Annotated in this window: 103 protein-coding genes and 3 pseudogenes (2 of these 106 running past the window's edge); 67 read left to right on the forward strand and 39 right to left on the reverse strand. The window is 61.4% G+C overall.

All coding sequences use genetic code 11. The features are described from left to right. Together ycaC and AYR47_RS19295 are read left to right on the forward strand one after the other, a co-directional pair. On the forward strand, window positions 1-336 hold the 3' portion of the coding sequence (gene ycaC, locus AYR47_RS19290; RefSeq protein ID WP_016980087.1) for an isochorismate family cysteine hydrolase YcaC. Its footprint begins 279 nt before the window's first position; the window shows 336 of its 615 coding nt (coding positions 280-615); the start codon falls outside the window, past its left edge; the stop codon is at window positions 334-336. A gap of 181 nt (window positions 337-517) precedes the next feature. Next, window positions 518-1,399: a LysR family transcriptional regulator gene (locus AYR47_RS19295; protein ID WP_033897153.1), complete on the forward strand. Its 882-nt coding sequence runs from the start codon at window positions 518-520 to the stop codon at window positions 1,397-1,399. Here the strand turns inward: AYR47_RS19295 and AYR47_RS19300 are convergent. Together AYR47_RS19300 and AYR47_RS19305 are read right to left on the reverse strand one after the other, a co-directional pair. Then, window positions 1,386-2,423 carry an AraC family transcriptional regulator gene (locus tag AYR47_RS19300; protein ID WP_061436357.1) on the reverse strand — a complete coding sequence of 346 codons (1,038 nt, stop codon included), beginning with the start codon at window positions 2,421-2,423 and terminating at the stop codon, window positions 1,386-1,388. The two genes, AYR47_RS19295 and AYR47_RS19300, sit on opposite strands and share 14 nt — an antisense overlap. Window position 2,424: 1 nt before the next feature. Then, on the reverse strand, window positions 2,425-3,339 hold the full coding sequence (locus AYR47_RS19305; RefSeq protein WP_061436359.1) for a GGDEF domain-containing protein: 915 nt from the start codon (window positions 3,337-3,339) through the stop codon (window positions 2,425-2,427). 388 nt (window positions 3,340-3,727) lie between these two features. Between AYR47_RS19305 and AYR47_RS19310 the strand changes: the two genes are divergently transcribed. Genes AYR47_RS19310 through AYR47_RS19330 form a run of 5 tightly spaced genes read left to right on the forward strand, consistent with a single transcriptional unit; the run spans window position 3,728 to window position 10,096 of the window. Further along, on the forward strand, window positions 3,728-6,241 hold the full coding sequence (locus tag AYR47_RS19310) for a TonB-dependent receptor (protein WP_061436361.1): 2,514 nt from the start codon (window positions 3,728-3,730) through the stop codon (window positions 6,239-6,241). 24 nt (window positions 6,242-6,265) lie between these two features. After that, on the forward strand, window positions 6,266-8,131 hold the full coding sequence (locus AYR47_RS19315) for a phytase (RefSeq protein WP_061436362.1): 1,866 nt from the start codon (window positions 6,266-6,268) through the stop codon (window positions 8,129-8,131). A gap of 46 nt (window positions 8,132-8,177) precedes the next feature. After that, window positions 8,178-8,870 (forward strand): protein TolQ, encoded by a 693-nt coding sequence (gene tolQ / locus AYR47_RS19320; protein WP_061436364.1) that lies wholly within the window; start codon window positions 8,178-8,180, stop codon window positions 8,868-8,870. 15 nt (window positions 8,871-8,885) lie between these two features. Then, a complete protein-coding gene (gene tolR / locus AYR47_RS19325; protein WP_033897159.1) occupies window positions 8,886-9,332 on the forward strand; it encodes a protein TolR in 447 nt (148 codons plus the stop codon). Beyond that, window positions 9,329-10,096, forward strand: a complete 768-nt coding sequence (locus AYR47_RS19330) for an energy transducer TonB (protein WP_061436365.1) — start codon at window positions 9,329-9,331, stop codon at window positions 10,094-10,096. Before tolR ends, AYR47_RS19330 begins: the two co-directional genes overlap by 4 nt. A gap of 7 nt (window positions 10,097-10,103) precedes the next feature. Here the strand turns inward: AYR47_RS19330 and AYR47_RS19335 are convergent, their stop codons facing one another. From AYR47_RS19335 to AYR47_RS19385, 11 genes are all read right to left on the reverse strand, one after another. Then, on the reverse strand, window positions 10,104-11,045 hold the full coding sequence (locus AYR47_RS19335) for a D-isomer specific 2-hydroxyacid dehydrogenase family protein (protein WP_061436367.1): 942 nt from the start codon (window positions 11,043-11,045) through the stop codon (window positions 10,104-10,106). Next, window positions 11,042-12,220 carry an acyl-CoA dehydrogenase family protein gene (locus tag AYR47_RS19340; protein ID WP_061436369.1) on the reverse strand — a complete coding sequence of 393 codons (1,179 nt, stop codon included), beginning with the start codon at window positions 12,218-12,220 and terminating at the stop codon, window positions 11,042-11,044. The genes AYR47_RS19335 and AYR47_RS19340 overlap by 4 nt, the downstream gene beginning before the upstream one ends. 10 nt (window positions 12,221-12,230) lie before the next feature. Next, on the reverse strand, window positions 12,231-12,914 hold the full coding sequence (locus AYR47_RS19345) for a peroxiredoxin-like family protein (RefSeq protein WP_033897163.1): 684 nt from the start codon (window positions 12,912-12,914) through the stop codon (window positions 12,231-12,233). Continuing rightward, window positions 12,911-14,260, reverse strand: a complete 1,350-nt coding sequence (locus AYR47_RS19350; protein ID WP_061436371.1) for an LLM class flavin-dependent oxidoreductase — start codon at window positions 14,258-14,260, stop codon at window positions 12,911-12,913. The genes AYR47_RS19345 and AYR47_RS19350 overlap by 4 nt, the downstream gene beginning before the upstream one ends. A gap of 13 nt (window positions 14,261-14,273) precedes the next feature. Then, the gene (locus tag AYR47_RS19355) at window positions 14,274-15,248 is read right to left on the reverse strand and encodes an ABC transporter substrate-binding protein (RefSeq protein ID WP_061436372.1); all 975 of its coding nucleotides are present in this window, start codon (window positions 15,246-15,248) and stop codon (window positions 14,274-14,276) included. A 156-nt stretch (window positions 15,249-15,404) separates the two neighbouring features. Beyond that, on the reverse strand, window positions 15,405-15,770 hold the full coding sequence (locus AYR47_RS19360; protein WP_061436374.1) for a 4Fe-4S dicluster domain-containing protein: 366 nt from the start codon (window positions 15,768-15,770) through the stop codon (window positions 15,405-15,407). Continuing rightward, a complete protein-coding gene (locus tag AYR47_RS19365; protein ID WP_061436376.1) occupies window positions 15,767-17,293 on the reverse strand; it encodes an FAD-dependent oxidoreductase in 1,527 nt (508 codons plus the stop codon). Before AYR47_RS19365 ends, AYR47_RS19360 begins: the two co-directional genes overlap by 4 nt. Window positions 17,294-17,303: 10 nt before the next feature. Further along, window positions 17,304-19,757, reverse strand: a complete 2,454-nt coding sequence (locus tag AYR47_RS19370) for a TonB-dependent receptor plug domain-containing protein (protein ID WP_061436378.1) — start codon at window positions 19,755-19,757, stop codon at window positions 17,304-17,306. Between the two features lie 96 nt (window positions 19,758-19,853). After that, entirely contained in the window at window positions 19,854-20,684 is an 831-nt protein-coding gene (locus AYR47_RS19375) for a TauD/TfdA dioxygenase family protein (RefSeq protein WP_033897169.1), read from the reverse strand. A 94-nt stretch (window positions 20,685-20,778) separates the two neighbouring features. Beyond that, entirely contained in the window at window positions 20,779-22,362 is a 1,584-nt protein-coding gene (locus tag AYR47_RS19380; RefSeq protein ID WP_033897170.1) for a rhodanese-related sulfurtransferase, read from the reverse strand. Next, entirely contained in the window at window positions 22,359-22,970 is a 612-nt protein-coding gene (locus AYR47_RS19385) for a cysteine dioxygenase (protein WP_033897171.1), read from the reverse strand. Before AYR47_RS19385 ends, AYR47_RS19380 begins: the two co-directional genes overlap by 4 nt. Before the next feature lie 212 nt (window positions 22,971-23,182). On the opposite strand from AYR47_RS19385, the gene AYR47_RS19390 reads away from it, so the two are divergent. Together AYR47_RS19390 and AYR47_RS19395 are read left to right on the forward strand one after the other, a co-directional pair. After that, window positions 23,183-24,088 (forward strand): LysR family transcriptional regulator, encoded by a 906-nt coding sequence (locus tag AYR47_RS19390; protein ID WP_016980074.1) that lies wholly within the window; start codon window positions 23,183-23,185, stop codon window positions 24,086-24,088. A 107-nt stretch (window positions 24,089-24,195) separates the two neighbouring features. Beyond that, window positions 24,196-24,990, forward strand: a complete 795-nt coding sequence (locus tag AYR47_RS19395) for a class II aldolase/adducin family protein (RefSeq protein ID WP_061436380.1) — start codon at window positions 24,196-24,198, stop codon at window positions 24,988-24,990. 40 nt (window positions 24,991-25,030) lie between these two features. Here AYR47_RS19395 and AYR47_RS19400 read toward each other — a convergent pair whose 3' ends face one another. Beyond that, entirely contained in the window at window positions 25,031-26,113 is a 1,083-nt protein-coding gene (locus AYR47_RS19400; RefSeq protein WP_061436381.1) for an LLM class flavin-dependent oxidoreductase, read from the reverse strand. A 274-nt stretch (window positions 26,114-26,387) separates the two neighbouring features. Here AYR47_RS19400 and AYR47_RS19405 point away from each other — a divergent pair, with 274 nt between their 5' ends. The 3 genes from AYR47_RS19405 (at window position 26,388) to AYR47_RS19415 (ending at window position 28,666) form a co-directional block, all read left to right on the forward strand. Next, window positions 26,388-27,209: an ABC transporter permease gene (locus AYR47_RS19405; protein ID WP_033897174.1), complete on the forward strand. Its 822-nt coding sequence runs from the start codon at window positions 26,388-26,390 to the stop codon at window positions 27,207-27,209. 1 nt (window position 27,210) lies between these two features. Continuing rightward, entirely contained in the window at window positions 27,211-27,969 is a 759-nt protein-coding gene (locus AYR47_RS19410; RefSeq protein WP_033897175.1) for an ABC transporter ATP-binding protein, read from the forward strand. A gap of 76 nt (window positions 27,970-28,045) precedes the next feature. Continuing rightward, on the forward strand, window positions 28,046-28,666 hold the full coding sequence (locus AYR47_RS19415) for a hypothetical protein (RefSeq protein ID WP_033897176.1): 621 nt from the start codon (window positions 28,046-28,048) through the stop codon (window positions 28,664-28,666). Here AYR47_RS19415 and AYR47_RS19420 read toward each other — a convergent pair. Both AYR47_RS19420 and AYR47_RS19425 read right to left on the reverse strand, forming a co-directional pair. Then, entirely contained in the window at window positions 28,618-28,950 is a 333-nt protein-coding gene (locus AYR47_RS19420; RefSeq protein ID WP_061436383.1) for a hypothetical protein, read from the reverse strand. The genes AYR47_RS19415 and AYR47_RS19420 overlap by 49 nt on opposite strands. Next, window positions 28,947-29,255 carry a phosphomannomutase gene (locus tag AYR47_RS19425; RefSeq protein WP_237142484.1) on the reverse strand — a complete coding sequence of 103 codons (309 nt, stop codon included), beginning with the start codon at window positions 29,253-29,255 and terminating at the stop codon, window positions 28,947-28,949. Before AYR47_RS19425 ends, AYR47_RS19420 begins: the two co-directional genes overlap by 4 nt. A gap of 219 nt (window positions 29,256-29,474) precedes the next feature. Between AYR47_RS19425 and AYR47_RS19430 the strand changes: the two genes are divergently transcribed. The 20 genes from AYR47_RS19430 to AYR47_RS19525 all read left to right on the forward strand — a co-directional run bounded on the left by AYR47_RS19430 (window position 29,475) and on the right by AYR47_RS19525 (window position 51,154). Next, window positions 29,475-29,915, forward strand: a complete 441-nt coding sequence (locus AYR47_RS19430; RefSeq protein WP_061436386.1) for a low molecular weight protein-tyrosine-phosphatase — start codon at window positions 29,475-29,477, stop codon at window positions 29,913-29,915. Between the two features lie 122 nt (window positions 29,916-30,037). Continuing rightward, on the forward strand, window positions 30,038-32,260 hold the full coding sequence (locus AYR47_RS19435; RefSeq protein WP_061436388.1) for a polysaccharide biosynthesis tyrosine autokinase: 2,223 nt from the start codon (window positions 30,038-30,040) through the stop codon (window positions 32,258-32,260). A 73-nt stretch (window positions 32,261-32,333) separates the two neighbouring features. Beyond that, a complete protein-coding gene (locus tag AYR47_RS19440) occupies window positions 32,334-33,668 on the forward strand; it encodes a UDP-glucose dehydrogenase family protein (RefSeq protein ID WP_061436390.1) in 1,335 nt (444 codons plus the stop codon). Then, on the forward strand, window positions 33,665-34,966 hold the full coding sequence (locus AYR47_RS19445; RefSeq protein WP_061436392.1) for a lipopolysaccharide biosynthesis protein: 1,302 nt from the start codon (window positions 33,665-33,667) through the stop codon (window positions 34,964-34,966). The genes AYR47_RS19440 and AYR47_RS19445 overlap by 4 nt, the downstream gene beginning before the upstream one ends. Then, complete coding sequence (locus tag AYR47_RS33185; protein ID WP_269465578.1) at window positions 34,956-35,549, forward strand: acyltransferase; 594 nt, start codon at window positions 34,956-34,958, stop codon at window positions 35,547-35,549. Before AYR47_RS19445 ends, AYR47_RS33185 begins: the two co-directional genes overlap by 11 nt. A 1-nt stretch (window position 35,550) precedes the next feature. After that, entirely contained in the window at window positions 35,551-36,783 is a 1,233-nt protein-coding gene (locus AYR47_RS19455; protein WP_061436394.1) for a glycosyltransferase family 4 protein, read from the forward strand. Continuing rightward, on the forward strand, window positions 36,761-38,083 hold the full coding sequence (locus tag AYR47_RS19460; RefSeq protein ID WP_033897184.1) for an O-antigen ligase family protein: 1,323 nt from the start codon (window positions 36,761-36,763) through the stop codon (window positions 38,081-38,083). Before AYR47_RS19455 ends, AYR47_RS19460 begins: the two co-directional genes overlap by 23 nt. A gap of 31 nt (window positions 38,084-38,114) precedes the next feature. Next, complete coding sequence (locus AYR47_RS19465) at window positions 38,115-39,260, forward strand: glycosyltransferase (RefSeq protein ID WP_061436396.1); 1,146 nt, start codon at window positions 38,115-38,117, stop codon at window positions 39,258-39,260. Then, window positions 39,257-39,826: an acetyltransferase gene (locus tag AYR47_RS19470; RefSeq protein WP_061449449.1), complete on the forward strand. Its 570-nt coding sequence runs from the start codon at window positions 39,257-39,259 to the stop codon at window positions 39,824-39,826. The genes AYR47_RS19465 and AYR47_RS19470 overlap by 4 nt, the downstream gene beginning before the upstream one ends. Beyond that, the gene (locus AYR47_RS19475; RefSeq protein ID WP_033897186.1) at window positions 39,823-40,758 is read left to right on the forward strand and encodes a glycosyltransferase family 2 protein; all 936 of its coding nucleotides are present in this window, start codon (window positions 39,823-39,825) and stop codon (window positions 40,756-40,758) included. The genes AYR47_RS19470 and AYR47_RS19475 overlap by 4 nt, the downstream gene beginning before the upstream one ends. A gap of 69 nt (window positions 40,759-40,827) precedes the next feature. Next, a complete protein-coding gene (gene gmd / locus AYR47_RS19480; protein ID WP_033897187.1) occupies window positions 40,828-41,949 on the forward strand; it encodes a GDP-mannose 4,6-dehydratase in 1,122 nt (373 codons plus the stop codon). 2 nt (window positions 41,950-41,951) lie between these two features. After that, complete coding sequence (gene fcl, locus AYR47_RS19485) at window positions 41,952-42,929, forward strand: GDP-L-fucose synthase (RefSeq protein ID WP_061436398.1); 978 nt, start codon at window positions 41,952-41,954, stop codon at window positions 42,927-42,929. Beyond that, window positions 42,929-44,137 carry a glycosyltransferase WbuB gene (locus AYR47_RS19490; RefSeq protein WP_033897189.1) on the forward strand — a complete coding sequence of 403 codons (1,209 nt, stop codon included), beginning with the start codon at window positions 42,929-42,931 and terminating at the stop codon, window positions 44,135-44,137. The genes fcl and AYR47_RS19490 overlap by 1 nt, the downstream gene beginning before the upstream one ends. A gap of 90 nt (window positions 44,138-44,227) precedes the next feature. Next, a complete protein-coding gene (locus AYR47_RS19495; protein ID WP_442960290.1) occupies window positions 44,228-44,629 on the forward strand; it encodes an NUDIX domain-containing protein in 402 nt (133 codons plus the stop codon). After that, a complete protein-coding gene (locus AYR47_RS19500) occupies window positions 44,623-46,032 on the forward strand; it encodes a mannose-1-phosphate guanylyltransferase/mannose-6-phosphate isomerase (RefSeq protein ID WP_033897190.1) in 1,410 nt (469 codons plus the stop codon). The genes AYR47_RS19495 and AYR47_RS19500 overlap by 7 nt, the downstream gene beginning before the upstream one ends. A gap of 180 nt (window positions 46,033-46,212) precedes the next feature. After that, complete coding sequence (locus tag AYR47_RS19505; protein ID WP_033897191.1) at window positions 46,213-46,452, forward strand: hypothetical protein; 240 nt, start codon at window positions 46,213-46,215, stop codon at window positions 46,450-46,452. Window positions 46,453-46,539: 87 nt separating this feature from the next. After that, window positions 46,540-47,652 carry a polysaccharide biosynthesis/export family protein gene (locus AYR47_RS19510; RefSeq protein ID WP_033897192.1) on the forward strand — a complete coding sequence of 371 codons (1,113 nt, stop codon included), beginning with the start codon at window positions 46,540-46,542 and terminating at the stop codon, window positions 47,650-47,652. Window positions 47,653-47,664: 12 nt separating this feature from the next. Then, a complete protein-coding gene (locus tag AYR47_RS19515) occupies window positions 47,665-48,318 on the forward strand; it encodes a YjbF family lipoprotein (RefSeq protein ID WP_270049165.1) in 654 nt (217 codons plus the stop codon). After that, window positions 48,315-49,082, forward strand: a complete 768-nt coding sequence (locus AYR47_RS19520) for a capsule biosynthesis GfcC family protein (protein WP_061436399.1) — start codon at window positions 48,315-48,317, stop codon at window positions 49,080-49,082. Before AYR47_RS19515 ends, AYR47_RS19520 begins: the two co-directional genes overlap by 4 nt. After that, on the forward strand, window positions 49,079-51,154 hold the full coding sequence (locus tag AYR47_RS19525) for a YjbH domain-containing protein (protein ID WP_061436401.1): 2,076 nt from the start codon (window positions 49,079-49,081) through the stop codon (window positions 51,152-51,154). The genes AYR47_RS19520 and AYR47_RS19525 overlap by 4 nt, the downstream gene beginning before the upstream one ends. 35 nt (window positions 51,155-51,189) lie before the next feature. Here the strand turns inward: AYR47_RS19525 and AYR47_RS19530 are convergent, their stop codons facing one another. The 5 genes from AYR47_RS19530 to AYR47_RS19550 all read right to left on the reverse strand — a co-directional run bounded on the left by AYR47_RS19530 (window position 51,190) and on the right by AYR47_RS19550 (window position 55,676). Then, window positions 51,190-52,581: an undecaprenyl-phosphate glucose phosphotransferase gene (locus AYR47_RS19530; RefSeq protein WP_033897195.1), complete on the reverse strand. Its 1,392-nt coding sequence runs from the start codon at window positions 52,579-52,581 to the stop codon at window positions 51,190-51,192. A gap of 240 nt (window positions 52,582-52,821) precedes the next feature. Then, window positions 52,822-53,481 (reverse strand): winged helix-turn-helix domain-containing protein, encoded by a 660-nt coding sequence (locus AYR47_RS19535; RefSeq protein WP_033897196.1) that lies wholly within the window; start codon window positions 53,479-53,481, stop codon window positions 52,822-52,824. Window positions 53,482-53,512: 31 nt separating this feature from the next. After that, window positions 53,513-54,208 carry a hypothetical protein gene (locus AYR47_RS19540; protein ID WP_061436403.1) on the reverse strand — a complete coding sequence of 232 codons (696 nt, stop codon included), beginning with the start codon at window positions 54,206-54,208 and terminating at the stop codon, window positions 53,513-53,515. Beyond that, complete coding sequence (locus AYR47_RS19545) at window positions 54,201-54,929, reverse strand: winged helix-turn-helix domain-containing protein (protein ID WP_033897198.1); 729 nt, start codon at window positions 54,927-54,929, stop codon at window positions 54,201-54,203. The genes AYR47_RS19540 and AYR47_RS19545 overlap by 8 nt, the downstream gene beginning before the upstream one ends. 312 nt (window positions 54,930-55,241) lie before the next feature. Next, window positions 55,242-55,676 (reverse strand): GFA family protein, encoded by a 435-nt coding sequence (locus AYR47_RS19550; RefSeq protein WP_061436405.1) that lies wholly within the window; start codon window positions 55,674-55,676, stop codon window positions 55,242-55,244. Window positions 55,677-55,796: 120 nt separating this feature from the next. On the opposite strand from AYR47_RS19550, the gene AYR47_RS19555 reads away from it, so the two are divergent. Then, window positions 55,797-56,708, forward strand: a complete 912-nt coding sequence (locus AYR47_RS19555) for a LysR family transcriptional regulator (protein ID WP_061436407.1) — start codon at window positions 55,797-55,799, stop codon at window positions 56,706-56,708. A 1-nt stretch (window position 56,709) separates the two neighbouring features. On the opposite strand, the gene AYR47_RS19560 is transcribed toward AYR47_RS19555, so the two are convergent. After that, entirely contained in the window at window positions 56,710-57,573 is an 864-nt protein-coding gene (locus AYR47_RS19560) for a LysR family transcriptional regulator (RefSeq protein WP_061436408.1), read from the reverse strand. Window positions 57,574-57,674: 101 nt separating this feature from the next. On the opposite strand from AYR47_RS19560, the gene AYR47_RS19565 reads away from it, so the two are divergent. Next, entirely contained in the window at window positions 57,675-58,679 is a 1,005-nt protein-coding gene (locus AYR47_RS19565) for a quinone oxidoreductase family protein (RefSeq protein ID WP_033898172.1), read from the forward strand. A 61-nt stretch (window positions 58,680-58,740) separates the two neighbouring features. On the opposite strand, the gene AYR47_RS19570 is transcribed toward AYR47_RS19565, so the two are convergent. Together AYR47_RS19570 and AYR47_RS19575 are read right to left on the reverse strand one after the other, a co-directional pair. Next, window positions 58,741-59,127 (reverse strand): hypothetical protein, encoded by a 387-nt coding sequence (locus AYR47_RS19570; protein WP_061436410.1) that lies wholly within the window; start codon window positions 59,125-59,127, stop codon window positions 58,741-58,743. Window positions 59,128-59,272: 145 nt separating this feature from the next. Next, entirely contained in the window at window positions 59,273-59,995 is a 723-nt protein-coding gene (locus tag AYR47_RS19575) for a pirin family protein (protein WP_061436412.1), read from the reverse strand. A 180-nt stretch (window positions 59,996-60,175) separates the two neighbouring features. On the opposite strand from AYR47_RS19575, the gene AYR47_RS19580 reads away from it, so the two are divergent. Beyond that, the gene (locus AYR47_RS19580) at window positions 60,176-61,126 is read left to right on the forward strand and encodes a GlxA family transcriptional regulator (RefSeq protein WP_061436414.1); all 951 of its coding nucleotides are present in this window, start codon (window positions 60,176-60,178) and stop codon (window positions 61,124-61,126) included. A gap of 148 nt (window positions 61,127-61,274) precedes the next feature. Further along, complete coding sequence (locus AYR47_RS19585; RefSeq protein ID WP_061449451.1) at window positions 61,275-62,744, forward strand: winged helix-turn-helix domain-containing protein; 1,470 nt, start codon at window positions 61,275-61,277, stop codon at window positions 62,742-62,744. Here AYR47_RS19585 and AYR47_RS19590 read toward each other — a convergent pair. Further along, window positions 62,691-65,453: an ATP-binding protein gene (locus tag AYR47_RS19590; protein WP_061436416.1), complete on the reverse strand. Its 2,763-nt coding sequence runs from the start codon at window positions 65,451-65,453 to the stop codon at window positions 62,691-62,693. The two genes, AYR47_RS19585 and AYR47_RS19590, sit on opposite strands and share 54 nt — an antisense overlap. Before the next feature lie 58 nt (window positions 65,454-65,511). Further along, window positions 65,512-65,910: a helix-turn-helix domain-containing protein gene (locus tag AYR47_RS19595; protein ID WP_033898180.1), complete on the reverse strand. Its 399-nt coding sequence runs from the start codon at window positions 65,908-65,910 to the stop codon at window positions 65,512-65,514. 204 nt (window positions 65,911-66,114) lie between these two features. Here AYR47_RS19595 and AYR47_RS19600 point away from each other — a divergent pair, with 204 nt between their 5' ends. Beyond that, entirely contained in the window at window positions 66,115-67,026 is a 912-nt protein-coding gene (locus AYR47_RS19600; protein ID WP_033898183.1) for a LysR family transcriptional regulator, read from the forward strand. Between the two features lie 121 nt (window positions 67,027-67,147). On the opposite strand, the gene AYR47_RS19605 is transcribed toward AYR47_RS19600, so the two are convergent. Both AYR47_RS19605 and AYR47_RS19610 read right to left on the reverse strand, forming a co-directional pair. Beyond that, entirely contained in the window at window positions 67,148-68,005 is an 858-nt protein-coding gene (locus tag AYR47_RS19605; protein WP_033901970.1) for an IS3 family transposase, read from the reverse strand. Then, window positions 68,002-68,295, reverse strand: a complete 294-nt coding sequence (locus AYR47_RS19610) for a transposase (protein ID WP_033901971.1) — start codon at window positions 68,293-68,295, stop codon at window positions 68,002-68,004. The genes AYR47_RS19605 and AYR47_RS19610 overlap by 4 nt, the downstream gene beginning before the upstream one ends. Window positions 68,296-69,182: 887 nt before the next feature. On the opposite strand from AYR47_RS19610, the gene AYR47_RS19615 reads away from it, so the two are divergent. Beyond that, on the forward strand, window positions 69,183-69,620 hold the full coding sequence (locus tag AYR47_RS19615) for a carboxymuconolactone decarboxylase family protein (protein WP_033898184.1): 438 nt from the start codon (window positions 69,183-69,185) through the stop codon (window positions 69,618-69,620). Window positions 69,621-69,623: 3 nt separating this feature from the next. Here the strand turns inward: AYR47_RS19615 and AYR47_RS19620 are convergent, their stop codons facing one another. Beyond that, complete coding sequence (locus AYR47_RS19620; RefSeq protein WP_061436417.1) at window positions 69,624-71,774, reverse strand: TonB-dependent siderophore receptor; 2,151 nt, start codon at window positions 71,772-71,774, stop codon at window positions 69,624-69,626. 88 nt (window positions 71,775-71,862) lie between these two features. Then, a complete protein-coding gene (locus AYR47_RS19625) occupies window positions 71,863-72,759 on the reverse strand; it encodes a helix-turn-helix domain-containing protein (protein WP_061436419.1) in 897 nt (298 codons plus the stop codon). Window positions 72,760-72,898: 139 nt separating this feature from the next. Here AYR47_RS19625 and AYR47_RS19630 point away from each other — a divergent pair, with 139 nt between their 5' ends. Genes AYR47_RS19630 through AYR47_RS19640 form a run of 3 tightly spaced genes read left to right on the forward strand, consistent with a single transcriptional unit; the run spans window position 72,899 to window position 76,662 of the window. Next, window positions 72,899-74,257, forward strand: a complete 1,359-nt coding sequence (locus AYR47_RS19630) for a glutamine synthetase family protein (RefSeq protein ID WP_033898188.1) — start codon at window positions 72,899-72,901, stop codon at window positions 74,255-74,257. Window positions 74,258-74,281: 24 nt separating this feature from the next. Beyond that, entirely contained in the window at window positions 74,282-75,370 is a 1,089-nt protein-coding gene (locus AYR47_RS19635; protein ID WP_033898190.1) for a polyamine ABC transporter substrate-binding protein, read from the forward strand. Then, window positions 75,367-76,662 carry an NAD(P)/FAD-dependent oxidoreductase gene (locus AYR47_RS19640; protein WP_033898191.1) on the forward strand — a complete coding sequence of 432 codons (1,296 nt, stop codon included), beginning with the start codon at window positions 75,367-75,369 and terminating at the stop codon, window positions 76,660-76,662. The genes AYR47_RS19635 and AYR47_RS19640 overlap by 4 nt, the downstream gene beginning before the upstream one ends. Here the strand turns inward: AYR47_RS19640 and AYR47_RS19645 are convergent, their stop codons facing one another. Next, entirely contained in the window at window positions 76,663-77,556 is an 894-nt protein-coding gene (locus tag AYR47_RS19645) for a LysR substrate-binding domain-containing protein (RefSeq protein ID WP_061436420.1), read from the reverse strand. A gap of 113 nt (window positions 77,557-77,669) precedes the next feature. On the opposite strand from AYR47_RS19645, the gene AYR47_RS19650 reads away from it, so the two are divergent. From AYR47_RS19650 to AYR47_RS19660, 3 genes are read left to right on the forward strand one after another with little or no spacing between them, the layout of a single operon-like run. Further along, window positions 77,670-78,674: an aldo/keto reductase gene (locus tag AYR47_RS19650; RefSeq protein ID WP_033898194.1), complete on the forward strand. Its 1,005-nt coding sequence runs from the start codon at window positions 77,670-77,672 to the stop codon at window positions 78,672-78,674. Between the two features lie 17 nt (window positions 78,675-78,691). Next, complete coding sequence (locus tag AYR47_RS19655; RefSeq protein WP_033898195.1) at window positions 78,692-79,489, forward strand: SDR family NAD(P)-dependent oxidoreductase; 798 nt, start codon at window positions 78,692-78,694, stop codon at window positions 79,487-79,489. 29 nt (window positions 79,490-79,518) lie between these two features. Beyond that, on the forward strand, window positions 79,519-79,935 hold the full coding sequence (locus tag AYR47_RS19660) for an SRPBCC family protein (protein ID WP_033898196.1): 417 nt from the start codon (window positions 79,519-79,521) through the stop codon (window positions 79,933-79,935). Window positions 79,936-79,993: 58 nt separating this feature from the next. Here the strand turns inward: AYR47_RS19660 and AYR47_RS19665 are convergent, their stop codons facing one another. Further along, window positions 79,994-81,385 (reverse strand): sensor histidine kinase, encoded by a 1,392-nt coding sequence (locus tag AYR47_RS19665; RefSeq protein ID WP_033898199.1) that lies wholly within the window; start codon window positions 81,383-81,385, stop codon window positions 79,994-79,996. Further along, window positions 81,363-82,047: pseudogene (locus AYR47_RS19670) on the reverse strand (response regulator transcription factor). The gene AYR47_RS19665 and the pseudogene AYR47_RS19670 overlap by 23 nt, the downstream one beginning before the upstream one ends. 290 nt (window positions 82,048-82,337) lie before the next feature. Between AYR47_RS19670 and AYR47_RS19675 the strand changes: the two are divergent. The 5 genes from AYR47_RS19675 (at window position 82,338) to AYR47_RS19695 (ending at window position 89,464) form a co-directional block, all read left to right on the forward strand. Beyond that, a complete protein-coding gene (locus tag AYR47_RS19675) occupies window positions 82,338-83,243 on the forward strand; it encodes a hypothetical protein (protein WP_038848479.1) in 906 nt (301 codons plus the stop codon). 230 nt (window positions 83,244-83,473) lie between these two features. Continuing rightward, window positions 83,474-83,812 carry a hypothetical protein gene (locus AYR47_RS19680; protein WP_061436424.1) on the forward strand — a complete coding sequence of 113 codons (339 nt, stop codon included), beginning with the start codon at window positions 83,474-83,476 and terminating at the stop codon, window positions 83,810-83,812. 96 nt (window positions 83,813-83,908) lie between these two features. Next, window positions 83,909-85,138, forward strand: a complete 1,230-nt coding sequence (locus AYR47_RS19685) for a TolC family protein (RefSeq protein WP_038848472.1) — start codon at window positions 83,909-83,911, stop codon at window positions 85,136-85,138. Then, window positions 85,131-86,309 carry an efflux RND transporter periplasmic adaptor subunit gene (locus AYR47_RS19690; RefSeq protein ID WP_033898206.1) on the forward strand — a complete coding sequence of 393 codons (1,179 nt, stop codon included), beginning with the start codon at window positions 85,131-85,133 and terminating at the stop codon, window positions 86,307-86,309. Before AYR47_RS19685 ends, AYR47_RS19690 begins: the two co-directional genes overlap by 8 nt. Then, window positions 86,306-89,464 (forward strand): efflux RND transporter permease subunit, encoded by a 3,159-nt coding sequence (locus AYR47_RS19695; protein WP_061436425.1) that lies wholly within the window; start codon window positions 86,306-86,308, stop codon window positions 89,462-89,464. Before AYR47_RS19690 ends, AYR47_RS19695 begins: the two co-directional genes overlap by 4 nt. Here AYR47_RS19695 and AYR47_RS19700 read toward each other — a convergent pair. Then, the gene (locus AYR47_RS19700) at window positions 89,394-90,302 is read right to left on the reverse strand and encodes a MurR/RpiR family transcriptional regulator (protein WP_010211026.1); all 909 of its coding nucleotides are present in this window, start codon (window positions 90,300-90,302) and stop codon (window positions 89,394-89,396) included. The genes AYR47_RS19695 and AYR47_RS19700 overlap by 71 nt on opposite strands. Window positions 90,303-90,586: 284 nt before the next feature. Between AYR47_RS19700 and AYR47_RS19705 the strand changes: the two genes are divergently transcribed. The 14 genes from AYR47_RS19705 (at window position 90,587) to AYR47_RS19765 (ending at window position 105,951) form a co-directional block, all read left to right on the forward strand. Next, window positions 90,587-92,524 carry a bifunctional 5-dehydro-2-deoxygluconokinase/5-dehydro-2-deoxyphosphogluconate aldolase gene (locus tag AYR47_RS19705; protein ID WP_061436426.1) on the forward strand — a complete coding sequence of 646 codons (1,938 nt, stop codon included), beginning with the start codon at window positions 90,587-90,589 and terminating at the stop codon, window positions 92,522-92,524. 42 nt (window positions 92,525-92,566) lie between these two features. Then, a complete protein-coding gene (iolE, locus tag AYR47_RS19710) occupies window positions 92,567-93,454 on the forward strand; it encodes a myo-inosose-2 dehydratase (RefSeq protein WP_033898211.1) in 888 nt (295 codons plus the stop codon). A gap of 3 nt (window positions 93,455-93,457) precedes the next feature. Next, entirely contained in the window at window positions 93,458-94,246 is a 789-nt protein-coding gene (gene iolB, locus AYR47_RS19715) for a 5-deoxy-glucuronate isomerase (RefSeq protein ID WP_033898212.1), read from the forward strand. 29 nt (window positions 94,247-94,275) lie between these two features. Then, window positions 94,276-95,091, forward strand: coding sequence for a TIM barrel protein (locus tag AYR47_RS19720; RefSeq protein WP_061436428.1), 816 nt, complete (start codon window positions 94,276-94,278; stop codon window positions 95,089-95,091). Between the two features lie 10 nt (window positions 95,092-95,101). Then, a complete protein-coding gene (gene iolD, locus AYR47_RS19725; RefSeq protein ID WP_061436429.1) occupies window positions 95,102-97,033 on the forward strand; it encodes a 3D-(3,5/4)-trihydroxycyclohexane-1,2-dione acylhydrolase (decyclizing) in 1,932 nt (643 codons plus the stop codon). 19 nt (window positions 97,034-97,052) lie between these two features. Next, on the forward strand, window positions 97,053-98,063 hold the full coding sequence (locus AYR47_RS19730; RefSeq protein ID WP_061436431.1) for a Gfo/Idh/MocA family protein: 1,011 nt from the start codon (window positions 97,053-97,055) through the stop codon (window positions 98,061-98,063). A gap of 68 nt (window positions 98,064-98,131) precedes the next feature. Then, window positions 98,132-99,160, forward strand: a complete 1,029-nt coding sequence (locus AYR47_RS19735) for a Gfo/Idh/MocA family protein (RefSeq protein WP_033898220.1) — start codon at window positions 98,132-98,134, stop codon at window positions 99,158-99,160. A gap of 127 nt (window positions 99,161-99,287) precedes the next feature. Further along, window positions 99,288-99,464, forward strand: coding sequence for a hypothetical protein (locus AYR47_RS32700; protein WP_167351258.1), 177 nt, complete (start codon window positions 99,288-99,290; stop codon window positions 99,462-99,464). Window positions 99,465-99,512: 48 nt separating this feature from the next. Further along, the gene (locus tag AYR47_RS19740; protein WP_033898221.1) at window positions 99,513-100,442 is read left to right on the forward strand and encodes a sugar ABC transporter substrate-binding protein; all 930 of its coding nucleotides are present in this window, start codon (window positions 99,513-99,515) and stop codon (window positions 100,440-100,442) included. A 65-nt stretch (window positions 100,443-100,507) separates the two neighbouring features. Further along, the gene (locus tag AYR47_RS19745; RefSeq protein WP_033898222.1) at window positions 100,508-102,061 is read left to right on the forward strand and encodes a sugar ABC transporter ATP-binding protein; all 1,554 of its coding nucleotides are present in this window, start codon (window positions 100,508-100,510) and stop codon (window positions 102,059-102,061) included. A 26-nt stretch (window positions 102,062-102,087) separates the two neighbouring features. Next, window positions 102,088-103,110 (forward strand): ABC transporter permease, encoded by a 1,023-nt coding sequence (locus AYR47_RS19750; protein WP_016975559.1) that lies wholly within the window; start codon window positions 102,088-102,090, stop codon window positions 103,108-103,110. 339 nt (window positions 103,111-103,449) lie between these two features. Next, window positions 103,450-103,854, forward strand: a complete 405-nt coding sequence (locus AYR47_RS19755; RefSeq protein ID WP_010564800.1) for a TraR/DksA family transcriptional regulator — start codon at window positions 103,450-103,452, stop codon at window positions 103,852-103,854. 545 nt (window positions 103,855-104,399) lie between these two features. Further along, window positions 104,400-105,632 carry a methyl-accepting chemotaxis protein gene (locus AYR47_RS19760; RefSeq protein ID WP_371317991.1) on the forward strand — a complete coding sequence of 411 codons (1,233 nt, stop codon included), beginning with the start codon at window positions 104,400-104,402 and terminating at the stop codon, window positions 105,630-105,632. 115 nt (window positions 105,633-105,747) lie between these two features. Then, entirely contained in the window at window positions 105,748-105,951 is a 204-nt protein-coding gene (locus AYR47_RS19765; RefSeq protein ID WP_061436433.1) for a hypothetical protein, read from the forward strand. Between the two features lie 7 nt (window positions 105,952-105,958). Here AYR47_RS19765 and AYR47_RS19770 read toward each other — a convergent pair whose 3' ends face one another. From AYR47_RS19770 to AYR47_RS32225, 3 genes are all read right to left on the reverse strand, one after another. Further along, entirely contained in the window at window positions 105,959-106,195 is a 237-nt protein-coding gene (locus AYR47_RS19770) for a DUF2789 domain-containing protein (protein ID WP_033898226.1), read from the reverse strand. A 68-nt stretch (window positions 106,196-106,263) separates the two neighbouring features. Beyond that, complete coding sequence (locus AYR47_RS19775) at window positions 106,264-106,494, reverse strand: hypothetical protein (protein WP_033898227.1); 231 nt, start codon at window positions 106,492-106,494, stop codon at window positions 106,264-106,266. A 110-nt stretch (window positions 106,495-106,604) separates the two neighbouring features. After that, window positions 106,605-106,880, reverse strand: a complete 276-nt coding sequence (locus AYR47_RS32225) for a hypothetical protein (protein ID WP_082461522.1) — start codon at window positions 106,878-106,880, stop codon at window positions 106,605-106,607. A 417-nt stretch (window positions 106,881-107,297) separates the two neighbouring features. Here AYR47_RS32225 and AYR47_RS19785 point away from each other — a divergent pair, with 417 nt between their 5' ends. Both AYR47_RS19785 and AYR47_RS19790 read left to right on the forward strand, forming a co-directional pair. Beyond that, on the forward strand, window positions 107,298-107,747 hold the full coding sequence (locus tag AYR47_RS19785) for a hypothetical protein (protein WP_050554011.1): 450 nt from the start codon (window positions 107,298-107,300) through the stop codon (window positions 107,745-107,747). 133 nt (window positions 107,748-107,880) lie between these two features. After that, window positions 107,881-108,897, forward strand: coding sequence for an ABC transporter substrate-binding protein (locus AYR47_RS19790; protein WP_033898229.1), 1,017 nt, complete (start codon window positions 107,881-107,883; stop codon window positions 108,895-108,897). A gap of 52 nt (window positions 108,898-108,949) precedes the next feature. Here AYR47_RS19790 and AYR47_RS19795 read toward each other — a convergent pair. Both AYR47_RS19795 and AYR47_RS19800 read right to left on the reverse strand, forming a co-directional pair. Continuing rightward, window positions 108,950-111,077 (reverse strand): annotated as a pseudogene (locus AYR47_RS19795) (TonB-dependent receptor). A 95-nt stretch (window positions 111,078-111,172) separates the two neighbouring features. Continuing rightward, window positions 111,173-111,562, reverse strand: a complete 390-nt coding sequence (locus AYR47_RS19800) for a DUF2946 domain-containing protein (RefSeq protein ID WP_016975551.1) — start codon at window positions 111,560-111,562, stop codon at window positions 111,173-111,175. A 93-nt stretch (window positions 111,563-111,655) separates the two neighbouring features. Between AYR47_RS19800 and AYR47_RS19805 the strand changes: the two genes are divergently transcribed. Next, entirely contained in the window at window positions 111,656-112,093 is a 438-nt protein-coding gene (locus AYR47_RS19805) for a DUF3995 domain-containing protein (RefSeq protein WP_061436435.1), read from the forward strand. Between the two features lie 173 nt (window positions 112,094-112,266). After that, window positions 112,267-113,902, forward strand: a pseudogene (locus AYR47_RS19810) (TonB-dependent siderophore receptor) (it continues 867 nt past the right edge of the window).

A 113,902-nucleotide genomic window follows, 5' to 3' on the forward strand; every position in this document is an offset into this window, starting at 1 on the left:
TTCGTCAAGGCCGTCAAGGCCACCGGCCGCAAGCAGATCATCATCGCCGGTGTGGTGACGGACGTGTGCGTCGCGTTCCCGACCTTGTGCGCCCTGGAGGAAGGCTTTGAAGTGTTCGTGGTCACCGATGCGTCGGGCACCTTCAACGAAACCGTGCAACAGGCGGCCTGGGCACGCATGACCGCCGCTGGGGCACAACTGGTGAACTGGTTCGCGGTTGCCTGCGAATTGCAGCGCGACTGGCGCAACGACATGGAAGGCCTGGCCAACCTGCTGTCGCCGCGCATTCCCAACTACCGCAACCTGATGAACAGCTACTCGGCGTTTACCAAGTAACCCACCCGAAAAACACCGCAAAACCCTGTGGGAGCCGGGCTTGCCCGCGATGGCGGTGTGTCAGTCGACAGAAATGTTGGCTGGTACACCGCTATCGCAGGCAAGCCAGCTCCCACATTTTGCTTTGTGGTGTTGCGACTAACCGGTTATAAAACAGCCCATCGTCCACCGAGAAGCGACAATGAACCCCTTCGAAGACATGCGCCTGTTCTGCCAGGTCATGGAGTCCGGCAGTTTCACCGCTGCCGCCGAGCAACTGGGCCTGTCCAAGCAGTTCGTCAGCCGCCGCCTGATCCAGCTGGAAGACCGCCTCGGCGTGCGTCTGCTCAACCGCTCCACACGCCGCCTGGATGTCACCCCACTCGGCCAGAGTTACTACGAGTCCGCCTTGCGCCTGCTCGGTGAAGTCGAGCAAGTGGAGCAGGGCATCGCCGGGCAGAACAGCGAGCCCCGTGGCACCCTCCGCCTCAGCGCGCCGTTGTCGTTTGCCATGGCCCACCTGGGCTGCCTGTTGCCGCTGTTTCTGCAGCGCCATCCCCAGGTGTCGGTGGAGGTCGACTTGAGCGACCGCCCCGTGGACCTGATCGGCGAAGGCTACGACCTGGTGCTGCGCATCGGCACCCTGGAAGATTCCACCTTGATTGCCCGGCGTATCGCCAGCATCCCACGGGTGTACTGTGCCAGCCCCGACTACCTGGCCCTGCGCGGTACGCCGCAAAAACCGGAAGACCTTGCCGACCACGACTGCCTGCCCTACGGCCATGGCCGCCAGGTGCAATGGCGTTTCAAGGGTAAGGTGCAGGCGCTGAATGTGAGCGGGCGTATGCGCGTGAACAACGGCGACTTGCTGCGCGACACCGCCATCGCTGGCTTGGGTGTGACCTACCTGCCGACCTTTATCGTCGGCGATGCCTTGAAGGATGGCCGCCTGGTCACCGTCCTCGACGAGTTCGCCCCCGAAGCACTGACCTTGTCGGCGGTGTACCCGCAACACCGGCAAAGCTCGCGGCCGGTGCAGGCGCTGGTGGAGTTCCTGCGTGAACGCCTGGCTAGCGGCTGTTGAACAGCTGGCGGATCAGGTTGGGCGTGCTGCCGGTCCAGCGCTTGAATGAGCGGCGAAAGTTCGCCGCGTCGTTGAAGTTAAGGTACGCCGCCACTTCGTCATTGCTGTAGCCCTTGACCTGATACAGGTGCAGCGCCACTTGTTTGCGCACACGGTCGACCTGCTGCTGAAAACCGGTGTCGTGCTTGTGCAGCTTGCGCTTGAGGGTCGCCGGGCTCATGGCGAAAGCGTGCGCGGCGTGTTCCAGGCTCGGCGGCTGGCGCACCTGCTCTCGCAGGTAGTCGTAGAGACAATCCAGAAAACTGCCGGTGAAACCCAGCTGTTCGATCTGCTCGCGCGCTTGTTGGCGCGCCACCTGGCCGGCGGTGGCCGAGGCGCCCGGCCAGGCGCGGGTGAGGTATTGGCGGGGGATGCTCAGCATGTCCAGTGGTCGCTCGAAACGCGTGTCTTCCCCCAAGTTCACCCAGTATTGCTCGACATAGCGCGGCTCAGCATGGCTGAAGCTGGCCGTCCATGGCAGGCGCTCGCCACTGAGCCATTGGCTCATGGCAACCAGTGAGGTCATGCTGGCTTCCAGCAAGAAGCGCCAGTGTTCACCGGCACCGCAACTGTCCAGCCAGTACAGGTAGGCGTGGTGCTCATCCAGTTCCAGTTGCAGCGTCACCAACGGGCTGAGCAGCACCTGTTGCTGGATCAGGATGTCGAGTGCCTGGTGCAGGTTCTGTGCATGGCCCAACGCGTGACTGGCGGCGCCGTAATAGCCGGGCAACAGGCGTTGGCCAAACAGGAAGCTGCTGTCGTCGGCGTCGAGCAGTTTGCGGCTGTTGCCGATCAAACTGAGGAACTGCTGCGGACTCAGCCGCGCCGTGCCGGCCAGGATGTCTTCGTGGAACAAGCCGGTGCCGCGCAGCAGGCGGTGGCTGTCGATGTCCCGGGACAGGGCCAGGTCGATCAGCGTGGCGGGTTGGTAGTGCCCGGGGATGAAGCGACTGTCCGCTTCATACCAACTGGTCTTGACGGCCATCTCAGGCACTTTTCGCCAGGGGTTGCTTGGCCCTGGCCAGGGCCAGGTTGAGGCGCTTGAGCAAGTCGTGGGGCGGCTCGTCCAGCGCCATGACCACGGCGGTGGTCGCCGCCAGTTGCAGGCGCTCACCGTGCAGCCGGGTCTTGTGGGCCAGGCCGCGCACGGCCTGCTGCAACTCCAGCGCCAGCTCCTTGGCCTGGCGCTCGCCGGTGTTGGGCAACAGCACCACAAACCGGTCACCGGCCAGGCGGCACAGCAGGTCCTGGCGGCGCAGGTTGAGCAGCAGCAAATGGCTGAGCGCCTGCAACACCGCATCGCCTTCGGCATGCCCGTAGGCCTGGTTGATGGCGGCGAAGTTGTCCAGGTCCAGGGCCAGCAACGACAGCGGCTGTTGCTGCGCGTGGCTGTCGTGCAGGCTGTCGGCCAACTGGCGCTTGAGGTAGTCGGCGCCGGCCAGCGGCGTGAGTTTGTCGAACAGCCGATGTTCGCGGAACCACCGCTCGCGTTTTTCCATCTGCGCGCTGATCGCCAGTTGTTCGCGGTGCCAGTGGTAGATGCCGATGGTCAGCAGGATCATGCCCACCGGCATCGGCCCGGACTCCAGCCAGTGATCCCAGGTGATGCTGTCGGGCAGGCGGATGAACTCATCGAGGCTGTCGATCCACCAGGAGAAAAATATGCACGACAGGCCCAGCGCCAGGTAGTTGGTGACGCGCCCGGCGGGGCGGCTTTTCAGCACCAGGCCTAGCCACACCAACGCCAACAGCGCAGAGCCGCCTTCGCCGAAGATATCCAGCCACACCCATTCGCTGAAGCTCTTAAGCTCGCCACAGGCCAAGTGCAGGATCAGCCCGAGGTTGGCGGCGACCAGCAGCAGAGAGAGTTTCCAGCGGTGGAGTTTGAGCACGGAAAACATGGCCGCGAGTCCTTGGGCAAAAAAGCGATGGGCGCCAGCACAGCAGATGGATGTGACGGTTGCGTGACGGTGGGGAGGGGTCGAATCAGCTCATGGCATACACACAATCTCCTGCCAAACACAAAACAAATGTGGGAGCGGGCTTGCTCGCGAATACGGTGGATCAGCCACACATGTGCTAGCTGCAATATCGCATTCGCGAGCAAGCCCGCTCCCACATTTTGATCGAGGTCAATTCAGCTCATTTGTTCGCTTAAAACCGCTCAAAACCCCCGTTTACGGGGTTTACAGGCCCCCCTGTCACAGAACCGTCATCCCCCACCCCTAGCGTGCCCTCCCAGTTGCCGGGCCTCTTGCCTGGCGCCAATGGATTCTTGGGGAGGATTGCATGTACAAGCGCACCGGGCTCGTCGGCTTCACGCTTACTGCCTTGGCCCTGGCGATGGCCAGCGAGCGGCTTTCGGCGGCCGAAGTGGCTAACACCGAGCACGTCGAAGTGGTCGGCCAGGCGGCAGCCATTGATCAGGCGCTCAAGGAGCAACGCAGCGCCGACAGCATCAAGAGCGTGGTGCATGCCGACGGCGTGGCCCAGTTGCCGGATGAGAACGTCGCGGAAGCAGCGCAGCGCCTGCCGGGTATCAGCGTGGAGCGCGACCAGGGCGAAGGGCGCTTTGTCAGCGTGCGCGGCCTCGGCCCGGACCTCAACAGCGTGACCATCAACGGCACCCTGGTGCCCGCCCCGGAAAGCGCACGCCGCGCGGTGGCCCTCGATGTGCTGCCCTCGGAGTTGGTGCAGTCGCTGTCGGTGATCAAGACCCTTACCCCGGACATGGACGCCAACTCCCTGGGCGGCACCGTTGATGTGCAAAGCCTGTCGGCCTTCGACCACAAGGGCCTGTTCTACACCGGCAGCACCGAGGCCAGCTACGACAAGAACACAAGCCAGACCAGCCCCAAGTTTTCCGGCGCCGCCAGTAACCGTTTCAGCCTCGGCGACGGCATCGACAACTTCGGCGTGGCCGCCGCGTTGAGTTGGCAGAAGCGTGACTTTGGCTCGGACAACGTCGAAACCGGCGGCGCCTGGGATTTCACCAATGGTGCCAAGCTCAATGAATTCGAGCAGCGCGACTACGACATCAGCCGCGAACGTGCCGGTGGCGGCCTGAACTTCGACTACAAGCCCGATGACCTCAGCAGCTACTACCTGCGCACCCTCTACAGCCGCTACAAAGACACCGAGACCCGCAACGCCACCAGCCTCGAATTTGCCGACCCCCAATCGCCCGGCGAGCTGGGTGATGCCGAGGCCAAGCGCAAGCTGAAGAACCGCGAAGAAACCCAGGAGATCCAGTCCTACGTATTCGGCGGCGAGCGCATGCTCGGCCTGTGGACCCTGAGCGGCCAGGCCGGCTACAGCCAGTCCAGCGAAGACAGCCCGGCGCACATCGCCGGTGCCACCTTCGACGGCGGCGACTTTGCCAATAGCGGCTTCTACGACAAGGACAAGCCACGCCCGATCATCGGCAGCGGTTTCTACGACGCGCGCAACTTCACCCTCGACAAGGTCGACTGGGAAAAACAGAACACTAAAGACACCGAGAAAAACCTGCGCCTGGACCTGGCCCGCGACTACGACCTGAGCGGCTATGCCTCCCAGGTGAAGTTCGGCGGCAAGGTCAGTCGTCGCAACAAGGACAACGACCTGGAAGCCTGGGTCTACAAAGATTTCGACACGCTCGGTTTTACCGCCGACCAGCTCAACCTCAGCCAATTCCAGAAGGGCAACGTCGACTACCGCCTGGGCAACTACGGGCCGGGCATCAGCCCCAGCAGCATCAAGCAGCTGATCGGCAGCCTCAACGCTGCGGACTTCTATGACGAGACCGAGTCCCGGGTCAACGACTTCACCATCCGTGAAGACATCAACGCCGGCTACCTGATGAACACCGTTGATATCGACGACTGGCGTTTCATCGCCGGCCTGCGTTACGAGGGCACCGAGTTCGAAGCCAAGGGGACTGGCGCTACCGATGGTGTGTTCACACCTACCGAGACCAAGCGCCGCTATCACCACTGGCTGCCGGGCCTGCATGCGCGCTACCAGATCGACAAGAACACCCAGGTGCGTGCGGCCTGGACCAAATCGGTGGTGCGCCCGACCTTCGGCCAGTTGGCGCCGGGGTTCGTGATCGACGATGACGAAGCCACTTTTGGCAACCCGGACCTCAAGCCCCTGGAATCGAGCAACCTGGACCTGGGCATCGAACATTTCATGGGCCGCGCCGGCACCGTATCGGCATTCGTGTTCTACAAGGACATCAAGAACTTCGTCTACAACACCGACCTGGCCGGCACCGGGGCCTGGACCAACTTTTCCGAGGCGCATACCTACGCTAACGGCGACAGCGCCAAGCTCTACGGCCTGGAACTGGCCTACTCACAGAAATTCGATTGGCTGCCGGCACCGTGGAACGGCCTGCTGGTCGGTGCCAACACCACGTTCAGCCGCTCCAGTGCTGACATCGAAGGCTTCGACAGCGCCAGCGGCACGAATCGCAAGCGCAATATCAGCCTGCCCAACCAATCGGACACCGTCGGTAACCTGATGCTGGGTTGGGAAAACGACAAGCTCAGCCTGCGTCTCTCGGCCAACTACAAATCGGCCTACCTCTTTGAGCTGGCCTCGATCAACGACAAGGCCCACGACCTGCATGTCGACGCCCAGACCTTCGTCGATTTCAGCGCGCGCTATTCGCTGACCAAGAACCTGCAAGTCAGCTTCGAGGCCCAGAACCTTACCGATGAGTCCTACTTCGTCTACACCGGCCACCGCAGCTACAACGGCCAGTACGAAGAGTATGGCCCGACCTACAAGCTGGGCCTGACCTTCACCCATTTCTGATTGACCCAAGGATTTTGATTGTTCATGAGAATTTCCAAGCTGTACCTGCTGATCGCGTTGGCCGCTTGCTCGCCGGTCATGGCCGCTGACCTGGCGCTGACTCCTTGGGCGCCGAGCCTGAATGCGCAGGCGGTGGCTTTTCTGCCGGGTCGCACTGAACGCGTGGCCACCAGCACCCGCGACGGCCTGCAACTGCTCGACCATCAAGGTGCTGAACTGGCCCGCTTCAAAGGCAATTTCAGCAGCCTCGACACCCGCGGCGCCGGTGCCCAGGTGCTGGTGGCCAGCCTCGACAACGACCGCCAGCAGGCGCTGTTGGTGAGCCTTGATGCCGCGAGCAAGACCTTTGGCAAACCGCTGTACCTGCCCACCCGCGACTACCCGGTCAATGGCCTGTGCCTGTTCCGCGACGCAGCCGCCAACCTGTTTGTATTCCTGGTGGGGGAAGAGGGCAAGGGCGAGCAATGGCTGGTAGGCAACGGTTCGACGTTGTTAGGCGAGCCTCAGCGCGTGCGCGGTTTGCCATTGCCGCCGTCGGCACAGTTCTGCCAGGTGGATGATGCGACCCAGCAGTTGCTGGTCAATGAAGAAAACGTCGGCTGGTGGGCCTACCCGGCGCACCCGGAGGCGGAGGTGAAACGCACGCCGGTGGCACTGTTCGACAACCCCAAACGCGAGGCCGGCGCCATGGCGCTGGTGCCGGGCGGGGTGGTGACGCTGGATCCTAAGACGGCCCAACTGCATCTGTTCCAGCAAACCGGCGAGCGCTGGGTCGAACAGGGCAGCCTGACGCTGCCAGGCTTGAAAGAGCCGGAGCAACTGAGCGTCAACGGCCAGCACGTGCTGGTGCGGGATGACGACACCGGCAGGCTCTACCAGGGCAAACTCGACTGGAAGGCAACGCCTGTGGCCGCCGAGCCGGTAATGCCGGAAGTCGCTGCCCTGCGCCAGACCGACCCGGTCGGTCGCCAGGGGGATGCGGCGGATGACCCGGCGATCTGGATTCACCCCGAACAACCGGCCAAAAGCCGCGTGCTCGGCACCAACAAAAAGCAGGGCCTGCTGGCCTATGACCTCGACGGCAAGCTGCTGCAGGAACTGGCGGTCGGCCGCCTGAATAACGTCGATGTGCGCCCCAATTTCAAGCTCGGCGCGCAAACAGTTGACCTGGCCGTGGCGAGCAATCGCGATCATAACAGCCTGAGCCTGTTCAGCATCGACCGCCAGAGCGGCGAACTGCGCGAAGCCGGTGAAGTGCCGACGCCGCTCAAGGAAATCTACGGCATCTGCCTGTTCCAGCCTGCCAGCGGTGAGATCTACGCGATCGCCAATGGCAAGGACGGCACCTTTCTGCAATACCGCCTGAGTGCGCCGGACGGCCGAGTGCAGGGCGAGCTGGTGCGCCAGTTCAAAGTCGACAGCCAACCCGAGGGCTGTGTGGCCGATGACCAGCGCCAGCGCCTGTTCATTGGTGAAGAAGACGTCGGCGTCTGGGCGGTGGATGCCCGTGCTGACCAACCGGCCACGCTCACCAGCGTGATCAAGGTCGGCCCGCAGTTGCATGCGGATGTCGAGGGCCTGGCGCTCTACCAGAGCCATGAACGCGACTACCTGGTGATCTCCAGCCAAGGCAATGACAGCTACCTGGTGTTGGATGCCGAGCCACCGTTCGCCACCCACGGCGCCTTCCGTGTCGGCCTGAATGCGGCAGCGGGGATTGATGGTGCTTCGGAAACCGATGGTCTGGAAGTCACCGCCATCAACCTCGGCGGACCCTGGAGCAAGGGCCTGCTGGTGGTGCAGGACGGCCGCAAACGCATGCCCGAGCAGACCCAGAACTTCAAGTTCGTGCCTTGGGCTGAGGTGACCCGCGCACTTAAATTGCCGTAGGCGTCATCACCCGGTCATCACTTTTTAATCGAATAGGAGCTTAACCATGCACGCGACGATGGAACATATGACGATCTGGGGTTTGATCAGTGAAGCCAGCCTGTTGGTCAAGGCGGTGATGGTGACGTTGCTGCTGGCCTCCTTGCTCAGCTGGTACCTGATCATCCAGCGCGCCAGTGTGTTGCGCCGCCTGGAGCGCCAGTTGAAGGGTTTTGTACTGCGCTTTCGTAGCGCCGCGGACTTGCAGCCGCTGTACCGCGAAACCGTGCAGGCGGGCGAGGGCGGCATTGCGCCGATCTTTATCGCGGGGGTGCAGGAGTACCAGCACCTGCACGGCCACGATCCGGCCGTGCTGGAAGGGGTCGAGCGCGCGTTGCAGGTGGCGATCACCGAGCAGGAAATCGAGCTGGAAAAGGGCCTGCAATTTCTGGCGACCGTGGGTTCAGTCAGCCCCTACATCGGCCTGTTCGGCACCGTGTGGGGCATCATGAATTCCTTTATCGGCTTGTCCCAAGTGCAGCAGGCCACGCTGTCCACCGTGGCGCCGGGCATCGCTGAAGCACTGATCGCCACCGCCATTGGCTTGTTTGCGGCCATCCCGGCGGTGATTGCCTACAACCGTTTCGCCGCACGTGGCCAGACTCTGCTGACCCGCTACTACGCCTTCGGCAACGAGCTGCAAGTGCGCCTGCACCGCACCTTGCGCGGTACGCCGATCAACCTGGCCGTGGCCGCCTGAGCAAGGAGCAAACCGATGTTGACCAGGCCGCAACGCAAGCACGGGCCCAAGGCTGAGATGAACGTGGTGCCTTACATCGACGTGATGCTGGTGCTGCTGGTGATCTTCATGGTCACCGCGCCGATGCTGACCCAAGGCGTAAAAATCGAGCTGCCCAAGGTCGCCGCCGAGGCCCTGGCCACCGACACCCGCCAACAGATCCTCACGCTGTCGGTAAAGGCCGACGGCGGCTACTACTGGAACCTGGGCGGCGAACTCGACACCACCCACCAGACCGACAGCGCCGTGACCCTCGACGAAATGGGCGCCAAGGTCATGCAGGTGGTGGCGGCGCGCAGCGACACCCAGGTGTATATCCGCGCCGACGACAACGCGGGCTACGGCCGGGTCGTGGCGGCCATGGCGGTGTTGCAGAAGGGCGGTGTCAGCCATCTGGGGTTGGTGACCGAGGCCCCGCAATGACGGCGATGATCATGCACAGTCCGATGCTGGCGGTAGCACCTGGGGAGCCTTCCGGGTTCTGGAGAAACAGCGTGGCGGCCAGCCTCGCGGTGGCGCTGCATGTGGGCGTCCTGGCGGCGCTGATGCTGGGCGGGTCGACAGATAGACCGCCGATGGAAACGCCGAGGGTGATGCATACCCAGTTGGTGATGATGCCGCCAGCGCCGACGCCAGCTCCCGTGCCTGAGCCTGTGGCCGTCGCAGCGCCTGCGCCGGAGCCTGTGGTCGTTCCCGTGCCGGCGAAACCGGTGATCGATCCACAGATCCAGGCACAAAAGCTGGAAAAAGCCGCGTTGGCGCGCAAGCGGGTCGAGGAAAAGAAGCTGGAACAGCAACAGGAGCGCCTGGCCACTGAACAGCGCAATCGCGAGCTGGAACAGCAGCGCCTGGCCCAGGAGCGCCTCGCTGCGGAACACGTGCGCCCCGCAGCACCGGCCGCCGCGCCGGCCTTCGACAGCCGCCAGTACCAACCCTTGAGCAAAGAGGCGCCGGACTATCCGGAGCGTGCCCTGGACAAAAACATCGAAGGCGATTGTTCGGTGGAGTACACCGTCAACACCCAAGGGCGTGTCGAAAACCCCAAGGTGCTGGACGGCTGCCATCCGCTGTTCATGCGGCCCTCACTGGCGGCGGCGAATACCTTTCGCTACCAGCCGAGGATCGTCGATGGAAAGCCCGTGCCGGTGCCGGCAGTGCGCAATACCTTCCACTACCGCATCAAGTAGAAGGCGATCAATTGGCGCGGTTGTAGAGCTCAACATTGGCCACATACCGCTCCAGATTCGCCAAGAACGTCTCGGCAATCTCCTCTTTGCTGTTGGTCGAAATGGCCGAGGTATGCGGTGACAACCGCACACGCGGGTGGCTGTACAACCGATGCCCATCCGGCAGCGGCTCCGGCTCGGTCACATCCAGCGATGCCAGCCCGATCTGCCCATTGTCCAGTGCTTCCAGCAGGGCCTCCTGATCCAGCAACCCACCGCGTGCGATATTGATCAGGTGCAACCCCGGCTTGGCGCTGCCCAACACGTCACGGTTGATGAGCTGCCGCGTGGACTCGGTCAGCGGTGCCGCCACCACCAGGTGATCGGCGCGGGCGAATAGGTCGTGGATGTCGTTGGCAGCTTCTACGCCCGCGCTGAACGGCGCCAGGCTTTGGCGCAGCGCTACGACCTTGATCCCCAGGGCCAGGGCTTTTTGCGCGAGGCGTTCGCCTATCGCACCAAACCCCAGGATGCCCAGGGTGGTGCCCTTCAGTGGACGCAACGCGGTGAAATTCCACTGCGAATCCTTTACCCAGATGTCCGGCAAATGCTTGGAGGCGGCAAAGATCGCGGCCAAGGCAAACTCGGCCAGGTTGTCAGCGGCACTGCCACGGGAGGTGGTCACCGGCGGGCCGTTGAACAGCCATTGCGGGTAGAAATCGATGCCCGACGACACCAGGTGCACCCATTGCGCGCCGTACGGCCAACCCGGTGGCGGGGTGTCCGGCGCGGTGTAGCCGCGCACATTTATCGGGCGCAGCAGCAGGATATTCGCCTGGGGCGGCAGGTCGCTCGGTACGCCAACGGGCACGCCGATCACCTGGGCCTCGGGATGGATCTTTGCCAGGCGGTCGCGAATCACTTCATTGAAATCTTCATCCAGTTGGCTGGCAATAATCACCTGACTCATGTGCGTTCCTTCTGGCGTTGGGCGAAGACGGCCTTGCCGACGCCTTGCAATACGGCGTCGTTCTGCGGGGTATGTACGCGGCTGCACAGCACGTCGCGGTAATGCCGTTGCAACGGGCTATGGCGCGACAGGCCAGGGTTGCCCGAGGCTTCGATGGCCAGCTCCACGGCGCGGATCGCATTGTTGGTCACCAGGTACTTCAACTGCGCCGCATGGGCGGCGGGGGTGTGGCCTTCGGCGGCTGCGTCGAGCAGGCTGCGGTTGGCGAACAGCAGGGTGTCGATATGGCCGACGGTTTCCTGGAAGCGCGGTAAGGTCGACAGGGCAGCACCGAGGTTGGACGGCGCGCGTTCTTCCAGCCAGTTCACCAGCCAGTCCCGCGCAGCCTGGGCTACGGCGTCGTATACCGAGGACAACAACACCGACATCCACAGGAAACCTTCGCCATCCAGCTCCGGCGACGGCGCGCTCCAGGGGCTGACGCTGACGGCGTGGTCCAGCGGCACCAGCACGTTGTCGAGCACCACTTCATGGCTACAGGTGGCGCGCATGCCCAGGTGGTCCCAGGTGTCGATGATGGTCACGCCGGGACTGTTTTTGGGCACCAGCCAGGCGCCTACCAGTGGGTCGGCATCGTCACTGCGGCCCCACACGCTGAACCAGCTCAGGCCATGGCTGCCGGTGGAGTAGATCTTGCGGCCGCTGATGCGCCAACCCTCGGCGGTGCGCACCGCAGTGGTCGCCGGCAGGCCGCCACGGGCCGGGGTGCCAAGGTCGGGTTCGACGCGCAGGGCGTTGATCAGTGCGCCGTTGCGCACGGCGTCTTCGGCCACTTGGGTGCGCAGGTGGGCGGGCCAGGTCTTGCTGTCTTGCAGGCGTGTGTGTTGCAGGTACTGCATCACCAGGATCAGCGCGGTGGACGGTTCGCCCTTGGCAATCGCACTGATGGCCTTGCGCGCCTGGGGCAGGCTGGCACCGCCGCCGCCCAGGGCCTTGGGCACGGTGAGGGCGACCAGGCCATGCTGGTGCAGCAATTGGAAGTTGGCATGGGGGAAGGCGCCGCTTTCGTCAAAGACGTGCGCGGTGCTGGCCAGCTCGGTGGTGAGGTGTTCGAGCAGGGCGTCGAAGTGGGCGACTTCCACGGAGCGTAAGGAAGGTTGCGAGGATTGGCTCATGGGGGTGTCCTTAAATCGCGAGTTGCACAGGCTGTTGGGCAAGTAGCTGTTCAACGGCTTGCAACACCGGCTCAGCTTCCGTGCGCACCAACCAATCCGGGCTCACTTCCACAAACGCCACGCTGCCATCCCTGGCAATCACCACCACCGTTGGTTGCGGCAATTCCCAGGTGCCGGTACCCGTGGTTTCTCCGATGGGGTTGCCCTTGGCCAATGCGGCGTTGCGCGACGCCTCATCAAAACTGTAGAGAATGCCAAGGCGTCGGCCGAGGTTGTTATCGGGGTCACTGGCCACCAGCAACTGCAGGTTATGACGGGTCTTGATCTCCACCAGGCGCTCCGGCACCTGCGGGCTCACCGCTACCAGCGGCACACCGAGTTCGCGCAAGCGTGGGTAGAGTTGGCGCTCGTAATAGGGCAGGGCGATGTTGCAGGCCGGGCAGCCGGCAAAGCGGAAGAACACCAGCACTGCCGGGCCGTCGGCCAGCAGCAGCTCACGGTTCAACTCGCCGCCTTCTACAGTGAGCAGGGTGAACGGGTCCAGTTCGTCGCCCACCTGTACGTAGTCGTCGGGTCGCGCTTCATCCACCAGGCGCTGGCGCTGGTCGATATTGATCTTCAGCGACTCCGGCGCCCAGGTCGCGACACGCTCGGCGTGCAGGTCGGCCAACTGACGGTTGAGGGATTCACTCATGCCAGCGCCTCCTGCTGCTCTTCAACCTCGGCGGCGACGCTGTAGCGGTTGACCGGCATCGCCAGGCCCAGGTTGTCACGCAGGGTCTGGCCGCTGTAGTCGGTGCGGAACAGGCCGCGTTGCTGCAACACCGGCACCACCAGCTCGGTGAAGTACTGCAAGCCATCCGGCAGGACCGAATTGATGATGAAACCATCGCTGGCGCCGGTTTCGAACCAGGTCTGGATCGCATCGGCGACTTGCTCCGGGGTGCCGACAAAATCGCGCTTGGGTCGCGAGAAACGCAGGGCCACTTCACGCAGGGTCAGGCCTTCGTCCTTGGCCAGTTGCTTGATGCGGTCGGAACCGCCTTTCTGGCTGTTGGAACCGAGGTCACCGAGTTCCGGGAACGGCGCGTCCAATGGGTACTTGCTGAAGTCGTGGTCGTTGAATGGGCGGCCGAGGGCGACGATCGCATCCTCTACGGTGACCAGGTCCACGGCCTGCTGGTAGCGGCTTTCCACTTCGGCCTCGTCGCGGCCGACAATCGGGCGGATACCCGGCAGGATCGACAGGCTGTTGGCGTCGCGCCCAAAGCCTTTGGCACGGCGCTTCAGGTCTTGGGCATAGGCCAGGCCTTCCTCGATGCTGTCCACATGCACAAAGATCGCGTCGGAGTTTTCTGCGGCGAAGTTGCGGCCATCTTCGGAGGTGCCGGCCTGAAAAATCACCGGCTGGCCCTGACGTGAACGCGCGATATTCAGCGGGCCTTTTACCGAGAAGAACTCGCCCTTGTGGTTCAGCGCATGCAGCTTGCTTGGAGTGAAGAATTCGCCGGATTGCTTGTTGTAGGCAAAGGCGTCGTCTTCCCAGGAATCCCACAGGCCCTTGACCGCGTTCACGTGTTCCTTGGCGATGCGGTAGCGCACGGCATGGGGTGGGTGCTCGGCCTTGCCGAAGTTGTCGGCGGTGCCGCTCAGCCACGAGGTGACCACGTTCCAGCCAGCGCGGCCGCCGCTGATATGGTCCAGGGACGAGAACTGGCGCGCCACCTGGTAGGGCTCGGTGTAGCTGACGGTCACGGTCGCCACCAGGCCGATGTGGGTGGTGATCGCTGCGAGCGCCGACAGGATGGTCAGCGGCTCGAAACGGTTGAGGTAATGCGGGCTGGATTTGGCGTGGATATGCAGGCTATCGGCGATGAACACGAAGTCGAACTTGGCAGCTTCGGCCAGTTCAGTCTGCTGTTTGTAGAAACCAAAGCTAGTGCTGGCGTTGGGTTGGGCGTTCGGGTGGCGCCATTCGCCCCAGCCGTGACCGACACCGTGGACCATTGCACCCAATTTTAAATGGCGTGGCTTGCTCATGTTCTGCTCCTGATTAGCGCGAGGCTTGGGAAAGGGGGACACGCTTGGCGTTGAAGCTCTTGTCGAAGCCCTGTGACACGTCGATATGCTTGAGCAACAGGCCTTCTTTTTGGTAGGTGTCGGCGGTCGCTTGCAGGCCGCTGATGACCGCGTCGTCGATGGCGACTGGGGTCAGGTGGGTGTCCTTGGCGACTTCCACATGCACGGCCAGCGGCAGGCCGGTGATCTTGGCCTGGGCGGCCGCGTATTCATTGGGGTGCACGTTGGCCCAGGCATAGGCGCGATCAAGACGGGCGACAAAGTCATCCAGTTGCGCGCGCTTGTCGGCGATAGCCTGGCTGGTAGCCGCGAGGTACAGGTGATTGCTCAACAGCTTGTTGCCGCTGATCAGCACGCGGGCCTGGCTTTGCGAGGTGACCACGGTGGTGTACGGGTCCCAGGTGGCCCAGGCGTCGGCGGTGCCGTTATCCAGCACCAGGCGCGACTCGCTCGGCAGCAGGAAAATGAATTGCACATCCTGGGTGGTCAGCCCGGCCGTGGCCAGGGCCTTGATCGCCAGGTAATGGCCGATGGAACCGCGCCCGGTGACGATTTTCTTGCCCTTGAGATCGGCGACAGTTTTGATCGGCGAGTCCTTGGGCACCAGTACGGCCGTGGTGTTGCGGCCTTCGGCGTGAATGATGCTGACCACCTTGAGCGACGCACCGGCCCCCAGGGCGAACACGTAGGGCGCGTCACCGAGGGCGCCGATGTCCACGGCGCCAGCGTTCAGTGCTTCGCCCAGCGGCGAGGCAGAAGGGAACTCCGACCATTGAATCTGGTAAGGCACATTTTTGGCTTCGCCGGAGACTTCCAGCAGCGCCTTGATCGTGGATTTCTGATTGGCCACGCGCAGCGGTTGCAGGTCGGCGGCATGGCTGCTGCCGATCAGGCCGAAGGCGAGGGCGGCGCCCAGGAGCAGGCGCTTGAAGGGGGTGGTAAAGACCATGGGATACAGGCTCCAGGCAGATCAAGAAGGGGTTCGTTTACCTCCGCCTGGAGAAGGGGTCGGTGAGTGAGTTAACGTTATTCCCATAAAAACCCGCTGTGAAGTTCTTTTTGGTTATATGTTAATTATCAAAATAATTCATTATGAGTAGATTGATTATTCACTAATTGCATTTGTTGATGGGGTGCGGGCGAGCGCGAAGATGCCATCCATGCGCCAGTGCTCGTTGCGATGGGCAGGATCATCGGCCCATTCGTCCCACCCGGAGTCGCGGCGGTATTGGCCGAGCAAGCCGGCTTCACGCACTGCCACGGGGTCAGGATGACGCAGGTGTTCGACGTCCGGGTCGACGTACAGCGCGTCGCTGCTGCAATACAACTCGCACATGAAGCAGGTCTGGCAGGCGTGTTGCTCAGCAATCAGCGGTTTGCCGGCTGTGTCGGCGGCAAGCACATTGGTGGGGCACACCGCGACGCATTGGCCGCAGCCGTTGCACAGGTCGGAGTAGATCAGTTCGATCATTGGGGTTGGCCTAGATGGATTGAGTCAAAGCGCGCCTGTATCTGGTCCACGCCCGACAGCCGCAGATGCGCGTCGTACTGCGAGCGCTGTCCAGGCGTATCGCTGCGCTGGTGCATGCCACGACTCTCCTTGCGCAGCGCGGCGGCGGTGTAGCACCAGCGCGCAGTGGCAGCCATGGCGGCGGTTTCGCGGGCGCGCAGGGGGTTGCCGGTGAGGGGCGTGGATTGCAACTGGTCCCAGACGTTGTCGAGTTCACGCAACGAACGCTCCAGTTGATGGCCGCTGCGAAACAGGTTCTTGTCCAATGGATGCACTTCGGCCTGGATACGTTGGACCAGCTCTGCGCTGCCCCCCGAGGCACCCTCGAACCCGCGTAGCGCGCCGTGATACGCGGCCTTCTGCCGTGCCAGTCGCGCCGCTCCACGGCCCGCCCATTGCCCGGTCGACAGGGCCCACGCCGAGTTCTGCGCACCACCGCCGGAGGTGGCGCCGGCAATCGGTTCACGGCTGGCGGCATCACCGGCGGCGAAAACCCCGGGCACGCTGGTCTGGCAATCATCATCCATCAGCCTGAGCCCGCCGACGCCACGGATGGTGCCCTCAGGGTGGAGGGTCACGGCAAATCGCTCGCGGTAAGGATCAACCCCGCGTCGGTCAAACGGCAGCATCAGGTTCGGCTGGATACTCGGCAGTTGCGCGCGGATGTCCGCAGGGACCCGATTCAAGCGGCAATACACCGGGCCATTGAGCAGTGCCTTGGCCAGGTCCTCGGTAAAGCTCGGGCCGCCATTGATGCTTAACGGACGATCCGCCGCATCGAAGTACTCACCAAAGCTGTACACCATCGAACGGGTCATGCTGCTGCCGGCCGCCGCGATGCAGTAGTAGTTGGAGAACTCCATGCCCGACAGTTCGGCGCCGGCTTCGGCCGCCATCAGGTAACCGTCGCCGGTGTTGGTGTGGCTGCCCAGCAAGCGGGAGAGAAACGCACACCCTCCGGTGGCGAGTACCACGGCGCCGGCGCGGATCAACCAGTCGCCGCCGGCCTGGCGCCGCCAGCCACGGGCGCCGACGACGCTGCCGTGGTCGTCGCGCAGCAGTTCCAGGGCGGGGTGGTGATCGAGAATCTTCACGCCGCTGTCCAGCACCCGACGGCGTAGGCCGCGCAGGTATTCCGGTCCGCGCAGGCCACGGTATTGGGTCTGGCCCTGTTCGTTTTGCGGGAAGGCGTAGTAGTCGCTCAAGCCTGGCAGGCTGGTCCAGGTGGTCTCGATGGCGCGGGCCATCCAGCGTGCATCCGCCAGGCCGTAGGCGGTGCCCAGGCGTTTGTCGATGGCGGCTTCGCGGGCGCCGGGTGGCACCCACCAATGGCCAGGCCCGGCGGTGGCGGTGACGCCGCTGGTGCCGCAGTAGCCCTTGTCTACCAGGATCACGCTCACGCCTTCGCGTGCAGCGGCGATGGCGGCCCAGGTGCCGGCCAATCCACCGCCGACAATCAATACGTCACAGCTCAATTCAGTCATCGCCCAGGCCTCAGAAGTTGTACGCCAGGCGCGTGTAGTAATACGCGCCGCCAAAGCCGAAGGGCGAGAACTGCCCGTATTCGTAACCACCAGCCCAGTCCTTGATGCCTTTTTTGTCGGGGTAGACGTTGAACAGGTTGTTGGCGCCCAGGGCGATGGTGAAGTGCTGGTTGATGTCGTAGGCGGCGTCGATATCGCTGATCCACTTGGCGCTGAATTTGCGGTCGTTGATCGGGTTATTGTCGCCTTCGGTGTAGCTGCCGAAGCGGGTCAGGGCCAGGTTGAGGGTGTAGGCGGTGACTTTCCAGTTGGCCGCCAGGATCAATTTGGATTGCGGTGTGGCGACGGTCAGGTCCTTTTGCAGGCGGCGGTCGAAAATCTGGTAGTTGGCGCCCAGCCCGGCCAGCGCGGGCGGGGTGTCCTGGAGTTTTTCGATCTTGGTCTGGTTCCAGTTGTAGGCCAGGCTCCAGCGCACTTGGCCGTACTGGTCCAGTTGCTGGCGGTATTCGTTGATGATGTCGACGCCACGGGTGCGGGTGTCCACCGCGTTGGTGTAGTACTGCGCGTACAACCCGGGCGACAGGCCGTTGGCAACCAGCACCTGGGACACCGCCGGCCCGCCCAGCAGGCTGGTGGACACGATGCGGTCGCGGATGCCGATCTGGTACAGGTCGGTGGTCAACCGGTAGTTCTGCGTGGGTTCGTAGGTGAAGCCGAAGCTGTAGTTCAGCGATTTCTCCGGCTTGAGTTTCTCGGCGCCCAACGCCTGGGCTTCAGGCGTGTCCACCGGCAACACCTTGACCGGCACCGAGACCTGCTGGCCGTTGACCACGCCGCCGGAAGTAAAGGTGGATGACGCGTAAATCGTCTGCGCCAGCGAGGGCGCACGGAAGCCGTTGTTGATCGTGCCGCGCAGGGCAAACTCAGGCGTGAGCTTGAAGCGTGTCGACAACTTGCCGCTCCAGGTGCTGCCGATGTCCTGGGTGTAGCGCTCGTAACGCGCAGCGGCGCCGACGTACCAGCGGTCGGTCACGTCCAGGCCCAGGTCGACATAGCTGGCGACGTTGCTGCGGCTGATCTCCCCGGCATCCGCTGTGCTGGTGCCGTTGTACGAGGCCAGCCCCGGCAGCGGCGTCTGCCCGGCGAACGGCCCGCTCGGCAGCACGTAGTTGCCGGGCGTATAGGACGCATAGTCACCGGCTTCGATCTGGTACTTCTCCCAGCGATACTCAAAGCCGAACGCGGTTTGCAGCGGGTGGGCAAGGCCGATATCAAAGCGGCGGCTGAGGTCCAGGTTGTTGGTCCACTGGTCAAAGATCTGCGAGGCCAGGTTGAACGAGGTCGGGCTGGTGGGACCCCAGGACGGGTTCAGCGTGTTGTTGGCATTGAGCGTGGAGTCGTCTTCGCCCCAGGTCGAGCTGATGTCGTAATCCCAACCGCCGACCAAGCCTTTGAAGCCACCGGCCACCTGGAAGTCCTTGGTGCGGTTGCGCCGTTGCGCGTGGATGCCGTCGGGGTAGGGTGTGTTCGGGTCGCCGGCCAGGGCGGTGATTTCGTTGGGGCGGTAGTTGCCGGTGACCTTGGTGGTTTCCAGGTAGCTGGCGGTGGAGAACGAGTAGAACTTGAGGTCGTCCTGCAGCGGCAGTTCCAGGTTATAGCTGGCGTTGGTGACCTTCTCGCGGCCCAGGCCATAGCTGGGGTTCCAGCCGTGGCGGTTGACGGTCTGGTCGCGGCTGTCGGGTGCGGCGGCGGTGCCGTACAGACGCCCGGTGGCGCTGCCGGTACGGTCGAAGGGTTCCTGTTCCTTGACGTCCAGCGCCAGGTTGGCGAAGCCGTCGTTGGGCAGCGCCAGGCCGTAGTTGACAGTCTGGTGCACGGTGTCGCCGTCGCCCGCACCGTAGCGGCCGAACGAGGTTTCGGCGCTGCCACCGCTGTCGTTTTCCTTGAGGATGATATTGATCACCCCGGCGATTGCATCCGAGCCGTACTGGGCGGACGCACCGTCGCGCAGTACTTCGATATGGTCGATGGCCGACACCGGGATCAGGTCCAGGTTGACCGGCACCGCCGCCGTACCGATGCGCGCGAGGTTGTTGATCAGCGCGGTGTTGTGGCGGCGCTTGCCGTTGACCAGCACCAATACCTGGTCACCGGAAAGCCCGCGCATGGTCACGCCGCGGACCGACCATGAGGTGCCACCGCCGTTGATCGCCGGCAGGTTGAACGACGGCAGCAGACGCGCCAGCAGTTCCTTGAGGCCGACCTTGCCGCTGGCTTGCAGCTGCTCGGCGCTGATCACGTCGATGGGCGACGGGCTGTCGGCGAGGGTGCGGGCCTGGTTGCCTCGGTTGCCGGTGACGACGACGGTGCCGAGGGTTTTGTCGGGGGCTTCGGCTTGGGCTGGGAAGTTGATGGCGAGCAGGCTCAGCGCTGCTGCGCAATAGTGAAAGCGCGATGGAGGCATGGGACTATTTCCGAAGGACGAGAGAGCGCCGCCGACCCTTTGTGGGAGCGGGCAAGCCCACTCCCACAGGGGATCTTTGTTGTGGTTGAAAGGGCGTCAGGCCGCGTTGGCCGCTCTTACCCGATGCGGAATATCGTCATAGGCAATCAGCACCCGCTCCATGCGACGTGGGTAGTCGCCATAGTTGTAGACCGGATAATGCAGGGTGGAGCGGTTGTCCCAGAACGCCACCGAACCGGGGCGCCATTTGAAACGCACCTGGTGTTCCGGCTTGTTGAATTCCAGCAGCAGACGGTCGATCAGTTGCTTGCTCTGTTGCGGCGTCCAGCCGATCACCGAAGGGTTCTGCGAGAAGTTGATGAACAGGCCGTCTTCGCCGGTTTCCGGGTGGGTGCGTACCAGCGGGTGGGCGAGGATCGGGTAATCGTAGCCGACCTTGTCCAGGGACTTCTTGAAGTCGTGCACCACGTGCAGGTCGTCGATTTCGGCGCGCAGTTCATCCGGTAAGGCACGGTACACCGCACCGGCATCAGCCCACAGGGTGTCGCCGCCGACTTCTGGCAAATCCACCGCACGCAAGACCGCGCCAAGGGTGGGTTGCAGCAACCAGCTGGTGTCGGTGTGCCAACGGCCACTGATGCGCGGGCCGTAGAGCTTGCGTTCGTCCTGGGCTTCGATCAGGTGCGCGTGCGGCAGCGTCGGGTCGTTCTGCTGGGTGGTGGGATGTACGTACAGTTCGCCGAATTCCTTGGCGAAGGCGATCTGCTGCTCGGTGTTGATCGCCTGATCGCGGAAGAACAGCACCTTGTGCTTGAGCAGCAGTTCGCGCAGCTCGTCACGCAGGGCGGTGGTCAGCGGCTGGCGCAGGTCGATGCCGGCGATTTCGGCGCCGATCGTGGGTTCCAGGCGGGTGATGTGCAGGGTCATGCGGGTGTCCTCTCGTATGTGGGTTCAGCCTCCGCCTGGAGAGGGGTCGGATGTCGGGCCTGCACCCGGTGTGGGGGCAGGCAGGTTGGGTGAGTCAGATCACGTAGAAACCATGGGTGCCGTCGCGGGCCAGTTGGTCGACCAGGCCGAATTCCCAATCCAGATAGGCCTGCATGGCTTCCTTGGGGTTGTCGGTGCCTTCGTACGGGCGGCGGTAGCGGTCGATGCGCGGTGAGGCCAACTGAGTTTCACCTTCTTCCAGCGGCAGTTGCGCGTTGATCCAGCCAGCGGTGCCGTCCTGTAGCAGGAACACTTGCTTGCCGGTGAGGGCTTCGACTTCGGCCACCGCCAGGCGCGCCAACTGGCTGCTGCCGCAGGTCAGCACGTAGCGTTGGGCGGCGGGCACCTTGCCCAGGGCCTGGGGCAGTTGTGCGCGCAGGGCCCACCAGGCACCGGGGATGTGGCGCTTGACGTAGTTGGCGCTTGCGGTGAAGTCCAGCACCACGGTGTCGCCATGGCCGAGCCAGTCGCTGAGGGTTTGCGGGCTGATCAGTTCGGCTTGGGCGGGCGCCGGAACCGGCGCGACCCAGGCGCCTTTCTCGCTGAAGTGCGCCGGTTGCAGGTTATCCAGCACATGCACTTCCCAGCCCAGTTGCGCCAGCCAGGAGGCGGACATGTTGGCGCGCACACCGTCGTCATCCGCGAGTACCAGGCGTGCGCCACGCACACTGGCGACGTGGTCGGTTTCCTGCACCAACTGGCCGCCGGGTGTGGAGCGTGCGCCGGGCAGATGGCCGGCTTCAAATTCTTCCGGCGTGCGTACGTCGAACAGGTAAGTAGTACGCGTCGCTTCCTGCTGCCAGGTGTGCAGATCGGCCAGGGTCGCACGACCCACGCGGGCTTTGTCGGCAACGCGGCGCGCATCGGCGGCGGCGACCTGGCGATGTTCTTCCGAGGTCGGCGCAAAGCGGCGTGACTGGCCATGGGCGAGTTTCTGCCCGGCCAGGGTCCAGCCGATGGTGCCGTTGCGCAGCGCTGACACCGGGTTGGCCACGCCGGCATTGATCAGCGACTGGGTGCCGATAATGCTGCGGGTGCGTCCGGCGCAGTTGACGATGATGCGCGTGGCCGGGTCCGGCGCCAGCTCGCGGGCGCGCAACACCAGCTCGGCACCGGGCACGCTGATGCCGGTGGGGATGCTCATGGTCTGGTATTCGTCGAAACGCCGCGCATCGAGCACCACCACATCGGCCTGGCTGTCGAGCAGGGCCTGTACTTCCTCGGCGGCCAGCGACGGTGTGTGCCGCTCGCTCTCTACCAGTTCGCCAAACGCCTTGCTCGGCACGTTCACGTCGATGAACAGCTCGCCACCGGCCTTGCGCCAACCGTCCAATCCGCCTTCAAGCAGGCTGACCTGGGTGTAGCCCAAGGCGACCAGGCGCTCGGCAGCACGGGCCGCGAGGCCTTCGCCGTTGTCGTAGACGGTGACCTGGGTATCGCGCCGTGGAATGCGCGAATACACCTCCAGCTCCAGTTTGGACAGCGGTATGTTCGCGGCGAACAGCGGGTGGGATTCGGCAAACGGCGCCTCTTCGCGCACGTCGATCAGGGCCACTTCTTGATGGTCCAACAGGGCCTGGCGAAGCTGGGCAAAGCTGCGGGTGGATACAGTCGTCATAGGGCAGGGCTCTTTTCTTTGGACAAATCCCAGATATTCGGGAGGAAGGCGTTGGAATAACCGGAGATAAACAGTTTCTCGCTGCCGTCGGGCTGGTACACCGCCCGGCGCACCGCACCGATATTGGCGCCGTACACATGGATACTGATGGACACCTGGTCGCTGTGGGCATTGCTCACCTGGTGGATGTCGCCGACCTTGGGCGACACGGCTTCAACCTGGCCCGGCACCAACTGGATCGGTTTGCCTTCAGCCACCAGGCGGCCATCCGGCGCGCGCTCGAAGCCTTGGGAAAATTCCGCACCGCGCAGCATGCCGATCAGGCCCCACACCCGGTGGTCATGGATCGGTGTGCTTTGCCCCGGCCCCCACACAAAACTGACGATGCTGAAGCGCTGGCGCGAGTCGGCATGCAGCAGAAATTGCTGATAGCGCTCGGGATCGGGCTGGGCGAACGCATCGGGCAGCCAGTCGTCATGGCTGACCAGTTGCGCCAGTAGCTTGCCGCCACGGTGCAACAGGTCGCCTTCGCGTGGATTGCCGTCGATCAATTCCGCCAGGGCGCCGATGAAGGCTCTGAGTCTTTCGGGGTGCTTGGCCTGGGTCATGACAATTCCATGGTCGGTGGTGATGGGATTATCTAAGCATAATGTTTATAGTTAATATGCTATTTTTTAATGATTAGCTTATAGCTGAAGGTAATTTAGAACCGGTCTGAATAGCGTTAGACGTTATCGAGCACAGCGCGGGCTATCCAGACAGCGTTCCTGCAACTATGCTTCGCACACATCTTAATGACTGTTCTCTATGTGCGGCCCAAATGAAAATTGACGATATCGATGCCTTTGTCGAAGTGATTCGTTGCCAGTCCATCAGCCATGCCGCCGAGTCGTTGCAACTGACCCAGCCGGCCATCACCCGCCGCGTGCAGAACTTCGAGCAGGCGCTGGGCGTGGAGCTGTTCGACCGCAACACCAAACCCCTCAAGCCTACGCTGATCGGCACCCGCGTCTACGAGCAGTGCCGGCTGATTCTGCGCGAGATGGATGCGCTGCGTGAACTGGTGGCCACCGACGCTCCGCCCACCGGCGTGCTGCGCCTGGGTGTGCCGCAGACCATCGGTGATGTGGTGCTGCTCGATGCGCTCAAGCACCTGCGTACTGAATACCCGGACCTGCGTGCCCAGGTCGCCACGGGCTGGGGCAGCCAATTGGTCGGCAAGATCGAGCGCGGCGAGCTGGATGCGGCGGCGGCGTTGTTCCCGGCGGGCAAGATCTTCCCGGACAACATCATCGGCGAGTCCATCGGCAAGATGGAACTGGTGGTGGTCTGCGCCAAGGCCCAACTGCCCAAGAAGCCTTGCAAGCTGGCGGATGTGTACCAGAATGGCTGGATCCTCAACCCGGACGGCTGCGGTTTCCGCGCGGGGTTGCAGCGGACCCTGTCCGATCAGGGCCTGGCATTGCGGGTGAACCTGGAGACGTTCGGTACTGAGCTGCAATTGGGCCTGGTGGCGGACGGCCTCGGCCTTGGCCTGGTGCCACGTCCGTTGCTGGAACGCAGCGCACACCGCGAGCAACTGGCGGTGATGCCGCTCAAGGACTTCAAGCCGGTGATGGACCTGTGGCTGATCTATCCGCACTTCCTCGGTAACCTGCAGGGGCCGGTGGATGCGTTTGGCAAGTGGGTCGCGGCCTCGTTGCACAAGATCAAGGATGCAGCCTGATATGAAAAAAAATAATAATTAGCTTAGATTAAAATGTGCTTTTTATTATTTTTTTGCATCCCCTAGGCTTGCCTGGAAGTCCTTAAGGCCATCCAGGAAGTTTTGCCATGAGCAGCGTCACCTCGATTTCCAGCGTTTCCACCAATGTCCGCCAGCGCGTCACTCCGGAAGAATGGGAAGTGCGCGTCAAACTGGCCGCCGCCTATCGCCTGGCGGCCTTGTACAAGTGGACTGACCATATCTACACCCACTTCTCCGCCCGCGTACCGGGCCCGGACGAGCATTTCCTGATCAACGCCTTTGGCTTGTTGTTCGATGAAATCAGCGCGTCCAACCTGGTCAAGGTCGACCTTGACGGCACCATCGTCGACGACCCTACCGGCCTGGGCATCAACTATGCCGGCTATGTGATCCACAGCGCCATTCACGGTGCACGCCACGACCTGCAAGCGGTGCTGCACACCCACACCCGCGACGGTATTGCGGTGTCGGCGCAAAAAGACGGCCTGCTGCCGATCTCCCAGCATTCCATCGGTTTCTCCGGGCGCGTGGCGTACCACGGGTATGAAGGCGTTGCCCTCGACCTTGACGAGCGTGAGCGGCTGGTCGCGGATTTGGGTGATAAGAGTGTGATGATCCTGCGTAACCATGGGTTGTTGACGGCGGGCGTCAGTGTTGAACATGCGTTCCAGCAGCTGCAGCAGTTGGAGCGTGCGTGCAATATCCAGGTCGCAGCGCAGGCGGCGGGGAATGCGGAGTTGATTTTCCCGCCGAGGGAGGTGGTGGAGAAGGTTGAGCAGCAGGCCAAGGTGTTTGCCAGTGGCGAAGGACCGGGTGTGGCGCGGCATTGGAATGCGTTGATCCGGCAGTTGGAGCGCAGTGATACCGACTACAAGGACTGAATCTTCAGTGGGGGAGTTGGCTCACCAACTCCCCTGGGGATCAAGCCACTTGCTGGGCCTGCTCGCGTTCAGCGATCAACTGGCGGGTGAGAGGAATCAGGCGCTTGCCATAGTCAATGGCATCATTCAATGGATCAAACCCACGGATCAGGAACGTGGTGATCCCCAGATCGTAGTAATCCACCAACGCCTCCGCGACTTGCTCAGCGGTGCCTACCAGCGAAGTGGAGTTACCCTGTGCACCGAGCAACCCCGCAATCCCCGTCCACAAACGCTTATCCAGCCGCGATCCCTGCGCGGCCGCCGCGAGCAACCGGCGTGAGCCTTCATTCGGCGGTTCACGCCGCACAAAGCCATTTTTTTCGGCCAACTCGGTGGCCTGCTGCAAGATGCGCTCAGCCCGTGCCCACGCCAGTTCTTCGGTCTCGGCAAGGATCGGCCGCAACGACAAACTAAAACGAATCGTACGCCCATGCTTGGCCGCTTCGGCGCGCACCTGGGTCACGATCTCACGCACTTGTTCGTAAGTTTCGCCCCACAACGCGTACACATCGGCGTGCTTGCCCGCCACTTCGATCGCGGCTTTGGACGAACCACCAAAATACAGCGGGATATGCGGTTGTTGCGGCGACTTCACCGTGGAATGCGCGCCTTCGACCTGATAGTAGGTGCCCGAAAAATCGAAGGGCTGTTCGCGGGTCCATTCCTGGCGCACCACGCTCAGGTATTCGTCGGTACGGGCGTAGCGTTCGTCTTTACCGATGTGGCTGCCGTCGGCGCGCAATTCGCGATCATCGCCGCCGGTGATGATGTGCACCGCCGTGCGTCCACCGTTGAACACGTCCAGGGTGGCGAACTGGCGTGCCGCCAACGTGGGCTGGGCGAAACCTGGGCGGTGCGCAATGAGGAATTGAAGTTTTTGGGTCACGCTGGCGGCGTGGGACGCGATCAGCGTGCTGTCCGGGCTGTTGGAGTGGAAGGCCACCAGCGCGCGGTCGAAACCAGCCTCTTCGTGGGCGCGGGCCACGGTCTCCACATAGTCGGGTTGCAGGGTAGGGCCGCTGCGCGGGTGGATCTCGGAAGCGTGATGGCCGCCGATATAGCCGATGAATTCGATGCTCATGGTCTGTCCTTGTCTTGGGTGTGATTGGCACCTCCACCGGGCAGGGGGTCGGTTATTCGCGTCCAAAGTAGGGGCAGGGGGCAGGGCTGTAAAATGCCGATTGGTTCTAACCTAATTATTAAAATGTAGAATCATGATTTAGCTTTTTTATCAGTAATTTGCATTTTGTGCGCATTAGGTTATTCCTACAAAGACTTTCACGTCGGTTTTTTATGCGATTAGCATGACCCTGCAACGGCGTGCCTGGCCGTGACTTTTAGGGAATGAAAGCCTGATGAGCGAGACGATCACCGTCAACAAACGCGAGAGCGCAGCGAAAGTGGTGCGCACCTGGCGCCCTCCCGATGCCCTGCTACGGCTGATCAGTCCTATTGTGTTGTTGCTGCTGTGGGAGCTGGCGTCGCAAGTGGGCTGGATTCCTGCACGAGTCATCGCGGCGCCCTCGCAGATTGGCGGGACGTTATGGGCGATGATCGCCTCCGGCGAGCTGGGCAAGCACCTGCTGGTGTCGTTGCAGCGAGCGTTGTTTGGTTTGAGTATCGGCGTAAGCATAGGTGTGGTCGCGGCGCTGATTTGCGGCCTGTCCAAGCGCGGCGAGGTGGTCCTCGATTCGCCAATGCAGATGCTGCGCACCATCCCGTCCCTGGCCCTGGTGCCGCTGTTTATCCTGTGGTTCGGCATCGGCGAGTTCACCAAGATCGCGCTGATCGTAACGGGCACGACCTTCCCGGTTTATCTCAACCTGTTCGCCGGTATCCGCAATATCGATCCCAAATTGATCGAGGCGGCCAACACGCTGGGCCTCAACCGGCGTGAGCTGATCTGGCATGTGATTCTGCCGGGTTCGCTGCCGTCGTTCTTCGTCGGCCTGCGCTACGCCCTGGGCATTTCCTGGCTGGCCCTGGTGTTTGTCGAACAGATCAACACCACTGCCGGTATCGGCTTCCTCGCCAGTGACGCGCGCGACTTCATGCGCACCGACGTCATCGTCATTTGCCTGTTGATCTACAGCGTGCTCGGCCTGTTGATCGACGGCCTGATCCGCACCCTCGAACGCTTCGCCCTGGCCTGGCGGCCATCCTTTGTGAGGAACTGACATGTCGACGCTAGAAGCTCCCGTACAACTGCGCAACGTGGTTCGCCAGTTCGGCCAGCAGCGGGTCATCGATGGCCTGGACCTGGACATCGCCCCCGGCGAATTCGTGGCCTTGCTCGGCGCCAGCGGTTCCGGCAAGACCACGTTGCTGCGCAGCCTGGCCGGCCTCGACAGTATCGACAGCGGCCAACTGCGTGTGCCCAAGGCGCGAGCGGCGGTGTTCCAGGAGCCGCGCCTGATGCCGTGGAAGCGCGCCTGGAAAAACGTGGTGCTCGGCTTGCGCATTCCCGACGCCAAGGCCCGTGCCGTGCAAGCCTTGACCGAAGTCGGCCTGGCCCATCGCCTGGAGGCCTACCCGGCCACCCTGTCCGGCGGCGAAGCCCAGCGCGTGGCCCTGGCCCGTGGCTTGGTGCGCGAGCCCAAGTTGTTGCTGTTGGATGAACCGTTCGCCGCCCTCGACGCTCTGACCCGCATCAAAATGCACCGCCTGATCATCGAGCTATGGCGCAAGCACACCCCGGCGGTGTTGTTGGTGACCCATGATGTGGACGAGGCGATCCTGTTGGCCGACCGGGTGATCGTGCTGGCGGATGGCAAGGTGGCCGAGCAACTGACGATTGATCTTCCCCGCGCACGGGACACCGGCCAGGACGGCTTCCAGGCCATCCGCGCGCGCCTGCTGCACCTGCTCGGCGTGGAAGTGGGCATACCGGCGGCTCGGCCGACAGCAGTCAGCCTGCGACGGGTGGCCCAAGGCTGACCCTCGATAACGTTGTATTTCCCTCGACACTGAGGTCTGATGGGCGCCGAAAACGGCCACGTCAGATTGGGGATATATGCGGGCAGAACTTGCGCAATATGGCGGTATCACCGTCATGATTCCGGCCGCCATCATCATTGCCGTGTGGCTCAGGTATTCCAACCCTTGGGCGCTTCGAGCCTGGGTCATTACCGTCGGTGTCACGTATTCGATCGTCGCGTTCAGCAAGTTGCTGTTCAAGGGCTGGGGCTTGTCCTTCCAGCACCTGGACATTGCCGTGCTCAGTGGTCATGCCATGAATACGAGCTTGATGGTCACCGTGGCACTCAGCCTGGTGGCGCGCCAGTTCAACCCGGCGCTGCGCTGGCCGGCGGCGGGCGTGGGAGTGTTCGCCAGTCTCTGGTTCAGTGCCTATTGCGTCGCACCCTATATCCATCCACTCAACGAGGCCGTGGCCGGCGGCCTGTTGGGCGCCAGCGCGGCTATTGCGTTTCTGTGGCGTATTGAAGCCACCCCGATCAAGGTGTCACCCTCTTTTATCAGCGGTGGCCTGGTGGTCTTGCTGGTGTGCGCCCTGATGCCCAAATACAACGCCGAGTTGTTGCTCAACCGGGTGGCAATCGCCTTGTCAGGCGCCGATCAAGCCCATCAAGCGCCTTCGTGGCGGTTGGACTCGGCGCACAGAGACGCCGAGTAATTCACCAGGTCCAATGCCCGGTTGCTGTCCACCAACAGTTCCAGCAGCACCGTTTGTGCGTTGAAGCGCCGCACATCGCCTCGACGCCGCGCTTCCTTCATCTGCTTGAACAGCGTGTGGGTGATTTGCTGCGGGGAACTGCCCTGCAGTTGATTGAGCCAACGGCCGATGGCCTGGGTGTTACGCCGGTACTGCGCGCCCACTGCCGGCTCGGCGAAGGCTTCGAACATCCCCGTGAGTTTCCTCAGCGCATAGCTGCGTATCACCTCATCCAGCAGGCTCATGGCCGTTCCTCGGTGCCGGAGATGTTCGCCAGCAACTCGGCCGTCTTGACCTGCATGAGCTGGCTATCACCCCGACTTTCCACGCACAGGCATACCGACAACGGGTCACTCACCTGCAACTTGAAACGCCAATCGGCAAACACCATGGACAGCCCGGAACAGGACTCGTCGCTGGCCAGCGAGTTGTCGCTGTACAACACCTGCATGCGCTGGACGACGCACGTCGAGTTATTCACTTCGATATGAATATTCCCCGAAGAGGGGAACAGGCCAATACGTTCTACCAATAACTTTGAAGTGTTCATGGCCGACCCTTGTTGTTACGGATGGGCGGCACTTTATTATGCAAAGGACTAAAAGTACTGGAATGTTATTTTTCGTCGGTGAATACGATTTTGTTATTTTTAGTCTGTTTCGATGAGTGGTCGAAGTTCCTGGCTTGTGAGCATAATCGTCTCGCTGCTTGAAGTAAGGTCATCCCTTTTACTACCGGGTTAATACTGTACGGCGCGTGGGAGGTTGCCTTGTTCAATAGGATTTTGATTGTGTGCGTCGGCAATATCTGTCGAAGCCCCACGGCAGAACAATTACTGCGCAATGCACTTGCGTCCTCCGCCATTGAAGTCAGTTCGGCGGGGCTCGCGGCATTGCGTGACAGCCCGTTGGAGCCCACGGCTTCACGCGTGCTTGAAGAGCATGGTCATGCGCCAGGCTCACACAAGGCGCGGCAGCTGACCAGCGACGCGGTCAGTGATGCAGACCTCGTCCTGGTGATGGAGCGGCGGCACATCGAAGGGGTGCTCAGTCTCGCTCCGCAGGCGCGGGGCAAAGTGTTTCTGTTGGGTAAATGGCAGTCCGATCGGGAAATCATGGACCCTTATCGTCAGGGCAAGTCGGCCTTTGTTCATGCTTATACGCTGATAGAACAAGCGACACAGGCGTGGGCGCGAAGATTGATCAGTTGAGTATTTATGCACGTTAATTGAGCGTGTATGTAGTGAGTGAACCCGTTAAATGTGCATGGAGCCGGGCGACTTATCATCCTGTGCCATTGCTTGACTATCTGTTAGAAAAAAAGAACTGACTTATGCAATCAGCACCTGCAATAACGTCGCACAACGGCGAAGAAACAGACCTGGATTTCATGATGTTGCTGGGCACTTTGCTGGACCATAAGTGGCTTATCGGTGGGATCAGTCTTGTCTTTATGGCGCTGGGTGTGACCTATGCCGTGTTGACACCTCCCGTCTATCAGGCGACTGCGCTGGTCCAGGTCGAGCCGAAGAAAAGCGACATGCTGGGCTTTTCGGATGTCGGCAGCCTGCTCGGCAAAGAGTCGCCCACCGTCACCGAAATCGAGCTGATCCGCTCGCGAATCACCATTGGTACCGCCGTCGACAACCTCAACCTAGACCTTGAGGTGAAGCCCAAGCGTTTTCCGTTGATCGGTGATTTCATGGCGCGCCGTTTCAAACCTGCACAGGCTGACGCTGTGGCGAGCCCATGGCTGGGTCTGGACAGCTACGGTTGGGGTGGCGAGGACCTGAAGTTCTCGCAGTTTCGGCTTCCAGCAGACCTGTTGGGCCAGGAACTGACCTTGACCGCCGACAGTGGCAACCGTTTTACCCTGACAGATCAAGACGACAGGGTTTTGCTGACGGGGCAGGTGGGGCGCTTCTACGAAAGCAATGGCATCCAGCTGCGGGTCGAGACGCTGCAAGCCAACCCTGGCATGCAATTCAGCGTGGTCCGTTCGCCACGCCTGACCAGTATTCTGCGCTATCAGAAGTTGCTTGATGTCGCGGAGCGCGGCAAGGAATCGGGCATCATCGGCCTGGCGTTGGAAAGCACACGACCGGCCGCGGCCATTCAAGTGCTCAACGAAGTGGCACGCATCTATGTGCGCCAGAATATCGAGCGCACGTCCGCTGAGGCGGCCCAGAGCCTGGCCTTCCTCAAGGATCAACTGCCCCAGGTGCGCAAGGATGTCGAACAGGCCGAGACAGCGCTGAATAAGTTTCAGATCCGCAACAAGACCATCGACATCAGCCTTGAGGCCAAGGCGATTCTTGATCAGATCGTCGCACTGGACGCCAGCATCTCGGAACTCAAGATGCAGCAGGCCGAGATCGAACGTAAGTTCACGCCCCAGCACCCGGTGTATCGGGCACTGCTGACGCAATTGGCAGAACTCACTGCACGTCAGAATGAGCTGGCCAAGAAGGTCGAGAGCCTGCCCACCACTCAGCAAGAGCTGCTGAGCCTGACCCGAGACCTCAAAGTCAGCACCGAGATCTACACGCAACTGCTGAACAAATATCAGGAACTGGACGTAATGCGTGCCGGCACAGTCGGCAACGTGCGCTTGATCGACACTGCCGATGTCGACCTGCGCAACCCGATCAGGCCGCAAAAAGCCCTGATTGTGGTGATCGCCACCCTGCTCGGTGCCTTTGTCGCGATTGCCCTGGTGTTGTTTCGCAAGGCGCTCAATCGCGGCGTTGCCAACCCCAGTGAACTGGAAAAGCTCGGCTTGCCGGTCTATGCGGCGATCCCGTTCAGCGCCATTCAGAAGGACATGGACCAGAAGCTTTCGCGTGGCGGCAAGGCTGACTCAACGCAACTGCTCGCCCTCAGTCATCCAACCGACCTGGCCATTGAAGGGCTGCGCAGCCTGCGCACCAGCCTGCATTTCGCGATGCTGGAAGCCAGCAACAACCGCCTGATGATTTCCGGGCCCAGCCCACAAGTCGGCAAGACATTCGTCTCGGCGAACCTGGCGGCGGTGGTTGCCCACTCGGGCCAGCGGGTGTTGTTGGTGGACGTGGACATGCGCAAGGGCTACTTGCACAAAGTCTTTGGTGTGCCGGCTGACAACGGTCTGTCCGATCTGCTGGCCAAGCGTTGCGAGCTCAGTTCGGTCATCCACCCCACGGCGGTGGAAAACCTGCACGTCCTGGCCCGTGGGCGCATTCCGCCGAACCCTTCGGAGCTGTTGATGCACGCCAATTTCAGCGCGTTCCTCGAACAGGTCAGTGGGCTCTACGACCTGGTGATCCTGGATACGCCGCCGTTCCTGGCCGTCACCGACGCAACCATCGTTGGACGCCAGTCCGGCACCAACCTGATCGTGGCCCGATTCGAACTGAACTCGGCGCGCGAAGTGGAGCTGACGATGCGCCGCTACCAGCAGAACGGCATCGAACTCAAAGGCGCGATCTTCAACGGCATCGAGAAGCGATCATCCGCCAAGTACGGGTATGGCGCCTACAGCTATTACCACTACGAGTACAAGTCAGACAGCGTTTGATCCCTGATGGCAGGCAATTGAAATCCAACGCGCAGCACGTCTACCACTGGCCGCAGGTTCAAAGAGAAGCGTTATGAAAGTCACTGTTTTTGGGATTGGTTATGTGGGGTTGGTCCAGGGCGCAGTGCTCGCCGAAGTTGGCCACGATGTGCTGTGCGTCGACATCGACGCCCAGCGGGTCGAGCGCCTGAAACAGGGACACATCCCGATTTACGAACCCGGCCTGGAGACTCTCGTCAGGGAAAATCATGCGGCCGGCCGCTTGAATTTCACCACCGACGCCGTGGCCGCGGTCCAGCATGGTGAGGTGCAGTTTATCGCCGTGGGCACGCCGCCGGATGAAGACGGTTCGGCCGACTTGAAGTATGTGCTGGCGGTGGCCGAGACCATTGGGCAGCACATGCAGGCGCCGCTGACGGTCATCGACAAATCCACCGTTCCGGTGGGCACGGCTGACAAGGTCAGCGCGCGCGTTGCCGCCATGCTCGCGCTGCGTGCGCGTACCGACTTGGCCTTCGACGTGGTGTCCAACCCGGAGTTTCTCAAGGAAGGCTGCGCGGTGACGGACTGCATTCGGCCGGACCGCATCGTCATCGGCACCGCCAGTGGGCATGCGGAAGCGGTGATGCGCGAGCTTTACGCACCGTTTAATCGCAACCGCGAAAAGATCATCGTGATGGACGTGCGCAGCGCGGAGTTGACCAAGTACGCCGCCAATTGCCTGCTCGCCACCAAGATCAGCTTCATGAACGAGATGGCCAACCTGGCCGAGCGCCTTGGTGCGGATATCGAGATGGTGCGCCAGGGTATCGGTTCCGATCCGCGCATCGGCTATCAGTTCCTGTATGCGGGCGTGGGGTACGGAGGCTCGTGTTTTCCAAAGGACGTGCAGGCCTTGATCCAGACCGCCGAGACCCTCGACTTTGACGCCACGTTGCTCAAGGCGGTGGAACGGCGCAACGCTGACCAGAAGAACAGCCTGTTCAACAAGATCTCCACTCATTTCAAGGGTGAGTTGGCAGGCAAGACCTTCGCGCTCTGGGGGCTTAGTTTCAAGCCCAATACCGATGACATGCGCGAGGCGCCAAGCCGTGTGTTGATGGAGGCCCTCTGGCGTGCGGGGGCAAAGGTGCAAGCCTTTGACCCGGAAGCCATGGAAGAAACCCAGCGCCTGTATGGCGACCGCGATGACCTGCGCCTTTGCGGCACCAAGGAGGCCTGCCTCAAAGGTGCCGACGCCTTGCTGATCGTCACCGAGTGGCAGGTGTTCAAGGCGCCGGACTTCAGGGTGATCCAGCAGCAACTCCAGCAACCGCTGATTTTCGACGGGCGCAACCTGTTCGACCCGGTCAGCATGAACAAGAAGGGCATTCACTACGTCTCCATTGGGCGACCCGTGAACCCATGAGCGTGCTCAAAAGAATCGTCAGCGGCATTGGCGCCAATTCGTTCGGTCAGGTAGTGAACCTGCTGATTCAACTGGTGAGTGTCCCGGTGCTGATCGCCAGTTGGGGGTTTGGCGCCTACAGCGAGTGGGTGGTGCTGTCGGCAATTCCGACCTACCTGGCGCTGTCCGACCTGGGCGTGACCACGGCGGCTTCGAGCAAAGTGGTGATCTGGCATGAACGCGGGCGGTTGAGGGTCGCGCGGGCGGTCTACAGCACCAGCTTTGCGTTCCTGCTGCTGGCCGGATTCAGCGTGTTGTTGCTGGCCGTGGGATCGCTGGCGTTTTTCGACCTGTTCAGCCTGCTCAATCTCAAGTCGATCAGGAGCGGCGACGGGGTGTTGATCCTGTCGGCGCTGACGGGCTATTCGTTGCTGTGCCTGTTGACCAACATGATCTCGATCCGCTATCGGGCCTTCAAGGTGTTGCCATTGTCCTCGTTCATCATGAACGTCATTCGCATGCTGGAATGGTCGGCCGCCTTGTTGTGCGCTTATCTCACCCAGAGCTTGGTCGCCACCAGCCTGATGCTGTTGGCTGTACGCCTGGTTGGCCTGGTGAGCAAGAACCTGATCGCCAACCGATTGGGCATCACCTTGCGATTCAACCCCTCGATGATCGGCAAACGCGCGTTCGTCACCTTGATCAAACCGTCGATTGCCTCGCTGGCTTTCCCGATTGGCCTGGCGCTGAACGTGCAGGGGTTGATCATTTTGTTGTCGGTGCTGCTGTCTCCGGCCCATGCGGCGATATTCGGGCTTTACCGCACCATTTCTCGGGTGCTGGTGCAGTTTTCGACCGTGGTGAACCAGTCGCTGTGGCCGGAAATTTCCTATGCGTTCTCCATCGGCGATAACCAGCTGGTCAGGAAAATGATCCGTTACGCGTTGAAATTCTCCTTGCCCATCGCCTGTGTGATGGGGGCGCTGGTGGTGGTGTACGGCGGGACGATTTTTGATGTGTGGTCGGGACGCAAGGATGATTACTCATCGAGCATCATGCTGGTGCTGATCATCGGCGCGCTGACCCACGTGGCCTGGCAAGTCTATTGGGTCGCGCTGATGGCGACGGCGTCTTATGCATCCTTTGCCGTGGTGTTCATGCTGGTGTCGATCGCCAGCAGCCTGGCGGTGTTTTGCCTGGCGCAGGACTACGGTCTGCTGGGCGTCTGCTATGTGCTGGTGGCCACCGAAGTGGTGCTGTTCGGCTTCGCCAAGCGCGGGTTCCATCGCCTTGAAGTGAGGATGGCCCGTGCTGATTGATCACCTGGTCCGCCATCGACTCAAAGTCAGCCTGCTGACGCCACAAGGGCTCAAGTACCTGGCCAAACGCGTGCTGTTGCTGGGCCGGCTGCTAACGGCCAGTCGCCGGCAGCGCGCCTTGCGCCGACAGGGGGCCATGCTGGGTGAGTTGGTCATGATCAACGCCGTGGAGTTCGAAGGCACCCTGCGTTGTTTCAGCCTCGGCACCGGCAGTTTTATCGGCAAGCGCAGCTTTATCCAATTGCATGCCCCCGTTCGCGTGGGCGCCCATGTGGCGATCAATGAGGGGGTGCGCATTCTGACCGGCACCCATGGCCTGGATGATCCTGCATGGCGGTTGAAGGTGGCGCCGGTGGTGATCGGCGATTACGCGTGGATTGCCACCGACGCGATCATCTTGCCGGGGGTGACGATTGGCGAAGGTGCCGTGGTTGGCGCGGGCAGCGTGGTCGGTCGCGATGTGCAGCCCTACACCGTCGTGGCGGGTAATCCGGCGCGGTTCATTCGCGCGCGCGCTGCGCAGACCTTCACCTACAGCCCGGTACGCTCCAGTGCCGTGGTCGAAGCCTGGATGGGGAAATAAGATGATCCTGGTCGCCCATCCGGTTGGTAATCAGAATGTCCGCGCATTGCTGCGCGCGTTGAATCAGCGGCAGTTGCTGCACTCGTTTCATACCTCGCTGGCCTTGCACAAGGGTTCATTCCTCTGTCGCCTCCCCGTGATCGGCAAGGAGTGCCTGCGGCGCACCTTTGATCAAGTGGACGGCGCCTTGCTGCACAGCTACCCACGGGTTGATGTGCCGCGTGTGCTGTGTGACAAGCTGAAGTGGTATCGCTTCACGCAGCGCAACGTTGGAATGTTCTGTCCGGAAAATGTGTACCAGCACATTGACCAGGCCAGTGCCCACTTCCTGTACCGGACCCCGCGCAAACCCAGCCAGGTGTATGGCTATGACGGCAAGTGCCTGGGCTTGTTCAAAGCGGCCCGGCACATCGGCGGTATTGCCCTCAACTATGAGGCGGCCTTCGGCTCTATCGCCTACGCGTGCAACGTGCTGGAGCATGAGCGCGAGGCCAATCCGGCCTGGCGGGCGAGCATCCCGAATATCAGTGACGACACCCAGCGCAAGCAGACCGAGGAGTTGGCGCTGGCGGACCGGATCATCGTGGCGAGTACGTTTGCCAAGCGCACACTGGGTGACCATGGCATCGCTGCAGACAACATCTCGATCACCCCTTACGGTGCCCCCGCGCCGATGCTGTGCCATAAGGTCAATGCGCGGCGGGGCGGGCGCTTGAAGGTGATGTATATCGGCGCGCTGACCCAGCAAAAAGGCATCTCGTATTTCTTCGATGCGCTGAACCTTGCCGCGAGCAGCGTGGCTCTTGACGTCACGGTGATCGGCGGCGACTACGCCAATGGCCGCAACCCGGCACTCAACGCCGAGCTGAAGAAGTACCAGTGGTTCAGTTCAGCCTCCCACGATGAGGTGATCCAGCACTTGCTGGAGGCCGATGTATTGGTCCTGCCTTCACTCGCCGAGGCGTTTGGCCTGGTGGTGGGGGAGGCTCTATCGACGGGGACGGCGGTGATCGTGTCGCACAACTGCGGCGCGGCGGACCTGATCGTTGAGGGGGTCAATGGTTATGTGGTGCCGATCCGTTGCGCCGAGGCCATCGCCCGTCATCTGGTGGACCTGGCCGAGGACACACAAAAACTCAATGAGTTGAAGCACAACGCCGTCTTGTCCGCCGGTGGCACAACCTGGGAGAGCTACGCCAAGGGGGTGATGGATGCCATCCTTTGCCAGTCCTGAGCCGGTCAGCCTGCGTGAGCGCTACCGGTTGCGCGTGGTCAGTGCGTTCGTGCTCATCTACCTGTTCATCCTGTTCGAAGGGGTCTTGCGCAAGTGGGTGGTGCCGGGGCTCAGCTCAGTCATCTACTTCATCAAGGACCCGATCGTCCTTTACATTTATGGGTGCGCCTACCGGTTCGGGTTTTTCTCGAAGAACCTGGTATCGGCCTACTTTGTCGTGCTGGTGCTGGTGTTTTTCGTGCTGGTGTCGGCGTTTTTGTTGAGCAGCCCCGAAGGCGTTGTCATCTACGGCTATGGCGTGCGCAACTACTTGCTGTATTTCCCGTTGATCTTTGTTGCCGGCAAGACGCTCAGGCTGACGGATGTCTACCGGTTCGCGCGTATCACGCTGTTTGCGGCGATCCCGATCAGTGTCCTGGTGGTGCTGCAGTATTCGTCCGGGCCGCAGGCGTACGTGAACAAAGGCATTGGCGATGATGACTTCATCTTCATGATTGCCGACGGCGTGGTGCGGCCGTACGGGACCTTTACCTTCACGGCCGGGCACGTGGTGTATGTGTCTGCCTGCTTTGCGTTCCTGGTCGCGGCGGTTTTCGACAAGGCCTTGTTCCGTGCGGTGTTTGCGCGGCGTTATGGGCTTTTTGCGCTGTCGGCGGCGTCCGTGGCGGTGATGTGCTTCCTCACGGGCTCCAGGGCCATTTATGCGTATGCCGCGATCGTGCTGCTGGCCGCGCTGATGGTCGCCTTGATCAAGAAATCCCAGCGCAACCTGCTGTCGCTGTTTTTCTTGGCGGCCGCGTTGTTTGTCAGCCTGCTGATTTTCATGTCCACCGACAGCTACCAGGTGCTGGTGGAGCGCAACCGCAGTGCGGTGGCCAGTGAAGGGTCGCCGGTCACTCGTGCGTTCTCCAGCCTGTATGCCTTCACGCGTGTAGTCGACGACGCGCCGCTGTGGGGCCATGGCATCGGTTCAGGTACCAACGCCGCCTCGACAATCCTGCGCGCCGGGCGGGAACAGGGCGCGGGCTTTCTGCTGGCGGAGGATGAATGGTCACGCATCGTGCTGGAGATGGGCCTTCCCGCCGGATTGATGTTCATCCTGTTCAGGATCTTCGTCCTGCTCTGGTTGTTGCTCAAGTCCTACACGGCGCTGGTCAGGCAGGGCACCGGCGTGCCGTTGCTGCTGTGCGGGTTCCTGGCACCGATCCTGTTCAACGGCGTGATGACCATGCAGGGCACGTTCCTGGCGTTTGGCGTGTTCTACGCCTGCCTGATCCTCGCGGCTTGCAAGAAAACCTGAACTCACTCAACGCATCAGCGGACGACAGCACTTGAAGTTACTCAGAATCATCTCTTCGGTCAGACCGGAAAAAGGTGGGCCGATCAACGCGGCTCGGGAGATCGACACGCTGCTCATTCGGGACGGGCATCGTGTGGATGTGCTGACGCTGGATGGCGCGTTCGCGGTCGACTATCCCGGCACCGTGCATTTCATGGGCCCCAGCCGGTTTGGCTACGGGTTGAACGGCAACCTGCGCCCTTGGTTGGAGCAGCATGCCCGCGACTATGATTTTTTTATCATCAACGGCTTGTGGCAGTACCACGGGTTTGTCGCCCGCCAGGTACTGAACAAGCTCGGCCGGCCGTACATCGTGTATACCCACGGCATGCTTGATCCCTGGTTCAAGCACGAATACCCGCTCAAGCATTTAAAGAAATGGCTGTACTGGCCCTGGGGTGAATACCGCGTGCTGAGGGATGCGCGGCGCGTGGTGTTTACCAGTGAGGAAGAACAGCTTCGCGCGCGTGAATCGTTCTGGCTCTATCGCGCCAATGAAACGATTACGGCCTATGGCACGTCCAGCCCGCCGGCTGACGAGGCACGCCTGGCACACGACTTCGTCGCGGCGCACCCGCAGCTCAAAGGCAAGCGGGTGGTGCTGTACCTCAGCCGTATCCACCCGAAAAAGGGCTGTGACCACCTGTTGCAGGCGTTCGCCCAGGTAGCCGGGCAAGACGAGCGCCTACACCTGGTGATGGCGGGTCCGGATCAGGGCGGTTGGGTGCAGGCGCTGCGCAACCAGGCCGAGCAGTTGGGCATCGCCGACCGTATCACCTGGCCCGGCATGCTGCAGGGCGAGGCCAAGTGGGGCGCGTTTTATGCCGCCGAGGTGTTCTGCCTGCCGTCGCACCAAGAGAATTTCGGCGTGGTGGTGGCGGAGGCGTTGGCCTGCGGCAAGCCCGTGCTGATCAGTGACAAGGTGAACATCTGGCGCGAAATCGAGAAGGACGCTGTGGGGTTTGTCAGCCCAGACACGGCGGCCGGTGCCGTGCAGAACCTGCAGCGCTGGTTGCAACTGGATGCGACTGCTTATGCGCAGATGTCCGAACGGGCCAAAGTGTGTTTTGCCGAGCGCTTTCATATCCGCCGGGGGGCGCAGCGCCTGCTGGAAATTGTGCGGGAGTGCTTGCCGTGATTCTCCAAGGCAATGACCCGCATCGCTCGCCGTCTTTCTCACTGGGCCATCGTTTGCGTCGCCTGCTCTGGAACCTGGTGTACGTGGTGCTGTTTCGCACCAGCCCACGCCCGTTTCATGCCTGGAGGGCGTTCCTGCTCAGGTTGTTCGGTGCGCGGCTGGGCAAGGGCGTGCATGTGTATCCACGGGCCAAGGTCTGGGCCCCCTGGAACCTGGAACTGGGTGATCATGTCGGGATCGCCGACGGCACCACGCTGTACAACATGGCGTTGATCCGCATCGGGCGCTACAGCGTGGTGTCCCAGGGGGCACACCTGTGCGGCGGCTCCCACGACTACAACAGCAAGAACTTCCAGCTGTATGCCAAGCCCATCGTACTGGGGGAACACGTGTGGGTGTGTGCCGAAGCCTTTGTCACCCTGGGTGTCAGCGTGGCCGACGGGGTGGTGGTGGGGGCCCGCTCCCTGGTGATCAAGAGCATCGCGCAGCCGTGGAGCGTGCACGCCGGGCATCCATCACGGCAGATTGGCCTGCGTACCCCGCACGACCAGGCGGTGGAACCATGAAGCGCGAAACCGTCAGCGTGATCATCCTCACCTACAACGAAAGCCTGCACATCGCGCGGGCCATCGACTCGGTGCGCGCCTTCAGTGACGAAGTGCTGGTGGTGGACTCGTTTTCCACCGACAACACCTGCGACATCGCCCGCCGCCATGGGGCAATGGTGGTGCAGCACGCCTTCGTCAACCAGGCCAAGCAGTTCCAATGGGCGCTGGACAATTTGCCGATCACCGGCAATTGGACCCTGCGCCTGGACGCCGACGAAATCATCGAGGCCGACCTTGCCGCGCAGATCAATACGCGGCTGCCAGGCCTGGCCCGCGATATCACCGGCATCAACTTCAAGCGCAAGCATATTTTCATGGGCCGCTGGGTGCGCCATGGCGGCCGCTACCCGTTGAAAATGCTGCGGCTGTGGCGCACGGGCCTGGGGCGCATGGAAGACCGCTGGATGGACGAGCACATCTCGGTTGCCGAGGGTCGCACCATCACCCTGGAAGGTGGGTTTGCCGACCATAACCTGCATGATTTGACGTTCTTTACCCACAAGCACAACGGCTACGCCACTCGCGAGGCCATCGAAATACTCAATGCGCGGCTCGGGCTGTTTGCCATCCGCGATGAAGTGCACAGCGGCAAGAGTTCGTTCCAGGCCAAGGCCAAACGCCTGGTCAAGAACCGCGTGTACAACCGCGTGCCGTTCACCCTGAGTTCCACGGCGTATTTCTTGTGGCGCTACATCATTCAGCTGGGGTTTCTCGATGGCCGCAGCGGCCTGGTCTATCACCTGCTGCAAGGCTATTGGTACCGCTTCCTGGTGGGCGCGAAGGTGCTCGAACTGGAAACCGCAATTGCTCATTTAAACGATAAGGACGCCATTGTCCGCGAACTTTCAAAGTTGACCGGACATAACTTGAACCTGCCCACACAGCAGTAACTGACCGTTTTTAACAAACACCCAAGTTTGGGTGAAGGCCTTCGCTCGCCTATCAATCGGGAGACAGACATGAACAAAGTCGCGCTTATCACCGGGATTACCGGTCAGGATGGCTCGTACCTGGCGGAACTGCTGCTGGAAAAAGGCTATACCGTGCATGGTCTCAAGCGGCGCTCATCGTCGTTCAATACCCAGCGCATCGATCACATTTACCAGGACCCGCAAGCCCTGCATAAAAACCTGATCCTGCACTATGGCGACTTGGCCGATTCGTCGAACCTGACGCGCATCATCCAGCAGATCCAGCCCGACGAGATCTACAACCTCGGCGCCCAATCCCACGTGGCAGTGAGCTTCGACTCACCGGAGTACACCGCCGATGTGGACGCCCTGGGCACCTTGCGCATCCTTGAAGCGATCCGTCTGCTGGGCCTGGAAAAGAAGACCCGTTTCTATCAGGCCTCCACCTCTGAGTTGTATGGGTTGGTGCAGGAAACCCCGCAGAAGGAAACCACGCCGTTCTACCCGCGTTCGCCCTATGCAGTGGCCAAGCTCTACGCCTACTGGATCACCGTGAACTTTCGCGAAGCCTATGGCTTGTATGCCTGCAACGGCATCCTGTTCAACCATGAGTCGCCGCGTCGGGGTGAAACCTTCGTGACGCGCAAGATCACCCGCGCGCTGGCCAACATCGCCTTGGGTCTGGAGCCGTGCCTGTACATGGGCAACATGGACGCCCTGCGCGATTGGGGGCACGCCAAAGACTACGTGCGTATGCAGTGGATGATGCTGCAGCAGGACACACCCGAGGACTTCGTGATCGCCACCGGGCTGCAGTATTCGGTGCGCGACTTTATCCGCTGGTCGGCGGCGGAGCTGGGCCTGGGCTTGCGCTTTGTGGGGGAGGGCGTGGATGAGGTGGCGGTGGTCGAACACATCGACGGCGACCTGGCGCCCGGCATCCTCGTGGGCGATGTGATTGTGCGGGTGGACCCGCGTTACTTCCGTCCCGCAGAGGTGGAGACGTTGCTCGGTGATCCGTCCAAAGCCAAGCGTTCTCTCGGTTGGGTGCCTGAGATCACGGCGCAGGCAATGTGTGCCGAGATGGTCCGCGAAGACCTGAAAATCGCCCAGCGCCACGCCCTGTTGCGCCTGCATGGGCACGACGCACCGATTGCGGTGGAGAACTGAGCATGGCACGTGATCTTGATGCACGCATCTTCGTCGCCGGCCATCGCGGCATGGTGGGTTCGGCTATTGTGCGCAGGCTATGGGCCCTGGGGTATACGCAGATCCTTACCGCCGCCCGCGATGAACTGGACCTGCTCGACCCGGCGGCCGTGCAGGCGTACTTCGCCCGCCAGCGTGTGGACCAGGTGTACCTGGCGGCCGCCAAGGTCGGCGGGATTCACGCCAATGCGACGTACCCGGCCGACTTCATCTACCAGAACCTGATGATCCAGGCCAACGTGATCCACGCTGCCCACAGCCACGGCGTGCAGCAGCTGTTGTTCCTCGGTTCGTCGTGCATCTACCCGGTGCATGCGCCGCAGCCGATGATCGAAGCGGTACTGCTCGATGGCGCGCTGGAACCGACCAACGAGCCCTATGCCGTGGCCAAAATCGCCGGGATCAAGCTGTGCGAGAGCTACAACCGTCAGCACGGCCGGGATTATCGCAGCGTGATGCCGACCAACCTGTACGGGCCAGGCGATAACTATCACCCGGAAAACAGCCATGTGATCGCGGCCCTCTTGCGACGCTTCCATGAAGCGACCCTGCGCGGTGATGACGAAGTGGTGATCTGGGGCAGCGGACGGCCACGACGGGAGTTTTTGCATGTGGATGACATGGCGGCAGCCAGCGTGCATGTGATGGAACTCGACGCCGTGCGCTACCGCGAACAGACCCTGCCGATGCGCTCGCACCTGAATGTCGGCACCGGGGTGGACTGCACGATTGCGCAAGTGGCTGAGGCGCTGGCGCGGGTCACCGGCTTTCGGGGGCGCTTGCGTTTCGACACCAGCAAGCCAGACGGCGCACCGCGCAAGCTGCTGGAGGTGAGCCGTATCAACGCCCTCGGTTGGGAAGCCTACGTGCCGCTGGAGGAAGGCTTGCGTGATGCCTACAACGCTTATCTCGCAGCGCTTGAGCAGCCTCGGGGCCAGTGATGAAGATCCTTCTGTATGGCATCAATTACAGCCCGGAACTAACCGGCATCGGCAAATACAGCGGTGAGCAGGCGCGCTGGCTGGCCGCCCAGGGGCACGAGGTGCGGGTGGTGACGGCGCCGCCGTATTACCCGCAGTGGCAGGTGGGCGAGGGCTATTCGTCGTGGCGTTTTTGTACCGAGCAGGATGCCGGCGTGACGGTGGTTCGCTGCCCGCTGTACGTGCCGCGCCAGCCCACGGCGGTGACGCGCCTGCTGCACCTGGCGAGCTTTTCCGCCAGCTCGTTGTTGGCGGTGCTCGGGCAACTGCGCTGGAAACCGGACCTGGTGATGTTGGTGGTGCCCACGCTGTTCTGTGCGCCCCAGGCGCTGTTGCTGGCCAAGCTCAGTGGTGCGCGGTCGGTGTTACATATCCAGGACTATGAAGTGGACGCCATGTTTGGCCTGGGCATCGGTGGCAGTTCTGTGTTGCGGCGCTTGGCGCTGGGCGTCGAGCGTTGGCTGTTGCGGCGCTTTGACCGGGTGTCGACGATTTCCAGCGGCATGCTCGACAAGGCGCGCGGCAAGGGCGTGCACGGCCGGCGCCTGGTGTTCTTCCCCAATTGGTCGGAAACCGCACGTTTCCGTCAGGTAACGCGCAACCAGGTTTTGCTTGAACGCCTCGGCGTGCCGCCAGGCGCGAGGGTGGTGTTGTACTCCGGCAACATTGGTGAAAAACAGGGGCTGGAGTTGATCCTCGACGCAGCCCAGGCCCACGCCCATCACCCGGAGCGGGTGTTTTTGATCGTCGGCCAGGGCACCGGCAAGGCGCGCCTGCTTGAGCGGGCGCAGCGCGACGGCCTGCGCAATGTGCTGTTTGCGCCGTTGCAGCCCTACGAGGATCTACCGGCGCTGTTGGCCTCGGCCGACGCGCACTTGGTGATCCAGAAGCGCGGTGCGGCGGATTCGGTGCTGCCCTCCAAGCTCACCAACATCCTGGCCGTGGGGGGCAACGCCATCATCACCGCCGACCCCGACACCACCCTCGGACGCCTGTGCGAAGAGCATCCAGGCATTGCGGTGTTGGTTGAACCGGAGTCCGTCGCGGCATTGAACGCGGGGATCGAGCGGGTGTTGGCATTGCCGTCGCGCAATGAAGTGGCGTTGAACTACGCCAAGGAGTTCCTCGATAAGGAACGCATTCTGCAACGTTTTCTGGCACAGGTCTGATGGGTATGTGGCTTGATTTACCGACCTTCCAAACGGTCGTGGCGTCGACGCCCCTGGTGGCGATTGATCTGGTGGTCAGAAACGGCCGTGGTGAGGTTTTTCTCGGCCTGCGCGTCAATCGACCGGGCCTATGGCTTCTGGTTCGTGCCCGGTGGGCGCATCCGGAAAAACGAGAGCCTGGACAGCGCATTCCGGCGCATCACCCAGGATGAGCTGGGGCGTCCATTCGAGCGCGCCACGGCACGGCTGCTGGGGGTGTACGAGCACTTTTACGAGGACAGTGTTTTCGCCAATGCCGGGTTCGGGCCGGACACCCACTATGTGGTGCTCAGCTATTGCCTGGAGCTGGACGACTCAACCCTGCAGCCGCCCGCCGAGCAACACCAGCAGTACCGTTGGTGGCCACAGGATGAGCTGCGCTTCAGTTCGCGGGTGCATGAAAACACCCGCGCCTACTTCACAAACCCTGTCCCAAGGATGCTCTCATGTTGATACCCGTGATCATGGCTGGCGGTTCGGGGTCGCGCCTGTGGCCGCTCTCGCGGCAGTTGAACCCCAAGCAGTTCTTGCGCCTGACCGATGCGCACTTGTCGATGCTGCAGCAAACCATCACCCGGCTGACGGGCGCCAACGTGGCCCTGCCGCAGTTGATCTGCAACGAACAGCACCGCTTCCTGGTTGCCGAGCAATTGCGTCAGCTGGGCATGGAGCAGGCGAGCATTCTGCTGGAGCCGGTGGGGCGCAACACGGCACCCGCCATCGCGTTGGCGGCATGCCAGGCGCTTGCCGCGTCAGAGGACCCGATCCTGCTGGTGCTGGCGGCGGACCACCTGATCGAAGACATCCCGGCGTTTCATGCCAGCCTGGAAGTGGCGCTACCCCTGGCCAGGGAGGGCAAGCTGGTGACCTTTGGCATCACCCCCACCCGCGCGCACACCGGTTATGGCTACATCGAGCAAGGCGCGGCGGTGGGCGAGGGCGGCTACCGGGTCAAGCGCTTCGTCGAGAAGCCGGACGCCGCCACGGCCGCGCAGTATGTGGCCAGCGGAGACTACGCCTGGAACAGCGGCATGTTCATGTTTCGTGCCCGTCGCTACCTGGAGGAACTCGAACGGTTCCAGCCGGCGATTCTCCAAGCCTGCCGTGCCGCGCTGGAGGGCGGCAGCCAGGATCTGCCGTTCACCCGCGTGCATGCCGCGACGTTTGCCGCGTGCCCGGACAACTCCATCGACTACGCCGTGATGGAGAAAACCCGCGACGCCGTGATGGTGCCGTTGCACGCCGGCTGGAGTGATATCGGCTCATGGTCGGCGCTGTGGGAGGCCAGTGAGAAAGATGCCTGTGGCAACGTGCTGCGCGGCGATGGTTTGCTGTTGGAGACGCGCGATACCTACGTGCACGCTGACAGCCGGCTGGTCGCCACCGTCGGGGTGCAGGACCTGATCATTGTCGAGACCAAAGACGCCGTGTTGGTGGCCCACAAGGACCAGGTGCAGCAGGTCAAGGGCATTGTCGACCAGCTCAAGCAGGCTGGGCGCCATGAGCATCTCAATCACCGAGAAGTGTATCGGCCGTGGGGCATGTATGACTCGGTGGATAACGGCCAGCGCTATCAGGTCAAGCGCATCACCGTAAAGCCGGGGGCCAAACTCTCGGTGCAGATGCATCACCATCGTGCCGAGCACTGGATCGTAGTCAGCGGCACGGCTCGCGTCACCAATGGCGAGCAGACCTACCTGGTCTCGGAAAACCAGTCGACCTATATCCCCATCGGCCAGGTGCATGCGCTGGAAAATCCGGGCGTGATTGCCCTGGAATTGATCGAGGTGCAATCGGGGTCTTATTTGGGCGAAGACGACATCGTGCGCTTCGAAGACAAGTACGGCCGCGCTTGAGGTTTCCGACAATTAATAACGTTGTATATAACTTCGGCGGCGAGCAACACATTGAGGGCCGGGCGGTTTATCGGCAAAACGTTATTTTCAACTAAGCCGGTTAGACATTATCTGTCTGGTGCGCTGTTTAGTTGGATGGCACTATCGGAATGACTACTCACTGACGATAAGGAGTCTGGTATGAAAACAGCACTGGCTATTATTGGGCTGAGTATCATGAGTGGTTCTGCACTGGCGGCCGAGGCGCCGTTGGGGCTCGACACCGCTGTGGTGGGGTCGGTGACGGTAGGGGAAACCCTGCTGGTCGGCAGCGCCATCGTTGCTGGTGTTGTCGCGGCTTCCAACAGCGGCGGCAGCTCCAACGGGGGCACCACCACGGGCACCACGGGCACGACCGGCACCACGGGGACCGGTAACTAAGTTGTAAATCTTGCGCTTTTCGACTGCTTGGATTCCCCGCCCAAGTGGTCTTTTTTTCTTGTCGTTTATCACGAGTGTCCTAGCACCATGATGCGTATTTTTTCTGTGGCGGCCCTGGCCGCCGCATTGTTGCAAGGCTGCATGTTTGCCCCGGGCCAATATATGGACACGGCGGCGTTGACCGAGCGCGGCAGTGCTGAAAACAGTCGGGTGGATTTGATTCCAATCACGCCAAAGTTGCTGGCGATGGAGGCGGCAACCCAAGTGCCTTATTCCATCCCGGCCGAACTATTGAGTTATAAGCCGGGGCCCTATTTGATCGGCGCTAATGACGCGTTGTATATCACCGTGTGGGATCACCCCGAACTGACGGCACCCTCAGGCCCGCAACAACAGATCGACGCCAACGGCCGCTTGGTCAGCCCCGACGGCAACCTGTTTTACCCCTACGTCGGTGAATTGGTCGCCAAGGGGCGCTCTATCGAAGCGCTGCGCAGCGAGATCACCGACAAGCTGCGCCAATACATCGACAGCCCCCAGGTGGATGTGAGTGTGTTGCGGTTTGCCAGCCAGCGTGTGGTGATCACCGGCGCGGTGGCCAAGGCCGGGCCGGTGCCGATCACCACCATCCCCCTGAATGTGATGGAGGCCATGGGCGCCGCAGGGATCGACCCGCTCAATGCCGACTTGTCGAACCTCACGCTCACTCGCGGCGGCAAGCGCTACACCCTCGACCTCGACACGCTCAACCTCGCGCAGTCGCGGGTGAACGACATCTACCTCAAGGATGGCGACCAACTGTACCTGGCCTACAACGACCGCAAACGCATCTATGTGATGGGTGAGGTCATGCAACCGCGCGCGCTGAGTTTCAAGACCCGCAGCATGAACCTTTCCGACGTGCTGGGCTCGGTCGGCGGGGTGAACCAGAACACCTCCAACGCCGACGCCGTCTACGTGATTCGTGGCGCGCAGAACAGCGCTGCCGAGCCGGCCAAGGTGTTCCAGCTGGAAGCGGCTTCACCTTCGGCCATGGCGCTGGCCACGCGCTTTGAGGTGCAGCCCCAGGATGTGGTGTTTGTCGGTCCAGCCAATATCACGCGCTGGAACCGCTTCATCAGCCAGTTGATTCCTTCCGCCACGATCGTCGGTATCGGTGCGTCCACTCAGAACAATCTGAGCGAAGCCAGCAACCGATAGGGTGGAACCTGCGTGAACACTCTGAAACTCGCGACGTGCATGGGATTGGCGTGGCTGCTAGCCGGCTGCAATCCGCTGATGACAGCCTCACTCGATACCTTCAAGGCGGCCGTGAGCGGCCCAGCGCCGCTGACGTTGACCCAGGCCCAAGTGGATGCTGTGCCGTACCCGCAGATCAAGGTCACCACGCTGTCCAGCGAAGGGGTGATGGCGCTGATCCGCCAACGTGGCGATCTGCAGTTCTGGGTCGCTTCCGGCAAGCAGGTGCTGCTGCTGCGTGACGGCCTGGTGGTCCGTACGGTCGGCCTCGGCGTCGACCTGGATGGCACGCGCTGGCAGGGGCAATCGCCGTTCGAGCTTGGCCTGCACCGCGTGCCGGAGGGCTATCGCAGTACGCGGCAGATCGACGTCGTGGACGGCTATCGCATGGGCGTCACGCTCACCAGCCGCATGACCCGCAAGGGTTTCGAAACCATCGAAATCCTCGACAAACCCTACACCTTGTTGCGGGTAGACGAAGACGTCGAGGCGCCTGGGTTTCAGGCGCGCAACCGGTATTGGGTGAATCCCGGCGACGGCTTTATCGTGCAGAGCGAACAGCACCTCACACCGCGCCTGACGTTGTTCATTACTCAGTTGCAGCCCACGCGTAAGGATGCCCAATGAAGCGTCGAACAGTCACGGCGCTGGTGTTGTTGTGGAGTTGCGCCGGTACGAGTCACGCCGCCATGACGGTGAGTGGCCAGGTGCGCAACCCAGGCCCTGTCGCGCTGCAAGCCGAGGCGCGGTTGTTGGACGTGATCACCGCTGCGCAACCGGACGCCCAAGGTTATTGGCTCGGGGCGGCCTGGTTGCGTCAGCCTTTGCTGCAACGCCAGGCGCAGCTCAAGGCCGGTGTGCTGTTTGACTTGCAAACCTTGCAGCACGCCGCATTGCCCGCCGGGCTTGAGGGGCGCGCCCATGCGGCGGCCGAGCTTTATCGGCAGGTGCAGGCCTTGCCGGTGACGGGTCGCCAGGTCGCGGTGCTGGACCCGGTGGCCGTGGAGGTGGGGTTTGCACCGAACCTGCCGGTCAGCGATGGCGACCGCCTGATGTACCCGTCGAGGCCCGACAGCGTACGGGTACTCGGCGCGGTTGCCGCTGGGTGCACGGTGCCGTTTGTGCCGTTGCGTCAGGCGCGCGACTACCTGGTCGCGTGCCCCTCGTCGAAAGAAGCAGATACCGATTACCTCTGGCTGGTCCAGCCCGACGGGCAGGTCACGCGCCTGGGCATTGCGCCCTGGAACCGCGAAGACGGCGTGCCGCCTGCACCCGGCAGCACCTTGCTGGTACCGATTCGCAGCGATGACCTGGACCCGCCCACCCCCCAACTGAATCAGCAATTGGCCGAGTTTCTCGCCACCCAACCCCTGGCCGAGGTCACGCCTTGAAATTATGTATTGCGGCCGTGCTTCTGGTGCCCTGTGGCGTCGTGCATGGCGATCCCCGTTACACCCAAAGCGACTTCGGCGGTGTGGGACTGCTGCAAACCCCCACCGCGCGCATGGCGCCCGCCGGCGAACTCAGCGTCAATGCCAACCGCACCGAGCCCTACAGCCGCTACAGTGTTTCGGCGCAGCCGCTGGATTGGCTGGAAGGCACCTTTCGCTACACCGCGATTACCAACCGTCCTTATGGCGCCGAGTCGTTCAGCGGCGGCCAGAGCTACAAGGACAAGGCCGTCGACGCTAAAGTGCGCCTGTATCAGGAAAGCCATTGGCTGCCGGAGGTCGCGCTGGGGTTCATGGACCTGGGCGGCACCGGGCTGTTTTCCAGCGAGTACCTGGTGGCCAACAAGCGCTATGGCGACGTGGATTTCAGCGCCGGTATCGCCTGGGGCTACCTGGGCAGTCGGGGTGACTTCGGCAACCCGCTGGGTGCGCTGGATGATCGCTTCAATGAGCGCCCTACCGCCGAGGGGTCCGGCAGTTTCTCCAATGGCTATTTTCGCGGGCGTCCCGCGCTGTTTGGCGGCATCGCCTACCAGACACCCTGGGCGCCGCTGAGCGTCAAGCTTGAAGTGGAAGGCAACGACTATAAGCATGAGCCACGAAGCAACAGCTTTCGCCAGGAGTCGCCGGTAAACGTCGGGGTGGTCTACAAGCTAGCCGATGCCATCGACGTGAGTGCGGCCTGGGAACGGGGCAACACCGCGATGTTCGGCATCACCCTGCACACCAACTTTGTCAGCCGCAAGGCACCGTTGAAAACCTACGATCCGCCGGCCCCCAAATTGCCAGCGCAGACGCCAGGCACACCGCCGGCTCAGGTGGACTGGGCGGCAGTGTCCCAGCGCCTGCATGACAACGCCGGCTACACCGTGCAGCGTATTGCGCAACGCGGGCCGGAGTTGGTGGTGTATGGCGAGCAGCAGCGCTATTTCTACAGCGCCAAAGCGGTAGGGCGGGCCAGTCGCATTCTAGATAACAGCGTGAATGACCAGATCGATTGGTTCACCCTGGTCAGCGAGCGGTATGCCATGCCGATCGAGGAAACCAGTGTGCCCCGCGCGACGTTTCGCGAGGTGGTCAACAACCGCGAAGACATAAAGGACCTGCACCGCCAGGTCGAGGTCAATCGCGCCAGCGAGCGCACGCAGACCGTGCTCTATACCCAGCCACCCAAGGCGTTCAGCTATGGGGTGGGGCTTGGCTACAAGCAGAACGTCGGCGGGCCGGATGGCTTGCTCTACCAGATTTCCGCCGATCTCGACGCCGAGTACCGCTTCACCCGCAACACCTGGTGGAGCGGCTTGCTGAGCGTCAACCTGTTGAATAACTACGACGGTTTCACCTACGACGCGCCGACTGGCTTGCCACGGGTGCGGACTGACCTGCGCCGCTATATGACCAGCGCCGACGTCACCTTGCCGACCTTCCAGCTCAACCATGCGCAGCGCCTGGACCAGGACCTGTATGGCATGGTCTACGGCGGTTTGCTGGAGTCGATGTATGCCGGTGTCGGCAGTGAAGTGCTGTACCGGCCGATGGGCCAGGGTTGGGCGCTGGGTGCGGACCTGAACTATGTGCGCCAGCGCGGTTTCGAGCAGGACTTCAGCCTGCGCGATTACCGCACAGTCACCGGGCACATCACCGGCTACACCGACTTGCCGTTCAACCTGCAAGGCGCATTGAGCGTAGGGCGCTACCTGGCTAGGGATTGGGGCGCAACGTTGGACCTGTCGCGGCAATTCGACAATGGCGTGCGTATCGGCGCGTGGATCACCCGTACCAACGTGTCTAAAGAAGCGTTTGGTGAAGGCAGTTTCGACAAAGGCCTCTACCTGTCGATACCCTTTGATGAGCTGATGAGCCTGTCGACCCTGCGCCGCGCCAACCTGGTGTGGGCACCGCTGACCCGCGATGGCGGGGCACGCCTCAACCGTGCGTATTCACTGCATTCGATGACGGATGGGCGGGACAGTGCGTTGTTCTACAAGAACATCGACAAGATCACGGAGTGAAGCGGGAAGGGGGACTTGAGGTCCCCCTTTTGATGTCAGTAGATATCTTTGGACAGCAACGTGAACGGCGTCTTCAGCAGGATCTTGATATCCAGCCACAGCGACCAGGTGTTGATGTAGCGCAGGTCGATGTCCACCCGTTGCTGCATTTTTTCCAGGGTTTCGGTCTCACCCCGGCAGCCGTTGATCTGCGCCAGGCCCGTGATACCGGGCTTGATGCGATGGCGCGCCATGTAGGCGTGAATCTTCCCCGAGTAGTAGTCGTTGTGTGCAATGGCATGGGGGCGTGGACCGACCAGGGCCATATGACCCTGCAGCACGTTGAACAACTGCGGCAATTCATCGATGGAAGTCCGGCGGATGAAGCGCCCGACCGGTGTGATGCGTGCGTCGTTGCGGCTGGCCTGGCGTACTTCGTGATCGTCATGCACGCGCATCGAGCGGAACTTCCAAACCTTGATCACTTCGCCGTTCCAGCCATGGCGGTCCTGTTTGAAAATCACCGGGCCGGGGGAGGTGAGCTTGATCAACAGCGCGAATATCAACAACAACGGGCTCAACACCAGGATCGCCAGCAAGGCCAGACTCTTGTCCAGCAACGATTTGCTCAGGGCGGCGGTGGGGCGGCTGGTCAGCGGGCTTTCATTGAGGAAGATCGCTGGCAGCCCATCCACTTCGGCCACGCAATGATTGAGCAGGAGCATGTTGTTGAGGTCGGGCACCCAGATTACGTCGACACTGATCTCCAGCAAGTTGAGGTACAGCGCCTCGATCTGTGTGGCGTCCTGCAAGGCGTGAGTGATGTAGAGGCGGCGAATGCCGTGCTGGCGGATCAGTTGGGGTAATTGCGGCAGTTCGCCGAGTATCTGTGGGTGTGCACCTTGGGCGGCATCGGCGTGACTGCCCACCAATCCCACCAGGGGGGAGCGCTTCTGGCGAGACAGGGTTTTAGCCAAGTCGACCGCCAGTTTGCCGGTGCCCACGATCAAGGACTTGTGCCGCTGGTGAAGTTGACGATGGTAATACCGGGACAGACTGTGCAGCGGGATATAACACACGGCCAACAAGGGGTAACTTACCGCTGCCCATAACAGTAGAATTTCGAGGGGAAACAATGAACTGGCATTGCAGGCGATGCCCACCAGCGACACAATGCCTACGGTCAGTAGCCAGCCCATGAACAGGCGACCCAGGCCGACCCCATAGTCATCTTTTTTACTGTAGACATCACATAAGCTATAAGCAGGAAGCGATGCCAGTATGGTAAAAGCCGCCAAGACCCGATAGTTGTACTCAAGTTGACCGGTTTTAAACACTGCCAGCATAAACAGTACTGTAACGACCAAGCCCGATGCGAGCATCCACTGGCCCCAGAACGTCAAACCCTTGGGGGTCAGGTTGCGATGCATTCTAGTATTATTCAGCATAGTTCTGCTCCCGTTGGTGACCACGCGCGTGGTGGCAGGGTTTAATCACGCGGTGCAATACCGCACGCAAACGACAGGCACGCGCAGTCGCGTACCCGTGGATAGTAATGAACGGCAGGAAACAGTGGCTGACGACTTATAACAAGTTCAGTTCCATCGTGTTGGCGGGATGTTATAAAAGGGTAGGTATCAGCGTGTGGTAATAGGCAGGGTGAACAAAAAGTGTCAGGTGGCTTGTTTTTATCGGCGTGTCTGGGTCAATTCAAGAGGTTTTTTTATTTTCTGTGTAAGGCAATAACCACGGTTTCTTACTGCGCGGAACAGGCGTTCGCCGTCATTCGCTCGTTTGAACTTTTCCTGCAGTCGGCTCAGGCACATTTCCAGTCCGCGATATAAATCGGGCTCGCGTCCGATATTACGGATCAACTCTTCTTTGCTGACCACGCGCTCTTCATGGTGCAGCATCTTTTTAATCAGCGCGGACTCAATGGTGGTCAGTGAAATACGCAGGCCACCCTTGACCAGGGTTCGGTCATGCTGAGTCAGCAGCCAGAAGTCCTGAGGATACAGTTGAGTTCGATCAGATGCTGTCTCCGGATGAAACGTATGGTTTTTCGGTGCGCTGTCATCATCCTTGGGCGTGGGCATTCTGGATTCTTGTCGCACGGCGTTAAAAGGTTGTGAGGGTAAGGTGAGTGTATGGGTAATGACATAGGTATTCACCAGCCGATTTTCGCTGGGGTGGGCTTGTCGATGAGTGAATACCAGGTTGTTATCGGCAACGGCTGTTGTCGCGGGTGCGTTCAGATCGTAATGGAACAACTCTGCGTTGGGTGTGAAGTCTTGCAGTGCGATGGCCGGAAGTGTTGGTGTAAAGGCGTATTTCTTGAGGGAGCTCATAGTGTCCACCGATATCAGGAAGGTGCAGTTGTTATAAGCAGTCAGCAGGGGAGTAATAACCGCCCTGAAAATATTCGAATGGCAGGTTTTTAGCCAGCAGGGCACTGTCGGCAAACTCGACAGTGTCGGCAATGAAAGACACCTGGCTGGCATTGATCAGCTCTAGCATGCGGTCGTAGAGCCGATCAAACAGATCGGATCGGGTGTTGAGGCTCAGGCGCAGGTCGGAATCCGGGAACGGCATTTTAATGTAGTCATAGAGCTTGAGGTCGATCAGCAGATCGACCTGTTTTGTATCGAGTCTGTAGTTATTGTAGGCAAGCGTGATACTGCACTGGTCTTTCAGTTTATATAACTGGCGCACCATCGCCCGACGTTCAACCGGGCCCGGAAGGGCATCCAGCGAGTTGTCGATGGAGAGGGTGAACGTCTGTCGGTGCTTTTCCAGTGACTGGGCAGTCTGGATAATGCTTTTGTGAACGTTCTCGTTCATCAACGCTGCTTGATTGATCCGCAGAAACTGCTGGCCTGCTGCCGGGTGGGAGGTTTTACGGCGTGTGCCGATACGCTGTAGCGCCGCGTTGTAGGCACGTGGATGGTTCTCGTAAATGTCCTTGCAGGTCAGGCTGATTTCATTGCCCCAGAGTAAATGGTTGCGATCAACGATGGCCTGCCTGACAAGGTTGAATTCGCCTCTGGGCGTAGAGGACAGTTTCTCGTTATTCACGATTCGATCTCTCCTTGGCGGGTTGAAAGTAGCTGGCGCAAATAAGGCCGCGGCTTAGTTTGTATCCGTAACCGCGGATATTCTGAATAATATTGTCACCGTAGTGTGCCTTGATCTTGCTGCGCAGTCGGCTGATGGATTTCTCCAGCGCTCGAGAGTCATAATACTTAGTGTTAAGGCCCATGACGGCAGCGATCTCAGTGTGACTGAGCAGTCGGCGTTGGATCAGCGCTTCCAGTACTTTCATTTCGACGAAGGATATTTCAAGTTTCTTACCGTCACCATAAATGCACATGCGATCCTGATCGAGCACCAGGCCGCACCGGTTCAGTCGTGCGTTCGCACTGAGGAACTCATCAAACAGGCTCAACTTTTTTTCAGGGGAGGTCTCTGCCACTTTGATGCAGTAATCCGCGCCGGCCAAATAGTATTTGGTCTTGCTCAAGGTAGACGCAAAAGTGATAACGACAAATATGGTGCAGCCAGGGTTGTTGGCTCGGGTGTTTTTTATGATGTCCAGGGTTTGGCTGCTGGCCGAGGGTGTATCGATTTCTATAATGATCGCGCGGTAGTCTGCGTGACTTTCCTGGGTGTCAATTAGTTGTTCGTAGTAACGTGTATCGACTTTCAAATCATCCGCTACAGTGCGAACTATCAGCTCCCGAAAGTCCTCCGATTTAGATTGAGTCCGTGCAATAGCGAGGACATTAGAAAACTGCATCACCTACTCCCTTTTCCAGCATGCAAGGCCGTCAGTTCAATCGCTGCTAGCGTTTAGATACTAATCGAATTGAATACGGTAAAACGTGACAAATTTTAACATTCGTCAGTTTCTTTTTCAGAAAGGAAAAGGGTGTTGTGCGGTTATTGCGGGGATGTTTGCACGGGCGTACACATATGCTAGTGCAAATTTTTAATGCGCGATAAGTATTTTAGCCCAAACGTTTTTTTGGCGGAATCGGGAAAACCCTTGCATCGTCAATGGGGGAACGACACGTCGTGGCAGTTGAGAGTATCCGAGGCGTGGGGCAAGTTAATCCTGTAGCGCCAAGGCGAATGCCTCGGGTGTCGGGCTCTGCGGCCAGCATGGCACGCCGTCCGGCAACAGCAGCCATGGCTGTTTACGGCTGACCCAGATATGCGCGACCGGTGCCAGGGCGGGACTGTCGTGTAACGTGCCGACCCGCAAAACCCGCAGGCCCGGCGCGGCGCTGGTGGTGTTGCTGATACGCGTATGGCACCGCGCGCACAACTGGTGAGTCGAGTGTTGGCCGTGCATGTCGTAGGCGTATTCGGTCAGCGGCCCCTCGACAGTCAAGGCGTCCGCCGGCAGCAGTGCGTGCAGAGCGAATGCGCTGCCGCTCCAGGTCTGGCAATGGCGGCAGTGACAGGCATAGATGGCAGGTAGCGTCGGCAGCTCTAACTGATAGGTGACAGCGGCGCAGCGGCATTGGCCAGTGAATATCATCGACGTCCCGTCCTTTCCTGTGAGCGTGGGCGCAAGGCCCATCGGGTATGCTCGCCAGCTTGCCCCAGTGGCAACCCAAAGAACATTCGCCAAAATGGCCCACCGGCTCACAGGAAATGTATGAACGCCCCTCAACTTCAATGGGAAACCCAGCGCGCTTTCCTGGCGGTGTTACGCACCGGCAGCCTGTCGGGTGCGGCACGCTTGCTCGGCATCGCCCAGGCCACCGCGCGACGGCGCATCGAGGCGCTGGAACAGAGTGTGGGCGTCAGTCTGTTTATTCGTTCGCCCCAAGGCTTGCTCCCCACGGACATGGCCCGCGAACTGATCGGCCATGTGGAAGCCATGGCCGTTGCCGCCAATGCCTTCAACCGCGCGGCCTCGGCGGACAGCGCGGTGGCCGCTGGTACGGTGCGGCTTACCTGCGGGCAGTTACTCGGCGTTGAAGTGCTGCCGCCGCTGTTGCGCACCCTGCGCCGCAGCCATCCGCAATTGGCCATGGAGTTGAGCGTGTCCAACCGCCTCCAGGCATTGGCCCTGCAAGAGGCCGACGTCGCGGTGCGCATCCGGCGGCCCAACGAGTCCAGCGTGGTCACCCGCAAAGTCGGTGACTTGCACGTCGGGCTCTATGCCACGCCCGAATTGCTGGCAGAGCAGGGAGTGCCGGACTCGATCGTGCAATTGAAGGATTTCCCGTTGATCGGGCCAGACCGCAATCTGGCAGAAATCGAACTGCTCCAGCAGCAGGGTTTCGACTGTGCCAGTGAGCGCACGCTGATTCGTACCGATGACCACCTGGCGCAACTGGCCGCCTTGCGTGCTGGCTTGGGCATTGGGGTATGTTCCAGTCAACTGGCCCAGCGGTATGGACTGGTACGGGTGCTGCCGCAGCAGGTGGGGTTCGACGTGGATGTGTGGGTGGCCATGCACCAGGACATGCGCCGGGTGCCAAGGGTGGCAGTGGTATTCGAGGCGGTGGGGTCGGGGTTGGCGGATTTCCTTACGACGCCGTCCGCCTCTGTCGGGCGCTAGCTCAACGCCGCAACGGCCTTTCACCCTCGATGCAGCCCACCAAAAAATCCATCACCACCTTCACCAGCGGTGACCTGCGCATATCCGGATAAACCGTGAGCCAGATATCCCGCAGCGGGCCGTCGGTCGCGGTGGGCAGCTTGACCAACAACGGGTCGTGATCGCCCACCAAGGTCGGCAACACCACGGCGCCCACCTGGGCGCGCGCGGCCATTTGTTGTGTGATCAGGTCGCTGGCGGCAAAGGCGATTTCTCGGTGGCCGCGCAGCTGATGCATCCAGGCCTGCTGGGGCAGGTGGTCGCGGCTGCTGTCGTAGGCGATAAATGTCCACTGCTCGGCGGGTTTTTGCAGGAAGCCTGGCGGGCCATAGAGCCCGAAGCGCACCACGCCGACCTTCCGGCGCACCAGGGCGTCTTCATCGGGACGCACGGTGCGCAGGGCGATATCCGCCTCGCCTTTGTCCAGCGCGGCCAATTGCGTGGAGGGCATCAACACCAGATTCAACTGCGGGTATTCGGCACGCAAGCGGGCTAGATGGGGTGCGATGCAGTAATTGGCGATGGACGGCGGGCAACTGACCCGCACAGTGCCGGCCATTTCGATGGACGCCACCCTCGACAGACGCATGACCTGTGTGGCCAGTTCACCCATGCCCGCCGCCAGTTCAGCCAGGGCGATGCCCTGTGCGGTGAGAGGGCGGCTGCGCGGCAGGCGGTCTACCAGTTTGACGCCCAGGGATTTTTCCAGGGCATCCACACGGCGGCCGACCGTGGCATGTTCCACTTGCAACTCACGGGCGGCGGCCGACAGCGACTGAGTCCGCGCCAACACAGTGAAGTAATACAGATCCTGCCAGTCGAACATCGGGTTGTTTCCGCACAGAGGCTGGGATGGTTTGGGGAATTTTCCTACTGATAGCGTCGTTTTACCATGGCGACTTCCCAGTGCAAACGGAGTTGTTCCCGATGAAAGCCATCACCCTGCAAACCTATGGCGGCCCGCAAGTCGCGCAATTACAGCTGGATGCGCCCAAACCGCAATGCGTGGCGGACCATGTGCTGATCAAAGTGGCGTGCGCCGGGATCAACTTCATGGACATTCATACGCGCCAGGGCAAATATGCCCAGTCGACGACCTACCCGGTGCGTCTGCCCTGCACCTTGGGCATGGAGGGCGCGGGCGTGGTGGTGGATGTGGGCGACGGCGTCAACCATTTGGCCGTAGGTGATCGGGTGGCTTGGTGCATCGCTTGGGGTGCCTATGCCGAATATGCGCTGGTACCTGTGGCCAAGGTCGCGCAGATTCCCAATGCCATCGCCTTCGATCAGGCGGCTGCGGCGATGTTCCAGGGCTGCACCGCGCATTATCTGATTAATGATGTGGCCCGCTTGGGCGCAGGCAGCACCTGCCTGGTGCACGCCGCCTCCGGCAGCATCGGTCAGCTGTTGGTGCAGATGGCCCGGCACTTGGGCGCTACGGTGTTCGCCACCGGCAGCACCGTCGAGAAATGCGCGATTGCCCAAGCACGCGGCGCCCATCAAGCCTGGCTGTATGACGACGGCCGCTTTGCCGACCGTGTGTTGCAGGCCACGCACGGGCAGGGCGTGGATGTGGTCTTCGACTCACTGGGCAAAAGCACCTTGCGCGACAGTTTTCGCGCTTGCCGTACACGCGGACTGATCGTCAATTACGGCAATGTCTCGGGTTCGCTGACGGACCTGGATCCTATTGAACTGGGCGAAGCGGGCTCATTGTTTCTGACGCGTCCACGGCTGGCGGACCACATGGCTGATGGTGCCACCGTGCAGCGACGGGCAAATGCGGTGTTTTCGGCAATGCTTGAAGGGGCTTTGACGGTGGAAATCGAAGGGCATTACACGCTGGAGACCGTGCAGCAGGTGCATGCGCGCATCGAAGCGCGGCAACAGATCGGCAAGGCCGTGCTGTGGGTCGACCGCGACCTGCATTAAACGAGGGCGAAAAAAAACCGGCTGATCAGGCCGGTTTGGGGTTCCCGCCAGCAGCGCGGGATTAAACGTTATTGCCTTGCAGACGATCAGCACCGCCTTCAGCCAAGCCACGTTCTTGCAGACGATCAGCACCGCCTTCAGCCAAGCCACGTTCTTGCAGACGATCAGCACCGCCTTCAGCCAGGCCGCGTTCTTGCAGGCGATCAGCACCGCCTTCAGCCAGGCCACGTTCTTGCAGACGATCAGCGCCACCTTCGGCAACACGACGTTCCAGTAGGCGGTCCGAACCGTTTTCGGCAACGCGGTTACTTTGCAGGCGGTCCGAGCCACCTTCTGCAACACGGCTTTCAATCAGTCGATCCGAGCCGCCTTCAGCGACAACAGGGTGAGCAAATGCGTTGGCAGCGAGTACCGAGAAAGCGAGGCTAAGCAAGATTTGGCGTTTCATGTTGGTGTGCTCCGAGTGTTTTAGTTGGGTTGTTGCGGGTATGGGGTTGATGTTACGCGTTGCATTTTTTAAGAGAACTTCATTGGGCTGATGGTGACTATCGACGCCAGCGATGGCTCGTTTCGGCGAGCCATCGCAAGCCCGGTCATGGCATCTGCGGCAGTTCCTGCGGGCGCAGGTCGAACACCAGTACTTCGGCGTCCTCGCCCTGGCTCAAATGAATCTGCCGTTCATCCCGCACGCGGGCGCCGTCGCCTTCCTGCAAGCGCTGGCCGTTGACTTCAACGCTGCCACGGGCCACATGGATGTACACGTGGCGATCCGGCGCCAGGTCCAGGGCGGCGGTTTCGTCGCCATTGAACAGCCCTGCATAGACCCGTGCGTCCTGGCGCACGCTGAGGGAGCCGTCGTTGCCATCCGGCGAGATAATCAGCTGCAAGCGCCCACGTTTCTGCGCCTCGCTGAAGTGCTCCTGCTGATAACGCGGTTCGGCGCCGGCTTCATTGGGCACGATCCAGATCTGCAGGAAGTGCACGCCACGGGTCTGGCTGTGGTTGAACTCGCTATGGGCCACGCCGCTGCCGGCGCTCATCAGTTGCACATCGCCTGGACGGATCACCGAGCCGGTGCCCAGGGTGTCTTTGTGTTCCAGCGCGCCTTCCAGCACATAGGAGAAGATCTCCATGTCGCGGTGCGGGTGCTGGCCAAAGCCTTTGCCGGCCGCGACGCGGTCATCGTTGATCACCAGAAGGTCGGAAAAACCCTGTTCTTTCGGGTTCCAGTAGTTGGCAAACGAGAAGGTGTGGAACGACTTCAACCAACCGTGATTGGCGGCGCCGCGTTCGGAAGCTTTGCGAAGGGTCAGCATGGTCTTATCCTCAAGTGGGAGCGGGCTGCAACATGCAGGGCTCCGGCGTTGAGAAGAAGGTTAATGGTTATCCTAAGATTCATTAATAAGCTGAAATCTGAATAACTGTCTCATTCAGGTTGACAGTGGTGAACGTGTAATAATGGCCGCCGCATTCCTTATCGATGGACCTTTCTTGTTATGAAAACCGTGGCCATGGCGCTGTTTCCGGACTTCCTCCTGCTCGACATGGCCGGGCCGCTCGAAGTGTTTTCCATTGCCAATCGCTACCTGCCAGCGGCGGATCACTATCAGATCCTAACCCTCGGCACCGAGCCTGGCCCGTTGCGCGCCTCCAATGGCGTCGCGGTACAGACCGACCTGCTGCTGGACCAGGCCCAGGATGCCTACGACCTGCTGCTGGTGCCCGGTGGTCCAGGTGCCTACAACGAATGCCACCCCGCGTTATTGCCCTGGCTCAGGGCCGCGGCGCCACGGGCACGGCGCTTTGGTTCGATCTGCACAGGCGCCTTTGTACTCGGGCATGCCGGGCTGTTGGACGGTCATCGCGTGACCACCCACTGGCACTACACCGAGCGGCTGATCAAGGCGTTCCCCAAGGCGATTGTCGAAACCGACCGTATCTATTTGCAGGACGGGCGTCTGATCACCTCGGGTGGCGTCACGGCGGGTATCGACCTCGCGCTGTCAGTGGTAGCCCAGGACCACGGCAAGCAGGTCGCCGTCGAAGTGGCCAAGGTGCTGCTGGTGGTGATGAAACGCCAGGGCGGCCAGGCGCAGTTCAGCCCGATGACGGCGGCGGTGGCGCCCCAGGAAACCGCAATTACCCGCGTGCAGCAGCATGTGCTGGAGCATCTCGACCAAGCCTTCACCATCGAGTCCATGGCTGAGCTGGCCGGCATGAGCGCGCGGCATTTTGCGCGGCTATTCGCCAAGGATGTGCAGATGACGCCGATGGCATTCCTGCAAGGCGCGCGCATCGACCGCGCCCGGCAATTGCTGGAAACCACCGACCTGCCGCTCAAGACCGTGGCTTTTCACGCAGGCTTCGGCAGCGTGCGGCACATGCGTTTTCTGTTCAGTGAAAAACTGGGCCTCAACCCGACCCAATACCGACAGCAGTTCAGTTAACGACAGAATGTCCGTCTCGCGCACCCGAATGTCCGTATCGCTCCCCGCGCCAGCATTGTCCTGTCATCGCCAACTGGCAAGATAGCGGCAAGCCCATGGAAAAGGATGCGCGAACGCCCAAGGCCGGGTGTTTCAGCGCTTTACACAGATGAACAACCCGCAGGCGATTGAGGCTGAAGGCACGGTGCGTTTCGGCGCCTATGTCTTTCACCGGCAACAACGTCTGGTCAGCAAGGCAGGCTGGCCGGTGCCGTTGGGTGGGAGGGCGCTGGATATCCTCACGACGTTGCTCGAAGCGCCTGGGCAGTACATCAGCAAGGCCACCTTGATCGAGCGCGTGTGGCCGAACAGTGTGGTGGAAGAAAACAACCTGCGGGTGCACATCGCTGCACTGCGTCGCGCCCTTGACGGGCAGCGCTTCATTCTCAACGATCCGCAGCGTGGCTACTGTTTTGCAGCCGCTGTGCACGGCGTTGTGCCGGCCACGTTACCCCGGCATAACCTCGCCGTACGCCTTAGTCCGGTGATGGGCTGCGATGAACTGTTGGGTGTGCTGGTGCGGCGCTTGTCCGGCCAACGCCTGATGACGCTCACCGGGTGTGCCGGCGTGGGCAAGAGCAGCCTGGCCCTGGCGTTGGCCGAGCGGGTGCTGCCGCGTTATCGGGACGGCGTGTGGTGGGTCGACCTGGCCACGGTGGAAGCGCCGATGAGCATGTTGCGCCACCTGGCTTTGGTGCTGCATCTTGAACCCTGCGCCAGTGCGGCTGAACTGGGCCGGCAATTGGCGACCCGTCAGTTGCTGCTGGTGCTGGACGGTGCCGACTTGCTGCTCGGCGCCTGCCGTCACCTGGTGCGCGTGCTACGCGAAGCGGCGCCCCAGGTCAGTGTACTGGTCAGCAGCCGTGAAACCCTGCAAGTCCCCGGCGAATGGGTGCAGCGCGTGCCCCGGCTGGCGGTGCCTGCGCCGTCAATGCTGGGCAGTGTCGAGGAGGCGATGGTAAACCCTGCGGTGCAAGTGTTCGTCGCCCGAGTACGTGCGGCTCAGCAAGGCTTTGTGCTGCGGCCTCAGGACCTGGCCCCGCTGCGTGACATCTGCCGGCGCCTGGATGGTATTCCCCTGGCCCTGGAGCTGGCGGCCGCTCAAGTGGACGCCCTGGGTGTGCGGGGATTGCAGCAGCAATTGTGCAAAGGCGTACAGGTACTGAGCCGGGGCCGGCGTACGGCGGTGGAACGTCATCAATCCCTGAGCGCCGCCCTGGACTGGACTTACCAGCGCTTGAGCCTGCCGGAGCGCTGGCTGTTCCTCCAATTGAGCCTGTTCAAGATGGCCGTCACCTTGCCCACCTTGAGCGAATTGGTCACCGGCACCGAGTTGGAACATGCCGACCTGGCCTACCTGCTGGAGCGTCTGGTCAGTACTTCGTTGCTGAGCCTTGAACCGGGCCCTGGCAATGCCCGTTACCGCCTGCTCAACTGCGTGCGCAGCTATGCCCTGACGCAATTGCGCGACCCGATGCAGGTCGCGCGTTTGCAGCAGGGCTATGGGCATTACCTGGGGCCGTTTTCAGGCCGGCCGTTTGTCCTGCAACTCGTCGAGCAGGCGGCGTACGCGGACTAGGTCCTGGGTGGCAAAGCCTTCAGTGAACCGCGCGTAAATCGAACTCAGCAGATCCCGCGCCGGCTGCACGCGGCCTTGCGCCTGCCACAGCCTTGCCAGTGAGGTGGCACAGCGCAACTCCCAGGCAAGCGCGCCTTGCTGGTGTGCCAGGCCCAAGGCTTCCAGCAGCAGCGTTTCGGCCGCACGGCGATCTGTCAGGCTGTCTGCACGCACCCTTAGAATCTCCGGGGTACACCAACCTGCGAGGCCATTTCTGGCGCGTTCAAATAGCCCGTCACTGACCTCGATGGCGTTGAACGTCACCAGGATGTCCTCGACCAGGCCCAGCCCCTGCACATCGGCCATCGGCAACGTGCCTTCGTAGCAGCGCGCCCAAGTCTGGAACAGCTGCACCGAGTGCTTTTGCGATTGTTGCAACAGTTGGTCCAACTGCTCGCGTGCCACCTTGTTGTCGCCGTTGTAGTAGGCGATGACCACCCCGGCCAGGGCCAGGGTATAGCAGATCGACGTGCCATGATTGATGTTCAAGGCCAGCGCCAACGCCTGGCTTGCGGTGCGCCACGCGCGCTCCGGGTAACCCCGCAGCCACAGGATGCGCGCGAGGATGGTCAACGAGGCGACGCTCTGGTCGTACTGCACGCCAAAACCGTGGGTAAAACGGTTGAGGTGACCGCTGTGGGCCATGCGCTGGATCACCTGCTCAGCATTGTGCTGCGCCAGTGCCTGGTTGCCGGCGAAGTGTTGCGCTAATACCCGCAGGCGTTGGGCGCTGAGGGCCAACAGGGGCTCGGCCTCGGGACCCAGGCGGTCGAAGTGCAGGCTTTGCGCCAAGGCCTCACGGTAGTCGCCGCAGCACAGGTTCACGGCCATGTATCCCGACACCGCACGCAGTTGGCCTGCCAGGTCCTTGCCGGCTTCCGCCAGGCGCCGGGCGCAACGGAAGGCTTCGATGGTCTGCGGCGTGCCGCCTTGGGTGTGATAGGAAAAACTGCCCAGCGCCAGCTGCAACGCCATGTTCAAGCGCTGGCTCGGTGTCCTTGACTCGCCCAGCCGTGCCAGGGCCTTGCCCACGTACAAACCCTGGTCACGCAGCAGCGACAGCTCCTGCCACAACGGCATCGCACTCACCGTGAGGCGCATGCCCAGCACGTGCACACCCTGGTCACTCAGGCTCCAGTCGAGGGCGGCACGGATGTCTTCGCGCAGGGGCGCGTAGCGGTCGATCCAGGGTTGGGTCGCGGTCAGTTCCCAATCGTCCTGGGCCTGGTGCATCAGCGCCAGGCAGCGTTCGGCGTGGCGCTCGCGGGTGATGTCGAGTTCATCGGCGACGCTGAGTTTCTCCAGGGCGTAGGTGCGGGTGATGTCCAGCAGGCGATAGACCATCTCGTCATCGCCGGCTTCCACATTGAGCAGGGATTTGGCGACCAATTGAGTGATGGAGCCCAACACTTCGGTCGGTGCAATCTTTTCCCCGGCAATCACCGCTGCCGCGCTGGCCAGGCTGAAACCGCCGCGAAACACCGCCAGGCGCCGCAGGCAGATCTGTTCGCAGGCGGTCAGCAGCTCAAAGCTCCAGTCCAGCGTGGCGCGCAGGGTTTGATGGCGGGGCAGGGCGTTGCGCCGGCCACGGGTCAGCAGGCGGAAATTGTCCTCCATCTGCACCAATAGCCCTGGCAAGCCAAAGCGCTCGATCTGCGCCGCCACCAACTCGATCGCCAACGGAATGCCGTCCAGGCGCTGGCAGATATCGATTGCCAGCGGCAGCTCGGCTTCGCTCAGTTCAAAGCTGTCCTGATGGGACATGGCCCGCTCGATCAACAATTGCAGGGCGGGGTAGCCCAGTGCCTGCGCGCGGTTGCCGGTGACGGGCGGGCAGGCCAGCGGTTCCAGGCGCTGCACGGACTCGCCCTCGGCGCGCAATGCCTCCCGGCTGGTGGCCAGGATGTGCAGCCTGGGCGCATGGCGTAGCAGGGTCTCGCTGATCAGGGCGATGTCGTCAAGCAGGTGCTCGCAGTTGTCGATCACCAGCAGCAGTTGGCGTTCCTGCACGTTGCGCGCAAAGGTGGTCAAGGGTTCATGCTCGGCGTGGGGGAGATCGAGCAGGGCGGCCAGGTTGGGCAGGATCATCGACGGCGCGCTCAGTGGCGCCAGGTCGAGCAGGCGAATGCCGTCGCGGTAATGGCCGATCAGCAATTCCGCGACTCTCAGCGCGACGGTGGTCTTGCCGATACCGCCGGCGCCGGTCAGGGTGATAAAGCGTTGTTCCGGCAGTTGCTGCACCAGGCTGTCGATCAGGGCCTGGCGGCCGATCATCCGCGTACGGCGCAACGGCAGGTTGTGGCAAGGACGTTGTGGGGCACCTTCGGTGGGCGGCGTCATCGGTTCGATGCTCAGTGGCGTAACAAAACTGTAGCCGCGCTGGGCCACGGTCACGATATAGCGCTGCCCGGCCTGGCCATCGCCCAGGGCCTTGCGCAACGCCGCCATATGCACCCGCAGGTTGCCGTCTTCCACTACGCTTTTGGGCCAGACGCGGGCGATCAATTCCTGCTTGCTCACCACATTGCCGGCCTGCTCCAGCAGGATCAGCAGGATATCCACCGCGCGCCGTCCCAAGCGCAACGGGCGACCCGCCTCCAGCACCAGGCGTTGGCGCGGGTGGATGCGATAGGGGCCGAAATGCACGGCCTGGTCGCCGGGATCGCTCATGGGGGGCCATGCTCGAGAAATGGGGAGCGGCCAGCATATTCCAGGTACGCACCGACCACTAGGCTGCGATCACTTGAGGCTTGTGGCGCGAGTGGTGATTTCGCCAGGTCATCGGGTTGACACCTTCGCTGCGGGTGAACATATGGCAGAAGTGCGCCTGGTCGCAAAAACCGCATTCCAGGCTGATTTGCGTCAGGCTCAGGGACGAGCTGGTGATCAGTTCCTTGGCGCGCTGGATACGTTGTTGACGGATCCACTCCTGTGGCGACAACCCGGTGGTGCACTTGAACGCCCGGGAAAAATGGCTGCGCGACAACGCGCAGGCCTGGGCCAGGTCGGCAATGGCCAGGCTTTCGCCGAGGTTGGCCAGGATCAGTTGCTTGGCGATGCGCTCGCGCCGAGGGCACAGGCCTCCGGTGGCGGACAAACGAGGGGCATATTGCTCGAGTCGGGCCATGACAAATATCCGCAGTCGATGGGAGCGTTCCCGGTGAATGGATGCAGTGTAGACGCCACTAATCTTGTTGCCGGACCGTCCGGCTGACGAGTTAATCGTTGTTAATTTCGCCAGGTGCGCAGGTGGAAAAGACAGCACAGGCATGCAATGCAAGTCGGGTTTTGCGTGCTTATCTGTGGGCTTGCCAACCGTTTGGATAGCCCCATGAACCGCAACGACCTGCGCCGCGTCGACATGAACCTGCTGGTTATTTTCGAAGCACTGATGTTCGAGAAGAACCTGACCCGTGTCGCCGAAAAACTCTTTATGGGCCAACCGGCAGTGAGTGCGGCATTGGGGCGTCTGCGCGATTTGTTCGACGACCCGTTGCTGTTGCGTAACGGACGGGGCATGGAGCCCACGCCACGCGCCGTGGCGATACTCAAGGAGTTGCAACCGGCCATGGACACCATCTCCGGCGCGGTCAGCCGTGCCAAGGATTTCGACCCGTCCAGCAGTTGTGCAGTGTTTCGCATTGGTCTCTCGGACGATGCTGAGTTTGGCCTGTTTCCGCCTTTGCTCAGTCAACTGCGCGAGGAGGCGCCGGGGATCATCGTGGTGGTGCGCCGGGCCAATTACCTGTTGATGTCGTCGCTGCTGGCCAGTGGTGAGATTTCGGTGGGGGTGAGTTACACCACTGACTTGCCGGCGAATGCCAAGCGCAAGAAGCTGCGGGATATTCCGTGCAAGGTCTTGCGTGGGGATGGGGGGACTGAGCCGCTGACCCTGGATGACTACTGTGAACGCCCTCATGCGATGGTGTCGTTTTCGGGGGATTTGAGCGGCAATATCGATCTGGATTTGGCGAGGATCGGCCGGGCGCGGCGGGTGGTGTTGGCGGTGCCGCAGTTCAGTGGGTTACGGGCGTTGTTGGCGGGCACGCAAATTATTGCGACGGTACCGGATTATGCGGCGTGTGCGTTGACCGAGGGGACGTCGTTACGGGCGGAGGATCCGCCGTTTGCGATTGATGCCGCGGAGTTGTCGATGGTGTGGAGCGGGGTGCATGACAATGATCCGGCGGAGCGGTGGTTGAGGGGGAGGATTGGGGAGCATATGGCTCGGGGTTTTGACTGAGTACATATCCGTTATTAGGTTGATGGCTGAAATAGGTTCCGCCCTTACGGCGGCTCACTTTGGAAAAGCCCCAAAGTAAGCATGGACTTGTTCCCTCAAAACGTACGCCATGAAGCGAGTGTTAAGCAGTTTGCTTCAGTTGCTTTGCGTAGTCATTAGGTGAGCTGTATCCCAGCGCCGAGTGCAGCCGTGCCGCGTTGTAAAACCCATGGATGTAGCTTGCGATTGATGCATGGGCCTGTGCTTTGCTGGGATACACACCGATGGCTTCTTCCTTCTTGAGTGTGGCAAAAAAGCTCTCTGCCACGGCGTTATCCCAGCAATTCCCCTTACGGCTCATGCTTTGCACGAAGCCTCTTTCCGCGATCATGCTACGAAAACCGCTACCGGTGTATTGTCGGCCTCGATCAGAGTGAAAAATCACACCGTGATCCACGGGCGCTCTGGTCCAGGCGTTCATGAACGCCTGTTGTACCAAGCCCTCGGGCATACGATCCGACAGGCTGTAACCCAGCACCTGCCGGGTCTGGATACTCAACACCACAGCCAAGTACAACCAACCCTGGCGGGTCGAAATATACGTGATATCCCCCACCCAGGCGGGTGCTGGGCTTGTCACGGAAAAGCGTCGTTTTAACACGTTGTCAGAAATAGGTTGGATATACCGGTTATCCGTCGAGTGTTTGAAGCGGGCTTTGATTTTTCCTCGCAGCATTTCCTCTCTCATCAGACGAGCTACTCGCTTGTGCCCTATCGCGTACGAGCGGTTATGAAGCGCCTTAACCATGCGTGGACGCCCATAAGTGCCTCGGCTTGCCCGATGAATCGCGCGAATTTCCAAGCGAATCGCCACATCTGGATCAGGACGTTTCTGACGCTTCAAATAGCCGTGAAAGCCCGACACCGAGACCTCCATCACTCGACATAACAGCCTGACTGGAAAGTGAGTCCGTTCACGGGCGACAAAGGCGTATCTCAGTTGGACTCTTTGGCAAAGAACGCCGTCGCTTTTTTTAGGATTTCTCGCTCCATTTTGAGCGTGGCATTTTCAGCTCGAAGCCGAGCCAGCTCGCTTTCCAGGTCAGAGACCGGATGCCGGGCAGGAGAACTGAGAGGACGCCCGTTGCGTGCGGCGTCCAGCCAATTACCTAAGGTTTTGACCGAGATATCCAACTGTCGGGCAGCTTCTCCTCGACCAATGCTTTCAGCGAGTGTCACTGCCTGAGCTTTGAAGTCGTCGGTGTAACTGCGGCGAGTTTGCTGTGCCATAAGTGCCTCCAAGATTGCGATTAAAATATCGCTTCTTGGCGTCCGCTGCGAGGGAACAAGTCCACCAAAGGGCTCTTGCCCCAACACTCGGCACCTCGCCTAGGCTCGGTGTGCCCGAACGCAGGCTTGAATCCGTGGGCCGCCGCGATGGGCCATCCTTGGCCCAGCGCGGCTAACCCGGCGTCCTGCCGGGTTACCCACGGATTCAAGCCTGCGTTCGGCCAGCGTGTTTAACGGGGCGCCTTAGATCAAGATCAAGATCAAGATCAAGATCAAGATCGAAAGCAAGAGCACGGCGGCCTAGTAGCCGACCTGAGTGGTTAGATCAAGAGCAGATACGTGTAGGAGCCGGTGTGCCTGCGAAAAATGTGAGAGCGTGGCGTACATCCTGGTTTATCGCGTCATCGTCGAAGACCATCGTGGACTGCGTTTGCCGTTGCCTTTGCTCCACACCACTCAAGCCGGCTGTCAGGCCGCTGTGCTTTTGTTTTTGATCTTGATTTTGATCTTAGGCGCCCCGTCAAACACGCTGGCCGGAATCTGACAGGGATTTGGGGGGTAAACCGGCAGGGATGCCGGTTTAGCCGCCCCGCGCCATGGATGGCGCGGGGCGGCGGCCCCCCAAATCCCTGTCGGATTACGGGCACACCGAGCCTAGGCGAGGTGCCGAGTGTTGGGGCAAGAGCGTTTTGCTTACTTTTGCGCTCTATCAAAAGTGAGCCGCTGTAAGAGCGGAACCATAGGTAGCCGCTACCCTAATAACGGATATGCCCCCATACCCCCCGCCCAAACAATTGGTCACCCATTCTTCCCCAAAATTGGATATTCCTCCCCCAAGGCCCGATGACTAACCTAGCCACCAATCCCCACAGCCTTGGAGCACCCTCATGCAAACCCGTACCGATTTCTACACCGCCTCCCCAGACGCCATGAAAGCCATGCTCGCCTTGGAAGCCGCCGTCGGCAAACTGTCCATCGAGCTGCCCCTGCTGGAACTGGTCCGCCTGCGCGTCTCGCAGATCAACGGCTGCGCCTTCTGCCTCGACATGCACACCGCCGACGCCCGTAAAGGCGGCGAAACCGAACGCCGCCTATACACCGTCTCCGCCTGGCGCGAAACGCCGTTCTTTACCCCGCGTGAACGCGCCGCACTGGCCTGGGCCGAAAGCCTGACCCTGATCAGTCACACCCACGCCCCGGACGAAGACTTCAACGCCCTGGCCGCCGAGTTCAGCCCTCAGGAGCAGATCGACCTGAGCGTGGCTATCGCCACCATCAACAGCTGGAATCGCCTGGCCGTGGGTTTCCGCAAGATGCCGAAGTAAGCGTCAGAAGTTGACCGAAGCACTCAGGCGCGCCGTCAACGGCGCGCCCTGGAACAGATAGTCATCGCCCATGTACTCGCCCGCGTCGCGCCAGTAGCGCTTGTCGAACAGGTTGTCGACGCTCAGGCGGAACACCGTTTCATAGCCGCTCACCTTGGTGGTGTAGCGGCTGCCTACGTTCACCACTGCGTAATCCCCCACCTCCACATTGCCGCTACGGTTGGCGTACTTCTTGGCGCTGTATTGCACGCCGCCCAGCACCGCCAGGCCGTTCACCCAAGGCAACGCGTAATCGGCATACACACTGGCGCGCAGCTTGGGCACGTTGATCGCTTGGTGGCCCTCATAGTCCGCAGTGCCGCTGCCGCTCACCCGCGCGCGAATCGCCGCCACGCTGGTTGCAATCTGCAGGCGCTCGGTGGCCCAGCCGTTGGCCGACAGTTCCAGTCCGGTGTTTTTTTGCTCGCCCTGTTGCACATAGTCGAATTGGCCAGTGCCGTCCGGCTTGGCGTACTGGTAGGCCTGGCGGGTCTGGAATACAGCGGCGGTAAAGCTCATGCGGCGCCAGTCGTATTTAACGCCGGCTTCGATTTGACGTGAGGTGGTGGGGGCCAGGGTTTCGCCGTCGTTGCGGGTCGTCCAAGGTGCCTCACCGCCCAGGGACAGGCCTTTGCTGTAGCTGGTGTACAACGACACGTTTTCCACCGGTTTGTAGATCAACGATGCCTGGGGCAGAAACTCGTATCGCTGGGTGTGGCGTTGTTGATTGCCGTTTTCGTCGAAGGCTTTTTCATCCAGACGCACTTCACGGCCCCCAAGGATGGTTTGCCATTGCTCGTTGAAGCGGATGCGGTCGGTGACGAACAGGCCGTACTGGCGGCTGTCGAGGCGCTTGTGCTTGTCGTTGAGCGGCACGTCGGTGGGGGTGAAGGTCGGGGCGTCAACATTGATGTTGCTGCTGCCGATGTATTCGTTGACCGATTTGCGCTTGTCGACCACCCGGCGGAACGCGCTGGTGCCAAAGGTCAGTTCATGGCCGAGGCTACCGGTGTCGAACAGCCCGGTCATGGCTGCCTGCACTTCGTCGTCACGGCGGGTGTCGTCGGGGCTGCGGTAGTCGTAGATGTCGTAGTCGCCGGTAGGGCTGAAAAAGGCGGTGCCGCAATCGGTGACGTAGAAGCAACCATAGGCAAACGAACTGTAGTCATCGATCACCACCTTGCTGCGGGCGGCGCTGACACTGCCTTTCCACTGATCGCTGAAGCGGTACTCGAACTTGCCGTTAAGGTTCAGTGAATCAATGCCCACTTGCTTCGAACCGCTCTGGTGCCCCAGCAGTTTTTTTGGCGAGGCGTCGTGGGGCACTTCGGTGCCGCCCAACAACTGGTAGCCCGGCACCGAGCGCTGTTGTTTGTTCTGGTACTCGGCATCTAGTTGCAACACCGCGTCAGGGCTGATGTTCCAGTCGAACGCCAGGGACACAAAGTCACGCTGGCCGTTGGCGTGCTCCACATAGGAGTTGAGGTCTTCATGGGCCACGTTGGCGCGTAGGCCGAATTGCTGCTCGCTGCCAAACCAGCCGCCGACGTCGGTGGCAATGTAGCCGCTGCCACGGTCGTCAGTGGAGACGGTTACCGAGCGCACATCTTCCGGGCGCTTGGTCACGTAGTTGATCACACCACTGGGCTCGGAAATCCCGCTTTGCAGGCCCGCCAGGCCCTTGAGCACTTCCACCTGTTGTTTGTTTTCCAGGGCGACGTTCTGCTCGCCCGTGATGGTGCGCCCGTTGATCTTGTAGCTGCTCGCCGCGTTCAGCGAGAAGCCGCGTACCACAAAATTCTCGTAGTAGCCGATGGGCGCGTAGCTGTCGCCCACGGATGCATCGTTGCGCAGTACTTCACTGAGCAGGCGCGCCTGTTGGTCCTTGATCAGTGTGGCGTTGATCACCGTGATCGAAGCGGGCGTGTCGAGCAGCGGCGCGTTATCGAAGCCGCCCACCGAGGCGGTTTCACTGCGGTAGCCGGATTCATCCTGGCCCTGGACGTTCACCGCCGGCAGTTCGATTTCAGCCGCGAGGCTGTTACCAATGCCGCCGCTGAGCAGCAGGCCGAGGGCGAAACGAGAGGTGACAACGGGACGAAAACGCAAAACCATGGGGGCAGGGCCTTAAAGCGCAGGGCGGGAGGGCGCATAAGCTAGGCATATCGGCCAGGTTTTACAAGGTATTGAGAAGGTTTCTCCGTTAGTGACGATGCTTTAGCGTTTCACTCGGCAGTTCCTTGAACAATGCCCGGTAACTGTTGGAAAACCGCCCCAGGTGCCAGAACGACCAATTCATCGCCACCTCGGCCACGGTGGCGTTCGGTGAGCCCAGCAACTCCCGCCGCGCCCCATTCAACCGGCGCAACCGCAACCACTGCGCTGGGCTCATCCCCGTATAGGTCTTGAAGCCCTGTTGCAACTGACGCAACGGCACGCCGGCAATGTGCGCCAGTTCCAGCAGGTTCACGGTCTCATCCGGTGCATCCGCCGCCCATTCGCCGATGCGCGCCATCAGCCGACGCTCGTCGCTGCGTCGCTGCAACGAGTGGCGGTCCAGGCAAACGCAGGCGTTATCGAGGATGAACAGGCAATCGTCCAGCAACTGCTGGGTGAGGGCGTCACGGCTGGCGGGGTCGATTTCGGTGGACAAGCGGGTGAGGGTGCCACTCAGCCAGCGGCTGAACAGCCCATTCTGTTGGCAGCTCAGCGGCGCCATGAACAGGCCTTCCAGCTTGGCCACATCCAGCCCATGGCGCTGCACGAATTGCGGCCCGAACACCACCGCCACTTCACGGTAGTTTTCCGGGGTGATCCAGGTGTTGTGGCTTTCGCCATTGAGCATGTACAGCGCGTTATCACTGCCGTCGAAACAGAACGCCAATGAGCCTGGCGGTGCATTGAAATGCTGCTCTACGCGGGTGTTCATGCACTCCTCGTACACCTCCACGCCTTGCAGGTCGAGGTAGCGGATCTGCCCGGCAAAATGCCCTGGGGACATCTGCTGGTACTGCTGCACCCAACCGGGTGTCGCATTGCATTGAGCGGCCACATCACCGGTGGTGAAGGCCTGTACGCGCAAAGCTGTTGCCTGTGTCATGGGTAACCTGGGCGCACTCTATTGGTGCGTTGTGGTTCGTGCAAAGTGGATAGATGCCGCAGGGGCGGCGCATCAAGATAGACCTCAATGCGCCAGGAGTACAAGCCGGCGCATGCACCCAACCCATGACGAGGTCCTTATGAACGCCCCCTTCGATCAGCTGTCCGCCTGGCTGAAAGAACACAAGATTACCGAAGTCGAATGCGTGATCAGTGATTTGACTGGCATCGCACGCGGCAAGATTGCACCCACCAACAAGTTCCTGCATGAGCGAGGCATGCGCCTGCCGGAAAGTGTACTGCTGCAAACGGTAACCGGGGACTTTGTCGACGACGACATCTACTACGACCTGCTCGACCCGGCCGATATCGACATGGTCTGCCGCCCGGTGTCCAACGCCACCTACGTGGTGCCGTGGGCCATCGAGCCGACGGCGATTGTGATCCACGACACCTTCGACAAGCAGGGCAACCCCATCGAACTGTCGCCGCGCAACGTGCTGAAGAAGGTCCTGCAGTTGTACACCGACCAGGGCTGGCAGCCGATCGTCGCGCCGGAAATGGAGTTCTACCTGACCCAGCGCTGCGAAGACCCGGACCTGCCGCTGAAAACCCCAGTAGGCCGCTCGGGCCGCGCCGAAACCGGTCGCCAGTCGTTTTCCATTGATGCGGCCAACGAATTCGACCCACTCTTCGAAGACGTCTACGACTGGTGCGAAGCCCAGGGCCTGGACCTCGACACGTTGATCCACGAAGACGGCCCGGCGCAGATGGAAATCAACTTCCGCCACGGCGATGCCCTCGACCTCGCTGACCAGATCACTGTGTTCAAGCGCACCCTGCGCGAGGCAGCGCTAAAGCACAACGTCGCCGCCACGTTCATGGCCAAGCCGGTGGCCGACGAGCCGGGCAGCGCCATGCACCTGCATCAGAGCGTGGTCGACATCGCCACCGGCAAACCAGTGTTCGTCGACGCTGACGGCAACAAGAGTCCGCTGTTCCTGCACCACATCGGCGGCTTGCAGAAATACATCCCCAAGCTGCTGCCGATGTTTGCGCCCAACGTGAACTCGTTCCGTCGCTTCCTGCCGGACACTTCGGCACCGGTCAACGTCGAGTGGGGCGAAGAGAACCGCACCGTTGGCCTGCGCGTGCCCACCTCCAGCCCCGACGCCATGCGCGTGGAGAACCGTTTGCCCGGCGCCGACGCCAATCCCTACCTGGCGATTGCGGCTAGTCTGCTGTGTGGCTACCTCGGGATGATCGAGCAGATCGAACCCAGCGCGCCAGTGGAAGGGCGTGCCTATGAGCGCCGCAACCTGCGCCTGCCGTTCACCCTCGAAGATGCGCTGGCACGCATGGAGGATTGCGATACGGTCAAGCAGTACCTGGGCGACAAATTCGTGCGGGGCTACGTCGCGGTCAAGCGCGCCGAGCACGAGAATTTCAAGCGGGTGATCAGTTCCTGGGAGCGTGAGTTCCTGCTGTTGAGCGTCTAAAAAAACCAAAAAAGGGGTGTCGATATGCGTCTTGTGAAACAGCTTCTCCCGCTGGCCCTGGTGGCCGCGTTCAGCAGTGCCAGCCAGGCGGCGCCGACGGTCAGCGTCTACAACTGGACCGACTATATCGGCGAGACCACCCTGGCGGACTTCCAGGCCAAGACCGGGATCAAGCCGATCTACGACGTGTTCGACTCCAATGAAACCCTGGAGGGCAAGTTGCTCGCGGGGCGCACCGGCTATGACGTGGTGGTGCCGTCCAACCACTTCCTGGCACGCCAGGTGAAGGCTGGTGCGTTCCTCAAGCTCGACCGCGCGCAACTGCCCAACTTCAAGAACCTTGACCCCAAGCTGCTCAAGCTGCTGGAAAAAAATGACCCCGGCAACGCGCACTCGGTGCCGTACCTGTGGGGCACCAATGGCATCGGCTATAACGTCGACAAGGTCAAGCAGGTGCTGGGCATCGACCATATCGATTCGTGGGCGGTGCTGTTCGAGCCCGAGAACATCAAGAAACTCAACCAATGCGGCGTGGCCTTCCTCGACTCGGCGGACGAGCTATTCCCGGCGATCCTCAACTACATGGGCAAGGACCCGCGCAGCGAGAACCCCGAGGACTACAAGCAGGCCGAGGCCAAGTTGCTGACGTTGCGGCCGTACATCACCTACTTCCATTCTTCCAAGTACATCTCGGATTTGGCCAACGGTGATATCTGCGTGGCCTTCGGTTATTCCGGCGACGTGTTCCAGGCCGCCAACCGCGCCAAGGAAGCCAAGAACGGCGTGAACATCGCCTATTCGATTCCCAAGGAAGGCTCCAACCTGTGGTTCGACCTGCTGGCGATTCCCGCCGACGCGAGCAACCCGAAAGAAGCCCATGCCTTTATCAACTACCTGCTTGACCCTGAGGTGATCGCCAAGGTCAGCGCCTCGGTGGGGTATGCCAACGCCAACCCGGCCGCCAAGGCGTTCATGGACCCGGAACTGGTGAACAACCCTGAGGTGTACCCGTCTCAGGAAGTGCTCGACAAACTCTATATTTCCACCACGCCGACCCCGGCGACCATGCGCCTGATGACCCGCGCCTGGAGCAAAGTGAAGACCAACAAATGATGCCGTCGACTGACCACGCCCGGTCTTACTACCGGGCCACGGCCAACGCCCTGACGGAGCGCCCCGCATTGGGCGCCGACCTGACCGCCGATGTGTGTGTGATCGGCGGCGGCTTCACCGGTGTGAATACCGCCATCGAGCTGGCCCAGCGTGGGCTCTCGGTGATCCTGCTGGAAGCCCGGCGCATCGGCTGGGGCGCCAGCGGGCGCAATGGCGGCCAGTTGATTCGCGGTATCGGCCATGACGTGTCGGGCTTCGCCAAATACGTGGGCGAGGAGGGCGTGCGTTACCTGGAGCGTGCCGGCATCGACTCGGTGGCGTTGGTGGGCGAGCGTATTCGTGAGCACAACATCGACTGCGACCTGCGTTGGGGCTTTTGCGAATTAGCCAATACGCCCGCGCAGTTCGCTGCGTTCAAAGGCGAGCAGGCGCACCTGGCGGCGCTGGGGTATACCCACGAAACGCGCCTGGTCGGTCCGCAGGATATGCCGCAAGTGGTGGGCTCGTCGGTGTATGCCGGCGGCTTGGTAGACATGGGCTCCGGGCATCTGCACCCGTTGAATCTGGTGCTGGGTGAGGCGCAGTTGGCCGAATCCCTCGGGGTGCGGATTTTCGAACACACCGAAGTGCTGGAGCTGATCCACGGCGACAGGGTGCAGGTGCGCTGCGCTGGCGGCAGCGTGCGTGCCGACCACCTGGTGCTGGCGTGCAATGCCCATCTGGAGGAACTGGAGCCGCGCTTGAGCGGCAAGGTGCTCCCGGCGGGCAGTTATATCATCGCCACCGAGCCTTTATCCGAGGCGATGGCCAACCAGTTGATCCCACAGAACCTCGCGCTGTGCGACCAGAAAGTCGGCCTGGATTATTACCGGTTGTCCGCTGACCGCCGTCTGTTATTCGGCGGCGCTTGCCATTACTCCGGCCGCGATCCGGCGGACATCGCCGCCTATATGCAACCGAAAATGCTCAAGGTGTTCCCGCAACTGGCCCATACCGCCATTGAGTTCCAGTGGGGCGGCAAGATCGGCATTACTGCCAACCGCTTTCCGCAGGTGGGCCGGTTGAAGCAGTACCCGAATGTGTTTTATGCCCAGGGCTATTCCGGGCATGGGCTGAACGTCACCCACTGGTGCGCCAGGCTGCTGGCCGAAGGTATCCACGCCGGCCACAGCACGGGCCTGGATATTTTCAGCCAAGTGCCACACATGACGTTTCCGGGTGGCAAGGCGTTGCGCTCGCCGCTGTTGGCGTTGGGGATGTTGTGGTATCGGTTAAAGGAGCTGATGGGTTGATCAACCGACGGGTTCGGTCAGTACTTTCCTGAAGGTTTCCACCAGAGGCCGCAGGTTGATCCGATGCCACGCCGCCCACAGCGGCGTGGTGTAGCTCAGCCACGGCAACTCCCGCAACACCACGCCGGGCGGGGCATTGCGGCTCAAGCCCTTTTGCACCATCGCCACGCCCAGGCCTGAAGCAACCAGGCCCAAGGCGGTAAACGGTTCACCGGCTTCCATGGGGATCTGCGGGGTGAAACCGGCGCGGATGCAGGCGGCGATAAAGTCGTCAGTTGGATGCGCGCCGGGTTTGCGCTGTACGCCGATCCATTCCTGATCGGCCAGGTGCTCGGGCAGCAGCTCGCTTTGGCGTGCCAATGGGTGGTGTTCAGGCAGGGCCAGCAGCATCGGGTCATCCAATACTTGCAGTGCGATCAGGTCGGGATCATCGTCGGCCGGCGGCTCGTTCACCAGCGCGATATCCAGGCTGCGCTGACGCAGGCCTTCCAGTTGTTCGAGAGAGGGCAGGTTGTACAGCTTGATATGCACGGTGGGGCGGTCGTCGCGCAGAATGCGCAGGGCATTGGGCAACACACCGGCATGCATGGCGTTTTCGATGTAGCCGATGCACAGCCCACCTTCTTCGCCACGGCCCAGGCGCTTGCCCAGGGACTCCAGGCGATAGGCATGGGTCAGCAGCGCTTTGGTTTCAGCCAGGAAGGTCTGGCCGTCACGGGTCAGGCGGATGCGTTGCTGGCTGCGTTCGAACAGGGTCAGGCCCAGGCGCTCTTCCAGCTGGGCTATCTGTCGGCTCAGCGGCGACTGGGAGATGTGCAGGCGTTCGGCAGCACGGCCGACGTGTTCTTCTTCGGCGACCACTTCGAAGTAGCGCAGTTGGCGGAGATCGATCATGTTAGACCTACAAGGACTCAAGTTGGTCGCAGTATGTCTTGGACGGTCCGATCTCTGCAATCTAGGATCTGCTCAACGGTCACAGCGACCCCTGAACCCATTGAGGATCCACCATGAGCTTGAAAGACAAACTCCCAGGCCAGCTCGGCTTTGGCACCGCACCGCTGGGCAACATGTTCCGCGCCATTCCTGAAGACGAGGCCCTGGCCACCGTGGAGGCCGCCTGGAACGCCGGCGTGCGTTACTTCGACACCGCGCCGTTCTACGGCTCGGGACTCTCGGAAATCCGCCTGGGCCAAGCGCTGTCGCAGTACAACCGCGACGACTTCGTGCTCAGCACCAAGGTCGGCCGGGTGATCCTCGACGAAGTCGAAGACAGCGCCCGTGATCTCGGCGAAAAAAGCGGCGTGTTCGAACACGGCCGCCCGAACAAGATGCTCAACGACTACAGCGCCGATGCCACCTTGCGCTCCATCGAAGACAGCCTGACCCGCCTGAACACCGATCGCCTGGACATCGTATGGATTCACGACATCGCCCAGGACTTCTACGGCGACCAGTGGCTGGAGTACTTCAACCAGGCCCGCACCGGCGCTTTCAAAGTGCTGACCCGCCTGCGCGAAGAGGGCGTGATCAAGGCCTGGGGCCTGGGTGTGAACCGCGTCGAGCCGTGCGAATTGACCTTGGACCTGACGGACGCGCAGCCCGACGGCTTTTTGCTGGCTGGCCGCTACACTCTGCTGGACCACGATCGCGCCCTGCAACGCTTGATGGACGCGGCCCTGGCGCAGAACGTCGAAATCGTCGTCGGTGGCCCCTACAGCTCCGGCATCCTTGCCGGTGGCGCGCACTTCGAGTACCAGAAAGCCAGCCCGGCGATCATCAGCAAGGTCGAGCAGATCAAGGCGATCGCCCAGGCATTCGGCGTGAGTGTGAAAGCCGCCGCGCTGCAATTCTCCCTGGCCCATCCGGCCGTGGCAGCGGTAATTCCGGGTGCCAGCCGTCCGGGCAGGATTGCCGAAGACGTTGCAGCGTTGTCAGAAAAGATCCCGGCAGCCTTCTGGCAGGCCCTGCGCAATGCCCGATTGATTTCGGATCGCGCACCACTGCCGCTTTAACCTCAGGAGTTTCAACCATGAAAATTGATGTAAGCGGCAAAGTAGCGATTGTCAGCGGCAGCACCGCTGGAATTGGCCTGGGCATCAGCCAGGCGCTGGCGCAGTCCGGCGCCACGGTGGTGGTGATCGGGCGCGACGCGGGCAAGGTGGATGACGCCTTGGCGAGCATCCGCCAGACCGTTCCCGGCGCGGACCTGCGTGGTTTGGTGGCGGACCTCGGGACGGCCGACGGTGCAGAAAAACTCTTCGCCGCCGAACCGCGTGCCGACATCCTGGTCAACAACCTGGGCATCTTCAACGATGTGGATTTCTTTGAGGCCCCGGACAGCGAATGGACACGCTTTTATGAGGTCAATGTGATCTCCGGCGTGCGCCTGGCGCGGCATTACACACCGGGCATGGTCGAGCAGGGCTGGGGGCGGGTGATTTTCCTGTCGTCGGAGTCCGGCGTGGCGACCCCGGCGGACATGATCAACTACGGCGTGACCAAGAGCGCCAACCTGGCGGTGTCCCATGGTTTGGCCAAGCGCTTGGCGGGCACCGGCGTGACGGTAAACGCGGTGTTGCCTGGGCCGACCTTCACCGACGGCCTTGAGCAGATGCTCAAGGACGCCACCGCACAATCCGGGCGCAGTGCGCGGGACGAGGCGGATGTGTTTGTGCGTAACGCACGGCCGACCTCGATCATCCAGCGCGCGGCAAATGTGGATGAAGTCGCCAACCTGGTGGCGTACATTGCTTCACCCCTGTCATCTGCCACCACCGGTGCCGCGTTGCGGGTCGACGGTGGTGTGGTCGACAGCATGGCCATCTGAATTGTTTTTCATTTTCTGGAGTAATTAACGTGGCAACAGCGTCTTCTGTAATTGAAATCCCGGTGTCGGCCGATCAGGTCTGGCAATTGGTCGGCGGCTTCAACAGCCTGCCGGACTGGCTGCCGTTCATTGTCAAAAGCGAGCCAAGCGACGGCGGCCGCGTGCGTCACCTGCAAACTGCCGACGGCGGTGTGGTGGTGGAGCGGTTGCAGAGTTTTGACAACGTCGGGCGTACCTACAGCTACACCATCGAGCAGTCTCCGTTCCCGGTGAGTGCGTACCTGGCGACGTTGCAGGTTGAGGCCTTGACCGAATCGTCGGCGAAAGTGACCTGGTCGGGTGTGTTCACACCGGCGGCGGGGACTTCGGATGCGGCGGTGGAGGAGTTGTTTACCGGGGTCTACAGCGGAGGGTTGGAGGCGTTGCGCGCCAATTTTCCAGGCTGATCCGCGTCCCCTGTAGGAGCCGGCTTGCCGGCTATTACAGGGTTTTGTGGTGCTTGTGTTATTCAGGCATAAGCTGCTGGCGGCATTCCAGGACTAATCTGGCACCGCCTTGCTCGCTGGTACCGACCTCCAACTTGAACCCGTGCAAGTTGATGATCGCCGCCACGATCGACAAGCCCAACCCGAACCCGCCTTGCTGGTCGCTTTCATCCACGCGATAGAAGCGCTGGAACACCGCGTCACGTTCCGCCGCGGGTATGCCGGGGCCGGAGTCGTGCACTTCAATGCGCGTGCTACCCCCATCATTGACCCCGCGCAAGATCACTTCGCCGCCCGGCGGGGAGAACTTGATCGAGTTGCTCAACAGGTTGGCCAGGGCCTCGAACAGCAGGGCACGGTCGCCGGTGATCCACGGCAGGGATTCCGGGGTTTCGAGGCGCAATTGCAGTTCGCCTTCTTCAGCCAGGGGCAGGTAGAAGTCGTGCAGCTCGCGCAACAGCGGCAACGGGTCCATGACCAAAAAGCCGGAGCGACGCTGGTGGTCTTCCAGTTCGGAGATACGCAACAGCCCGCGAAAGCGCGCCATCAGGGTGTCGGTTTCGGCAATCGCGTCATCCAGTTTCACCGCGTAGTCCGATTCCGCCTCGGCCTCCTGCTTGATCCGGTACAGCTGCGCACGCAGGCGTGTCAGCGGGGTGCGCAGGTCGTGGGCGATGTTGTCGCACACGCCCTTGACCTCGTTCATCAGCTTCTCGATGCGATCCAGCATGGCGTTGACGATGGCTGCGAGCATGTCCAGTTCGTCGCGTCGGTTCGACAGCGGCAGACGGTGAGTCAGGTCGCCGGCGACGATGGCTTCGGCGCTGGCCTGGATCCCGCGAATGCGTCGCAACGGGCGTCGACGCAATAAGTGCCAGCCGGCAGCGCCGGGGATAATCGTCAACGAAAGCGCCCACAGCAGGGCATGCCAGATGATCCGGGTCACGCCAAACAGCGAACCGTTGGCGCGCACCAGCACCAGCCAGCGGCCGTCTTCGGTATGGGTGGCGACAGCGTCGCAGCTGTCCTTGGGCAACTTGGGGTCGTCGGAGTCGACGCAATTGGCCAGGGCGTGGATCTTGCCGTCCAGCGGCAGGTCGGGCGGCACTGCGCGGATCGGCCCGCTCAACGGGCGGAATTGCTCGTCGAACAAACCGTAGGCGTCCACGCCCTTCATGTCGAAGGTCATGCTGGTGGTCAGGGCCTCCACCAGTTCCTCACCGTCAAAGCGCTGGAACAAGTGCTGGCGCTGCATCAGGGAATGGCGCGACAGGTCGCCCAGGTAACCCGACACCTCGTAATACAGCACCCCCATGAGGATGCAGCTCCACGCCACGAACAACGAACTGTACAGCGCCAGCAAACGGCTGCTGGAAGAGCGCCAGCCCTTAGAGGGGTTCAGCAATGACATAACCGGAACCTCGTACCGTGCGGATCAGCGGCGTGAGGCCCGGTGGATCGATCTTCTTGCGCAGACGGCCGATGTGCACGTCGATCAGGTTGGTGCCGGGGTCGAAGTGATAGCCCCAGACTTCCTCGAAGATCATCATCCGCGACAGGATCTGCCCGGTGTTGCGCATCAGGAACTCCAGCAATTTGTATTCAGTGGGCAGCAGGCTCAGGGGCTGATCGGCGCGGCTGGCTTCGCGGCTGATCAGGTTCAGCTCCAGGTCGGCCACGCGCAGGGCGGTTTCGAATTCCTGGACCGTGCTTTTGCGCCGCAGCAGCACTTCGACGCGGGCGGCCATTTCATCCGAAGCGAACGGCTTGGTGAGGTAATCATCACCGCCGGCACGCAGGCCCGCGTACACGCTCATCTACGTCGGAGAGGGCGCTGATCATCAGGATCGGCGTCGACACACCAATCGTGCGCAGCGTGGTGACGATGGCCAACCCATCGAGTTCCGGCAGCATGCGGTCGAGGGTGATCAGGTCGTAATCGCCACTCACGGCGCGGACCAGGCCTTCGCGGCCGTTGTCTACCCAATCTACATCCAGTCCATGGCTACTCAGCTCGGCGACGATTTCGCGGGCCGTTACGGCGTCATCCTCGATGGTCAAAATACGGGTCATAGGATTACCTGGTGAGCGATTCACACTAGAAGTACGGGCATTTTGCCAAGAAATGGCTGAACGCTTCCTAAATAAAACTTCATGTTGGCAAAACCGCCACATTGGCCTTCGGGAATGCATAACGCCCGCCTGCCACTGGCCTTTCTTGCAACTTGCATGGTCCTAGGAAGTTCAAGTTATTTAACCTGTTGAAATATATGGATATTTATTTTTGTGGCGACTGGCATGGTGCCTGCACTGTCCCTTTTGAGACTTGTAACACTATTTTTCTGCCTTGGAGCACAACAACAATGATCACATCCTCATCCACGCTGCAAGAGTCGAGCGCGCTCTCCGGGGTTTCCTGGGGGGCGATTTTTGCCGGGGCGGCCGCTGCGGCCGCATTGTCACTGATCCTAGTATTGCTGGGCTTCGGCCTGGGCTTTTCGGCGGTGTCGCCGTGGGCTGACAGCGGTATCAGTGCCAAGGGGCTTGGCATTTCCACGATTGTCTGGCTGGCATTCACCCAGATTGTCGCGTCCGGGCTGGGCGGTTACATCGCCGGCCGGTTGCGGGTGAAGTGGGCGAATATGCACGGCGATGAGGTGTACTTCCGCGACACCGCCCATGGTTTCCTGGCCTGGGCTGTGGCCACCTTGATCACTGCGGTACTGGTGGTCGGTTCGGTCAGCAGTGTCGTCAGCGGCGGCGTGAAAGCCGGTGCCAGCGTTGCAGCCGGTGCGGCCAGCGGCATCACCCAAGCCGCCGGCAGTGCTGCCAAGGGCGTCAACGGTGGCGACTTCGACTACTACGTCGACAGCCTGTTCCGCGACGACCGCCCGGTCGCCGTCAGCGATGACGCCGCCCATGGTGTAGTTGCCCGCATCTTCACCCGCACCCTGAGCAACGACGGCCAACTGGCCCCTGAAGACCGTGCCTACCTGGCCCAGTTGATCAGCCAGCGCACCAACCTCAGCCAGGCGGATGCCGAAGCGCGTATCGATAAAGTCTACGGCGATGCCCGCAAAGCAGTGGAAGACGCCAAGCTCAAAGCCAAGCAAGCCGCTGATACCGCCGCCAAGGTCGCTGCCTATACCTCGCTGTGGACCTTTGTTGCCCTGTTGATCGGCGCGTTCTTCGCCAGCTTCGCAGCCACCTTTGGCGGTCGCCGTCGCGATGCCGTGGTGTATGTCGAAACCGAACACTTCGTACGTTAATTCAAGGAGAACATCATGCGCTCATTACTGCTTTGGTTCCTCGGTGTGCCTATTCCGGTGATCATCCTGATCGCGATCTTCATGCACTGATAGCCGCCCCAACCAAGCCGCGCCTAACCAACAGGCGCGGCGTTTGGCTGTAAGGTCCTGGCCCAGATCCGCTATCACGGCCGAGTTCTCACGCAATTGTTAATAGCGGCTTAACCCGCGCTTGGCTAGACTCGCGCCCCATGAGCCGCCTTCTACGCGTCATCCTCGTCATGCTTTTAAGCCTCACGCTTCCCCTGACCGGGATGGCGGGTGTGCCGTCGAGCACCGAACCTTGCCCGATGAAGATGTCGGATATGCAAGTGATGACCGACATGAACCCGGACTGCTGTCAGGACGGTGTTGATCATGGCAAGGCCTGCAAACCCGGCCAGGAATGCAAGACCGGCGGCCTGTTGCAACTGTCCCTGCCGGTGCTCAAGGCGCCGTTGACCCTGGCCCATCCGCTGCTCGTCAGCGCCTCTTCGGATTTCATCCCCGACCGCACGCCGTCCGGCGTCTGGCGCCCACCCCGTTCCTGATTCCTGTTGCACCTCAAGACGCATCCCCTGATCGGGATGGCTTTGCTGTGGGCCGCGTAATGCGGCGCGCAGCGCAACGGAACAGGAATCTTCAACATGAATCCCCTCTACATGCGCGCCCTGGTGGTGGGCGTGCTGGCGTGGCCGGCGTGGGCGAGTGCGCTGACCCTGGACGACGCCCTGCGCCTGGCGCAGAACAACGCACCGTCGCTCGCTGCTGAGTCGGCCAAGTTGCAGGCCGCGACCCAGGCGGCGATCCCGGCGGGTGAATTGCCCGACCCGAAGCTGGTGGTTGGCCTGCAGAACTTCCCCATCGGTGGGCCCAATCGCGGCACGTTGTATGGCGATGACATGACCGAACAAATGATCGGTATCCAACAGCAGGTGCCCAGCCGCGACAAGCGCAAGGCGCGTATCGAACTGGCCGATGCCACGGTGGAACGCACCGCGGCTGAAGGTCGGATCGAACGCCTGAACGTGCGCCAGGCCACGGCCCAGGCCTGGATCCGTGCCTATGCGGTGGAACGCAAGGAGGCCTTGTTCAAGGACTTCTACCAGCAGAACCGCCTGCTGCAAGACAGCGTGCGTGCGCAACTGGCTGGTGGTCGCGGTCAGCCTTCGGATGCGGTGATACCGCGACAGGAAGCCGCCGAACTGGCCGGGCGTGAAGACGAACTGACCCAGCAACGCGCCCAGGCCCGCGCGGCGCTCAAGCGCTGGATCGGCCCGGCCGCCAATGAAGCACCCAGCGGCCAGCTGCCCAACTGGCCCATCGACGGGCGTTATAACCTGCATCAACACCCTGAGCTACAAGCCTTTGCACCGCGCACCCGCGAAGCCGAAGCGCGGTTGCGCGAAGCCAAGGCGCAAAAGACGTCGGACTGGAGTTGGGAAGTGGACTACCAGCACCGTGGCCGTGAATACGGCGATATGGTCAGCCTGCAATTGAGTTTCGACCTGCCGATCTTCCCCGGTCGCCGGCAAAACCCCGGGATCGCCGCCAAGCAAGCCGAACTGGATCAACTGGACGCTGAGCGCGAAGCGGTCACTCGCGAACACACCCAGCAACTGGATGATGACCTCGCGCAATACCAACGCCTGGACCGCGCCGTGCAGCGCAGCCAGGACAGTCTGGTGCCCCTGGCCGAAGAGAAGGTCGCACTGAGCCTGGCCGGTTATCGCGCTGGCAAGGGTGACTTGCTCAACCTGGTCAGTGCCCGCCGTGAGCTGGTCGAGGCCCGTTTCAAACAGATCGATGCCCTTGAGCAACGTGCCTTGGTTGGCGCGCAGCTGTATTTCGCCTACGGAGAAGCTTCCCATGATTAATCGACTCCTCGCAGTGGCGTTGTTGGGCGGCGGCCTGGGCGCTGGTTACTGGCTGGCGCAGGCACCGGCTCCGGTCGCGGCCATGGCCGACAACAAACCGGCGCTGTACTGGTATGACCCGATGTACCCACAGCAGAAATTCGACAAGCCCGGCAAATCGCCTTTCATGGACATGCAATTGGTGCCGCGTTACGCCGAAGGCGCCGCAGACAGCGCCGCCGTGCAGATTGACCCCCGTGTGGCGCAAAACCTCGGTGTGCGCCTGGCAACGGTCACCCGTGGCGTGTTGGCGTCCACACTGGACCTCTCCGGCATCCTCGCCTTCAATGAGCGCGACGTCGCCGTAGTACAGACGCGGGCCAGTGGTTTTGTCGAGCGCGTGTATGACCGCGCGCCGGGGGACGTGCTCAAGGCCGGCGCGCCTCTGGCTGACCTGTTGATACCCGAATGGGCGGCGGCTCAGGAAGAATTCCTGGCCTTGCGCCGCAGCGCGGATGCGAGCTTGTTGGCGGCAGCGCGTCAGCGTTTGCGCCTTAGCGGCATGCCCGCCGGATTGATCGCGCAAATGGAACGCAGCGGCCGTGCGCAATCAGTAATGACCGTCACCAGCCCCATCGGCGGTGTGGTGCAAACCCTGGACGTGCGCGAAGGCATGACGATGGCGGCGGGGCAAACCCTGGCGCGCATCAATGGCCTGGATCGCCTGTGGTTGCAGGTCGCCGTGCCGCAATCTCAAGGTGCGGACCTGGCTGTGGGGCAGGCGGTGGAAAGCCGCTTTGTCGGGATGCCGGGTCAAGTCGTCAAAGGTGCGGTCAGTGCCATTCTGCCGGCGATTGCCGGCGACAGCCGCACCGTGCAGGTTCGCGTTGAACTGCCCAATACAGACGGCACCTTGCGCCCCGGCATGACCGCCCAGGTGCGTCTGGCGCAATCCTCCCCGCAATCCGTGCTGCAAGTGCCCAGCGAAGCGTTGATCCGTACCGGTAAACGCACGTTGGTGATGCTGGCCGAGGAGGGCGGGCATTACCGTCCGGTGGACGTCGAGGTCGGCGCGCAAAGCCAGGAGATGACGGTGATCCGCAGCGGTTTGCAGGAAGGCCAGCAGGTGGTCGCGTCCGGTCAATTCCTGCTGGATTCTGAAGCCAGTTTGCGCGGGATTATCCAACCATGATCGCCTTATTGATTCGTTGGTCAGTCGCCAACCGTTTTCTGGTAGTGCTCGCAACGTTGTTTGTCACGGCCTGGGGCGTCTGGGCGGTGCAAAACACGCCGGTAGACGCATTGCCGGACCTCTCCGATGTGCAGGTGATCATCCGCACGCCCTATCCCGGCCAGGCGCCGCAGATCGTGGAAAACCAGGTCACCTACCCGATGACCACCACCATGCTTTCGGTGCCGGGCGCCAAGACCGTGCGCGGGTTTTCCTTTTTCGGCGACAGCTACGTCTATGTGCTGTTCGACGAAGGCACCGACTTGTATTGGGCGCGCTCGCGGGTACTGGAATACCTCAGCCAGTTGCAGGCGCGCTTGCCCGCATCGGCTAAACCGGCGTTGGGGCCGGACGCCACTGGCGTTGGCTGGATCTACCAGTACGCATTGGTTGACCGCAGCGGCCAGCATGACCTGGCGCAGTTGCGTGCCTTGCAGGACTGGTTCCTCAAGTTCGAACTCAAGACCCTGCCCAATGTGGCCGAAGTCGCGACCATCGGTGGCCAGGTCAAGCAGTATCAGGTGCAGCTCGACCCGCTGGCCCTGGCCAATCGCGGCATCACCCAGGCACAGGTGGTGGAGGCCATCGGCAAAGCCAACCAGGAAACCGGCGGCTCGGTGCTGAACATGGGCGAATCCGAGTACATGGTGCGGGCGTCCGGCTACCTCAAGTCGCTGCAGGATTTTCGCGGGATTCCTTTGCGCCTGGACGCGAATAATGTGCCCGTGACGCTTGGCGACGTGGCAAGCATTCAGCTGGGCCCGGACCTGCGCCGGGGCGTGAGCGAGCTGGACGGTGAGGGCGAAGCCGTGGGCGGGGTGGTGATCCTGCGCAGTGGCAAGAACGCGCGGGAGGCCATCGCCGCCGTCAAGACCAAGCTTGAGCAACTGAAGAGCAGCCTGCCGCCCGGCGTGGAGATCGTCACCACTTACGACCGCAGCAAACTCATCGACCGCGCCGTGGAAAACCTCCGCCACAAGTTGCTGGAAGAGTTCGTGGTGGTGGCGCTGGTCTGCGGGATATTCCTGTGGCACCTGCGTTCGTCCCTGGTGGCGATCATCTCGCTGCCGGTGGGGGTGTTGATTGCGTTTATCGTCATGCGTTTCCAGGGCATCAACGCCAACATCATGTCCCTGGGCGGCATCGCGATTGCCATCGGCGCGATGGTCGACGCGGCGGTGGTGATGATCGAAAACGCCCACAAGAAAATCGAAGCCTGGCACCACGCCAATCCGGGTCGTGAACTCAAGGGCGAAGACCACTGGAAGGTCATGACCGACGCGGCGGTGGAGGTCGGCCCGGCGCTGTTTTTCTGCCTGTTGATCATCACTTTGTCGTTCATTCCGGTGTTCACCTTGCAGGCCCAGGAAGGTCGGCTGTTCGGTCCGCTGGCCTACACCAAGACCTACGCCATGGCGGCGGCCGCCGGTTTGTCGGTGACCTTGATCCCGGTGCTGATGGGCTACTGGATTCGCGGGCGTATCCCGGATGAGCAGCGTAACCCGCTCAATCGCGGTCTGATCAAGCTCTACCAGCCTGCCCTGGAGGCGGTGCTGCGTCGGCCGCGCCTGACCCTGGTGGTGGCGTTGTTGGTGGTCGCCAGTGCGCTGTGGCCGATCTCGAAACTGGGCGGTGAATTTTTGCCGCCACTGGACGAAGGAGACTTGCTGTACATGCCCTCGGCACTGCCGGGTCTGTCGACGCAAACCGCGGGTGAGTTGCTGCAACGCACCGACCGGCTGATCAAGACCGTGCCGGAAGTCGCCCATGTGTTTGGCAAGGCCGGTCGCGCCGAAACCGCGACCGACCCGGCCCCGTTGGAAATGTTCGAGACCACCATCGAGTTCAAACCCCGTGACCAATGGCGCCCGGGTATGACCCCGGACAAACTGGTGAAGGAACTCGACCGCGTGGTGCAGGTGCCGGGCTTGACCAACATCTGGATTCCACCGATCCGCAACCGCATCGACATGCTTGCCACTGGCGTTAAAAGCCCGGTCGGCGTGAAGGTCGCCGGTACCAGCCTGATGCAGATCGACGCAGTGACCCAGGCGGTGGAAAAGGTCGCCAAGGGCGTACCGGGCGTCAGTTCAGCCTTGGCCGAACGCTTGACCGGCGGGCGCTACATCGACGTGGATATCGACCGGGCAGCGGCCGCGCAATACGGACTGAACATCGCCGATGTGCAGTCGATTGTGTCGGGTGCCATCGGCGGGGAAACCATTGGCGAAACCGTGGAAGGCCTTGCGCGCTTCCCGATCAGCCTGCGTTACCCGAAGGAATGGCGCGACTCGGTGACAGCCTTGGCAAACTTGCCGATCTACACGCCGTCCGGCAGCCAGATCACCCTGGGCACGGTGGCCAAGGTCAAGGTGAGCGACGGCCCACCGATGCTCAAGAGCGAAAACGCACGGCCTTCCGGCTGGGTCTACATCGACGTGCGTGATCGCGACCTGGCGTCGGTGGTGAAGGACCTGCGTGCAGCGATCAACCAGCAGGTGCAATTGCAACCGGGCATGAGCCTCAGCTATTCGGGGCAGTTCGAATTCCTGGAACGGGCCAATCAACGCCTGAAATTGGTGGTGCCGGCGACCTTGCTGATCATCTTCGTGCTGCTGTACCTGACCTTTCGCCGGGCGGATGAAGCGCTGCTGATCCTGGCGACTTTGCCGTTCGCACTGACGGGCGGGGTGTGGTTGCTTTACGGGCTGGGCTTCAACTTGTCGGTGGCCACGGGCGTAGGGTTTATCGCGCTGGCCGGCGTGTCGGCGGAGTTCGGCGTGATCATGCTGCTCTACCTGAAAAACGCCTGGGCCGATCGCAAGGATGGGAACTTGCTGGCCGCCATCACCGAGGGCGCGGTGCTGCGGGTACGGCCCAAGGCAATGACGGTGGCGGTGATCATCGCGGGCTTGTTGCCGATCCTGCTGGACGGCGGCACCGGCAGCGAGGTGATGAGCCGCATCGCCGCGCCGATGATCGGCGGGATGCTCACCGCACCGTTGTTGTCGCTGTTTGTGATCCCGGCGGCCTATCGGTTGATGCTCAGTCGTCGAAGCCAACCTGCTCATGAATCTCATCCACCTTCAACTCCAGCCGGTACGCCACCGCAATAAACAACGCCTGGCACAGGCACAGGGTGGCGCTCAACGAGCGGAAGGCAAACGACGAACCTTCATTCACCAACAGCACCGCGTTCGCCCGCTTGGCCAGGGGCGACAGGTTGCTGTCGGTGATGATCAACGTCTTGGCCTGATGATGCTGGGCAATCCGCAAACAGTGCTGGGTCTCTTTGCCGTAGGGCGTAAAGCTGATGGCAATCACCAAGTCGTTGGCGCGCACGCTGCGCATCTGTTCGCGATAACTGCCGCCCAGTCCTGAGATCAGGTGAATACGCTTGTTGGTGTGCTGCAGGTTGTAGACCAGGTAATCGGCCACCGCAAAAGAGCGGCGCACGCCGACCACGTAGATATTGTCGGCGTTGACCACCAGGTCCACGGCTTTGTCGAACGCGACATCATCCAACTCCAACCCCAGGCGCTCGATACCGGACAAGGTGGCGTTGACGCACTCACGCGCCAGGTCGCCGCCGCTGGCCTTCTGCGACTTGTTGGCGATCATGCTGCGGATGCGCTGCTGGTAGTTCTGCACCGGCGTGGTCTTGTGGGTGTAGGCCTCGCGGAACAACGCCTGCATCTCACTGAAGCCACTGAACCCGAAGCGTTGCGAGAAGCGCACGATGGCCGACGGGTGCACTTCGCACTCGCGGGCTATGTCGCTGATGCGGTCGACCATGATCCGGTCGCTCTGCTGGCTCATGTAGCTGGCGATGCGCTTGAGCTGGCGTGGCAGGCTCTCGTATTCGTCGGTGATCAGCTGCAACAGGCGCTCGGCATTGATCGGAGGGCTGGCGATAGTGTCTTCCAGGGTGGTCTCGGGATCGGTGCGGGACATGGGCAATCCTTCTGGCGTTTTTGTCTGTTGCGCTGATGGGTGGCGCAAGTCTACAGGGTAGGCGCAAAAAAATACCCCGGCATCACGGCCGGCGTGGCCTGCTGAAACGATGCACTGTCGTGGGATGGCCCCTGTACAAGCTTAATGGAAAAAATATTCCAATGAAAAAATATATGGAATAAATATTGATTGGTGTCGCCGGACGTTCTAGTCTGCTCCCACCAAGAGCGTTTGCCGTCGCCACGTCGGTGCAACGCAGGCTGATAAAAATAACAGGAGCCAGCATGGGCCAGACTCGTTTTGCCAGTGGGCGTCAATTGGATCTGATTTGCCTCGGGCGCCTGGGCGTCGACCTCTATGCGCAGCAAGTGGGTGCGCGGCTTGAGGACGTGTCCAGCTTCGCCAAGTACCTCGGCGGTTCTTCCGCCAACATTGCCTTCGGCACCGCCAGGCTGGGGCTCAAGTCGGCGATGCTGAGCCGGGTCGGTGACGACCATATGGGGCGCTTCCTGGTGGAGTCCCTGGCCCGTGAAGGCTGTGACGTCAGCGGCATCAAGGTCGACCCGGAACGCCTCACCGCCCTGGTGTTGCTCGGCCTCAAGGACCGCGAAACCTTTCCCCTGGTGTTCTACCGCGAAAACTGCGCCGACATGGCCCTGCGCGCCGAAGACATCAGCGAAGCCTTTATCGCCTCCAGCAAGGCGCTGCTGATCACCGGCACGCATTTCTCCACCGACGGCGTGTACAAGGCCAGCATCCAGGCCCTGGACTACGCGGCCAAGCACAACGTCAAGCGCGTGCTGGATATCGACTACCGCCCGGTGCTGTGGGGCCTGGCGGGCAAGGCCGATGGTGAAACCCGGTTTGTCGCTGACCAGAATGTCAGCCAGCACGTGCAGACCATCCTGCCGCGCTTCGACTTGATCGTCGGCACCGAAGAAGAATTCCTCATCGCGGGCGGCAGTGAAGATTTACTCGCCGCATTGCGCAGAGTGCGTGAACTGACCCCGGCGACCCTGGTGGTCAAGCTCGGCCCGCAGGGTTGCACGGTCATCCACGGCGCCATCCCGGCGCGCCTGGAAGACGGCGCCATCTACCCCGGTGTGCGGGTTGAAGTGCTCAACGTATTGGGCGCCGGCGATGCGTTCATGTCGGGTTTCCTCAGCGGCTGGATCAACGACGCGAGTGACGAGCGTTGCAGCCAGTTGGCCAATGCCTGCGGCGGCCTGGTCGTCTCCCGCCACGCCTGCGCGCCGGCCATGCCGACGCCGGCGGAGCTGGAATACCTGTTCAACAGCCCCGTGCCGATTACCCGCCCGGATCAGGACGTGACCCTGCAACGCCTGCACCGCGTGACGGTGCCGCGCAAGGCTTGGAAACAACTGTTTGTGTTTGCCTTCGATCACCGCTGGCAACTGGTGGACCTGGCGCAAAAGGGCGGCCAGGACCCGGCGCGCATCAGCGATGCCAAGCAACTGTTTATCCAGGCCATCGAACGCGTCGAGAAAAAACTCGCCGAGCAAGGGGTGGAGGCCGACGTCGGCCTGCTCGCCGACCAACGCTTCGGCCAGGACGCGCTCAACGCCGCCAGTGGCCGTGGTTGGTGGATCGCGCGCCCGGTAGAAGTGCAAAACTCGCGCCCCCTGGCGTTCGAACACGGGCGTTCAGTGGGCAGCAACCTGATCGCCTGGCCCCAGGAACAGATCATCAAGTGCCTGGTGCAATTCCACCCGGACGACGAACCGATGCTGCGCCTGGAACAGGAAGCACAACTCAAGGCGGTGTACGAGGCGTCGATTGTCAGTGGCCATGAACTGCTGCTGGAAGTCATTCCGCCCAAGGATCACCCGTCCACCTACCCGGACGTGCTCTACCGCAGCCTCAAGCGCCTGTACAACCTGGGTATCTACCCGGCGTGGTGGAAGATCGAGGCGCAATCGGCCGAAGACTGGAAAAAGCTCGATGAACTGATACAGGAGCGCGACCCGTATTGCCGTGGCGTGGTGTTGTTGGGCCTGAATGCGTCGGCTGAATTTCTCGCCGACGGTTTCCAGCAGGCCAGCCAGAGCACCACCTGCCGAGGCTTTGCCGTCGGCCGCACGATCTTCCAGGAACCCAGCCGCGCGTGGATGGCGGGGGAGATTGATGACGAGACCTTGATCCAGCAGGTGCAGGGTACGTTCGAGCAATTGATCAATGCCTGGCGCAGCGCACGCGGCTGAACCGCTTTCCGGCAACTTTGAAAAACAATAAAAGGTGCAGCCATGCCCGCAATCCGAATTGGCATCAACCCGATCTCCTGGAGCAACGACGACCTGCCGGCCCTGGGCGGTGAAACGCCCTTGAGCACCGCCCTGAGCGAAGGCAAGGAAATCGGCTACGAAGGTTTTGAACTCAACGGCAAATTCCCCAAGGACGCCAAGGGCGTCGGCGATGTGTTGCGCCCCTATGACCTGGCGCTGGTTTCTGGCTGGTACTCCAGCCGCCTGGCCCGGCGCTCGGTGGCCGAAGAAATCGAGGCCATCGCCGGGCATGTCGAGTTGCTCAAGCACAATGGCGCCAAGGTCTTGGTCTACGGCGAGGTGGCCGATTCGATCCAGGGCTCGCGCATCCGCCTGATCGAACGCCCACGTTTTCACAGCGAACAGGCCTGGCAGGACTACGCCGACAAGCTCACTGAACTGGCGCGCTTCACCCTGTCCCAGGGCGTGCGCCTGGCGTACCACCACCACATGGGCGCTTATGTTGAATCCCCGGAAGACATCGACCAACTGATGCGCCGCACCGGTCCTGAAGTCGGCCTTCTGTTCGATTCGGGCCACTGCTACATGGGCGGCGGTGAGCCTATCGAGGTGCTGCGCAAACACATCGACCGCATCTGCCATGTGCATTTCAAGGACGTGCGCAAACCTGTGGTGCAGTTGGCGCGCAACCAGATGTGGAGTTTTCCCGACTGCATCGTCAACGGCACCTTCACCGTGCCCGGCGATGGCGACATCGACTTCGCGCAATTGCTTGATGTGCTGCTGGCCGCGCAGTACGAGGGCTGGCTGGTGGTGGAAGCCGAGCAGGATCCGGCGGTGGCACCCAGCTATATCTATGCGAAAAAAGGCTACGACACCCTGCGTGCGCTTCTCAACGAGAGGACTTGAGTGATGAGCTTGTTGGTCAAAAGCAGTAAACGCGGCCAGACCATGGTCGCCCTGGAAGCCGGGCGCCTGGAGTACGTGGGTTTTTGCGCCTACCGCCTGAGCCTGGGGGAAACCCTGCCGGTCAGCGCCGGTGATAAAGAACTGTGCCTGGTGCTGCTCAGCGGCCGGGTGAACATCGAAGGCGAAGGCTTCAACTGGCAGAACCTGGGCGATCGCCAATCGGTGTTTGAAGACAAATCCCCGTTCGCCGCCTACCTGCCGCCGGGCACCGATGCCCAGGTCACCGCGTTGAGCGACGTACAGATTGCCGTGTGCGCCGCGCCGGGCGCAGAGGGCTACGAACCTCGCCTGATCCGCCCCGAAAACTGCAAGCGCAGCGTTCGCGGCAAGGGCGCCAACACCCGCTACGTGTGCGACATCCTGCCCGACAGCGAGCCGGCCCACTCGCTGCTGGTGGTGGAAGTGCGTACGCCGTCCGGGCATTCGTCGAGCTACCCGCCGCACAAGCACGACACCGACGACCTGCCGCACCAGAGCTTCCTGGAAGAAACCTACTACCACCAGATCAACCCGCCCCAGGGCTTCGTGTTCCAGCGCGTCTACACCGACGACCGCAGCATCGACCAGGCCATGGCCGTGGAAAACAGCGACCTGGTGGTGGTGCCCAAGGGGTATCACCCAGTCAGCGTGCCCTATGGCTACGAATCCTATTACCTGAACGTGATGGCCGGCCCCAAGCGTGCCTGGCATTTCCACAACGACCCGCAGCACAGCTGGCTGCTGGACCTCTAATCAGCGGTTTGGACGGAGAACAACAATAAATGAAGTCGCCTCTACGTTTCGCCCTTAACCGCATGGTTGCTCCCCATCTGTCCCTGCCGGATTTCATCCAGTTGGCTGCAACGCTCAAGTGCGATGCCATCGAGATCCGCAATGACCTGGCCGACAAGCAGATCGAGTTCGGCACCCCGGCCAGCCGCGTGCGTGAACTGTGCGCGGTGCAGGGCATCACCGTGCTGTCGATCAACGCGCTGTACCCCTTTGATATGTGGAACGACGAACGCCGGGCCCAGGCGATCAAACTGGCGACCTACGCCCGTGAATGCGGGGCCCAGGGCCTGGTGATGTGCCCGCTCAATGAGCCGGGCGACACGCGCAACGAAGCCCAGCGTGCCGCCGGTTTGCGCACGGCCTTGAGCGAGCTGGCGCCGATCCTGCGCGACTACGGGATTCTCGGCTTTATCGAGCCCCTGGGTTTTGAAGAATGCGCCCTGCGGCGCAAACGCGTGGCGGTGGAGGCGATCAAGTCCATCGGCGGCCTGGATGTGTTCCGCCTGGTGCACGACACCTTCCATCATCACCTGGCCAGCGAACACGAGTTCTTTCCGGAACTGACCGGGCTGGTGCATATCTCCGGCGTGGACGATAGCGAGGCGCCGCTGAATTCGATTCGCGACGGCCACCGCGTGTTGGTGGGCGAGGGTGACATCCTGGGCAACGCCGTACAGATCGACACCTTGCTCAGCACCGGCTACAGCGGCTACCTGTCGTTCGAACCGTTTGCCGAGAGCGTGCATGCATTGGCGGATATCCAGCAGGCGTTGGGGGCAAGCATCGCCCACCTGCAGAAACGATAAGGGGCGCGAGATGACCACCACACGATTGACCATGGCCCAGGCCCTGGTGAAGTTCCTGGATAACCAATACATCGAAGTCGACGGCGTGCAGAGCAAGTTCGTCGCCGGGGTGTTCACGATTTTCGGCCACGGCAACGTGCTGGGGCTGGGGCAGGCCCTGGAACAGGACGCCGGCGACCTGGTGGTGCACCAGGGCCGCAACGAGCAGGGCATGGCCCATGCCGCCATCGGTTTCGCCAAGCAGCACCTGCGACGCAAGATCTACGCGTGCACGGCCTCCGTCGGTCCAGGCGCCGCCAACATGCTGACCGCTGCCGCGACCGCCACGGCCAACCGCATCCCGTTGTTGCTGTTGCCCGGAGATGTGTACGCCAGCCGCCAGCCTGACCCGGTGCTGCAACAGATCGAGCAGTTCCACGACTTGAGCATCAGCACCAACGATGCCTTCCGTTCGGTGAGCAAATACTGGGACCGCATCAACCGCCCCGAGCAGTTGATGACCGCCGCCATCCACGCCATGCGCGTGTTGACCGACCCGGCCGAGACCGGCGCGGTGACCCTGGCATTGCCCCAGGATGTGCAGGCCGAGGCCTGGGATTATCCGGATTACTTCCTGCAGAAACGCGTGCACCGCATCGACCGTCGTCCGGCCACGGCTGCGATGATCAGTGATGCACTGGCGGCGTTCCGCGGCAAGCGCAAGCCGCTGATCATCTGCGGTGGCGGGGTGAAGTACTCCGGCGCCAATGCCGCGCTGCAAGCCTTTGCCGAACGCTTTGAGATTCCCTTCGCGGAAACCCAGGCGGGCAAGAGCGCCGTGGTGTCCAGCCATCCGCTGAACGTCGGCGGGATTGGTGAGACCGGCTGCCTGGCGGCGAACCTGCTGGCGCCCGAGGCTGACCTGATCATTGGTATCGGCACGCGCTACACCGATTTCACCACCTCATCCAAGTCGTTGTTCAAGCACGCCGACGTCAAGTTTCTCAACCTCAATATCAGCCCCTGCGACGCGCTGAAACTGGACGGCGTGCAGGTGTTGGCCGACGCCCAAGTCGCCCTGGAAGCACTGGCGGATGCCCTGGGCGATTACCGTTCCGGCTGGGGCGGACAGATCAGCGAGGCCAAGGCGCAGTTGGAGGCCGAAGTGGATCGGGTGCATCAGGTCGAATATGCCGGCGACGGTTTTGTGCCTGAGGTCGACGACCTCCTGGACCGCGCGGTGCTGCGTGAATTTATCGAGCTGACCGGCTCGTGCCTGACCCAAAGCCGCGTGCTGGGCGTGCTGAATGAAACCCTGGCCGACGACGCCATCATCGTCGCCGCCGCCGGCAGCCTGCCCGGTGATTTGCAACGCGCCTGGCGCAGCAAGGGCGTGAACACCTACCACGTCGAGTACGGTTATTCGTGCATGGGCTACGAGATCAACGCCGCCTTGGGCGTGAAACTCGCCGAACCGAGCAAAGAGGTCTACGCCCTGGTCGGTGACGGCTCCTACATGATGCTGCACTCGGAGCTGGCTACCTCGATCCAGGAGCGCCGCAAGATCAACGTGGTGCTGCTCGACAACATGGCGTTCGGCTGCATCAACAACCTGCAGATCGGCAACGGCATGGACAGCTTTGGCACCGAGTTCCGCTACCGCAACCCCGAGAGCGGCAAGCTCGACGGTGGCCTGGTGCCGGTGGACTTCGCCATGAGCGCGGCGGCCTATGGCTGCAAGACCTACAAGGTCAGCAGCGTGGAACAGTTGCGCGCCGCGCTGGCCGATGCGCGTACGCAGACGGTGTCGACGCTGATCGACATCAAGGTGCTGCCTAAAACCATGATCCACGGCTACCTGTCGTGGTGGCGGGTGGGCGTGGCGCAGGTCTCCACCAGCGAGCGCACAAATGCCGCCGCGAAAAAACTCAATGAACACCTGGCGAAGGCCCGGCAGTACTAATAAAAAGAGGAGTGTTTGTATGTCTTTGAAGCTCGGTGTCATCGGTACAGGCGCTATCGGCCGGGACCATATCCGTCGTTGCAGCCAGACCTTGCTCAACAGCCAGGTAGTAGCGGTGACCGACATCAACCTGGAGCACGCCGCCAAGGTGGTGGCTGACTTGAATATCAGTGCCGAGGTATACGCCGACGGCCATGCGCTGATCAATTGCCCGGAAGTCGAAGCGGTACTCGTCACCTCCTGGGGGCCGAGCCACGAAGAGTTCGTGCTCGCCGCCATCGCCGCCGGCAAACCGGTGTTCTGCGAAAAACCCCTGGCGGTCACCGCCGAAGGCTGCCGCAAGATCGTCGATGCCGAAGTGGCGTTCGGCAAGCGCCTGGTGCAAGTCGGTTTCATGCGCCCGTACGACGAAGGCTATCGCGCCCTCAAAGCCGTGATCGACAGCGGACAGATCGGCGAGCCGCTGATGCTGCACTGCGCGCACCGCAACCCGACGGTGGGCGAGAACTACAAGACCGACATGGCGATCACCGACACCCTGATCCACGAGCTGGATGTGTTGCGCTGGCTGCTCAACGACGACTACGTGTCGGTGCAGGTGGTATTCCCGCGCAAATCCAGCAAGGCCCTGGCCCACCTGCGCGACCCACAGATCGTGCTGCTGGAAACCGCCAAGGGCACGCGCATTGATGTGGAAGTGTTCGTGAACTGTCAGTACGGCTACGACATCCAGTGCGAAGTGGTGGGGGAGACCGGCATCGCCAAGCTGCCGGAGCCGTCCCAGGTGCAACTGCGCAGTGGCGCGAAGCTGTCCAACGCGATCCTGATGGATTGGAAGGACCGGTTTATCGGGGCCTATGACGTGGAGTTGCAGGCGTTTATCGACAGCGTACGTGCCGGCCAGGTCGGTGGGCCCTCGGCCTGGGATGGCTTTGCCGCGGCGGTGGCGGCGGATGCGTGCATCGAGGCGCAGAACAGTGAGCAGATTGTGAAGGTGAGCCTGCCGGATCGTCCGCACTTCTACGGCTGATCACCATCGCACAGGTGGAATGCAATCAGTGTGGGAGCGGGCTTCCACTTCAATTGAGGAGTATATGTATGCGAATTGGATTGGTCGGCTACGGCCACGGAGGGCGCTTCTTTCATGCGCCGCTGATTGCAACACTGCCCGGCGCTACGTTTGTTGGCGTGGTGACACGCTCGCCGGAGCGCCGACAGCAATTGAACACGGACCTTCCCGGTGTAAAGGCCTTCGACTCCATCGGCCAGATCGTCGAGGCCGGTGTCGACGCCCTGGTCATCTCCACCACCCTCAAAGGCCGCCCGGCCCTGGTGCTGGAGGCCATCGAACACGGTGTCACCGTGGTCAGCGACAAACCCTTCGCCGCCAACGCCGAACAGGCCCAGGCGCTGATCACTGCCGCCGAGCGCCAGGGCACGCTGCTCAGCGTGTATCAGAACCGGCGTTGGGATTCGGACTACCTGACCCTGCGCAAGCTCATCGATGCCGGCGCCCTGGGCAAGATCACCCGTTTTGAATCCCGTGTGGAACGCTACAGCCCGCAGGCCGTGGGCAACGCCAGCGGTGGCGGCTGGCTGCGCGACCTGGGCAGCCATTTGGTCGACCAGGCGTTGCAACTGTTCGGCCCGGTGGATCGGGTGTTTGCCCAGCTGCATTACACCGCCGAACACCCCACGGTGGATCACGGTTTCTTTGTCTCTCTGACCCATGCCAATGGTGTGATCTCACACCTGTGGGGCAACGCCTTGCAAAACAGCCAGGCGCCGCGTTTTCGCGTCAGTGGCAGCGCAGGTTGCTACACCGTCGAAGGCCTGGACGGTCAGGAAGAGGCGCTAATGGCCGGCAAATCGCCTAAAACCGAAGGCGAACACTGGGGCGCCGAAGAGCATCGACGCTGGGGCTGGTTCGAGCAAAGTGCGGAGCGTGAGCGAGTCCCTTCGGAAAAGGGCTGCTGGACGCAGTTCTATCGGCAGTTGCAGTTGGCGGTACAAGGGCAGGGACCCTTGCCGGTGGACGCCTATGACGCCCTGGAAACCACCCGTATATTGGACGCCGCACGGCTCAGCGCCGAGCGCCAGCAGGTGGTTTCAACAAAAATAGAATAAAATTCTAAAACAGGTTGATATGGAAATTATTTTCCAATAAAGTCTTTTCCAGGTTGCATAAAGTACGTTCGGGCTCGATCCGGGCGACTCAACAAAAACAAGATCAAAAACAACCAGGTACCGTCAGATGAAAATCTTCAACGCTGTACTGCGAGTTTTACGCCCTGCCAAAGCGCCACGCGGTCTGCCCCGCGCCCGGCCGTTCTACTTCTCCTTCCTTAATGTGCTGTGCGTCGAAAACAAAGGCGCGCTGCTGTGCTGCATTCCCGGTGCACCCGTCGTCCGGCTGCCTGCCGAGCTCTGATAAACGCAACGTCCAAAAAACCAACAAGAAAGTGGAGACAGACCGTTCATGAAGACCCCGATCCGTTTTACCGCCCTGGCCTTGTCCATGCTGCTCGCCAGCGGTGTTGCCTCGGCTGCTGATCTGAAGATAGGCGTGAGCATGTCCGCCTTCGATGACACCTTCCTGACCTACCTGCGCGAAGACATGGACAAGCAGGCCAAGTCCTATCCCAAGGGCGATGGCGTGCAATTGCAGTTCGAAGACGCGCGTGCCGACGTGGTCAAGCAACTGAGTCAGGTCGAGAACTTTATCAGTCAGAAAGTCGACGCGATCATCGTCAACCCGGTAGACACCGCGTCGACGGCCAACATCATCAAGGCCGCCACCGCAGCAAAAATCCCGCTGGTGTTTGTCAACCGTCGTCCTGACAGCCCGACATTGGCCCCAGGCGTCGCGGCAGTGACGTCCGACGACGTCGAGGCCGGCAAGTTGCAGATGCAGTACATCGCTGAAAAGCTCGGCGGCAAAGGCAACATCGTGATCCTGCTGGGCGACCTGGCGAACAACTCCACCACCAACCGCACCAAGGGCGTGAAGGAAGTCCTGACCCAGTACCCCGGCATCAAGATCGAACAGGAACAGACCGGTATCTGGCTGCGTGACAAGGGCATGACCCTGGTCAACGACTGGCTGACCCAGGGCCGTGAGTTCAACGCGGTGTTGGCTAACAACGATGAAATGGCCATCGGCGCGTCCATGGCCCTGAAGTCTGCGGGGAAGAAGGGCGTGTTGATCGCCGGTGTCGATGGCACGCCGGATGGACTGAACGCGATCACCAAGGGTGACATGACCGTGTCGGCCTTCCAGGACGCCAAGGGTCAGGCCGACAAGTCGGTGGAGACGGCGCGCAAGATGGCCAAGAACGAGCCTATCGAGCAGAACGTGGTGATCCCGTTCCAGCTGATCACTCCGGACAACGTCAAAGACTTCAAATAGTCCCTACATAACAACAATAAGCCGGCAGGGCGGTCGTGCCCGCCCTGCCGATGGAGTACCTCCCTATGCTCGCTCAAGCGACTGTCTCGCAGCCTCCCGGTATCCAGCCCCAGCCGCTGGAAGAACCCTACCTGCTGGAAATCGTCAATATCAGCAAAGGCTTTCCCGGCGTCGTGGCCCTGGCCGACGTGCAATTGCGGGTGCGCCCTGGCACCGTGCTGGCGCTGATGGGCGAGAACGGTGCGGGCAAGTCGACGCTGATGAAAATCATCGCCGGCATCTACCAGCCCGACGCCGGGGAAATCCGCCTGCGTGGCAAGCCGATCGTGTTTGAAACACCCCTGGCGGCCCAGAAGGCCGGGATCGCGATGATCCACCAGGAACTCAACCTGATGCCGCACATGAGCATCGCCGAGAACATCTGGATCGGCCGCGAGCAGCTCAACAGCCTGCACATGGTCAACCACCGCGAAATGCACCGCTGCACTGCCGAATTGCTGGCGCGCCTGCGCATCAACCTGGACCCCGAGGAACACGTGGGCAACCTGAGCATCGCCGAGCGGCAGATGGTCGAGATTGCCAAGGCGGTGTCCTACGACTCCGACATCCTGATCATGGATGAGCCGACATCGGCCATTACCGAGAAGGAAGTGGCCCACCTGTTTTCGATCATTGCCGACCTCAAGTCCCAGGGCAAAGGCATCGTCTACATCACCCACAAAATGAACGAAGTGTTTGCCATCGCCGATGAAGTGGCGGTGTTCCGAGACGGCCACTACATCGGCCTGCAGCGCGCCGACAGCATGAACAGCGACAGCCTGATCTCGATGATGGTCGGCCGTGAACTGAGCCAGTTGTTCCCGGTGCGCGAGACGCCCATCGGCGACCTGTTGCTGACGGTGCGCGACCTGACGCTGGACGGCGTGTTCAAGGACGTGTCGTTCGACCTGCACGCCGGCGAAATCCTCGGTATCGCCGGCCTGATGGGCTCGGGCCGTACCAACGTGGCAGAAACCATTTTTGGCATCACCCCCAGCAGCAGCGGCCAGATCACCCTGGATGGCAAGGCGGTGCGCATCACCGACCCGCACATGGCCATCGAAAAAGGCTTCGCGCTGTTGACCGAGGATCGCAAGCTCAGTGGCCTCTTCCCGTGCCTGTCGGTCCTGGAAAACATGGAAATGGCGGTGTTGCCGCACTACACCGGCAACGGCTTTATCCAGCAGAAGGCCCTGCGCGCGCTGTGCGAAGACATGTGCAAGAAGCTGCGGGTGAAAACCCCGTCCCTTGAGCAGTGCATCGACACCTTGTCCGGCGGTAATCAGCAGAAGGCCTTGCTGGCGCGTTGGCTGATGACCAACCCGCGCCTGCTGATCCTCGATGAACCCACCCGTGGCATCGACGTGGGCGCCAAGGCGGAGATCTACCGATTGATCTCATTCCTCGCCAGCGAAGGCATGGCGGTGATCATGATTTCCTCCGAATTGCCCGAAGTGCTGGGCATGAGCGACCGGGTCATGGTGATGCACGAAGGCGAATTGATGGGCACCCTGGACCGTAGCGAAGCGACCCAGGAAAAAGTCATGCAGTTGGCCTCCGGGATGACGGCAGTCCACTGACGTACAGAATAAGAAGGTGATTGGCTATGAATGCAATAACGGACAACAAACCTGCGACGGTGCCCACTAAAAGTCGTCGACGCATGCCCACCGAGCTGAGCATCTTCCTGGTGCTGATCGGTATCGGCCTGGTCTTCGAGCTGTTTGGCTGGATCGTGCGGGACCAGAGTTTCCTGATGAACTCCCAGCGCTTGGTGCTGATGATCCTGCAAGTATCGATCATCGGCCTGCTGGCGATCGGCGTGACCCAGGTCATCATCACCACGGGGATTGATCTGTCCTCCGGCTCGGTGCTGGCGCTGTCGGCGATGATCGCCGCGAGTCTTGCCCAGACTTCCGACTTTTCCCGTGCGGTGTTCCCGAGCCTGACCGACTTGCCGGTATGGATCCCGGTGGCGATGGGGTTGGGCGTGGGGCTGCTGGCGGGGGCGATCAACGGCAGCATCATCGCCGTCACCGGCATCCCGCCGTTCATTGCGACCCTGGGCATGATGGTCTCGGCCCGTGGCCTGGCGCGTTACTACACCGAAGGCCAGCCGGTGAGCATGCTCTCTGACTCGTACACGGCCATCGGCCATGGTGCGATGCCGGTGATCATCTTCCTGGTGGTAGCGGTGATCTTCCATATCGCCCTGCGCTACACCAAGTACGGCAAGTACACCTACGCCATCGGCGGCAACATGCAGGCGGCGCGTACCTCGGGCATCAACGTCAAACGCCACTTGATCATCGTGTACAGCATCGCCGGCCTGCTGGCAGGTCTTGCTGGCGTGGTGGCCTCGGCACGTGCCGCCACCGGCCAGGCCGGCATGGGCATGTCCTATGAGCTGGATGCGATTGCGGCGGCGGTGATCGGCGGCACCAGCCTGGCGGGCGGAGTAGGGCGCATCACCGGCACTGTGATCGGCGCGCTGATCCTTGGGGTGATGGCCAGCGGGTTTACCTTTGTCGGGGTGGACGCGTATATCCAGGACATCATCAAGGGCCTGATCATCGTGGTGGCGGTGGTAATCGACCAGTATCGCAACAAGCGCAAGCTAAAGCGCTGAAGCGCAGCGGCAAGCTTTAAGCCTCAAGCTGCAAGCAGGGCGAGTGTTTGCAGCTTGTCGCTTGCAGCTTGCGGCTTATAGCTGCTTCACGAACTTTCCTGCTATAAACGCACTCCGATGACCATTCGCCGAGCCCGTCCTGGTGCTTTTGGGGGTTATCTCGGAAAAATTGCCTGTCTTTTCAGTTGCTGCGCCCTCAAGTCGGCCTTAGACTGCCGCCCCTCGTAAATTGAGTGCCGGGTGGCGCTTGAAATGGATGGCGCCCTTCCGAGACCTGCAGAGGTCGGCCGGAACGCTCCCTTATTCGCCTTAATGCACGTATTTTTTATAGAGAAATCAATGACAAAGGAAAAGTTGCTGGCCATGCCGGCGGATGACTACATGAATGCCGAACAGCACGCTTTTTTCGAGCAGTTGCTGCAAGACATGAAAGTGGAACACCACGAGCGCATTGAACAGAACCGTATCGCCATTGAAAGCCTGGACACCCCGGCTGACCCGGCTGACGCTGCTTCCGTTGAAGAAGAGCGCACCTGGCTGGTCAACGCCATTGACCGCGACCAGCGCATGCTGCCGCAGCTGGAGCGTGCACTGGAGCGCATCAAGGAAGATTCCTTCGGCTGGTGCGATGACAGCGGCGAACCTATTGGCCTCAAGCGCCTGCTGATCAGCCCGACCACCAAGTACTGCATCGAAGCGCAAGAGCGCCACGAGCAGATCGACAAGCATCAGCGCCAAGCCTGATGCGGTGAAGCTGGGGGACCGTCCTGCGGTTTCCCAGGGAAAGACCCGTTACACCCGGTCTATTGATCTGTTGCAAGCTACCCCACTAAAGGCCCATGGATAATGGCCCGATAGTGGCGTTTAATGCAGCGACAATAATGACAAGCAGTGGGGTAACGAAGATGGCTGGAGACGGATCTCTGATGGGCGCAGCAGTGTCACCGCAAACGGTGGCGCGCGGGCTGCCCGGCTGGCTGACGCCACTGTTGCAGAGCACCGCCCTGGTGTTGGTCCTGCTTGGGTTGGCGCTCGCCAGCCTGCCGCTCTACCTTTGCCTGCCACTGGTTCTGCTGGTGATCTGGCTGCCTCGATTGAAAAGTCGCACACCTGTTATCGCATCTTCCGATGCCGTCGATGCCATCGGCGAATTGACGCGCGACCTGTCCTACACCACCAGTCATAACGCGTTGTCCGCCGCCGGTGTGGCCTATTCGGTCAAGCAACTGGCCGCGCGCGTGCAGTCGCAGCTGGGCGCGGCCAAGCAGATTGTCAGCAGTGCCGAGGTGATGATCGGCACCGAAAAGGTCACCTCCCAACTCAGCCGCGAAGCACTGGGTGCCGCCAGCCAGGCCCATCAACGCAGCACCGAAGGCCGCGAAGTGCTGGCCCAGTCGATCACCCGCATGCACCAGCTCAGCCAGCGTGCGAATGCCAGCCGTGAACTGATCGAAGCCTTGAGCCTGCGCAGCGAGGAAATCCAGCGGGTGACCCTGGTGATCCAATCCATTGCCAGCCAGACCAATCTGCTGGCACTCAACGCGGCCATTGAAGCGGCGCGGGCCGGCGAGCATGGGCGTGGGTTTGCGGTAGTTGCGGATGAAGTGCGTGGGTTGGCGGGGCGTACGGCCACGGCTACCGATGAAGTCGGGGTGATGGTCGCGGATATCCAGCAACGCACGGCCCAAGTGGTGGAGCAGATTCGCCAGCTCTCGGCGGACCTGCATACTGGCGTGGAGCAGGTGGAGCACGCCGGTGAGCAGCTGCAAAGCATCGCCAGCCTGGCGGCGGATGTGGAAGGCCAGGTCAATGAGATCGCCCAGGGCACCGACACCAATCGCACCCAGCTCGACAGCTTGTTCCATGCCGTGGAACAGATGCGCAGCGATCTGGCTGTCAGTGATCAGCAAACCCGCCAACTGGCCGACGCCGCGGTGCAGATGGAAGGGCAGGCCGAAACCATCAGCGAGCGCTTGGCGGAAGTTGGGCTGGATGACTATCACCAGCGCATCTACGACCTGGCGCGCGAGGGGGCGAGCCGGATTGCTGCGCAATTCGAAGCCGACGTGCAGCAGAATCGGATCAGCCTGGATGACCTGTTCGACCGCAGCTATACGCCGATTGCCAACACCCGCCCGAGTAAGTACCACACCCGCTTTGACGGCTACACCGACCAGGTGTTGCCGGCGATCCAAGAAGCGCTGCTGCCACGCCATGAAGGCTTGGTCTTTGCCATTGCCTGTACGCCCCAGGGCTACGTGCCGACGCATAACAAGGCGTTTTCCCACGCGCTGACCGGCGATGCGCAGGTGGATGCGGTGCAGAACCGCACCAAACGCAAATTCGAAGACCGCACCGGAATCCGATGTGGCAGCCACCAGCAGGCCGTCTTGCTGCAAACCTATACCCGCGACACCGGAGAGCTGATGCACGACTTGTCGGTGCCGATCATGGTCAAGGGCCGGCATTGGGGCGGCTTGCGCCTGGGCTATAAACCCGAAGCGGTGAAGGGCGGGCGCTAGGGATTATTGCCGTTTATGCAATGGAGCTATTCCGGGGATAGCTTTTTCCAACTGGAAGAAAACCGTAGCATGGCCAACATTGTTAGCCAGCTAACTAATGCTGCGGAGAAGCTCCATGCAAAACAAAGTCGATGTCGCCGTGATGATTGGCAGTGGCGTACCCCAAACCCTGCGTGCGCTGGGCCAGAGGGCCTGCTGGGTGGTGTTGCTCAACGGTGAGCAACGCGGCACAGCGTTCTCCAGTCGCGATGAGGCGGAGGAGTGCAGGGCTGCCTGGCAGGCGCTGTTGCGCCTGGAACAGTCGGACAGCCTGCATTGAGACGGGTTTATTGCGATTGATGCAGGCGTTGATTCAGCTCATCCACGGGAATCGCCCATTCAGCGTCCTCGCGCAGCTCTTCTTTCAGAAAGGCTGCTTGCTGTTTAGACCAGAACGGCGCATCGATCAGCTTTACATCTTCAGGCAAGGGATGCGCGACGATAAAGGCGTCGATGGCGTCCGGAGTTGAATCCAGGCCCAATTGTTCGAACAGGGTTTCAAGGGTAGGAATTGGCGCGTCCATATCGTTCTCCATGCAGGGTGGTGGTTGTACATGGGAGGGTGACGGAGCAACAGAGTTCTATCGGATTGTCAGGAATTCAAGGCTCCGGCATCCACAGCAGCTTTCAGGGCCTTGGCGGATTCCTTGGCTGCGAGGGCAGCAGCGTCGACGGTTTTGAACCAGCGGTCCTTTTCCACTTGATGGGTGGTGACAGTGGTCAGCGGTGGCTTGGCCCGCATGATGATCACTGCTTGAAATTCACCGTCTACTTCCCTTGCGTCGCCATGGATGAAAAATTCGCCGATATCAAATTCCGTCACGTAGAGCCTTCCCTTGGAGATAACTGCACTGGTGAAGCCTGGCCCGCAGGGCACACACTTCAGTGGACGGGCCAGTATGGCAGTTGTTGCAGGTCGGCGGCGCAGTTAAGTTATAGGGCGGATGAAACGACCGCTCCGTGAGGTGCCTGCAACTGGGCTTCAAGTGTCTTGGCCAGTTCACACGCCTTGACATGGCCGCTGCGAAAGCCTTTGATTCGGCCGCTGAGCACTTCACGGATATGGAAAAAGTTTTTGCCGGCAGGTACGACTTGGTAAAGAACCGAATCCGGGTACCCGTCGAAGCCGCCCAAGCGGTAGTATTGAGCCTCGCCCTGGCATGATGAACGGGTGTGCGAAGACATTGCATTGTAGGTTGATCGTTGCATGGCCTGCTCCTTTCGATCGATCCGGTTGACTTGATTGCAACGTTTTGGGTGGTTTTGATCGGTGCTGCTGTTTTAGTATTGTCGTCGGCGGCCAGCGCCCGGTTCCATGACAGCGTGTTTATTTGTGTTTGCATGTCGGAAAACCGCATTTTTAATTAGGTTATTTTCTGAAGTTGGTCGGCCCGTATTCTCGGGCTGTTGAACCTGTGATCTCCTGTGATGCCTGATGACCTTGCACAAGGTCCATCGCGTACGTCTGTACTAGTCTTATGGCGCGACAGCGGGATCTTCTTCAGTTTTTTTCACAGAATGAGTGATGTAACCGAGCCGTAATGGCCGTTTTTTTGTGCTGCCCGCTCTGGCGGACGGCGCTCTTTTCGATGTGGGGGCGTTTCCTTGGCAGTCAGTAATCTGGATATGCACGCGTTGTTCGTGCTGGGTGATTTGCGCGCAAAGTTGGTCAAGCAGTTTCAATCCCGTTTTGTTTACATCACGGAGCAGACGCCGGAAGGCATCTACATCGCCGAGATCGACACCGAGGCGGCGATGGTTGTAGATGACAAGCCGCGTCTGGAACTCAAAGTCGGCGATCACTTTCGCGCAGCGGTATTGCCCAGCCGTGAAGGTGGCAAGTTCGAGCTAAAGTTTCGCGACATCAAGTTGACCGTCTATGGCCTCGGTGACTACGCCTTTGTGTCCTCGGCCGAAGGCCAAGGCATCGTGTTCAAGGAAGGTCACAGCGTGATGCTGGTATTTGCCGCCAACGAACAACTGCAGGAAGGCCTGACCAAGACCCTGAAGGCCGTGACCGGCAAGGCCGCCAAATGGCGCAAGGGTGAATTGGTCACGTTCAAGGCCAGCGAATAAGCATCAAATTCCTCGAACACCCGCTATCTCCCGGAACCTCTACTACAGTTGAGTTGACTTAACTATTCAGAGGCTTCGCGCTTATGTAGCAAAGCCGTCCGCTGTCTGCTGCGATATCGCGAGGTGCAAGGGCATGAAAGGATTGAGAACACTGTTGGCGGCGTCCGTGGCGACCTTGAGTTTGTCAATGACCGCACTGCCGGTTTCGGCCGCCGAGAAGCCAGTGCACTTTGCCGATTTGAACTGGGAAAGCGGCAGCCTGATTACCGAAGTGCTGCGAGTGATCGTCGAGAAGGGCTATGACTTGCCCACCGACACCTTGCCTGGCACCACCATCACCCTGGAAACCGCCCTGGCGAAGAATGACATCCAGGTGATTGGCGAAGAATGGGCGGGCCGCAGCCCGGTGTGGGTCAAGGCCGAAGCCGAAGGCAAAGTGGTTGGGTTGGGCGACACGGTCAAAGGCGCGACCGAAGGCTGGTGGGTGCCGGAATACGTGGTGAAGGGCGACCCCGCCAAAGGCATCAAGCCCCTGGCGCCTGAACTCAAGAGCGTGAAGGACCTGGCGCGCTACAAAGACGTGTTCAAGGACCCGGAATCCCCCGGCAAGGGACGCTTTCTCAACAGTCCCATCGGCTGGACCTCGGAAGTGGTCAATAAACAGAAGCTCAAGGCCTATGGGTTGGACGACAGCTATGTGAATTTCCGCAGTGGCTCGGGCGCGGCACTGGATGCCGAGATTGCCTCATCGATCCGCCGGGGCAAACCGGTGCTGTTCTATTACTGGTCGCCAACGCCGTTGATGGGGCGCTACAAGTTGATCCAACTGGAAGAGCCGCCGTTTGATGCCGAGGCGTGGAAGACGCTGACGGATGCGGATAATCCTGATCCGAAGCCCACGCGCTCGTTGGCCTCTAAGTTGAGCATCGGGGTGTCGACGCCGTTCCAGAAGGAGCATCCGCAGATTGCGCAGTTCTTCGAGAAAGTCGAGTTTCCGATTGAGCCGCTGAACAAAGCCTTGGCGACCATGAGTGAGAATCATACGGCGCCACGGGACGTGGCCCAGGCGTTTTTAAAGGAACACCCAGAAGTTTGGAAAGCCTGGTTGACTGAAGAGGTGGCGCAGAAAGTTGAGGCGAGTCTGAAGTAAGAATGCGCATACATTGTAAGAGCCCGGCAAGCCGGGCTCTTACATTCAGGTGTTAGAACTTGGTTTGCACCGCCAGCTCAAATGTCCTCGGCGAGCCCAGGTAATACGCCGGCGACACATGCGCAAACTCGGCATATACCTCATTCGTCAAATTGCGCACCCGGCCCGTCACCGAGGTGTGTGAGTCGACCTTGTATCGCAGGAACGTGCCGAACAGCGTGTAGGCCGGCACCGTCTGGGTGTTGGCGTTATCGGCGTACACCTCGGCCACATAACGCGCATCCACGCCCCCTTGCCAATCTTCGGCAAAATCATAGGTCAGCCACAGGTTACCCACGCGCTTGGGCACGTTGGTTGGCGTATTACCTTTACGCGAGACCACCGCGCCACTGGCTATTTTTTCGTTGAAATCATCGTATTCCGCGTCGACCCAGGCGAAGTTACCCTCCGCCAGCAACCTTGGCGTGATGCGTAACGAACTGGCCAACTCGATACCCTTGGATGACTGCGCCCCGACCGGAATGCTGTTGGTCGGGTCCTGCGGATCGGTCACGGCAAAATCCTTACGCTCGATCTTGTACGCGGCCACGGTGGCCGAGCCACGGCCGTCCAGGTAATCGAACTTGCTGCCCACTTCCCACTGCTTGCCCGTCGAGACATCAAACACTTGCGTGGTAGTGTTCGGCTGCTCGGCGGCGGTGCTGTATTGCACGTACACGTTGGCCGACGGGATGAACTGGTAGGTCAGGCCGACGCGGGCCGGTTACCGGTTCCCAGCTGCGCTTGAAGTGGCGGGGATTGGTGGCGGTGATCGCGCGATGGTTGGTGACGTCCAGGTCGATGGCGTCGTAACGCAGGCCGGTGAGCAGCGAAAGTTTATCGGTGAGCCCCAGGCGGTTCTCCACGAACAGCGCCTTGGTGGTGACCTCGTTGGTCTTGTCCTTGCCGAACTTCTCACGGGTTCGCGGGATGTCGTAGAAGTGTCCAGGGTTGTAGTTGTTCGGGTCCACGCTGCTGTTGCCCGGCACATTCAGTGGGGTGTTGGTGGTGCTGTTGACCTTGTATTCGAAGCCCCCGGACCAAGTGGTCGACAAACCGAAAATACTGTCATCGTGGCGCAGCTCGAACTGGTTGCCGTTCTGTTCGCCCTGGTGGCGTACCTGATAGGCCGTCGAGCGGTTCACCGCGCTGTTATCGGCGTTGTATTGGTAGGTTTCCAGGTTGCGATAATCACGCTGGCTGTCCAGGTGATAGAGGGTGTTTTTCAGGGTGGTGTTGTCGTTGAGGCGGTAGTCGATGATCGAGCGCGCCCAGATCGTGCGCTGTTCATAGCGGCCGTCAGCAACGTTGTAGTTGTTGAAGCGGTTGTGCTTGTCGATCTTCAGCTCGCCCACCTTGGGATTGAGCACCGGCGTACCCCAGTAAGGGTTGTCTTCATGCTCATCCTGGTATTCCAGCGCCAGGGTGTGAGACAGGTTGGGCGTGAGGTCGCTGAGCAGGGAAAACGCCAGGCTCCAGGCCTCGCGCTGGTCGCGGTCGATGTAGCTGTGATTGGTGTTGCGGCTTACATCCAGGCGCGCGTAGTGCTGCACCTCGGCGCCGGGTTCGGTCAGGGCGTGATTGACGCCAAACGCCATGCCGGCGGTGTCATAGCTGCCATAGGTGAGCTGGCCTTCGGCGGCCTGTTCCTCGCGGGTGGCCAGCTTGGTCACGTAGTTGAGCGAACCGCCCACGGAGCCGGCGCCGTTGATCAAGGAGGAGGGGCCACCTACCAGCTCCACCCGGTCATATATCCAGGCATCTACCGGCCGGGCCAGGCCGGTCGCCACATTGATCCCGTTGAACATCTGGGTGATCTGGCTGCTGGTAAAGCCACGGTAGGAGACAAACCCGCCAAATCCTGGCGGGGCGCTGGCATTCACGCCAGGCAAGGTGTTGGCAGCGTCGCGGAAGGTCTTGGCGCCATGGCGCTCGATGTCATTGCGGTTGGCGATAGCCACCGACGCCGGGGTTTCGCGCACACTCAAACCCAAGCGCGAGGCCATGCCACTGGATTGATCCAGGGCCAGGCCAGGCTCGGCGGTTTGTTCGCCATCAATGGTGGTCGGGGCCAACTCAAGGGCCCAGGCGCAGACAGGCAGGCAGCCGAACAGGCCCGCCAACAGGGGAAGATGTTTCATGGTTGAATCCTGAAAAACTTGGCTTGAAAACAACGCACAACCGCCCGTACGTCCTCGCGGAAACGGTGGTCAGTGCAGATCGGAAAGCGAAGGGATCAGGCGAAAGCAGGCGGTGCGCGCGGATTAGCCGCAGGCCAGGTGAAGCGGGCAGGAATGTCGGCAGCCAGGACAATGGCCGGCGGCGGTGCATGGGGCTGTGGCAGTACTGCCACATTCAAGCTGGAACTCAGCGCCGGGCCCATGCCACCGGTGGAGCACAGCGGGCAACCAAACGCCTTGGACAGCGTTGGCAGGTTCTCTTCAGTGGAGTTGGACGGCTTGGGCGCCTGGGTTCGCGGGTCTACCGTACAAAACTGACCACCGATGCCATTGAGCTGCATCCCGACCATCTGCCCATGACCGATACTGCAGGCGAACACATTGAACAGGACGCAGCAATAGAGCATCCAGGCAATGAGCGAGCGGTCGGCACGAGCGATTTTCATGGGGCGGCACTTTACCATCAGCCGCCGACGAAATGCCTGCAAAAAATCTCCAGGCGACTATCCTCTTTCGCACCTTTTAAGGGAGAGCCAGCCATGAGCTTTGTTGTCGCACGATGGATTGTCGGCATTTTCACCTTCATCAGCATGGTGCATTTGTACTGGGCTGCCGGAGGCAAACTCGGCTTCCAGGCCGCCATTCCCCAATTGCCCGGCGAATTCGCTCGCGGGCCGAAACCAGCGTTCAAACCCTCCGCGCTGGCTACGTTTCTGGTTGCCATGGGGTTGGTGGGGATTGCACTGATGGTGTGCTTGCGGGCTGGGCTGTATTTCTCGGCAGTGTCTCATGGGGCGTTGCAGTGGGGGATCAGTGCGATTGCGGTGGTGATGTTTGCCAGGGCGATTGGGGATTCGGAGTTGGTGGGGTTTTTCAAGAAGGTCGGTGGGTCGCGGTTTGCGCGGTTGGATACGTATTTTTATTCGCCGTTGTGCCTGGTGTTGGGGGCGGGGTTGTTGGTGGTGGCGTGGGGGTAAGAAAGGGCCGACTGAACACAGGAGAAAACCGCAAAGTTCCAACTCAACAGCCTGCAAAAAAGCAATAAACCTGATTTCAGCGCAATCGCTTAAATAAAAATCGCTCTCATCCTTGCCCGATCTTCCGACATGGCCGTCATGGTTTATAGAACCTCCCTTACCCAGGATTTCCCATGTCGCGCCTTGCTCGTCCCTTGCACCCACTGGCCTTGTCAGTGGCGATGGCTTTTGCCGCCGTGCCGTTGCTGACCGTCCAGTCCTCCTTTGCCGAAGAAAGCAGCAGCGCCGTGCGCAGTTTCTCGATTCCCGCTGGTGATTTGAGCCAGGCGCTCAATAGCCTGGCCGAGCAGGCGGGCCTGGTGCTGGCGTTTGATGCAAGCCTGACCCGTGGCAAGCGCAGCAAGGCCCTGAGTGGGCAGTACGACACCGATGTGGCGCTGAACCAGTTGCTCGCCGGCAGCGGCTTGCAAGCCTTGAAGCTCTCCGCCGACCGCTACCGCCTGGAAGCCATCCCGGATAACGGCGGGGCCATGGAGTTGCAGGCCACTACCATCAGCGGCGCGTACCAGAGCGAGAGCCCGACCGGGCCAGTGTCCGGTTATGTGGCCACGCGCAGTTTGTCGGGCACCAAGACCGACACTGCGCTGATCGAAACCCCGCAGTCGATCTCCATCGTCACCAAAGACCAGATGCGCGCGCAAAACGCCGAGAGCCTCAACCAGATCCTGCGCTACAGCGCCGCCGTCATTCCGGAAACCCGTGGCGCCACTGCATCACGTCTCGACCAATTGACCATCCGGGGTTTCTCACCGGCCACTTACCTTGACGGCCTGCGCATGCCCTCGAGTCGTGACGCCTTGCCGCAAAAGGACGCTTTCGACTTGGAACGCGTCGAAGTGCTACGCGGCCCGGCCTCGGTCCTTTACGGCCAGGGCACGCCGAGCGGCGTGATCAACATGGTCAGCAAGCGCCCGCTGGACACGCCGTTTCACGAAGTGGGCGTGGAATACGGCACCTTCAACAAGAAACGCACGACCTTCGACTTGAGTGGCCCATTGGATGATCAGGGCGTGTATTCCTACCGTGTGGCCGGGCTTTTCGACGATGCCGATGGCCAGGTAGAACACACCGAGACGCGCCGCCAGTCATTGTCCAGCGCCTTCACCTGGCGTCCGGACGACGCCACCTCACTGACCCTGCTCGGGCACTTCCAGAAGGACCCCAAAGGCGCGTCCTACGGTTCGGTGCCGGCCTGGGGCTCGGTGCTGCACAGCCCGACCGGGCGCAGTATCGATGTGGACTTCTACGACGGCGAAAAGAATTTCGAGAAAAGTGACCGCGAGTACTACAGCATCGGCTGGGCGTTCGAGCATCACTTCGATGACGTGTGGACCGTGCGCCAGAATGCGCGCTACCTGCGCAGCGAAGGCCAGTACCGCAGCCTCTACAGCAACTACCTGATGGCGGATTACCGCACCATCCGCCGCTCGACCATCGCCAGCGATGTCGACCTGGACGCCTACACCCTCGACAACCAGGTGCAGGCCAAATTCGACACCGGCCCGTTGCAGCACACCTTGTTGATGGGGCTCGACTACCAGAACACCAGCACCGACACCAAGTCCGGCTCGGGCGTGTACACCGCCGGCCCGACCCTGGATATTTTCAATCCGGTCTACGGCGCGGCCGTTCCGGTGCCGGCCTACACCACCGACGGCACCTCGCGCAGCGAGCAGACCGGTGTGTACCTGCAAGAACAGATGAAGTGGGACAAATGGGTCCTGTTGTTGGGCGGCCGCTATGACTGGG

It is taken from the genome of Pseudomonas azotoformans (assembly GCF_001579805.1).
GTDB classification, from domain to species: Bacteria; Pseudomonadota; Gammaproteobacteria; order Pseudomonadales; family Pseudomonadaceae; genus Aquipseudomonas; species Aquipseudomonas azotoformans_A.

What these genes read in the sequence shown, in the direction of transcription:
- AYR47_RS19295 (WP_033897153.1), top strand. Translation starts at nt 518, where the DNA reads ATGAACCCCTTCGAAGACATGCGCCTGTTCTGCCAGGTCATGGAGTCC.
- AYR47_RS19300 (WP_061436357.1), bottom strand. Translation starts at nt 2,423, where the DNA reads ATGGCCGTCAAGACCAGTTGGTATGAAGCGGACAGTCGCTTCATCCCC.
- AYR47_RS19305 (WP_061436359.1), bottom strand. Translation starts at nt 3,339, where the DNA reads ATGTTTTCCGTGCTCAAACTCCACCGCTGGAAACTCTCTCTGCTGCTG.
- AYR47_RS19310 (WP_061436361.1), top strand. Translation starts at nt 3,728, where the DNA reads ATGTACAAGCGCACCGGGCTCGTCGGCTTCACGCTTACTGCCTTGGCC.
- AYR47_RS19315 (WP_061436362.1), top strand. Translation starts at nt 6,266, where the DNA reads ATGAGAATTTCCAAGCTGTACCTGCTGATCGCGTTGGCCGCTTGCTCG.
- tolQ (WP_061436364.1), top strand. Translation starts at nt 8,178, where the DNA reads ATGCACGCGACGATGGAACATATGACGATCTGGGGTTTGATCAGTGAA.
- tolR (WP_033897159.1), top strand. Translation starts at nt 8,886, where the DNA reads ATGTTGACCAGGCCGCAACGCAAGCACGGGCCCAAGGCTGAGATGAAC.
- AYR47_RS19330 (WP_061436365.1), top strand. Translation starts at nt 9,329, where the DNA reads ATGACGGCGATGATCATGCACAGTCCGATGCTGGCGGTAGCACCTGGG.
- AYR47_RS19335 (WP_061436367.1), bottom strand. Translation starts at nt 11,045, where the DNA reads ATGAGTCAGGTGATTATTGCCAGCCAACTGGATGAAGATTTCAATGAA.
- AYR47_RS19340 (WP_061436369.1), bottom strand. Translation starts at nt 12,220, where the DNA reads ATGAGCCAATCCTCGCAACCTTCCTTACGCTCCGTGGAAGTCGCCCAC.
- AYR47_RS19345 (WP_033897163.1), bottom strand. Translation starts at nt 12,914, where the DNA reads ATGAGTGAATCCCTCAACCGTCAGTTGGCCGACCTGCACGCCGAGCGT.
- AYR47_RS19350 (WP_061436371.1), bottom strand. Translation starts at nt 14,260, where the DNA reads ATGAGCAAGCCACGCCATTTAAAATTGGGTGCAATGGTCCACGGTGTC.
- AYR47_RS19355 (WP_061436372.1), bottom strand. Translation starts at nt 15,248, where the DNA reads ATGGTCTTTACCACCCCCTTCAAGCGCCTGCTCCTGGGCGCCGCCCTC.
- AYR47_RS19360 (WP_061436374.1), bottom strand. Translation starts at nt 15,770, where the DNA reads ATGATCGAACTGATCTACTCCGACCTGTGCAACGGCTGCGGCCAATGC.
- AYR47_RS19365 (WP_061436376.1), bottom strand. Translation starts at nt 17,293, where the DNA reads ATGACTGAATTGAGCTGTGACGTATTGATTGTCGGCGGTGGATTGGCC.
- AYR47_RS19370 (WP_061436378.1), bottom strand. Translation starts at nt 19,757, where the DNA reads ATGCCTCCATCGCGCTTTCACTATTGCGCAGCAGCGCTGAGCCTGCTC.
- AYR47_RS19375 (WP_033897169.1), bottom strand. Translation starts at nt 20,684, where the DNA reads ATGACCCTGCACATCACCCGCCTGGAACCCACGATCGGCGCCGAAATC.
- AYR47_RS19380 (WP_033897170.1), bottom strand. Translation starts at nt 22,362, where the DNA reads ATGACGACTGTATCCACCCGCAGCTTTGCCCAGCTTCGCCAGGCCCTG.
- AYR47_RS19385 (WP_033897171.1), bottom strand. Translation starts at nt 22,970, where the DNA reads ATGACCCAGGCCAAGCACCCCGAAAGACTCAGAGCCTTCATCGGCGCC.
- AYR47_RS19390 (WP_016980074.1), top strand. Translation starts at nt 23,183, where the DNA reads ATGAAAATTGACGATATCGATGCCTTTGTCGAAGTGATTCGTTGCCAG.
- AYR47_RS19395 (WP_061436380.1), top strand. Translation starts at nt 24,196, where the DNA reads ATGAGCAGCGTCACCTCGATTTCCAGCGTTTCCACCAATGTCCGCCAG.
- AYR47_RS19400 (WP_061436381.1), bottom strand. Translation starts at nt 26,113, where the DNA reads ATGAGCATCGAATTCATCGGCTATATCGGCGGCCATCACGCTTCCGAG.
- AYR47_RS19405 (WP_033897174.1), top strand. Translation starts at nt 26,388, where the DNA reads ATGAGCGAGACGATCACCGTCAACAAACGCGAGAGCGCAGCGAAAGTG.
- AYR47_RS19410 (WP_033897175.1), top strand. Translation starts at nt 27,211, where the DNA reads ATGTCGACGCTAGAAGCTCCCGTACAACTGCGCAACGTGGTTCGCCAG.
- AYR47_RS19415 (WP_033897176.1), top strand. Translation starts at nt 28,046, where the DNA reads ATGCGGGCAGAACTTGCGCAATATGGCGGTATCACCGTCATGATTCCG.
- AYR47_RS19420 (WP_061436383.1), bottom strand. Translation starts at nt 28,950, where the DNA reads ATGAGCCTGCTGGATGAGGTGATACGCAGCTATGCGCTGAGGAAACTC.
- AYR47_RS19425 (WP_237142484.1), bottom strand. Translation starts at nt 29,255, where the DNA reads ATGAACACTTCAAAGTTATTGGTAGAACGTATTGGCCTGTTCCCCTCT.
- AYR47_RS19435 (WP_061436388.1), top strand. Translation starts at nt 30,038, where the DNA reads ATGCAATCAGCACCTGCAATAACGTCGCACAACGGCGAAGAAACAGAC.
- AYR47_RS19440 (WP_061436390.1), top strand. Translation starts at nt 32,334, where the DNA reads ATGAAAGTCACTGTTTTTGGGATTGGTTATGTGGGGTTGGTCCAGGGC.
- AYR47_RS19445 (WP_061436392.1), top strand. Translation starts at nt 33,665, where the DNA reads ATGAGCGTGCTCAAAAGAATCGTCAGCGGCATTGGCGCCAATTCGTTC.
- AYR47_RS19455 (WP_061436394.1), top strand. Translation starts at nt 35,551, where the DNA reads ATGATCCTGGTCGCCCATCCGGTTGGTAATCAGAATGTCCGCGCATTG.
- AYR47_RS19460 (WP_033897184.1), top strand. Translation starts at nt 36,761, where the DNA reads ATGCCATCCTTTGCCAGTCCTGAGCCGGTCAGCCTGCGTGAGCGCTAC.
- AYR47_RS19475 (WP_033897186.1), top strand. Translation starts at nt 39,823, where the DNA reads ATGAAGCGCGAAACCGTCAGCGTGATCATCCTCACCTACAACGAAAGC.
- gmd (WP_033897187.1), top strand. Translation starts at nt 40,828, where the DNA reads ATGAACAAAGTCGCGCTTATCACCGGGATTACCGGTCAGGATGGCTCG.
- fcl (WP_061436398.1), top strand. Translation starts at nt 41,952, where the DNA reads ATGGCACGTGATCTTGATGCACGCATCTTCGTCGCCGGCCATCGCGGC.
- AYR47_RS19490 (WP_033897189.1), top strand. Translation starts at nt 42,929, where the DNA reads ATGAAGATCCTTCTGTATGGCATCAATTACAGCCCGGAACTAACCGGC.
- AYR47_RS19500 (WP_033897190.1), top strand. Translation starts at nt 44,623, where the DNA reads ATGTTGATACCCGTGATCATGGCTGGCGGTTCGGGGTCGCGCCTGTGG.
- AYR47_RS19505 (WP_033897191.1), top strand. Translation starts at nt 46,213, where the DNA reads ATGAAAACAGCACTGGCTATTATTGGGCTGAGTATCATGAGTGGTTCT.
- AYR47_RS19510 (WP_033897192.1), top strand. Translation starts at nt 46,540, where the DNA reads ATGATGCGTATTTTTTCTGTGGCGGCCCTGGCCGCCGCATTGTTGCAA.
- AYR47_RS19520 (WP_061436399.1), top strand. Translation starts at nt 48,315, where the DNA reads ATGAAGCGTCGAACAGTCACGGCGCTGGTGTTGTTGTGGAGTTGCGCC.
- AYR47_RS19530 (WP_033897195.1), bottom strand. Translation starts at nt 52,581, where the DNA reads ATGCTGAATAATACTAGAATGCATCGCAACCTGACCCCCAAGGGTTTG.
- AYR47_RS19535 (WP_033897196.1), bottom strand. Translation starts at nt 53,481, where the DNA reads ATGAGCTCCCTCAAGAAATACGCCTTTACACCAACACTTCCGGCCATC.
- AYR47_RS19545 (WP_033897198.1), bottom strand. Translation starts at nt 54,929, where the DNA reads ATGCAGTTTTCTAATGTCCTCGCTATTGCACGGACTCAATCTAAATCG.
- AYR47_RS19550 (WP_061436405.1), bottom strand. Translation starts at nt 55,676, where the DNA reads ATGATATTCACTGGCCAATGCCGCTGCGCCGCTGTCACCTATCAGTTA.
- AYR47_RS19555 (WP_061436407.1), top strand. Translation starts at nt 55,797, where the DNA reads ATGAACGCCCCTCAACTTCAATGGGAAACCCAGCGCGCTTTCCTGGCG.
- AYR47_RS19560 (WP_061436408.1), bottom strand. Translation starts at nt 57,573, where the DNA reads ATGTTCGACTGGCAGGATCTGTATTACTTCACTGTGTTGGCGCGGACT.
- AYR47_RS19565 (WP_033898172.1), top strand. Translation starts at nt 57,675, where the DNA reads ATGAAAGCCATCACCCTGCAAACCTATGGCGGCCCGCAAGTCGCGCAA.
- AYR47_RS19570 (WP_061436410.1), bottom strand. Translation starts at nt 59,127, where the DNA reads ATGAAACGCCAAATCTTGCTTAGCCTCGCTTTCTCGGTACTCGCTGCC.
- AYR47_RS19575 (WP_061436412.1), bottom strand. Translation starts at nt 59,995, where the DNA reads ATGCTGACCCTTCGCAAAGCTTCCGAACGCGGCGCCGCCAATCACGGT.
- AYR47_RS19580 (WP_061436414.1), top strand. Translation starts at nt 60,176, where the DNA reads ATGAAAACCGTGGCCATGGCGCTGTTTCCGGACTTCCTCCTGCTCGAC.
- AYR47_RS19585 (WP_061449451.1), top strand. Translation starts at nt 61,275, where the DNA reads ATGAACAACCCGCAGGCGATTGAGGCTGAAGGCACGGTGCGTTTCGGC.
- AYR47_RS19590 (WP_061436416.1), bottom strand. Translation starts at nt 65,453, where the DNA reads ATGAGCGATCCCGGCGACCAGGCCGTGCATTTCGGCCCCTATCGCATC.
- AYR47_RS19595 (WP_033898180.1), bottom strand. Translation starts at nt 65,910, where the DNA reads ATGGCCCGACTCGAGCAATATGCCCCTCGTTTGTCCGCCACCGGAGGC.
- AYR47_RS19600 (WP_033898183.1), top strand. Translation starts at nt 66,115, where the DNA reads ATGAACCGCAACGACCTGCGCCGCGTCGACATGAACCTGCTGGTTATT.
- AYR47_RS19610 (WP_033901971.1), bottom strand. Translation starts at nt 68,295, where the DNA reads ATGGCACAGCAAACTCGCCGCAGTTACACCGACGACTTCAAAGCTCAG.
- AYR47_RS19615 (WP_033898184.1), top strand. Translation starts at nt 69,183, where the DNA reads ATGCAAACCCGTACCGATTTCTACACCGCCTCCCCAGACGCCATGAAA.
- AYR47_RS19620 (WP_061436417.1), bottom strand. Translation starts at nt 71,774, where the DNA reads ATGGTTTTGCGTTTTCGTCCCGTTGTCACCTCTCGTTTCGCCCTCGGC.
- AYR47_RS19625 (WP_061436419.1), bottom strand. Translation starts at nt 72,759, where the DNA reads ATGACACAGGCAACAGCTTTGCGCGTACAGGCCTTCACCACCGGTGAT.
- AYR47_RS19630 (WP_033898188.1), top strand. Translation starts at nt 72,899, where the DNA reads ATGAACGCCCCCTTCGATCAGCTGTCCGCCTGGCTGAAAGAACACAAG.
- AYR47_RS19635 (WP_033898190.1), top strand. Translation starts at nt 74,282, where the DNA reads ATGCGTCTTGTGAAACAGCTTCTCCCGCTGGCCCTGGTGGCCGCGTTC.
- AYR47_RS19640 (WP_033898191.1), top strand. Translation starts at nt 75,367, where the DNA reads ATGATGCCGTCGACTGACCACGCCCGGTCTTACTACCGGGCCACGGCC.
- AYR47_RS19645 (WP_061436420.1), bottom strand. Translation starts at nt 77,556, where the DNA reads ATGATCGATCTCCGCCAACTGCGCTACTTCGAAGTGGTCGCCGAAGAA.
- AYR47_RS19650 (WP_033898194.1), top strand. Translation starts at nt 77,670, where the DNA reads ATGAGCTTGAAAGACAAACTCCCAGGCCAGCTCGGCTTTGGCACCGCA.
- AYR47_RS19655 (WP_033898195.1), top strand. Translation starts at nt 78,692, where the DNA reads ATGAAAATTGATGTAAGCGGCAAAGTAGCGATTGTCAGCGGCAGCACC.
- AYR47_RS19665 (WP_033898199.1), bottom strand. Translation starts at nt 81,385, where the DNA reads ATGTCATTGCTGAACCCCTCTAAGGGCTGGCGCTCTTCCAGCAGCCGT.
- AYR47_RS19675 (WP_038848479.1), top strand. Translation starts at nt 82,338, where the DNA reads ATGATCACATCCTCATCCACGCTGCAAGAGTCGAGCGCGCTCTCCGGG.
- AYR47_RS19680 (WP_061436424.1), top strand. Translation starts at nt 83,474, where the DNA reads ATGAGCCGCCTTCTACGCGTCATCCTCGTCATGCTTTTAAGCCTCACG.
- AYR47_RS19685 (WP_038848472.1), top strand. Translation starts at nt 83,909, where the DNA reads ATGAATCCCCTCTACATGCGCGCCCTGGTGGTGGGCGTGCTGGCGTGG.
- AYR47_RS19690 (WP_033898206.1), top strand. Translation starts at nt 85,131, where the DNA reads ATGATTAATCGACTCCTCGCAGTGGCGTTGTTGGGCGGCGGCCTGGGC.
- AYR47_RS19695 (WP_061436425.1), top strand. Translation starts at nt 86,306, where the DNA reads ATGATCGCCTTATTGATTCGTTGGTCAGTCGCCAACCGTTTTCTGGTA.
- AYR47_RS19700 (WP_010211026.1), bottom strand. Translation starts at nt 90,302, where the DNA reads ATGTCCCGCACCGATCCCGAGACCACCCTGGAAGACACTATCGCCAGC.
- AYR47_RS19705 (WP_061436426.1), top strand. Translation starts at nt 90,587, where the DNA reads ATGGGCCAGACTCGTTTTGCCAGTGGGCGTCAATTGGATCTGATTTGC.
- iolE (WP_033898211.1), top strand. Translation starts at nt 92,567, where the DNA reads ATGCCCGCAATCCGAATTGGCATCAACCCGATCTCCTGGAGCAACGAC.
- iolB (WP_033898212.1), top strand. Translation starts at nt 93,458, where the DNA reads ATGAGCTTGTTGGTCAAAAGCAGTAAACGCGGCCAGACCATGGTCGCC.
- AYR47_RS19720 (WP_061436428.1), top strand. Translation starts at nt 94,276, where the DNA reads ATGAAGTCGCCTCTACGTTTCGCCCTTAACCGCATGGTTGCTCCCCAT.
- iolD (WP_061436429.1), top strand. Translation starts at nt 95,102, where the DNA reads ATGACCACCACACGATTGACCATGGCCCAGGCCCTGGTGAAGTTCCTG.
- AYR47_RS19730 (WP_061436431.1), top strand. Translation starts at nt 97,053, where the DNA reads ATGTCTTTGAAGCTCGGTGTCATCGGTACAGGCGCTATCGGCCGGGAC.
- AYR47_RS19735 (WP_033898220.1), top strand. Translation starts at nt 98,132, where the DNA reads ATGCGAATTGGATTGGTCGGCTACGGCCACGGAGGGCGCTTCTTTCAT.
- AYR47_RS32700 (WP_167351258.1), top strand. Translation starts at nt 99,288, where the DNA reads ATGAAAATCTTCAACGCTGTACTGCGAGTTTTACGCCCTGCCAAAGCG.
- AYR47_RS19740 (WP_033898221.1), top strand. Translation starts at nt 99,513, where the DNA reads ATGAAGACCCCGATCCGTTTTACCGCCCTGGCCTTGTCCATGCTGCTC.
- AYR47_RS19745 (WP_033898222.1), top strand. Translation starts at nt 100,508, where the DNA reads ATGCTCGCTCAAGCGACTGTCTCGCAGCCTCCCGGTATCCAGCCCCAG.
- AYR47_RS19750 (WP_016975559.1), top strand. Translation starts at nt 102,088, where the DNA reads ATGAATGCAATAACGGACAACAAACCTGCGACGGTGCCCACTAAAAGT.
- AYR47_RS19755 (WP_010564800.1), top strand. Translation starts at nt 103,450, where the DNA reads ATGACAAAGGAAAAGTTGCTGGCCATGCCGGCGGATGACTACATGAAT.
- AYR47_RS19760 (WP_371317991.1), top strand. Translation starts at nt 104,400, where the DNA reads ATGATCGGCACCGAAAAGGTCACCTCCCAACTCAGCCGCGAAGCACTG.
- AYR47_RS19765 (WP_061436433.1), top strand. Translation starts at nt 105,748, where the DNA reads ATGCAAAACAAAGTCGATGTCGCCGTGATGATTGGCAGTGGCGTACCC.
- AYR47_RS19770 (WP_033898226.1), bottom strand. Translation starts at nt 106,195, where the DNA reads ATGGACGCGCCAATTCCTACCCTTGAAACCCTGTTCGAACAATTGGGC.
- AYR47_RS32225 (WP_082461522.1), bottom strand. Translation starts at nt 106,880, where the DNA reads ATGCAACGATCAACCTACAATGCAATGTCTTCGCACACCCGTTCATCA.
- AYR47_RS19785 (WP_050554011.1), top strand. Translation starts at nt 107,298, where the DNA reads ATGCACGCGTTGTTCGTGCTGGGTGATTTGCGCGCAAAGTTGGTCAAG.
- AYR47_RS19790 (WP_033898229.1), top strand. Translation starts at nt 107,881, where the DNA reads ATGAAAGGATTGAGAACACTGTTGGCGGCGTCCGTGGCGACCTTGAGT.
- AYR47_RS19800 (WP_016975551.1), bottom strand. Translation starts at nt 111,562, where the DNA reads ATGAAAATCGCTCGTGCCGACCGCTCGCTCATTGCCTGGATGCTCTAT.
- AYR47_RS19805 (WP_061436435.1), top strand. Translation starts at nt 111,656, where the DNA reads ATGAGCTTTGTTGTCGCACGATGGATTGTCGGCATTTTCACCTTCATC.